This window comes from Actinomadura luzonensis, from assembly GCF_022664455.2.
Taxonomy (GTDB): Bacteria; Actinomycetota; Actinomycetes; order Streptosporangiales; family Streptosporangiaceae; genus Nonomuraea; species Nonomuraea luzonensis.
Genome location: NZ_JAKRKC020000001.1, coordinates 3,891,670 through 4,004,213 on the forward strand (window position 1 = coordinate 3,891,670; position 112,544 = coordinate 4,004,213).

A 112,544-nucleotide genomic window follows, 5' to 3' on the forward strand; every position below is an offset into this window, starting at 1 on the left:
GGCCGCCGCCGCGACGGCCCTCCCCTGCCTGCGCCGTCCCCCGGCTGCGGCCCTGTCGTCATGGTCGTCGCTGCTCGCGCGCATGGTGTCCCCCCTGGTCCTGCCCTTGACCGGCGGCTACCCGGCACCGCCCCCTCTCATGCGCGCACCCCTCCGCCGCCGCGCCGCCGACCATGCCCGAAGAGCAAAATGTCTCTTTTATCCGTATATGTCGGTTTTTCGCTCATGGGGGCGGGCATGGAGGGACGGATCCGACCGGGCGCTCTCGCGCAAAGGAGCGGGCCATGAACGATACCGGCAAGTTGGCACTGGCCATCGTCACCGGCTACTACCTCGGCCGCCGGCACAAGCTGCGCATGGCCACCGCCATGGCGGCCACCGTGCTCGTCCGCAGGCTGAAGCGGAACGGCGGCGGCACGCTGCTCGGCATGTCGCCGGAGCTGGACGCGCTGACCGGGCGGCTGCGCGGCGAGCTGCTGGACCTGACCAAGTCCGCCGCGACGGCGGCCGCCGTCAAGCAGATCGAGTCCCTCACCGAGCGGCTGCAGCAGGCCGGGCAGACGGGCCAGGGCTCGCAGGAGAACCAGACGGACCAGACGGACCAGACGGATGAGACCGATCGGGCCGACGAGGCGGAGGAGGAGCCCGCGGAGGAGGAGTCCGAGGAGGCCGAAGGGGGCGCCGCCGGCGAGGAGAGCGCCGAGGACGAGGAGGACCGCTCCGCGAAGTCTCGCATCCCCAAGCCCCGCCTGCCGAAGCCGCACATGCCGAAGGCCGCCGACCGGGTCGCCTGGGCGGCCGCGGCGGGCATCGGCCGGCGCAAGCCGTCCGATCGCGACGAGACGAGGGAGTGAGCGCGATGAGCGGAGCTCTGAAGGTGGCCGAGAAGGTCGTCCACCAGGGAGAGGAAGCCCTGCGCAAGACGCCCGTCATCGGGAAGGCGGTGTCGTCCGGCCCGCTCTCCGGAGCCTTGCAGAAGCTGGGCGTGACCCTCGCCGAGCGGGCGCTGTCGTCGGTGGCCGGCAAGGTCGAGGGCGTGGCCGGGCGGCTGAACGACTACGGCGCGGGCGAGGGCGCGGGCAACCTGCTCAGCGCCGTCACGGGCAGCGCCAAGAGCGGCGACCCGGGCGGAGGAGGCGGCTCGATCGGCGGCTCCGCGCTGGCCGGCGCCGCGAAGGGGGCCATCAAGGGTGTCTTCGGCGCGATCTTCCACAAGGGTGGCGGCTCGGGCGGCAAGACGCTCAAGGTGACCAACATCGTCGAGTCCATCGACATCGGGGCGCCCCGCCGCGTGGTCTACAACCAGTGGACCTGCTTCCGCGACTTCCCGACGTTCATGAAGAAGGTCGAGAACGTCGACCAGCAGGCGGACGAGAAGCTGGCCTGGAAGGCGCAGATCTTCTGGTCGCACCGCGCCTGGCGGGCGACGATCCTGGAGCAGGTGCCGGACGAGCGCATCATCTGGCGCTCGGAGGGCGACAAGGGGTACGTGGACGGCGCGGTGACCTTCCACGAGGTCACGCCCGACCTGACCCGGGTCGTGCTGGTCCTGGAGTACTACCCGAAGGGCCTGTTCGAGCGCACCGGCAACCTGTGGCGCGCCCAGGGGCGGCGGGTCCGGCTGGAGCTCAAGCACTTCGCCCGGCACGTCATGTCGCACGTGATGCGGCATCCGGACGAGATGGCCGACAACGGCTGGCGCGGCGAGATCCACGACGGCCAGGTGGCCGAGACCTCCGACGAGGAGTCCGAGGAGCCCCGGGAGGAGGCCCCCGAGGAGCCTGAGGCGGAGTACGAGGAGGAGCCGGAAGAAGAGGAACCGGAGGAAGAGGAAGAGCCGGAGGAGGAGCCCCGGGACGAGGACGAGGGCGCCGAGGAGGAGGAGCCCGAAGAGGAGGAGGAGCCCGAGGAGGACGGCGAGGGCGAGGAGGAGCCCGGGGAGCGGACGGCCGCGCGGGCCGGCCGCGGCGGGCGCACCGAGTCGCGCCGCGCCGAGCCCCGGCGCGCGGGCAAGCCCCGGGAGCCGATGCGGCCGGTCCGCCGCAGGTCCTGACGCCGTGCACGTGTACGGCATCGTCCCGGCCGACGTCGAGGTGGACGAGGAGGCGCGCGGCGTCGGCGAGCCCGGCTCGGTGCGGGTGATCCGGTACGGCGTCATCGCCGCCCTGGTCGGCAGCACGGACCCGCCGGCCCCGCCCGCCGGCCAGGCCGCCGACCAGGCCGGTGAGCGGGCCGGTGAGCGGGCCGGTGAGCGGGCCGGGGGCCGGAAGGCGCACGAGGCGCTGCTGAACGCCACCGCGGCCGAGGTGCCGGTGCTGCCGATCCGGTTCGGCACGGTCGTCCCGGACGCGCGGACCCTCGTGGACCGGCTGCTGGAGCCGCACCACGACGAGTTCGCGCACGCGCTCGGCGAGCTGGAGGGCCGCGCCGAGTACCTCGTGGAGCTGCGTTACGCCGAGCCGCGGCCGCCGCGCGAGCCGGACGTCCTGGCCCTGGTGGAGGCGGTCGAGCCGGTGTGCGTGCTGATGGCGCCTGGCCGGCCGTCCGGGGAGCGGGGGCTGGTCCGGCTGGCGGTCCTGGCCGAGACGTGCCGGGAGGGCGAGCTGGAGGGCGTCCTGGAGACGCTGGCCGGGGAGTGGGCGGGCCGGATCCTGGTCCGGCTGCGGGGGCCGCTGGCGGCCTACGACTTCACGCCAGGGCTCTGAGCGGGCGTCAGACGAGCCCGCGCCGGGCGGTCAGGCGTTTGGCCGCCTCGTTGGCGGCCACGTACAGGCCGGTGATCAGGGCGAGGACGGCGAGCACCGGCCAGGTCAGCGGCACCAGCCCGAGCGCCGCCGCGACCGGCGTGTACGGCAGCGCCACGGTCAGCGCCGCCACCGCGAGGCTCGACAGCAGCAGCGGGCGTGACGGCCGGCTCCGGTAGAAGGGGCGGGCGGTGCGCAGCACGAGCATGACGGCCAGCTCCGTGGCGGTGGACTCGACGAACCAGCCGGTGCGGAAGACGTCCGCGCCGGCGCCGAGGCCCAGCCGCAGCGTCAGGAAGGTCGCGATGTCGAAGGCCGAGCTGAGCACCCCGAACACGATCATGAAGGTGCGGATCCCGGCGAGGTCCCACGAGCGGGGGCGGCGGAGCTGCTCGGCGTCCACGTCGTCGGTCGCGATGGTGGTGGCCGGGATGTCGGACAGGAAGTTCAGCAGCAGGATCTGGCGCGGCAGCAGCGGCAGGAACGGCAGGAACGCCGAGGCGGCGGCCATGCTCAGCATGTTGCCGAAGTTGGCGCTGATGGTGACCCGGATGTACTTCAGCGTGTTGGCGAAGGTGCGCCGGCCGAGACGCAGGCCGTCGGCGAGCACCTTGAGGTCCTTGTCGAGCAGCACGATCGCGGCCGACTGCTTGGCGACGTCCACGGCGGTGTCGACCGAGATGCCGACGTCGGCGGCGTGCAGGGCGGGCGCGTCGTTGATGCCGTCCCCGAGGAAGCCGACCGTGGCGCCGGAGGCGCGCAGGGCCCGCACGACGCGCTCCTTGTGCAGGGGCTCGACCTCGGCGAAGACGTCCGTCTCCGCGACCCGGGCGGCCAGGGCGGCGTCGTCGAGGCGGTCGAGGTCGGCGGCGGTCAGCACCCTCCCGGTCAGCCCGACCTGGCGGGCGGTGGCGGCGGCGACCAGGCGGTTGTCCCCGGTGATGAGCCGGACGGAGATGCCGAGCCCGGCGAGGTCGCCGACGGCTTCGGCGGCGCCCGGCCGGACCGGGTCGTGGAAGGCGAGCAGGCCGGTCAGCGTCAGGTCGCGCTCGTCGGCGGCGGTGACGGAGGCGCGGCCGGGCAGCGGGGCGACGGCCAGGCCGAGCACGCGGTACCCGGCGGCGCTCAGCTCGGTGAAGACGCGGGTGACGTCGTCGCGGACGGCCTCCAGGGGCACGACGCCGGCCGGGGTCCTGGCGGTGGCGCAGACGGCGAGGACGGCGTCCAGGGCGCCCTTGGTGACGAGCGTGGGCGTGTCGTGCCCGGCGACCAGCACGGACAGGCGTTTGCGCTGGAAGTCGTAGGGCGCCTCGCCCAGCAGCAGGCCCGGGTCGGGAGGCGGCGCGCCGTCCAGGACGGCCCGGTCGAGCGGGTTGTCGAAGCCGCGCTGCAGGCCGGCGTTGAGCCGGGCCAGGCGCAGCACCTCGGGGTCGGGCCGGCCGTCGAGCCCGGCGGCGCGGTCCAGGCGGACCGCCCCGGCCGTGAGGGTGCCGGTCTTGTCGGTGGCGAGGACGGTCATCGCGCCGAAGTCCTCGATGGCGTCCAGCCGTTTGACGATGACCTGTTCCGCCGCCATGCGGCGGGCCCCGGCCGACAGGCTGACCGCGACGATCGCCGGCAGGAGCTGCGGGGTCAGGCCGACCGCCAGCGCCAGCGAGAACAGCAGCGCCTCGACCACCGGCCGGTCCAGCACCAGGTTGACCACGAAGATGGCGGTGACCAGCACCGCCATGAACCGCACCAGCATGAGGCCGAACCGGGTCATGCCGCGTTCGAAGCCGGTGACGACCTCCCGCCCGGCCAGCTCGGCGGTCACGGCGGCGAACTTGGTGGCCGTCCCGGTGCGGACGACCACGGCCTCGGCCGTGCCGCTGGCGGCGTGGGTGCCCGCGTACAGCTCGGCCCCCGCCGCCTTCTCCACCGGGAACGACTCCCCCGTCAGCGCGGACTCGTCCACGAGCAGGCTCTGCGAGCGGACGACCGTGCAGTCGGCCGGGACGATGTCGCCCGCGCGCAGCACCACCGCGTCGCCCGTCACCACCTCCTCGGCCGGGACCGACCGCTCCCGCCCGTCCCTGACCACCTCGACCTCGACCCGGACCCGGGCGAGCAGGGCGTCCACGGCGTCGCCCGCCGTGTGCTCCTGCCAGAAGCCGAGCGCGCCGCTCGCCGCGATGATCGCCAGGATGATGAGCCCGTCGGTGAGGTCGCCGAGCGCCATCGACAACACGGTGGCGGCGATGAGGATGAGCACGATCGGGCTGGTGAACTGGGCGAGCAGCAGCCGGGCGCCGCGGTGCCGGCGGACGCCGCCCGCCGCGCTGTTGGGGCCGTCCGCGGCCAGCCGCCGGCGCGCCTCCTCGCCGGTCAGCCCGGTGACGCCGGTCGGCCCGGTGATCCCGGTCGGCCCGGTGGCGGGGTCGGCGGGGGTCATCGGGCCGCGGCCAGGCGGTTGGTCAGCAGCGTCTCCAGGACGGCCTGCGCGACCGGCAGCCGGTTGGCGGCCTGCGGGAACACCAGCGAGGCGGGCCCGTCGACGACCTCGTCGGCGGCCTCGGCGCCGCGCAGCGCGGGCAGGTGGTGCAGGAAGACCGGGCGGGGGCCGGCGGCGGCGAGCAGATCGGCGGTGACCCGGTAGGGGGCGAACACGGCGGCCTGCGGCGAGAAGGCCGGCCAGGGGCCGGCGCAGACGGCGTCGGCCTCCTTGACCGCCTCGTACGGGTCGGGCGTCACGACGGTCCGCCCGCCCCCGGACAGCTCCTCCGCCACCGCCAGCACGGCCGGGTCCGGCCCGTGCCCGTCCGGGGCGGCGACCGCGACGGTCATGCCGGTGAGCGCGGCGGCCTCGATGAGGCTGTGGGTGACGTTCGTGGCCGGGCCGACGTAGGCGAGCTTGCGCCCCCGCAGGTCGCCGACGTGCTCGCGGAGCGTCATCAGGTCGGCGAGCGCCTGGAGCGGGTGGTGCCCGTCGGTCAGGGCGTTGATCACCGGTACGTGCGCCGCCTGGGCGAACCTGACGACCTCGGCGTCGTCGAAGGTCCGCAGCACCACGACGGCCGCGTACGAGCCGATCACCCGGGCCGTGTCGCCCAGCCGCTCGCCGCGGCCGAGCCGCAGCTCGGCGGGGCCGACGGTGAGCGGCACCCCGCCCAGCCGGGCGACGGCGGTCTCGATCGCGACGCGGGTGCGGAGCGAGGGGCGGGCGAAGTACATCAGGACGGTGCGGCCGCGCAGCAGGCCGGGCGCGGCGAGGGGATGCGCCTTGAAGCGGTCGGCGCGGTCGAGCAGGTAGCCGAGCTCGTGCCGGTCCAGGCCGGCGATGCGCAGCAGGTGCTTCACAGGGGCGCTCCTCTCGGCAGGCGACTCGGGCAGAGGGTCGCCACCCACCCAGCACAGCAGGGGGATACCCGCCAGTAACGGAGGCTAAGGGAACGAAATGGACGGACTTTCGTCCCTTCCGGGGCGAGCGGGTGAAGAGCCGGGGACGCGCGTACCAGGCCGGGCACAACCTGCGCGAGAAGCACCGCGCGGCCCCACTCTGGACGCCCGGAGCTGGGCGTCGCTGAATCCTCCAGGGGCGGTCATGCCCTGGTCAAAGGGCTACCCCCGCCCGAATTGGCACATTTCGTGACAGTAGAGTGACGAATTGTGAACGAGAAGCTCGTGGAAATAGCCTGGCCCGGCCTCGGGATCACCGTGGCCGCCGAACTCGACCAGCGGAACCCGGCCCTCGCCCAGTGCTTCTGGGACGCGCTGCCGTACCGCAGCCTGCAGGGCCACGCCCTGGTCGCCGGCCATCACCTGTACCACGTCGCACCGGTCCACTCGCTGCTGCACGCGCCCGCGGAGCACCGCGTGGACCGGCGCACCGTCCCCGACGGGACCCTGTTCTGCTCGCGACTGCAGCATCTCGGCATCAAGTACGGCGAGCTCACCGAGCCCATGACCGCCACACCGATCGGCCAGGTCCTCCCTGAGCACCTGGACGCCCTGATCGAGGCGGGCCGCGAGGTCTGGCGGTCCGTCTACACCACCAAGGAGCCGCTCGTCGCCGAGGTGCGCAGGGCCGGCGAGGCCGGCGTCACCGCCGACCGGCTGCCCCGGCTCCCCGTCGGCGACCCGCAGGTCAACGCGCTCATCTCGGACGTGCACGCCGAGACCGAGCGCATCTGGCTCACGCCGCCGCAGGAGCTGGTGGACCTGCACGAGGGCCGCATCGCCTCCCGCGCGGGAAGCTACGAGACGGTCCTGACCACGCTGCTGTTCGTCAACGGCGAGACCCGCCCGCTCGGCTACAGCTGCTACGGCGGCCTGGTCCGGGCCGCGATCGAGGGCATGCCGATGCCCTGGCTGCGGCAGATGACCCGGCTGCTGGCCCACACCCCGGCGGAGTTCCTCGGCTACTGCGGCCTGGACACGCTGTGGGGCTTCACCCGGCGGCTCATGGACAACCTCGACCGCCTCAACGACCACGTCGACTTCATGTCGGCGATGGCCCACATGGCCCTCTACTGCAACACGCTGGGCGGGTGGAACCTCCACCTGTTCCCGTGGCAGGCCGGCGACAGCCTGCGCCGCGTGGAGGCCCACGCATGAGTGACACGCGTGTGGCGGTGATCGGCGGCGGCGTCATCGGCCTGTCGATCGCCTACCATCTCGCGGAGGCCGGGGTCGAGACGACGCTGCTGGAACGCGGCGCGCTCGGCTCCGGCGCCTCGCGCGCCACCGCCGACGTGGTCCGGTCGTACTTCGCCGGCAACCCCGTCAGCTCGGCGCTGGCCGTGCGCAGCCTGGAGGCCTACCGGGGCTTCCGGGCGCGCCCGGGGGCCGACCTGCCGATGCGGCAGGTCGGCTACCTGGTCCTGTTCTCCGAGCCCGAGCAGGTCGCCGCGTTCGAGGCCGACCTGCCCGCGCAGCGGAAGGCCGGCGTGGACGTGCGGCTCATCGACCCGGAGGAGGCCAGGGAGCGCAACCCGCTCATCGGCGACCTGCCGCTGCTGGCCGCCGCCTGGTCGCCGCAGGCGTACGTCTCCGACACCACCGCCATCGTCACCGCCTACGCCGAGGCGGCCCGGCGGGCCGGCGCCACGCTGCGCACGGACTGCCCGGTCACCAGGATCGACTCGGCGACCGGGCGGGTGTTCACCGAGGACGGCGGCGAGCTGACGGCCGAGGCGGTCATCTGCGCCGCGGGCGCCTGGTCGCCCGCCCTCGTCCGCAGCGCGGGCGTGGACCTGCCGATGACCGAGCCGATCGAGCAGGAGCTGCTGGTCACCGACCCGCTGCCGCCCGGCACCCCGGACATCCCGTGCACCCTGCACGCCTCCAGCGGCCTGCTGTCGCGCACCCGCGGCGACCGGCTGCTGGTCGGCAAGGGGTACCCGGGGCCGGACCGGGAGGCGTGGCGGCGCGAGGTGGCCGAGCAGTTCGCGGTGACGTACCCGGGGCTGGCGGAGCTGGCCCTGCACCCGGCCGTCACGGGCCTGCGCGACGCCAGCCCGGACAAGTGCGCCTTCATCGGCCACCGGCCGGGGCCGCCGGCGTTCCTGTACGCCACCGGCTTCTCCGGCCACGGCCTGTGCAACGCCCCGGCGGCCGGCGAACTCGTCCGCGACCTCTACCTCGACCAGGACCCCGGCATCGACGTGACCGCGTTCGCGGTCGGCAGACAACGAACGGGATGACCCATGACCGAGCTCGTGCGCTTCATCATCGACCCCGCCGCGCAGGACCCGCACGCCGACAACGACCGGCTGCGCGCGGCCGGGCCGCTCGTGCCCGTGACCGCCGAGGGCGTGGACGCCTGGGCGGCGACCCGGTACGCGACCCTGATGACCGTCCTGACCCATCCCGACCTGACGAGGGAGATCCAGTACTGGGACCCTTTGGAGCGTTCCACGCTGCCGCCCGGCACCGCGATCGACCGCATCGTCACCGACATCTCCATGCTGAACGCCGACGGCGAGGACCACCGGCGGCTGCGCGCCCCGCTCGCCGCGGGCTTCACGCCGCGCCGGGTGCAGGGGCTGCGGCCGAAGATCGAGGCGCTGACCGCCACGCTCATCGACGAGCTGGCCGCGCTGCCGCCGGACGAGCCGGTGGACCTGCGGGCCTCCTTCGCCTACCCGCTGCCGCGCGACGTCATCTCCGAGATGATCGGCATCCCGGCGGCGCACCAGGACCGGCTGCACGAGCTGACCGACGCCGTCGCGCACGTCAGCCGCAGCCTGGAGGACACGCCGCGGGTGCGGGAGGAGCTGCACGCCCTGCTGCACGACATCATCGAGGAGCGGCGCCGCTCGCCCGGCGAGGACATCATCACCGACCTGATCACGCTGCGCGAGCAGGACGGCGGCAAGCTGTCGGAGGACGAGCTGTTCGCCACCATCGACCTGCTGTTCATCGCCGGGCACGTGACGACCGTCAACCTCATCACCAACGCCATCGGCGCCCTGCTGCACACGCCGGGCCAGCTCGGCCTGGTCAGCTCGGGGCGGTGCCCGTTCACGGCGGCGGTGGAGGAGACGCTGCGCTGGGACTCGCCGATCGCCTACTTCCCGTTCCGGTACGCCAAGCGGGACGTCGAGATCGACGGCGTGCACCTGCGGGCCGGGGAGGCCGTGCTGGCCTGCTTCGCCTCCTCCGGGCGCGACCCGGAGCAGTTCGGCGAGGACGCCGACCGCTTCGACGTCACCGACCCGCCGGCCTCGCACCTGGCCTTCGGGCACGGGCCGCACTTCTGCCTCGGCGCGCCGCTGGCCCGGCTGGAGGGCGAAATCGCGCTGCGGGCCCTGTTCACGGCGTTCCCGCGGATCAGGGCAGCGGCGCCGCGCGAGGAGCTGCGGCAGATCGACACGCTGCTCGGCAACAGCACCCGCACGATGCCGGCCGTCCTCGGGCCGCGCGCCCGATAGGCGGGCACGGGCGGGGGTCCGGCAGGGGGCCCGGCAGGCGGGCGCGAGCGGGCCGCCGGGGGCGGGCGCGGTAGCCTTTCCCCGTGCCTCAGCCCGATCTGCGTGCCCCGCTGCGCCTGGCGACCACCATCCGTCCCTACGACTGGGGCTCGGTGACCGCCCTGCCCGAACTGTTCGGCACCGAGCCCACCGGGCAGCCGCAGGCCGAGCTGTGGATGGGCGCCCACCCCGGCGCGCCCTCCACGGTCGGCGGGGTGCCGCTCGACGCCGTCATCGCCGCCGACCCGGCCGCCGCGCTCGGCCCCGCCACCGCGGGGCGCTTCGGCGGGCGGCTGCCGTACCTGCTCAAGGTGCTGGCCGTCGCGCGGCCGCTGTCGTTGCAGGTGCACCCGAGCGCGGAGCAGGCGCGGGCGGGGTTCGCGGCGGAGAACGCGCGCGGCGTCCCGCTCGACGCCCGCGAGCGCACGTACAAGGACGACTCGCACAAGCCCGAGATGGTGTGCGCGCTCACGCCGTTCCACGGGTTGTGCGGCTTCCGCTCCCCCGCCGCGACCGCGGCGCTGCTCGACCGGCTCGGCGTGCCCGGCCTGCGGCCCTGGATCGAGACGCTGCGGGGCGAGGAGCCCGGCGCGGCCCTGCGCGCGGTCTTCGCGCAGATGCTGGACGACGCCGCCGCGCCGCTCCGCGAGCAGGTCGAGCGGGCGCTGCTGGCCGCCGCCGCCGAGCCTGAGCTGGCGCCGTACGCGGAGGTCGCCCGCGCCTGCCCGGGTGACCGGGGGGTGACCGCCGCCCTGCTGCTGCACCACGTGGACCTCGCGCCCGGCGAGGCCCTCTACCTGGGGGCGGGCGTCCCGCACGCCTATCTCGGCGGCGTCGGCGTCGAGATCATGGCCAACTCCGACAACGTGCTGCGCTGCGGCCTGACCGGCAAGCACGTCGACGTGCCCGAGCTGATGCGGGTGGTCGCCTTCACACCGGGCGAGCCGCACCGGGTCCCGGCCGAGCCCGGCGGCCCCGGCGAGAGCCGCTACCTGCCGCCGGCGCCGGAGTTCGCCCTGGCCCGCCACGAGCTGGCCGGCGAGCGCGCGCACGAGCTGCCCGGCGGCGTGCCGCAGATCGTGGTGTGCGTCGAGGGCGAGGCCCGGCTGGGCGGGCTCACGCTGCGCCCGGGAGAGTCGGCTTTCCTGGCCGCGGAGGTTTCGAGTGCCCGTCTTGAGGGAAAGGGCACGGCTTACCGGGCGGCTCCGGGCGCTTGACAAACCAGACATCTTTACGATGTAGATCAGCTTGTGGCAAAAGTGCCACAAGTCCCGGTAAATCAAGCCCTTCGCCGCTACCCCCCGGCCCTGCCGCCCGGCGACCATCATGATGTCCCCGTTCGCGGAGGTGAACCGATCATGGTTGGCGGTCGCATGCTCATGGAGTCGCCGGCACTCGACGTCGAGCTGCTGGCGGTGAAGAAACGGCTCTCCGAGCTGGAGGAGCAGGTACGCACGCTGAACGCGGCGAACCTCGCCCTGGTACGCGCGATGGAAGGGCTCATGGAGGGGCGCCAGGAGCCGGAACGCCGGCCCGATCCGGCGGACGAGCAGCGGCTCGCCGCCACCGCCTGACGGGCGGCCGGGTCAGTGCCGGTCCCCGTCGGCCCGGCCCGGCCACGAGATGATCAGGTAGATCGGCACGACGAGCACGAAGTAGGCGGCGCCGGCCGCGAGCAGCGCCATCATCGGCCCGAGGAACGCCGTGCCGGACAACACGATCGCGGTGGCCACCAGCAGGGCCGCCCACACGGTGAGCGTCCCGATCAGGTACGCCCGCATCCCCTGGTGCCCCGGCAGGGCCAGGCCGACGAAGCTGCCCGCCGCCAGCAGGGGGATCATGCTCCCGAACTCGTCGCCGTGACCGCGCAGGATGAGCCCGGTCCCGGTCCACATGGCCACCCACACCAGGGCGGTGCCGATCTGATGCTTGCGCTCGGCCGACAGTGCCATCTCCCTCACCTCCGCGCACGGGACGGCGTACCTCAAGAGCAGCACCGGGCCGCCGTCCGGGACACGGGCGAAAGTCCCCGCTCCCGCGGCTGAAGGAGGCCGCCCCGCGGGACCTCCGGCCCTTCACACCAGCGATGAGGGGACTGTGATGGCAGGTATGAGAATCAGCGTTCTCGGCGCCGGATCCTGGGGCACCACGATGGCCGCGCTGCTGTCCAAGCGGCACGACACCCTCGTGTGGGCCCGCGAGCCCGGCCTGGCCGAGGAGATCAGCGACAAGCATCACAACGGCCTGTTCCTGCCGGGTCACACGCTGCCCGACACGCTGCGGGCCACCGGCGACCTGGTCGAGGCGACCGAGCGCGCGCAGGTCCTGGTGATCGGCATCCCGACGCACGCCTTCCGGGCGGTGCTGGACGGGATCCGCGACCACGTGCCGCCGTGGATCCCGGTCGTCAGCCTGGCCAAGGGCCTGGAGCAGGGCTCCCACCTGCGCATGACGCAGGTGGTCGAGCAGGTGCTGCCGGGCCACCCGCCGGCCGCGCTCACCGGCCCCAACCTGGCCAAGGAGATCCTGTCCGGCAAGGCCGCCGCCACCGTCATCGCCACCGAGAACGCCACCGTGGCCAAGACGCTGCAGGAGATCCTGCAACGCGGCCTGCTGCGCGTCTACACCAACGGCGACGTGGCCGGGTGCGAGCTGGGCGGCGCGCTGAAGAACGTCATCGCCATCGCGGCCGGCATGGCCGAGGGACTGGCCGTCGGCGACAACACCCGGGCCGCGGTCATCACCCGCGGCCTCGCCGAGCTCACCCAGCTCGGCGTGGCGATGGGCGGCCGGGCGGCCACGTTCGCCGGCCTGACCGGGCTCGGCGACCTGATGGCGACCTGCCTGAGCCAGCAGAGCCGCAACCGCCACGTCGGCGAGGAGCTGGGCAAGGGCCGGGCGCTGCCCGACATCCTGGACGAGATGGTCATGGTGGCCGAAGGGGTGCGCACCACCCAGGTCGCCGTGGAGCTCGGCGACCGGCTGGGGCTGGAGCTGCCCATCTGCCGGACCATCGGGCGGGTGCTGGACGGCGAGATGACCGCCAAGGAGGCCTACGCGGGCCTGCGCAACATCCCCGCCGGCGAGGAGGCCGGCCCCTGGTGACCTCCAGCGGCGCGCCCGAGGCGGCCGAGGAGTTCCTGACCCGGCCTGCGGCTGACGGCCGAGGCGGCGCCGGCGATGCTGGACGCGCACGCCGCGGTCCACCCGTGGCTGCGGGGCCTCCCGGCGCTCGGCGCGATCTACGCGCTGCAGTTCGGCGGCGCGTTTCGCCGAGGCCGAGGAGCAGGCGGCGGCCTGGCACGCGGCCATGCTGCCTGGCGCTGCTGAACTTCTCCCTCGACAGCGCGGCGGCGGCCGGGCACGACCTGGACGGGGCGCTGGACATCAGCGAGGCGGCGGCGCGACGGGCCAGGCTGATGGGCGCTGCCGCGGCTCACAGAGCGGGCCACAGAGCGGGCCGCCGCGCTCGACGGGCCGCTGCCGGGGCTGTGCCTGCGGCACGCCACCGCGCTGGCCGGCCGCGACGGCGCCGGCCTCGACGCCGTGGTGGCCGCGTTCGCCGGGCTCGGCGCCGTCCTGGCCGCGGCCGAGGCGGCCGCGCAGGCGGGCGCGGCGCACCGGGGCCGGCGCGACGGCGGCGCAGGCGCTGGCGGTCGGCCTGCACGCGGCGCGGTGGGCCGGGGCCTGCGAGGGGGCGCGCACGCCCGCCCTGGCCGCCGGTCCCGCCGGTCCCGCCGGGGTGCTGACCCCGCGCGAGCACCGGATCGCGCTGTGGGCGGCCGGCGGCGGGGCGGCTCAGCCGACCAGCACCTTCACCGCGGCGGTCAGCTCCGCCAGGGCCTTCTTGGCGTCGGCGAAGTACATGCCGGTCCTGGCGTCGGTGTACAGCTCGTTGTCGATGCCGGCGTAGCCGTGCCCCATGGAGCGCTTGATGACGATGACGCTGCGCGCCTTGTCGGCGTCGATGATCGGCATGCCGGACACGGCGGTGCCGGGACGGCGGGCGGCCGGGTTGACCACGTCGTTGGCGCCCACGACGAGCGCGACGTCGGTCTGCGGCATGGCGGCGTTGGCCTCGTCCATGTCGGCGAGCTGGTCGTACGGGACGCCCGCCTCGGCCAGCAGCACGTTCATGTGGCCCGGCATGCGCCCGGCCACCGGGTGCACGGCGTAGGACACCCGCACGCCGCGCTGCTCCAGCAGCTCGGCCAGCTCGCGGAGCTGGTGCTGCGCCTGCGCGGCGGCCAGGCCGTAGCCGGGCACGACCACGACGCGGGCGGCGTAGGCGAGCTGGATCGCGGCGTCGTCGGCCGACAGCGAACGGACCCGGCCGCCGCCGCCCGTCAGCGCCGGGGCGGAGTCGCCGGTGCCGAAGCCGCCCGCGACGATGTTGGCAATGGAGCGGTTCATCGCGTCGGCCATGAGCTTGGTGAGGATCGCGCCGGAGGCGCCGACGAGCGCGCCCGCCGTGATCAGCATGCCGTTGCCGAGCGCGAACCCGGCCATCGCCACGGCGGTGCCGGTGAAGGCGTTCAGCAGCGAGATCACCACCGGCATGTCCGCGCCGCCGATCGGCAGCACCATCGTCACGCCGAAGCCGAGCGCGCCGGCCGCGAGCGCCACCAGCGCCCAGCCCTCGGCGACCCCGGCCACCAGCAGCACCGACGCGGCCACCATGACCAGCGCGAGCACGGCGGTGAGCGGGCGCGCGCCGGGGAAGACCAGCGGCCGGCCCGGCACCACGCCGTGCAGCTTGCCGGAGGCGATCAGCGAGCCGGAGAACGTGACGCCGCCGATCAGCACGTCCAGCGCGATCGGCAGCGAGCCGCCGCGGCCGGTGAAGTCCTGCACGCCGATGAGCGCCGCCGCGCCGCCGCCGACCGCGTTGAACAGGCTGACCAGCTCGGGCATCGCGGTCATCGCGACCCGCCGGGCCATGAGCAGCCCGGCCCCGGCGCCGAGCGCCGCCCCGGCGGCCAGCGCGAGCCACGCCCACGGCCGGACGCTGCCGGCGTGCACGAGCACGACGAGCGTGGCCGCGACGGCCACCGTCATCGCGCCGGCGGACAGCAGGTTGCCGCGGCGGGCGGTGACCGGCGAGTTCATCAGGTGCAGGCCGATCACGAACGTGGCGGCCACGGCCAGGTACACCAGCCGGACCGTGGCGTCGAAGGCGGTCATGAGGCGTCCTTCCGCGGCCGGAACATCTCCAGCATCCGGTCGGTGACGACGTAGCCGCCCACGACGTTCGCGGCGGCGAAGGCGGCGGTGACGAACACCAGCGCGTACCCGAGGACGCCGTCCGCGGCCAGGGCGATGATCAGCGCGCCGGCCAGGACGATGCCGTGCACCGAGTTGGCCGCCGACATCAGCGGCGTGTGGAGCGTCGTCGGCACCTTGCCGATGACCTCGAAGCCGACCAGCAGGCTGAGCACGAACACGCTCAGGTCGGCGAGGAACTGCGTGCTCACGCCGCACCCCCGGGCAGTCCCGCGACGATCACGGCGCGCTGGATCTCGTCGGCGGGGTCGAGGGCGAGCTCGCCGTCGCGCAGCACGTGGCCGAGGAAGGCGCGCACGTTGTGGGCGTAGGCGGTGGAGGCGGCGGCCGGCATCGTGGCGGGCAGGTTGCCCGCGCCGATCACGGTGACGCCGTCGCCGGTGACGACGGTCTCGTCCGGCCTGGAGCCCTCGACGTTGCCGCCGAGCGGGCCGGCGGCCAGGTCGACGATCACCGAGCCGGGCCGCAGCTGCTTGACCGCGGCCTCGGTGACCAGCAGCGGCGGGCGGCGGCCGGGAACGCGGGCGGTGGTGATGACGACGTCCTGGCGGCCGATCTGCGCGGCCAGCTCGTCCTGCTCGGCCTGCTGCTGCTCGTCGGTCTGGGCCCTGGCGTAGCCGCCCTCGCCCTCGCCGCCCTCGCCGTGCAGGTCCAGGACGTTCGCGCCGAGGGAGGCGATCTCCTCGCGGGCCGCGGGCCGCACGTCGTAGCCGGTGACGACCGCGCCGAGGCGGCGGGCGGTGCCGATCGCGGCCAGCCCGGCCACGCCGGCGCCGAGCACCAGCACCTTGGCCGGCCGGGCGGTGCCGGCGGCGGTGACCAGCAGCGGGAAGAACCGCTCGTAGGCGTGCGCGGCCACGACGGCGGCGCGGTAGCCGGCCACGTTCTCCTGCGAGGTGACGGCGTCCATGGGCTGGGCGGCGCTGATCGTGCGCGGCACCCGGTCCAGGCTGGCGGCGGTCACGCCGCGGGCGGCCAGCTCCGCCAGGTACGCGGGGTCGGGACGCAGCAGGCCGACCACGAACGTGCCGGGACGCAGCCGCGCGGCCGGCGGGCGGTCCACGCAGGCGACGATGTCGGCCCGGGCGTACAGCTCGTCCGCGTCGACGATCTCGGCGCCCGCCTGCCCGTACATGCTGTCGGGGAAGAACGCGGCCTCCCCGGCGCGCGTCTCGACCAGCACCTCCAGCCCCGCGGCGCGCAGGTGCGCCACCGAGTCCGGGGTGATCGCGACGCGGCGCTCACCCGGGGCGCTCTCCTTGACGATCCCTATGCGGCGCATCTGCCACACACCTCGATTCCAGGTCCGCTCTCCCTCCGAGACTCCGCCACGCGCGCCGCGGCAGAGAGGGCCGAAGGTCCTCTCCGGCGGGACGTTCGGCCCTCCAGCGGGCGGCGGGACCGGACTACACCTGAGTCATGGTGTTCCAGACGCGTATTCACGGCCGGGGTGGCCAGGGCGTGGTGACGGCGGCCGAGATGTTGTCCGTCGCGGCCTTCCTCGAGGGCCGGCACGCCCAGGCGTTCCCGACGTTCGGCTCCGAGCGGACCGGCGCGCCCGTCGTGTCGTACTGCCGGATCTCCGACCAGGAGATCCGGGTCCGCGAGCCGATCGTCGAGCCGGACTGCGTCATCGTCCAGGACGTCACCCTGCTGCGGCAGATCGACGTGTTCGCCGGGCTGCGGCCCGGCGGCCACGTGCTGATCAACACCGCCAAGGGCCCGGAGGAGCTGGGGGTGCGCGGCGTCTGCGTGCCCGCCACGGAGATCGCGCTGCGCCACGTCGGCAAGCCGGTCCCCAACGCGGCGCTGCTCGGCGCGTTCTGCGCGCTCACCGGGGTGCTGTCGCTGGAGTCGGTGTGCGCGGCCGTCCGCGCCACCTTCCCGGGCCCGGTGGCCGAGGCGAACGTCGCCGCGGCCGGTGAGGCCCACGCCCACCTGAAGGCCCAGCTGGAGGAGGCCGCCCGTGCTTAGGCAGATCGAGGGGTCGCAGGCGGTGGCCGAGGCGGTCGCCGCGTGCCGGCCCGAGGTCGTGTGCGCGTACCCGATCTCGCCGCAGACGCACATCGTGGAGGCGCTCAGCCGGCTGGTGTCGGCGAAGAAGCTGACGCCGTGCGAGTACCTGAACGTGGAGTCGGAGTTCGCCGCCATGTCGGCGTGCATCGGCGCGTCGGCCGCCGGGGCGCGGGTCTACACCGCGACCGCCAGCCAGGGCCTGCTCTACATGACCGAGGCGCTGTTCAACGCCTCCGGGCTCGGGCTGCCGATCGTGATGACCGTCGCGAACCGGGCGATCGGCGCGCCCATCAACATCTGGAACGACCACAGCGACTCGATGTCGCAGCGCGACTCCGGCTGGATCCAGCTCTACGCCGAGACCAACCAGGAGGCCGCGGACCTGCACGTGCAGGCGTACGCGCTGGCCGAGGAGCTGTCGCTGCCGGTCATGGTGTGCATGGACGGCTTCGTGCTGACGCACGCCTTCGAGCGGGTGGACCTGCCCGCCCGCGAGCGGGTCGACGCGTTCCTGCCGCCGTACGAGCCGCGCCAGGTCCTCGACCCGGGCGACCCGGTCTCCATCGGCGCGATGGTCGGGCCGGAGGCGTTCACCGAGGTCCGCTACCTGCTGCACGCCCGCCACCTGCAGGCGCTCGACCGCATCCCGGCGATCGCCCGCTCCTTCGAGGACGCCTTCGGCCGCCGTTCGGGCGGACTGGTGCGCGGCTACCGGGTCCAGGACGCCGACACGGTGGTGCTGGCGCTCGGGTCGGTGCTCGGCACCGTCAAGGACGTCGTGGACGAGCTGCGCGGGCAGGGACGGCGGATCGGGGTGGCGGCGCTGACCACGTTCCGGCCCTTCCCGTTCGCCGCGGTGCGCGAGCTGCTCGGCCGGGCCCGCCGGATCGTGGTGCTGGAGCGGGCCTTCTCCGTCGGCGTCGGCGGGATCGTCTCGGCCGACGTGCGCACCGCGCTGCCGGAGGCCGCCATCGCCACCGTCGTGGCCGGGCTCGGCGGGCGGCCGGTCACCAAGGCCGCGCTGCACCGCGTGCTGGCCGCCGAGCCGGAGCCGCTGACGTTCCTCGACCTCGACCGCGAGCTGGTCGGCAGGGAGCTGGCTCGGTCGGCGGAGCGCCGCAGGTCGGGGCCCGCCGCCGAGAACATGCTGCGCGATCTGGCCGGAGGTAACTGACATGCCCGCGCAACGGACCAAGTTCTACCAGGTGGGCAGCTTCGCCGTGGGCAACCGGCTGCTGCCGATCGAGCAGCGGGCCGTGCAGGCCGGCATGGAGCGGCGCAACTCGCTGACCTCCGGCCACCGGGCCTGCCGCGGCTGCGGGGAGGCGCTGGGCGCGCGGTACGCCATCGACGCCGCGATCAGCGCCTCCGGCGGCCGGCTGGTGGCCGTCAACGCGACCGGGTGCCTGGAGGTGTTCTCCACGCCGTACCCGGAGACGTCCTGGCAGGTGCCGTGGATCCACTCGTTGTTCGGCAACGCGCCCGCGGTCGCCTCCGGCGTCGCCGCCGCGCTCAGGGCCAAGGGGATCACCGACGTGCGGGTGGTCGGGCAGGGCGGCGACGGCGGCACGGTGGACATCGGCTTCGCGTGCCTGTCGGGCATGTTCGAGCGCGACGACGACGTGCTCTACATCTGCTACGACAACCAGGCGTACATGAACACCGGGGTGCAGCGCTCGGGCGCCACTCCCCCGGCCGCCCGCACCAGCACGACGCCGGTGCCGGGCAACGCGTTCGGGCAGGGCAAGAACGTGCCGATGATCGCGATGGCGCACGAGATCCCGTACGTGGCCACCGCGACCGTCGCCGACCTGCGCGACCTGGAGTACAAGGTGCGGCGGGCGATGGAGCTGCGCGGCGCCCGCTACCTGCACATCCTCGTGCCCTGCCCGCTGGGCTGGGTGACCGAGGCGTGCGACACGATCCGGGTGGCGAGGCTCGCCACCGAGTCCGGCCTGTTCCCCGTCTTCGAGGCCGAGCGCGGCGAGGTGACGGACGTGACCAAGATCCGGCGAAGGGTGCCGGTCGACGACTACCTGAGGCTGCAGGGCCGCTACCGGCACCTGTTCGGCGACCCGCCGCAGACCGAGGTGATCGCGCGCATCCAGGCGTCGGCGGACCGCAACATCCGCCGCTTCGGCCTGGTCGACTGACAGGTGGGCTGACATGGACGACAAACCGTTCGCGATCACACTGGGCGTCGGGTCGAGCCTGGCGAACAAGACCGGGGCCTGGCGCACCGAGCGGCCCGTGTACCTGGACCGGCTGCCGCCGTGCAACAACGCCTGCCCCGCCGGGGAGAACATCCAGCAGTGGCTGTCGCTGGCCGAGGAGCCGTCGTACGAGGCGGCCTGGCGGCAGGTCATGCGTGACAACCCGTTCCCCGCGATCATGGGCCGGGTCTGCTACCGCCCGTGCGAGACCGCCTGCAACCGCGGCAAGCTGGACGAGGCCGTCGGCGTCAACTCGGTGGAGCGTTTCCTCGGCGACGAGGCGATCAGGAACGGCTGGACGATGCCGGTCGAGGCCCCGCCGTCCGGCAAGCGGGTGCTCGTGGTCGGCGCCGGGCCCGCCGGGCTGTCGGCCGCCTACCACCTGACGCTGCTCGGCCACCGGGTGACGGTCGCCGACTCCGGGTCGGCGGCCGGCGGCATGATGCGTTTCGGCATCCCCCGCTACCGGCTGCCCCGCGAGATCCTGGACGCCGAGATCGGCCGCATCACCGCCATGGGCGTCACGCTGGAGCTGAACCGCACGATCACCGACCTGCCGGCCGCGATGCGCGGCTACGACGCCGCCTTCCTCGCGGTCGGCGCGCACATCGGCAAGCGCGCCTACATCCCGGCCGGCGACTCGGCCCGCATCCTCGACGCGGTGTCGGTGCTGCGCGGCATGGAGGGCGACGCCGGCGCGCCGCTGCTGGGCCGCCGGGTCGTCGTGTACGGCGGCGGCAACACCGCCATGGACGCCGCCCGCACCGCCAAGCGCCTCGGCGCCGCCGACGCGGTCGTCGTCTACCGGCGCACCCGCGACCGCATGCCGGCCCACGACGTGGAGGTGACGGAGGCCGCCGAGGAGGGCGTGCGGATGAAGTGGCTGTCCACGATCGCGCACGCCGACGGCGGCCGCATCACGATCGAGAAGATGCGGCTGGACGAGACCGGCTTCCCGCAGCCGACCGGCGAGTACGAGGAGCTGGCCGCCGACTCGGTGGTGCTGGCCCTCGGCCAGGAGGCGGACCTCACGCTGCTGTCGGGGCTGCCCGGCATCGAGGTCGCGGACGGGGTGGTCAAGGTCGGCCCGAACATGATGACCGGCTGCCCGGGCGTCTTCGCCGGCGGCGACATGGTGCCCGCCGAGCGCACGGTCACGGTGGCGGTCGGACACGGCAAGAAGGCCGCCCGGCACATCGACGCCTGGCTGCGCGGCGGCGCGTACGAGCCGCCGCCCAGGCACGGGCTCGCCGACTTCGACCTGCTCAACACCTGGTACTACAGCGACGCGCCGGCCACGGTGCGGCCCAAGCTGGACGTGGCACGCAGGATCAGCACCTTCGACGAGGTCGAGGGCGGCCTGGAGGAGTCGACGGCGCTGTTCGAGGCGCGCCGCTGCCTGTCGTGCGGCAACTGCTTCGAGTGCGACAACTGCTACGGCGTCTGCCCGGACAACGCGATCGTCAAGCTCGGCCCGGGGCTGCGCTTCGCCGTCGACCTCGACTTCTGCAAGGGCTGCGGGCTGTGCGTGGCGGAGTGCCCGGCGGGCGCGATCGAGATGGTGCCCGAGGTCACCTGAGGAGCCGCGCGGACCGCCCCCGGGGAGTCGTCCCCGGGGGCGGTCGCCACGTCAGCGGGGTCGCCACGTCAGCGGGGTCGCTCCGTCAGCGGGCGGGACAGCCAGGAGTGCGCCGGGATCGCCGAGGACAGGGCGGGCGGGTCCTCCAGCGGCTCGGGCGGGGGCGCTGGGCGGGCGGTGGCGACGGTGAGGACGAAGTCGCCGTAGCGGCGCCACCAGCCGGGCATGACCGTCCCCTCCACCGCCCGCACGGTCAGTGCGTGCCACCCGTCGCAGGTCCGGTCGCCGAGGGTGACCTCGACCGAGCGGGTGTCGCGGCGCAGGCCGGTGCGCAGGACCTTCAGGGCGCTCTCCTTGGCCGACCACAGCAGGTTGGGCAGCAGGGCCGGGTCGGCGCCGATGGCGGCGCGCTCTGCGGGGGTGAAGTAGTCGGCGACGAAGCCGGGCGTGCGGGGCTCGACCAGCTCCAGGTCGCAGCCGACCGCGCCCGGGTCGAGGCCGAGCAGGCACACCGCCCAGCCGGCGCGGTCGGTCAGGGAGATGCCGACGGGCAGGGGGCGGCCGCGCAGGTACGCCTCCGGCGCGCCGGTCGGGTGGTGGCGGACCTCCAGCTCGGCCGGTTCCGCCGGGTAGAGCAGGCGCATCGCCTCCTTGGCCGTCCAGCGGGCGACCAGGAACTCGACGCGGCGCTTGGCGAAGCGCATCCCGGCGGCGCGGGCGGCCTCGGCGGGCGACAGCCAGTCGGCGGGGCCCGCGGGGAGGTGTTCCTCCCCGCGGGCCAGCCACCTCAGCGCGTCGTCGGCCATCAGGTCGCCATGCCGCGTTCGAGGGCGTCCACGATGTACGGCCGCAGCCGCTCGGCCGGGATGACGTGGTCCACCGAGCCCACCGCCTGCGCCCGCTGGATGCTGTGCACGGCGTCGAACTCGGCCGCCACCTCGCGCAGCTTCTCGGCGCGCACCTCCTCCACGATCTCGTGCAGGCGGGAGCGCGGCCCGGACTCGCGGACGGCCACCACGCGGGGGTCGCGTTCGGTGCGGGCCCGCACCTCGCGGACGAAGACCACGGCCGCCGCGGGCGCGCCGCCGATGACGGAGGCGTACGAGCCCTCCACGGCGGCGATCTCCAGGCGCGGGTTGAGCCGCTTGGAGAAGACCACGAACGCCCCGCCGTGGTAGCGGGAGACGACGGTGAACACGATCGGCCCGCGGAAGTTGGTGACCGCCCGGCCGATCTCCGCGCCGTACTCGAGCTGCCAGCGCCGCATCGACTCGGGCGAGCCGTCGAAGCCGGACAGGTTCGCCAGCACCACGACCGGCCGGTTGCCGCTGGCGGCGTTGATCGCGCGGGCCACCTTGCGGGAGGACTGCGGGAACAGCGTGCCGGCGCTCCAGGCGGGCGGCCCGTCGGCGGGCACGAAGCCGTGCCGGGCCTGCGGCGTGGACTCCAGCCCGATGAGGCACACCGGGACGCCGCCGACGTGCCCGTCCCAGACGACGGCCACCTCGGCGTCGCGCCAGCGCGACCACCGCTCCAGCGGCTCGGCGTCGGCGTCGCAGACGGCGCGCATGACCGAGCGGATGTCGAACGGCTTCTTGCGCTCGGCGTTGCGCTCGGCGGAGAACACCTCGCCGAGGGTGGCGAAGCCGGGGCCGCGGTGCGGCGACTCGCGCACGTCCCGGCCGGCCGGGTCCGCGGTGGGGCGGCGGCGCGGGTAGCGCTCGCCGGGCACCACGTAGGTGTGCTCGTAGTGGCGCAGCAGCAGGCGGCAGGCCTCGGCGAGGGAGGCGGCGCCGTACTGGGCCTGGCCGTTCGGGCCCATGATGCGCTCGTAGCCGCCGATGCCGGTGTTGTCGTCGGCGGAGACGCCGCCGGAGAAGTCCAGCGCCTGCTTGCCGGTCAGCACCATGGCGCTGCCGGCCACCATGACGAGGATGCCGCGGGTGTGCATGAGCATGGTCGCCTCGGCGTTCCAGTACGGCTGCGCGCCGACGTTGACGCCGGTGACGATCACGTTGACCTCGCCGCCGGCCTGCGTGAACTCGATGAGGCGGCGCAGCACGGCGGCGATCCAGTCCATGTTCTCGGTGCCGCTGTCCATGGCGATGCGCGCCCCGGACGACAGCGCGAACCACTCGACCGGCACCCGCATCCGCTCGGCCAGGTCGAGGGCCGCGATGATGCGGCGGCACTCGGGCTCGGCCAGCGCGCCGAGGCTGCGGGTGGGGTCGCCGAGGATGGTCACCCGGCTCATGCCCTCGGGGACCTTGGCGGTGCGGTTGACGGTGACGCCGACGACGAGGTTGGCGCTGTTGCCGCCCTCGGGGCGGGCGACCGGGCGGAGCCGGCCGTGCTCGTCCAGGTCGTGCTCGGTGAAGCTGCCGGGCGGGAAGCCGCCGGGCGTGCCCTCGCCGGGGGCCAGCATGCGGACGATCTCGTACGGGTAGGGCGCGCCGAACCGGCGGGCCCGCAGCACCTTGCGCCGGTACTCGGTGAGCGGCCGGATGGGTTCGTGCCCGTAGGGGCCCTCGCGGACCGTGATGTGGTCCTCGTCGAGCCCGTCGATGGTGAGCACCACCGGCTCCTGGTCCGGTTTGCGCACCCGCAGCAGCACCTTCTCCAGGCCGACGCCGATCGCCAGCGTGGCGAACGGCCGCACCAGGCCGGGCCAGACCTCCTCCGGCACGTCGAACGGCGGCCGGACGTAGAGCACGATCCGGTTGGACTGCGGCCGCCGTTCGGGCGGGAGGCCGGCCAGGGCCTCGCGCATGGCGGCGAGGGCCTGCAGGCCCATCCGTTCCAGGCGGGGCAGCGAGACGACGCGGCCGCTGTCGTCGCGGACCGGCGTGAGGTCGCGGACCTCGCCGATCGCGAACAGCCGCACGTCGGCCGGGTTGTCCTTGGCGACGCCGCGGAAGAGGTAGACGTCCTCGGCGGAGCGGAGGCGTTCCAGCTCGAAGTTGGACAGCCGCCACAGCTCGGCGCGTTCGGCGATCATGGGGTGCAGGTTGCGGTAGAGCGGCTCCTCCTCCCAGTGCCCGCCGGGGGCGGGGCGGTAGGCGAAGTGCTGGGTGCGGTGGTGCTCGGGGCCGCCGCCGCGCTCGCTGGTGACGGTGACGCACATGCGCTCGACGTCCCGGCCGAGGCGCACGCCGCGCAGCAGCGCGGCGACGTTCTCCTGCATGGTGGCGGCGTCGGGCCGCTCGCCGGGGTTCCAGGTCATCAGCTCGGCGATGACCCGCCGGCGCGGCTCGCTGCCGGCCAGGTGCTCGGCGATCGCGGCGCACGCCTCGCGGGCCGCCGCGAGCGGCGTGTAGGCCACCACCAGGTGGTACGGCACGCCCTCGTGGACGTAGTCGGCGATGCCCAGCAGGTGCCCGGCGACCTCGGCCGCGCCGAGCCGCTCCAGCAGCCGGGTGCGGTAGAAGCGCCGGACGTAGATCTCCAGGACGTCGCGGCGCAGCCGGTCGCCGCCGCTCTGCCAGCGGGCCAGCAGCGGGGCGCGCATCGGCTGCGGGCACCACACGAGCCGGTCGATGAGGTCGTCGCGGTCGGGCCGGTCCGGCTCGGCGGCCAGGTCGTCGAGGTGGGCCTCCATCTCGGCGTACACGGCGGCGAGGGCCCGCTCGTGCTGCGGCTCGTCGAAGTAGTGGAAGCGCACGTCCCTGGCCAGGTCGGCGACCACCGGGTGGCGGACCTGCGCGGCCGTGGCCAGCCGGTCCAGCAGGTCGCGCAGCTCGGGGCCGGGGGTGAGGACGTCGCGGTGCCGCAGCCGCCGCTCCAGCACGGCCGCGACGGCCGGCACCAGGTCGCGGGCGCGGCGGAAGGAGCGGAACATCCACGCCACGGCCTCCTCCAGCCGCGGCGTGCGGGTCAGGTCGGGCACGCCGTAGCGGGCCAGGACGCGGCGCAGCCGGCGCACGAAGCTGGGCGGCAGGCCGGCCCGGTCGGGGTCGAGCCACTGCAGGTAGGACAGGACGTACTCCTGCGCGGCGGCGCCCTCGGGCTCCTCGGGCTCGGGCAGCGGCCGGGACAGGCCGCTGACGTCGGCGAACAGGTCGAGGAAGGACTCCTCGCAGGCCAGCAGCTCGGGGTCGTCGGGCGGCAGCGCGCGTTCCAGCTCGCGCTGGGCGATCTCGCCCGGGTCGAGGTCGAAGCCGAGCAGGCAGCCGCGCAGCGCAGCGTAGACGGCGGCGCAGCGGGGCGTCCCGGCCTCGGCGGCGCGCAGGCCGGCGAAGCCGACCACGCCGTCGCGCTCGCCGCCGCCCGCGGTGACCTCGCGGATGCGCAGCAGCGGCTGCCCGGTGACGACCTGCGTGTTGACGGCGACCTCGACGCTCGCCACCTCGCCGCCGAACGGCGCGGCCAGCACCGACTCCATCTTCATGCTCTCCAGCACGACCAGGGGGTCGCCCTCGGCCACCCGGTCGCCGGGCGCGACGGCCACCTTCACCACGAAGGCGGGGAAGGCGGCGTGCACGACGCCGCCGTCGTCGCGGAAGACGCGGTGGCTGCCCCACTCGCCGTCCCGCTCCACCTCCACGAGGTAGGACGGGCCCTGCGCGGTGACCTGCACCCGGAAGCGGCGCCCGCCGAGGGACAGGCGGCGCTCGTACGGGCCGAGCCGTTCCACGCCGACGTGCACCGGCCCCTCGGCCGTGTCGACGCGGTACTCCTCGGGCCCGGTGCGGAACACCCGCAGGTCGTAGGGGACTCCCCGGTAGCGCAGCCGGGCGCGGTGGCCGACCTCCTCGGGCACCTCGGGCCGGCCCCGGCCGGCGGCCTCGTGGAAGGCGGCCAGCTCGGCGGCGTGGTCGGCGTCGTACGCCTCGGCCGCCGCCTGCACCACGGCCACCGGGTCGGGGTCGGCCAGGTGGCCGCCGCCGGCGGTGAGCCGATCCAGCCACCGGTTGTCGGCGGTGCCCTGGCGCACCTCGTCGCGGGCCAGCAGCGACAGCAGGAACGCGCGGTTGCTGGTGCCGCCGTCGATCACCACGCGGGTGGCGGCCAGGGCGCGCCGCAGCCGGGCCATGGCCTCGTCGCGGTCGCGGCCCCAGGCCACGATCTTGGCGATCATCGAGTCGAACTCGGGCAGCACCACGTCGCCCTCGGCGACGCCGGCGTCCACGCGGATGCCGGGCCCGGCGGGCGGCCGCCAGACGACGACGCGTCCCGGCGCGGGCGCGAAGCCCTGCTCGGGGTCCTCGGCGCACAGCCGGGCCTCGACGGCGTGGCCACGCGACGGCGGCGGCTCGCCCTCCAGGTGGCCGCCCATGGCCACGCGGAGCTGCAGCTTGACCAGGTCGACGCCCGCGGTCTCCTCGGTGACCGGGTGCTCGACCTGCAGGCGGGTGTTGACCTCCATGAACAGGTGGCGTCCGGTGCCCGGCTCGACCAGGAACTCGACGGTGCCGGCGTTGTGGTAGCCCGCGGCGCGGGCCAGCCGGACCGCGGCCTCGCGCACGGCCCGCTCGGTGCGCGGGGTCAGCGCGGTGGAGGCGGACTCCTCGATGACCTTCTGGTTGCGCCGCTGGATGCTGCAGTCGCGCACGCCGACCGCCCAGGTGCCGCCGTGGGTGTCGGCGATCACCTGGACCTCGACGTGCCGGGCGCGGGGCACCAGCCGCTCGATGAACACGGCCGGGTCGCCGAAGGCGGACTCCGCCTCCGAGCGGGAGGCGGCCAGCGCCGCCCCCAGCTCGCCCGGCTCGCGCACGACCCGGATGCCGCGCCCGCCGCCGCCCGCCGCGGCCTTGATGACGACGGGGTAGCCGAGCCGTTCGGCGTGCTGGAGCGCGTCCGCGGTGTCGATCACCGGGCCCTCGCTCCACGGCACGACCGGCACGTCGGCCTTCTCGGCCAGCATCTTGGCCGCGATCTTGTCGCCGAGCAGCCGGATGGTGGCGCTGCTCGGGCCGACGAACGTGACGCCGGCCTCCTCGCAGCGCCGGGCGAAGGAGGCGTGCTCGGCCAGGAAGCCCCACCCGACCCAGACGGCGTCCGCGCGGGCCCGCAGGACGGCGGCCATGACGCGGTCCTCGTCGAGGTAGACGGACTTGCGGTGGCCGTCCTCGGGGTCCACGTAGGTGGCGGGGCCGAGGGAGACGGCCTCGTCGGCCATGCGGGCGTACCAGGCGCCGGCGTCGAGGTCGGTGTGCAGCACGATGGTGGTGATCCGGGGGGCGGCGCCGTCGCGGTTGAGCTCCGCGACGGCGTCGAGCACCCGGGTGGCGGGCTCGCCGCGGTTGACGACGGCCAGCCGCTGGATGGGCGCGGGGTTCGCGGCGGACGTCATGTCAGCCGTCCGTCCCGGGGAGAGGAGCGCCGGTGAGGGGGGCCAGGGAGCCGCGGGTCGGCTCCGGCAGCTCGCCGGGGAGCGGGACGCCGCGGTAGCCGTCCACGCGGACCAGCACCTCGCCCTCGCCGCCGAGCACCGCGCAGTCGTAGCCGCCGCCCGCGGGCGTCACCACGGCCTGGAGGCCGCCCGCGGCGCCCCCGGCGGCCGGCAGCACGATCCGGTCCACGTGGGCGGGCAGGGCGAGGACGCCGTCGCGGGCGGCCTGGGCCAGGCCGGCGGTCTGGAAGCAGAGCTCGACCAGGCGCGGCGGGGTGACCGTCGGCCGGTCGGGCGGGTCCTGGGAGGGCGGCAGGTCGTCGGCCATGCGGGCCGCGCCGGCGCCGTCCCGGCCCCAGGCCGCCGCGACGACGCGGTAGGCGGGGCCGTGGAAGAACAGCGTGTAGACGTCGGCGGGCGGCATCGTCAGGCCGGGCTCCTCGGCGCGGGCGTGGCCCTCGGGCTTGCGCTCCTCGTGGGAGAGGCGGACGGTGCCGGTGAAGTGCACGGTGCGCTGCGGCCCGGCGGCGCCGGGCAGCGTGCGCTCGGCCTCCAGGGCGCAGCGAGCCAGCAGGTCGGCGCCGTCGCGGGTGACCGTCGCGCGGACGGTCAGGGTGCGCGGCTCGTCCTTGTAGAACTTCAGCGGCGCGAGGAAGTCGACGTCCTCGACGGCCACCACCGGCCAGCCGGGGGCGGCCAGGCGCGCGGCCTCGGCGAACGCCTCCACGCCCATGACGCCCGGCAGGACCGCGGTCCCGTCGATGCGGTGGTGGTCGAGGAACGGCTGCCGGCGCGGGTCGAGCGTGGTGCGCACGACCAGGCCGGTGTGCACGCCGTACCCCTCGGCCGTCTCGGTCATGACGCCGCCGGCGGGCACGGCGGCGGGGTCGAGGCCGCCGGTCGCGTCGCGTTCCGCGGCGAGGACGCCGAGCGCCCCGGCCACGACGACCTCGCCGCGGTAGCCGGAGGAGGTCAGCTCGCGCCGGATCCACGGCACGCCGGTGGCGGGGGTCAGCATCTCGATCCCGGCCAGCTCCATGATCTTGGGGATGGAGCCGCGGGTCGCCATGCCGATGCCGCCCCAGGCGGTCCAGTCGAGGGCGAGGGCGCGGGTGCCGGGACGGGCCCGGCGCATGGCGCTGCTCGCCTTGCACAGCAGGTCGTTGGCGGCGCTGTAGTCGGCCTGCCCGGCGTTGCCGAAGCGTCCGGCGACCGAGCTGAACACCACGGTGGCCCCGATCGGCAGGTCGCCGGCGGCGTGCAGCAGGTTGAACCAGCCGTCCGCCTTGACGTCGAGGACCAGGTCGAACTCCTTGGGCTGCTTGTCGGCCAGCGACCGGCTGATCTCCAGCCCGGCGGCGTGCAGCAGCACGTCCACGCGGCCGTTCTCGGCGCGGACCGCGTCCACGACCCGGGCGACCGCGTCGGGGTCGGTGAGGTCGACGCAGTGGTAGCGGGCGGTGCCGCCGGCGTTCCTGACGGCCTCGATGGCGGCCTGCGCGGCCTGCAGCCGCTCGTAGTGGGCCAGCTCCCGCTCGATGAGGACGGGGGTGGGCCGCTCGCCGCGCTGCTTGAGCCGGACCACCACGTCGGCCTTGAACCCCTCGCGGTCGGTGGCGTACCTGCGCAGCTCGGGGTCGTCGGGGTCGGGTTCCGGGGTCAGGTCGAGCAGGTGGAACACGCCCGAGGAGGCGCGGGCCAGGTCGGCGGTGATCGCCGAGACGATGCCGCCGGCCGCGCCGGTGACGAGGAACACGGTCTCGGGCCCGAGGGCGAGGCCGCCCTCCCCCTCCCCTTCGGCGGGGAACGGGGCCTCGGCCAGGCCGATCGTCCAGCGCAGGCCGTCGGCGTGGCCGACCTCGACGCAGCCGGGGTCGCGCAGGGTCTCCTCGATGAGCGTGTCGGCGGTGGCGGCGGTCTTGCGGCCGGCGGGGAAGTCGACGGCCTTGACCAGCGCGCTCGGGACCTCGCGGGCGTAGGCCTTGGCGAACCCGGTCACCGCGCCGCCCATCACCCCGCCGGGGGCCGCGCCGGCGTCGTCGTAGCCGTGGAGGCCGCCGAGGCGGGTGCCGGCGACGAGGAACGGCGTGTGCTCGTAGGCGCGGTGCAGCACCTGGTAGAGGCTCTTGACGCGGCGGCGCAGCGCCTCGCGCCAGGCGGGCAGGTCCAGGGCGCCGGCGGGGCCCTCCTCGTCGAGGGCGGCCAGCCAGTAGACGCCGTGGACGGGGCCGTCGGAGCGCCAGGCGTCCAGGCGGGCGGCCTGCTCGCCGGCGTCGCCGGCCGGGTCGAGGGTGAGGACGTCGCAGCCGAGTTTGGCCAGGCGGGCTGTCAGGGCCTTGGCGACGCCGCCGGTGTCGGCGCCGACGACGATCCTGGTGCCCTCGGACAGCGGGACGCCGGTGGGCTTGCACCGGTCGAGCGCGGGACGCAGGACGGGGACGGGGACGCGGCGGGGGTAGGCGCGGTCGTCGGGCGCGCTCTCCGCGGCCGGGGTGGCCTTCGCCTGGGTCTCCTGCGGCGCGGGCTGCTCGGCGGGAGCGGGCTCCTGGCGGGCGCCGACGCGGTCGCGGATCCAGCCGATGACGTGGTTCAGCGTCGGGAAGTCGCGCAGCCGCAGGTTCGGGTCCCGCTCCAGGCTGAACCGCTCACGGACGGCGGCGAAGATCTCGGCCTGCTTGACCGTGTCCACGCCCAGGTCGGCCTCCAGGTCCAGGTCCGGCTCCAGCAGCTCCGGCGGGTAGCCGGTCATCTCGGCGACGATGCCGACGGCGGTCGTGAGGATCTCGTCGCCGGGGGCCTGCGGCTCGGCGGGCGGCTGGGCGGCGGGCTCGGCAGGCGGCCCGGACAGTGGCGCGGACAGTGGCGCGGCGGGCTCCTGGCGGGCGCCGACGCGGTCGCGGATCCAGCCGATGACGTGGTTCAGCGTCGGGAAGTCGCGCAGCCGCAGGTTCGGGTCCCGCTCCAGGTCGAACCGCTCACGGACGGCGGCGAAGATCTCGGCCTGCTTGACCGTGTCCACGCCCAGGTCGGCCTCCAGGTCCAGGTCCGGCTCCAGCAGCTCCGGCGGGTAGCCGGTCATGCCGGAGACGATCTCGACCACGACGCCGGCCAGGTCGTCGGCGGGCGCGGCCGGGGCTTCGGGCGCGGCCACCGGCGTCGCGGGCCCGGCGACGAGCGCGGGCTCCGGCTCGGCAACCGGGACGGGGGCGGGGACGGTGACGGTGACGGGGACGGTAACGGGGGCGGGGGCCGGGGTCGGGGCCGTCCGGGGCGGCGGGGCGCCCACGTCGGCGAAGCGCAGCCGGCGCTGGACGACCTCCAGCCGCGCGTCCGGCCGGCCCGCCAGCGTCGCCAGCCAGGACTGCCAGAGCCCCTGGTCCACGATCCGGTAGGCGTGGCCCAGCTCGTTCGGCGCGCGGTGGCGGCCGTCGGGCACGGGCGTCCAGCGCAGCAGCGTCATCGCGATCTGCGAGCCGAACCCGGCCGCGAGGCGCAGCGCGTACCGGACGGGGTAGGCGCCGCCGGTCGAGAGGTTGAGCGTGCCCAGCTCGGGGTCGGGCTCCTTGTAGTTGGGGACGGGCGGCACGATGCCGGTCTCCACGGACTTGATCGCCACCACGTCCTCGATGCCGGCGCCCATGGCGTGCCCGGTGAAGCCCTTGGTGTTGGCGATGACGACGGAGCCGGCCGACGCGCCGAACGCCGACCGCAGCGCGTGGATCTCGGCCGCCGCGCTGCCGCCCCGGGCCGGCGTGTAGGTCTCGTGCGAGACGAACACGGTCTCGGACGCGAGCGCGTGCCGGTCGGCGCCGCGGGCCTCGGCCTGCCGCACCACCTGCTCCATGACCTGGCTGATGTGCTCGACGTCGAGCCGGGTGCCGTGGTAGGCGCTGTTGGCGGTGACCGCGCCGAGCATCTCGCAGATCGGCTGCAGCCCGCGCTCGCGGGCGGCCTCGGCGGACTCGACCACGATCGCGGCGGCCCCCATGCCGACGATCATGCCGTGCCTGCGGCGGTCGAACGGGGTGGCGGCGTCCTCCACCACGTCGTCGGTGGCGGCGGCGCCGGAGGCCAGGAAGCCCGCGCCCATCCACGGCAGCAGCGTGTCGGAGGTGGCGTCGTCGGCGCTGATGACGACGACGCGGCGGCAGCGGCCCGCCCTGATCCAGTCCTCGGCCAGGCACATGGCCTGGGTGGTGCTGGCACAGGCGGCGTTGACCTGGGTGTTGGGGCCGCGCGCGCCGATGATCTCGGCGAACTGGGAGTGGCCCATCGACAGGCAGCGGAACAGGAAGCGCCGGTCGAAGACGTACGGCTCGCTGTCGAGCAGGTGGCGCAGCTCGGCGATGCGGCGCTCCACCTCGGGGGCGGCGGGCTCGTCGGGCCGCATGCGGGAGCGGACGGCCTCCAGCGCGAGCAGCTGCTCGCGGCGGCCGCGGTCGGTGAAGTAGCGCTTCAGCTCGTCGGCGAAGGCGTCGTAGGCGGGGAAGGCGGAGGCGAAGATGACGCCGGTCTCGTCGCGCAGCGCCTCGGGCAGCCCCCACCGGTCGGGGAGGCTGGTGCCGAGCGTGGTCGTCTTGTAGTGCATGACGAGCGGGACGCCGGCGTCGCGCAGGGCGTCGAAGCCGGCGCCGACGGCCAGGCGGGTGGCCACGTCGAGCGCGGCGTCCCTGGCCTCGTCGACGCCGAACTCGGCGACGACGTCCAGCGGCGCGTGCCGGCCGGCCAGCTTCAGCACGTCGGCCTCGCTGCCGATCGTCTCGAACGTCGGGTCGCCCGAGGCCCGCTTGACCAGCCGGGTGATGTGGCGGTCGACCATCTCGCGGCGCAGGCGGTGCGGGATCGCGTCGATGAACTGCTGGCCGGCGAGGATGCGGGCGAGGTTGTCGTCGTCGAAGACCCGGTCCACGCCGGGCAGGCCGAGCGCGGCTCCGGTCACGACGACCGGCTCGGTGCTCCGGGCGCCGTCGCCCGCGGCCCGGCCGCCGTACAGCGCGAGGCCCTGTTCCAGGGTCTGCGCGAACAGGCGGCCGAGCTGGGCGTAGTTCTCGGTGGTCATGGGTCGCCTCGGGGGGCTCAGGGGGTTGGCGGACAGGGTTGCGGGGGTGGCCGTCCGGGGGGCCGCCTGGGTGGGCGCCGGCGCGGGCGCGGTGGCGGGGGCGGGGGCGGGCGGGAAGGCCAGGCCGGCGGCGTAGAGGCCGCACAGCGCCTGGTTGAACGCGGCCACGCCGCCCGTCTTGGGGTGGTTGGTGTAGAGGGAGAGCACGTCGTCGTGGACGGCGCCGAGCACGTCCTCGGCGAAGCCGTGCAGCGCCTTCTTGGGCCCGACCTCGACGAAGACCCGCGCGCCCGCCTCGTACAGGGTGCGAAGGCCGGTCACGAACTGCACCGGCGAGGCGACCTGGCGGCCGAGCACGTCGAGCATGGTGGCGGTGTCGGCGTCCGGCGGGTAGAAGCGGCCGGTGACGTTGGCCACGATCGGCTTGACCGGCGGGCGGATGTCGAGGCGGCGCAGCACGGCCTTCAGCGGCTCGCCGGCGGGCGCCACGATCGAGGTGTGGAAGGCGTGGCTGACGGGGATCCGGGTGGCGGTCAGGCCCGCCTCCTGGAAGCGCGCCACGACCGCCTCCACGGCCTCGGTCGCGCCGCCGACCACGGCCTGGGAGGTGCTGTTGATGTTGGCGACGACGACGTAGCCGCCGGCCTCGGCGACGATGCGCTCGATCTCCGGCAGCGGGCCGAAGACGGCGGCCATCGCGCCGTTGTCGGCGAGGTCGAGGCTCGCCATCTCGTGGCCGCGGGCGCTGACCGCCTCCAGCGCGGCCGCGAAGGTCAGGGAGCCGGCCGCCACGAGGGCGCCGTACTCGCCGAGGCTGTGGCCCATCACCATGTCGGGACGCACGCCGTAGGCGTCGAGCAGGCTGGTGAGCGCGGCGTCCACGGTGAGGACCGCCGGCTGGGTGATCTCGGTCTGGAGCAGCGCCTGCCGGGCCTGCTCGGTGTCCTCGGTGAAGACGTACGAGGTGAGCGGGCGCTCCAGCAGCGGCGCCATGACGCGGTCGGCCTCGTCGAACGCGGCGGCCACGATGGGCTCGCGCTCGCGCAGGTCGCGCAGCATGTTCACGTACTGGGAACCCTGGCCGGTGTAGAGGAAGGCGACCTTGGGGGCGGGGCCGCGGCCGAGGAAGACGCCCTTGGCCCGCAGCATGCGCCACATCGCCCGGTTGCCGGTGCGCAGGGCGGTGACCGCCTTGGCGGCCTTGTCGGCCAGGTCGGCGGGGTCGGCGTAGTCGATGGCGACGCGGATCGGGGCCGCGGCGAGCGCCGGGTCGGGGGGCTGCGGGGTGGCGGTGGGGCGCACCTGCTCCAGCCGGGCGATGACCTCGGCCTCGTCGGCCCCGCCGACCACGACCGCCCCGCGCAGCGGCGCCTTCGCCCCGGCGGGGGCGGCGACGGTGGCGGTGGCGGTGGCGGTGGCGGGGATGGTGGCGGGGGCGGGGGTGGAGGCGGTCTGCCGGGTGCTGTCCCAGGCGGTGGCGTGGACGCGGGAGGCGTCCGGCGGGCGGTGCCGGCCGGGCACGTACTCCTCCAGGACCGCGTGGAAGTTGGTGCCGCCGAACCCGAACGCGCTCACCCCGGCGCAGCGCACGCCGCCCGCGGGCCGTTCCCACTCGCGCAGCTCGGTGTTGACCCGGAACGGGATCGCGGGCCAGTCCACGTTGGGGTTGGGCTGCTCGACGTGCAGGCTGGGCGCGAGCACGCCGTCGTGCAGGCTCATGATCGTCTTGACCAGGCCGGCGGCTCCCGCGGCGGCCTTGAGGTGGCCGATGTTGGACTTGACCGAGCCGAGCGCGATCGAGCCCGGCCGGGCGCCGGCCTTCTGGAAGACCTCGGTGAGCGCCGACAACTCGGCGGCGTCGCCGACGCGGGTGGAGGTGCCGTGCGCCTCGATGAGCGTGGCCTGCGCGGGGTCGAGCCCGGCCCCGGCCCAGGCGCGCTCGACGGCCAGCCGCTGCCCGACGGGGTTGGGCGCGGTGATGCCCTTGCCCCTGCCGTCGCTGGAGCCGGCCAGCGCGCGGATCACGGCGTAGATCCGGTCGCCGTCCCGCTCGGCGTCGGAGAGCCGCCGCAGCACGAACAGCGCGGCGCCCTCCCCCATCACGAACCCGTCGGCGCCGGCGTCGAACGGCCGGGTGCCGGTGGCGGACAGCGCGCCGATCTTGCAGAACTTGACGAACGCGTTCACGCCCATGTTGCGGTCCACGCCGCCGGCCACGACGGCGTCGAAGTCGTGGGCCTGCAGGCCGCGCACGGCGCCGGACATGGCGGCGAGGGCGGAGGCGCAGGCGGCGTCGGTGATGTAGTTGGGGCCGCGGAAGTTGAACAGGTTGGCCACCCGCCCGGCGATGATGTTGGCCAGCTCGCCCGGCATCGTGTCCTCCGTCACCGGCGGGCACCCGGCGCGGAACGAGGTCGCGGTCTCCTCCAGCACGGCCGCGCGCACCGCCTCCGGCAGCGCCGCGAACGACGGGGCCTCGCGCAGCCGCCGTAAGTACTCGGGCAGCTCGATCCGCGAGCTGGTGCGGTAGTGCTTCTCGCCGCCGAGCGCGTTGCCGATGACGACCGCGACCCGTTCGGGGTCGACGTGCCAGCCCGGCCAGCCGGCGTCGAGCAGCGCGGCGCGCGAGGCGCTGACCGCCCACTTCTGGCCGTCGTCGAGCTGGGCCGCCACGGTGGGCGGCACGGCGAGCCGCCAGCCCAGCGGGTCCCAGGGGAACTCGCGCACCCAGCCGCCGATGCGCGAGTACGTCTTGTCGGGCGCCTTGGGGTCCGGGTCGTAGTAGAGCGCCGGGTCCCAGCGCTCCACCGGGACGTCGGAGATCGAGTACCGGCCGCCGCGCACGTTGGCCCAGAAGGCGGCGGCGTCCGGGGCGTCCGGCATGATGGCCGAGACGCCCACGACGGCGATGGGTTCGAGCGTGAAGTCGTTCATCACGGTCCTAGAGGTCGGCGCGGCCGTAGAGCACGTCCGCGATGAGGTCGAGGTCGGCGAGCAGCCCCCGCTGCGCGGCCCGCACCCGCTCCAGCAGGGCGGGGTCGAGGCCGGTGTAGGGCGGGGCCGTCGGGGGCAGCGCGCCGGCCACCCACCGCTGGCCCTCCTCGGCGACCTTGAGCGCGGCCTCGCGGGCGAAGGCGCGGGCGAGGGCGGCGAGCGCGGCGGGGGCGAAGCGGCGCTCGGCCTTCTCGGGCAGGGTGCCGGCGAGGGCGTCGGCGGCGCGGCGGGCCAGGCTGCCGGCGCTCTCGGCGTAGGCGATCAGCTCGCCGAGCCGGAACAGCACGTGCTGGTTGCGGGTCAGGCGCTCGGCCCGGCAGGTCTCCATGACCGCGCCGAGGCACTCGAGCGCGAGGCCCGCGGCCTCGGCGCCGGTCTCGGGCGGCAGCGCGGCGACGCTCTTGGCCAGGTCGGCGTAGTAGCCGCCGCGGGTCTTGAGGTGCTGCTGCCAGCGGTCCCTGGCGATGGTCATCTCCATGATCTCGGAGGTGCCTTCGTAGATGGTGGTGATGCGCACGTCCCGCTTGACCTTCTCCACCAGGTACGGCTTGGTGAAGCCGTAGCCGCCGTGCGCCTGGATGGCGGCGTCGGCGGCGGCGTTGCCGGCCTCGGTGGCCAGGTACTTGGCGATCGCGCCCTCGGTGTTGAGCGAGCCCTCGCCCGCGTCGATGCGGGTGGCGGTCTCCTCGATGTACGAGCGGGCGGCCTCCAGCCGCACCGCGTGCGGCACGATCAGCTTGTGGGTGTAGCCCTGCTTGGTGGACAGGGTGCCGCCGGCCTGGACGCGGTCGGCGGAGTAGCGGAGGGCCCGGTCCAGGGCCTCCCAGCCGCCGCCGAGGCCGAAGGCCGCGACCATGAGCCGGGTGTAGCCGAAGACGTTCTGCGCCTGGACCAGGCCCTTGCCCTCCTCCAGGCCGACCAGGTTCTCGGCGGGGACGAAGACGTCGTCGAGGAAGAGCGCGGCGGTGTTGGACAGGCGGATGCCGTGCTTGTCCTCCGGCGGGGCCGAGGTGAAGCCTTCGGCGCCGCGCTCCAGGACGAACCAGGAGGGGCCGCCGGGCGTCAGCGCCAGCACCGTGTACGCGTCGGCGATGGAGCCGTTGCTGATCCACTGCTTGCGGCCGGTGACGCGGTAGCCGCCCTCGACGGGGGTCGCGGTGGTGCGCAGCGCGCCGAGGTCGCTGCCGGCCTCCGGCTCGGTGGCGCCGTAGGCGAACAGGATGCCCTCCTTGGCGACCCGGCCGAGCCAGCGCTCCTTCTGCTCGGGCGTGCCGCCGAACATGATCGGGTCGCTGCCGAGGAAGGTCGCGAAGACGGCGGTGGCGACGCCGAGGTCGAGGCGGGCCAGGCGCTCGCAGATGCGGTAGGAGTCGAACGCGCCGCCGCCCATGCCGCCGTACTCCTCGGGGACGAAGGCGAGCTGCACGCCGAGGTCGTCGCCGCACATCGCCCTGACGGTGTCCTCGGGGCAGATGTCGTCGCGATCCAGTTCCAGCCGGCGTTCCTCGGGCAGGGCCGCGTGGACGAAGTCGTCCACCGCGTCGAGCATGAGGTCGAGTGTTCCGAGGTCGAGGCCATCTGCCATGGCTCGCCCTCCTTAGAAAGGTCGGGGTCGGGCAGGGGTTGCCGAGCTTCCTGCACCGTAAGCCGGGCCCGTGGGGGCTGAGCAGACGTCGGACGGCCCTAGCCGCCGGGACTTTCGTCCCGACTTGCGCTGGTCAAGAGCGTTCACCCGGGAGGTGGAGACACCTCCGGCCCCGCCGGGGGCCGGCGGGGCTGGACGGGCGCGCGGGGTCAGCGGGACGGCTTCAGCTCCAGCTTGGCGATCTTGCCGTTGGGCAGCTTCGGCAGCGTGCCGCGCACCTCGACGCTGCGCGGGTACTTGTAGGAGGCCATGCGGTCGCGGCAGAACGCGGTCAGCTCCTCCGGCGTGGCGCTCGCGTCGGGGTGCAGCGTCACGAACGCCACGACCTCCTCGCCGAGCCGGGCGTCCGGCACGCCGATCACGGCCGCCTCGGCGACCGCCGGGTGCGTGTAGAGGACCTCCTCGACCTCGCGCGGGTAGACGTTGTAGCCGCCGCGGATGATGAGCTCCTTCTTGCGGTCCACGATGAAGAAGAAGCCGTCGTCGTCCTCGTAGCCGAGGTCGCCGGTGTGCAGCCAGCCGCCCGTCATGACCTCGGCGGTGGCCTCGGGCCGGCGGTAGTAGCCCTTCATGACGTGGAAGCCGCGGGTGACCAGCTCGCCGATGTGCTCGCGGCCGGGCGGCAGGCGGTTGCCGTGCTCGTCCCAGATCTGCGTCTCGGTGCCCCAGATGGGCTTGCCGACGCTGTAGGCGCGCCGCTCCTCGGCGCTGACGTTGAACGTCGTGGTGGCGGCCGTCTCGGTCAGGCCGTACCCCTCCAGGATGAGGACGCCGAACCGCCGCTCGAAGGCGTCCATGACGTGGGCCGGGATGGGGGCGCCGCCGGAGATGGCCACGCGCAGCGAGGACAGGTCGAAGGCGTCGAGGCCGGGATGCTCCAGCAGCGCCACGAACATCGTGGGCACGCCCTCGAAGATCGTCGCCCGGTCGCGCTCGATGGCCGTGAGCGCCGCCTCGGCGTCGAAGCGCGGCACGAGCGAGAGCGTGCAGCCGAAGCGCACGCACACGTCGAGGATGGACGACAGGCCGAAGACGTGGAACAGCGGCAGGATCGTCAGCACGACGTCCTCGGGCCGGACGTCGAAGAGCCGGCCGGGGATGTCGGCGTTCATGTAGAGCTGAAAGTGCGTCAGCTCCGCGCCCTTGGGCAGGCCGGTGGTGCCGGAGGTGAACACGATCGCGGCGGTGTCGGAGCCCTCCCTGGCGGCGAGGGGCCGCCGCCCGGTGACGGGCACGGGCAGCTCGGTGAACGGGCGGGTGTCGCGGGCGGGCGCGCCGACCACGAACACGTCCTTGACGCCGGCGTCCTCCGCGCCGAGCGCGGCCTCCTTGGCGGCGGCCTCGTAGGTGATGAGCGCGCGGGCGTCGCTGCCGCGCAGGCTGTAGGCGACCTCGCGGGCCTTCAGCAGGGGGCTGAGCGGCACCACGACCGCGCCGACCTTGAGGATGCCGAAGTACGACACCACGAACTGGGGGATGTTGGGCAGTTGCAGGCCGACGGCCTGGCCGGGCCGCACGCCGAGCGTGGCGAGCCCTTCGGCCACGCTGTCGGACAGCTCGTCGAGCTCGGCGTAGGTGATGGCGCCGCCGGGGTGGCGGATGGCGGGCTTGGCCGGCGCGGCCTGCGCGGACTCGCGCAGGATGACGGCGAGGTTGAACATGGGGGCACTCCTCGGCTCAGCCGGTGGGTTGCGGGCGGCGCCGCGGGGCGGGGGTCCGCCGCGGCTTCGCGGGCGCGCGCCGGGCGGGCCTGGGGGGCTCCGCGGCCTCCGGCGGCTCGGCGGGCTGCGACGACTCGGCGGGCTGCGACGGCTGCGGCGGCTCCGGCGGCTCCGGCGGCTTGTAGGCCGCGATGAGGGCGCGCAGCTCCGCGGCGATGGCCTCGGCCAGCTCGGGGACCTCGGGAACGTGGTCGTAGTCGCCGGTCACGCCGAAGGTGAGCTGGTCGCAGTAGGTGAAGATGGACACGCCGGTGCGCAGCCGGGTCGCGATGGGCACGTACGGAAGGATCTCCAGCGTGCGGCGGCCGAGCAGGTAGAGCGGCTTGCGCGGGCCGGGGACGTTCGTGGTGACGGTGATGACGTTGCGCTGCGGCAGGTGCGCGGCCAGCCGCACCCCCCAGTTGACCGGCGGGAACGGCTCGTGCCTGGCGAGCGCGGTCATCGCCTCGCCGGCCTGCGCCTCCATGCCGGCCTTCAGCTCGGCCAGGTGGTCGTGGACGGCGCGCAGCCGTTCGACGGGGTCGGCGAGGTGCACGGGCAGGAACGCGAGCATGAGCGAGATGCGGTTCTCGTAGATGCCCTCCTCGCCGCGGGCCCGCACCGACACCGGCACGAGCGTGCGCACGGCGTGCGGGTCCGGCTCCTCGCCGCGGCCCAGCAGCAGCGTGCGGAAGCCGCCCGCGATCGCGGCCAGCACCAGGTCGTTGAGGCTGACGCCGGCCCGCTTCCTGGCCTCCAGCGCCTCGGGGAGCGCGGCGCGGGCGACGGCGTACCTGCGCTGCCTGCCGATCGGGCCGGTCAGCGTCGAGGCGACCGCGGGCCACAGCGCGCCGGCCAGGCCGGCCAGCCCGCGCGCGGTCTCGGCGACCCGCCGGGCGGTCTCCTTCGGCTCGCGCAGCGCCCGGCCGACCATGCGGACCTGCTCGACCGGGTTGAGCGCGAGGTCGCGCAGCGCGCCGCCGAGCAGGCTCAGCGTGGACGGCGCCGGGACCGGCCGCCAGTCGTCGGGCGGCATGGGGCCGCTGCCCTCGGGCGACTCGTCGAAGACGACGTAGTAGAGGTGGGTGCCGGAGACGCCGTCCACCATGCAGTGGTGCACCTTGGACACCAGCGCCCACCGGCCGCCGGCCAGCCCTTCGAGCACCCAGTACTCCCAGAGCGGCCGGTCGCGGTCCAGGCGCTGGGACATGATGTCGGCGATGCGCGCGCACAGCGCGGCGTCGTCGCCGGGCGCGACCAGCCGTTCCCTGCGGACGTGGTATTCGAGGTCGAAAGCGGGGTCGTCCACCCAGAGCGGCGAGCCGAGGTCGAACGGCAGCTCCTTGAGCTTCTGGCGGTAGCGCGGCACCAGCGGCAGCCGCGACCGGATGGCGGCCAGGAACTCCTCGTGGGTGGGCGGCGGCCCCTCGAGGACGGCGACGGAGGAGATCGCCAGGGACACCTCCGGCTCCTCGTCCTCGAGGTCCAGGAACGCCGCGTCGAGCGGGCTGAGATGGTCGGTCATGGCGATCTCCACGGTCCTGATGCGGATGTCGCCTTCAGCCTCGGACGAGCGGTTCCGCCCGGACAGGGCACTTCGTCACGGGCTGGTCGCCGTTGGACCTGGTGTGCCGCCGGAGAGCGCGTGCGTGGCGGCGGCGACCGCGGCGGCGGCCTTGGGCGCGGCCAGCCAGCGCAGCACCTCGGCGGCGGTCTCGCGCGGGGCCTCCATCTGCGGGACGTGCCCGACGCCGGGCAGCACGACCAGGTCCCACCAGGGGTGGCTCCTGACCAGCGCCCGGGACGCGGCGGCCGGCACCAGCCGGTCCCGCTCGCCGTGGACGACCAGCGCGGGCGCGCGCACCGCCCGGATCGCCCGGCGGTAGGCCGAGCCCGGCATGCCGCCCGCGGTGCGGACGACGGAGCGGGCGGCGTGCACGAAGTCGCGTTCGACGTGCGTCAGCCCGAGCTCGCCGCGGCGGCGGGTCAGCTCGATGTGCTCGTGCACGACCTCGGGCGGCACCTTGGCCGGGTCGGCGCAGATCAGCCGCAGGATCAGCGGGACGACCGTCTCGGCGGGCAGCGCCCGGCGGCGCGCCATCATCGCCGTCCCGAACCACGGCGCCGTGTACACCATGAACACCGCCGCCACCAGCGGGTCCGGCAGCGCCGGCACGAACGCGGCGGCCGGGTCCAGCAGCACCAGCCCCGACACCGCGCGCGGGCACAGGCCCGCCTCGATGAGGGAGATCATGCCGCCCATGGAGTTGCCCATGAGGATCACCGGCTCGCCCGGCACCCGCTCGATGAAGCGGTGCAGCAGCTCCCGGTTCGCCGGCACGGTGGTGGGGCGGCCGAGCGCCTGGGTGAGGCCGTGCCCGGCCAGGTCCGGCGCGATCAGCCGGCACGTCCCGGTCAGGAGGGGGGCGACGGCGATCCAGTTCAGCGCCGAGCCGCCGAGGCCGTGCACCGCGACGACGACGGGGCCGGCCTCAGGGCCGCCGAAGTCGAGATAGTGGAGGGGGCCGGCGAGATCGGCCCACCGGCTCGTCCCCGGCCTGCCCGGCGCGGGCGGGCGGCCGTTCTCCCTCGTCGCCGACATCTGCTCCCCCTTCGCGCCCGCTGCCTTCGTGGACGGCCTCCTCGGGCGGGAGGCCGGGTGCGGCCCCGGGGACGGCGAACGCCTGGACGGCGCGGAGCAGCCGCACCGCAGCCTGCAGGTCGCGGTGGGCCTCCAGCATCCGTCCGGCCGCCGTCGCGAACCTGACGAGGAACTCCTCGTCGTGGTCGTCGAAGTCGCCGCCCGCCACCCACAGCGACGCCTGGTGCCGGGTGTTCAGCGGGACGGGCACGCTGAGCACGCGGAACCGCACGGCGTCCAGGCGCACCGGGTCGCCGCCGGCGGCCAGGGCGGCGAGCGCGTCCCCCGACTCCAGCCACCTGAGCACGCCGAGCGGGTCGCCGGGAGGGGTCCGCACGTGCAGCGAATGAGCCACGCCCCGGACCGCGTCCACCTCCACCAGGCCCGCGTGGTCGGCGCCGCAGATCTCGGCCGCGACGCCGACCAGGCCGTCGATGAGCTGCTCCGCGTCGTGCGCGGCGAGGACGTCGGTCAGGGCACGCAGCCCGGGCGCGGTCAGGCGCGGCGGTGCTACCGGATCCGTGATGCCCATGGGTTCTCACCCCGGCTCCTGAGTGGACACCCCCCATGGTTCGGCAGGGGCGGCGGAGCCGGTAAGGGTCCTTCGCCCCAAGATCCGGGGGACTTCCGTACGAGCCCGCCCGCTGCGCCCCGGACTGACCGGTCAGGGACGCCGGCGGGCCTTGATGACGTAGTCGACGTGGGTGCCGGGCGTGCCGTCCGGGGCGGGGCGCTCGCGGGTGAACTCCTCGCAGGTCAGCACCTCCCACTCGGGCTCGCCCAGCTTCACGGCGTCGAGGACGTCGCCCGGCGTCGGGAAGGCCGTCTCGACCGGCGGCTCGTCCTGCATCCAGGACGGCCACCCCAGGTGCCCGGTGATCAGCAGTACCCCGCCGGGGACGACGGCCGCGGCGGCGGCGCGCAGGATCTCCTCGCGGGGCAGCTCCACCGGCGAGTGCAGGTAGCTGGCGGACACCAGGTCGTAGGAGCCCGCGGGGAAGGACTCGGCCAGGTCGTGCCGCTGCCACTCCACGAGGCCGGCGACGCCCGCCCGGACGGCCTCCTCGGCGGCGCGGTCGAGGGCCACCTGGGAGATGTCGGCGGCGGTCACCCGCCAGCCGCGCGCGGCCAGCCAGATCGCGTCGGCGCCTTCGCCGCAGCCCAGGTCGAGGGCGCGGCCAGGAGCCAGGCCGGTCACCTCGCGGACGAGGGCCAGGTTGGGGTTGCCGCTCCAGATGCGCGTCTGCTCGCCGTAGCGGCCGTTCCAGAACTCCTCGGCCGACATCCCCTCCGGCACCTCGAAAGCACCCTGCCCGTGCCCGTGCCCGTGCCCTTGACCGCCGTGCCCGTGGCCTTCCGCGTCGCCGTCGCCGTCACCGGCGCTGCCGGGGCCTTCGGAGCGGCCACCACCGCCGTGCCCCCCTCGGCCACCGTGACCACCGCTGTCGTGCTGGTGCACGTCGTGCTGCGGTGAGCGGCCGCTCCCCAGGGGCTCGTCCTGATGGCCGGCGGCGGCGCGGTGGGCGGCGACGGCGCGGCGGCTCTCCTGCTCGATCAGGTCCGCGTTGATGGCCGCCGCCGCCCGCACCGCGCCCGCCGCCGCGGCGATGACCTGGTCGGCCACGCTGGCGGCGTTGCCGGCCACCCACACCCCCGGCACCCGGGTCGCGCCCGTGGCGTCGGCGGGCACGTGGGTGCCGATGACGTGCCCGGCCATGACCAGTTCCTCGGTCTCCAGCCCGAGGCCGGGCAGCAGGTCGGCGCGCGCGTTCATCCGGGTGCCGACGGCGAGCGCCTCGCACGCGACGACCTCTCCCCCGGCCAGCCGCACCCCGGTCAGCCGGTCGCCGGTGATCTCCAGGCCGGACACCCGCTCCTCGACCACGCGCACGCCGCGCGCGGCCAGCTTCTCGCGCTGCTCCTCGTCCGGACGGGGTCCGTCGTGCAGGACGAACGTCACGCGGTCGCTCCACTGCCGCCACAGCAGCGCCTGGTGCACCCCGAGCGGCCCGGTCGACAGCACCGCGATGGGCCGGTCGCGCACCTCCCACCCGTGGCAGTACGGGCAGTGCAGCACGTCCCTGCCCCACCGTTCGGCCAGCCCCGGCACGTCGGGCAGCTCGTCCACCAGCCCGGTGGCCAGCAGCAGCCGCTCGGCCACGACCGCGGAGCCGTCGGCCAGCGTCACCCGGAACGGTCCGGGGTCCTCGCCGCCGAGGCGTTCCGCGGCCACCACGGTGCCGGTGACGATCTCGCCGCCGTACCCGGCGACCTCCTCGCGGCCGGTGGCCAGCAGCTCGTGGGGCGGCGTCCCCTCCCTGGTCAGGAAGGCGTGCACGCCCTGGGCGGGCGCGTTGCGCGGGCGGCCCGCGTCCACGACGAGCACCTTGCGGCGGGCCCGTCCCAGGGTCAGCGCCCCGCTCAGCCCGGCGGCCCCGCCGCCCACCACCACCACGTCGTACTTCGCGTTCACAGGTGTGTCTCCTTCCGCATCGCTTCGATGCGCCACTGTCCGGGATGGAGCGACGAGTTGACAAATGTCGTTGCCAAAGCGGCAAAGCGCATCTCCGGCCGGTGATCACGGAGACGCACGACCTGACCACGCAGGGGCCGCGCCGTCGAGGAGAGTGTCAGGGTGGCGGCGTCGCGAAAGCCCAGCCAGGAGCACATTTGTGATCATTGTGCGGACGCGGTTGATCTTGCCGTTGTAATCTTCCTCCGGCCATCAGGAACCCCAACGAGATCGAGGGACCAGCTCGTGATCCGACGCCCCAGGGCAGCACTGTTAACCGCAACGGCCGTCCTCCTCGCCACCGCCCTCGCGCAGCCCGCCGCCGCGGACGACACCGGCACCAGGCCGGCCGTCGTGCGGCCGGTCTCGGGCGTCAGCCCGCTGCCCGCCGGCTGCGGCGGCACCCCGCCCGACGGCTACGTCCTCAACCCCAACACCGAGGTCCTGCCCGCGCTCGCGGTGGACCCGAGGCGCCCCCAGCACCTGGTCACCGTGTTCCAGCAGGACCGCTGGAACCGGTACGGCAGCAACGGCGCGGTCACCGCCGTGTCGGAGGACCGCGGCCTGACCTGGAAGACCTCCGCCGGCCTGCCGGCCTTCTCGCGCTGCAACGGCGGCACGGCCGCCAACGGCGGCGACTACGACGTCACGACCGACCACTGGGTCACCATCACGCCGTCGGGCGCGGCGGTGGCGGCGTCGCTGTCGATGTCCCGGGCCGGCGACGTGACGGCCATCCTGGTGTCCAGGTCCGGCGACGGCGGCCGCACCTGGGACGCGCCGGTCACCCTCCAGCGCGACGACAACGTGCGCTTCTTCAACGACCGCCCGAGCGTCACCGCCGACCCCTACCGGCCGGGCGTCGTCTACGCAGTCTGGGACCGCATCGACGACCAGTCCACCGACACGGCCCCGAACTGGGTCCAGCCGGTCTACCTGGCGAAGTCGACCGACGACGGGCGTACGTGGAGCACGAGCAAGGTGTTCGACGTGCCGGCCAACAGCGGCGTCATCGGCACCCAGCTCGTGGCGCTGCCGGACGGCACGCTGCTGATCGGCATGCACCACGAGACGACCGACGAGGGCTTCACCCAGGTCATCCGCTCCACGGACGGCGGCCGGACCTGGTCCGCGCCGACCCTGAACGTGCCCGCCCCGATGGCGGTGGGCCCGCGCATCCCCGACCCGGACAACTCGGGCGACCCCATCAGGAACGCCGCCCTGCCGCTGCTGGCGGCCCAGCCGGGCACCCGCGTGGTCAACGCCACCTGGCCGAGCCAGGACGCCGACGGCACCTTCCACGTGGCCTACTCGCGTTCGGCGGACGGCGGGCGCACCTGGTCCGCCCCGATCCGGGTGGACAGGACGCCCACCGGCTCGGCCGCCGTACCGGCTGTCGCCGTGTCCCGTACGGGCACCGTGGCGGTCACGTACTACGACTTCCGCAACAACACCGCCGACCCCGGCCTGCCGACGGACGTGTGGGCCGTGACCTGCGCGAGCGACTGCACGCAGGCCGGGTCGTGGCGCGAGCAGCACCTCGAGGGCCCGTTCGACGCCCGCCAGGTCCCCCTGACCAGCGTGGGACGCCTGCTCGGCGACTACACCGGCCTGGTCTCGACCGGTGACGCCTTCACCGCCGTGTACGGCGTGACCACCGGCGACGCCGCGAACCCCGTGGACCTGCACAGCGCCATCTTCACCCGCTGAGCGACCGGCCACCCGGCGGCGGGGTCCCCGGCCCCGCCGGAACCCCGCCGCCCCGGCCGTCCTGGGAACCCCGCCGCCGGCCACCCTCACGCGCCGGCCGCCCTAGGACGCCCTGGTGTGCCACCAGCCGCGCGTGCACGACCACCTGCCCGCGGCCTTCACGCACGCCCGGAACTTGCGGCCGCCCGGGTCGTCCACCGCGAACGACGTGGCGCTGCGCCCGCCCCTGCCCACGACCGCGTGGCAGGCGTGATAGGTGCGGCCGCCGTCGTCGGTCCAGTCGATGGAGACCCGGTCGCCGGCGCGCAGGCCCGTGCCGTACGCCCACCACACGTCGCGGCCCCGGTAGACGCCGCCGGCCGCGTACAGGTGCACCGCGCCGCGGCGTCCCCGCGCCCCTGCCATCCGCTCCCAGGTGCTCCTCGGCACCTGGCGCGTCACCCGCAGCCGCGCGCCGCACGAGTAGTTGATCGGCCCCGCGGCCTCGGCCCGCGACACCTGCCGGGCGTCCTGCCGCGCGGCGGCGCCGGCGGGCGGGACAACGGTCAGGACACCGCCGGCCACCATCGCGGCGACGGCCAGAACTCGCAAGTCACGCATGTGCTCCCCCTCTGGTGCGGAATCTCGTTGCCCGAACGGTAGGAGCGGCCGCGTTGAGAAGGTGTTGAGCCCCCGTTGACCCGCCCCCCGGCCGCCCGCCGGTCCGCCACGATGCTGCCGCTGTCCGTGCACCTCGACTGCCGGCCGGGCGTCACAGCAGTGATGCCGGAAACTCTCCGTGGAAGGCGGTCTCCATGAGCAGAGCACTGGTCACGCTTCTCCTGATCGCGGTGGCGCCTTTCGTCCTGGTCGGCGAGAACACCGCGCACCGGGACCCGCTCGCGATTCTGCGTTCCTGGGACGCTTTCCCGGTGCATGCGAGGCCGCGCCCGCTCGTCCTCCTGACCGGCCTCCCCATGGTGGAGAAATCGAGGAAGGTCGTCACTCGCGTGCGACTCGCGACGGACCTGCCCCGTGGCGCCCGGATGACAGCCGAGGTCGCATTACCCGATGGGGCCGTCACGTCACCGCTGACGTCCGCGACGGAGGCGTACGGGGCATTGAGCTCGCACATGGACGGGCGTCCCGCGCCGGCACAGGTGGGAGCGGTGATCGGGGCCGAAGGCGTGGTGCGCGCGTTCCCCTCGGACCGCGGTCTCGTGTCGTTGCCGGCTTGGCGGTTCGCCCTGGCCGAGGGCGGGGCGTTGATATGGCCGGCCCTTCCTGCGCGGTTCTTCTGGCGCCTCGGGGAGGTCGGCCCTTCGTCCGCGATCGTCAAGGCGGCCGCGAGTACCGGCAGTCCGGACGTCACGCTCTGGATGGGCGCCGGACGTTCCTGCGGCTCGGCCCCGGATGTTCGTCCGGAAATCTCGATCAGCGAGAGCGGCACGGCGGTGGTGATCCGACGGATCGCACATTCCGCACGGGACCGCGGCGATTGCATCGAGGCGGCTTATCTCGACGCTCGGCCCTACGTCTACCGGCTGAACCGCCCATTGGGAGACAGAGGGCTGCTCGATGACTCCGGGAACGTGGTGGTGGCCGGTGAGCGAGCCGCGGGAAGGCCCCGGGGGCGGCGGCAGGCGGTGGGCGCTGGTGGCAGGCTGTGGGTATGGAAGTGAACGACGTGCTGCAGGCGGTGGGGCCGCGGCTGCGGGCGCTGCGGCAGGAGCGCGGGGTGACGCTGACGGACCTGTCCAAGAGCACCGGCATCTCGGTCAGCACGCTGTCGCGGCTGGAGTCGGGGCAGCGCAAGCCGACCCTGGAGCTGCTGCTGCCGCTCGCCCGCGCCCACCAGGTGCAGCTCGACGAGCTGGTGGACGCGCCGGTGACCGGCGACCCGCGGGTGCACATGCGGCCGGTGAAGCGGCACGGCGTGACGTTCATCCCGCTGAGCCGGCGTCCCGGCGGGCTGCAGGCGATCAAGCAGATCTATCCGCCGGGGTGGCCGGGGTTCGAGCCGGAGCAGCAGGTCCACGAGGGGTATGAGTGGCTGTACGTGTTGTCGGGGCGGCTGCGGCTGCTGCTCGGGCCGCACGAGGTGCTGCTGAAGCCGGGCGAGGCGGCCGAGTTCGACACGCGCACCCCGCACGCCTTCACCGTGCCGGACGCCGAGCCGGCCGAGGTGCTGGCGCTGTTCGGGCCGCAGGGTGAGCGTATCCACGTGCGGGCCAGGCCCGCCGCCAAGTGAGCCGTCCGCGGCGCACCGGCCCCCTGACCGGCCGCGAACCGGCCCCGTGGTGGCCGCCGAGCGCCTAAAGTCCCAGTGCGGAGCGACCTTGGACTCTGCCTGGAAGGATCCCGCCGGGAGCAAGGTGGTGCGATGGAGCGTGTGGCGTGGTGGGTGCGCAGGCACCGGTTCGACGGCAATCCGCTGCGGCGGCGTACGGACCGTTTGGAGAGCGCCGGGATGCTGGTGGCCCTGCTGCTGGTGCTGCTGAGCGTGTGGCCGGCGGTGGCGGCGGGGCGGCAGGCGTACGCGTCGGGGGCGCAGCCGGCCGGGCGGGCGCGGGCGACCGCGACGCTGCTGACCGACGTGCCCGTCGTGGACCTGTCGTTCGGGGTGGTCGTCGCGGGTGAGAGCGCCACGGCGCGGTGGACGACGCCCGCCGGCGAGCGGCGCACCGGGCCGGTGCGCGCGCCCGTCCTGGCCAAGGCCGGGACGCCGGTGCCGATCTGGCTCGGCCCCGACGGATGGCCAGCGCCGGCGCCGCCGCGACCCGCGGAGCTGAGGGCGTCGTCGGTCGTGACGGGGATCCTCGTCTGGATCGTGGCGGCGGTGCTCGTGAGTACGGCGTTCGCCGGGTTCGGGTGGCTGCTCGACCAGCGGCGTCACCGCGCCTGGGACGCGGCCTGGGCCGCCCACGCCGACGCCCGCCGCGCCCCCTGACGCGTCAGCGGCGTCAGCGGCGTCAGCGGGCGTCGTCCGGCGCGCGACCCTGACGCGTCAGCGGGTGTCGTCCGTGGCGAAGCCGTCCAGTTCGTGGCGCTCCTCAGAGGGGAGAAGCTCCTGGAAGACGGTGATGTGCAGGCCGCCGGGGGCGTCGAGGCGGGCGTTCAGCGACTGCCACGGGGTGACGGTGGGCGGCGCCACCTCCGTCGCGCCGGCCGCGACCAGGCGCTCGGTCGTGCCGCGCGAGTCGTCCACCTCGAACGCCACCCGCAGCTTGGGCGCGACCTGGCGGCCCACCTCCACGTCGTCGATCATCTTCTTCTGCGCCGGGTTGGCGATCTCCAACGTGGCCCGGCCGGCGTCCAGGATCGCGACCCGGGCGTCGTCCCCGGTGGAGAACGCGGCCTCCTCCGGCAGCCCCAGGACGTCCCGGTAGAAGGCCAGCGCGGCCTCGTAGTCCTCGGCCTCGACCACCAGGCGAAGCTGGCGGACCCTGCCCTGGCCGGCTGCGTGCGTGCTCAATGCGCGCTCCTCTCATCAGCGTGACGGGTTCCCCTGCGGCAACCCGCCGGGTCCGCCCGATCATTCCGCCCCGCCCGGGCGGGCCGCCTTCTGCTCATTCTGACAACGGCGGGGGAACCGCGGTCTCCCGCGCGAACGTCAAGTGAGCAACAGAGGTATTCCGGCGATTTTCCGTCAAGGAGGCGCCATGAACGGGGTTTTCTACACGGTGGCGGTCGCGCTCTTCGCGCTGGTCGTGTTGACGGCGGCCGCGGCGCGGGCAGGGCTGTTCCGGGCCCGCTCCGTCCGCGGGCGGGAGGCGGAGCAGCCGCTCGGCGTGTACGAGGCGGCGTACCTGGCGGGCGGCCCCCGCCGGGTCGTCAACACCGCCCTGGTCTCGCTCGTCGGGCAGGGCGGGGTGCGGGTGTCGGGCGAAGGGGTGGTCACGCCCGTCCAGGGGTTCCGGGCCGCCAAGGGGCGGCCGGTCGAGCGGGCCGTGCTCAAGTACGTCCGGGCGGCCCCTGGCGGGCTGACGACGGCCCAGGTACGGCACGGCGTGGCGGCCGACCACGCGATGACGCGGCTCGCCACGCCGCTGTGGCGGCAGGGCCTGCTGATGGCGCCGGGCGCGCGGAGCCGGGCCCGGCGGCGGGCGAACGCCGTGTACGTCCTCGCTCTGCTGGCGGTGCCGGTGGTGATCGTCGAGGCGCTGGCCCGGGGGCCGCTGGGGGCCGTGCTGGTCGCGGTGGCGGTGGTGCCGGCCGGGTTCGCGTGCTTCTTCTGGCTGCGCCGCGCCCTGGCCGACCCGGTCACCCAGGCGGGCCGGGCGGCGCTGGAGCGGGCCGGCGCGCGCAGCCCCGCCAACGGCGACGGGGCGGACGGCGCGCGGGCGGACCGGGAACCGGCGGACGGGGAGCCGGCGGACGGGGCGTGGTCGGCGTCGGACGACGTCCGCGTGGTGGCGCTGCACGGCACGGACCGGCTGCCCGACCGGCGGCTGGCCGACACCCTGCGGCTGGACACCCGGGTCAGGAACCGCAGGGTCGCCGCGTGCTGCGCGCCCGGGCACGGCGGGTCGCACGACGGGTCGTACGGGGGGTCGTACGGGGGGTCGTACGGGGGCTCCCCCGTGTTGTTCCCGATCGGCGGCGACGCGGCCACGGGCGACGCCGGCTCGGGGGGCGGCGGGTTCTTCGACTTCGGCGGCCTGTTCGGCGGCGGCGGCGCCGACTACGGCGGAGGCAGCTTCGGCGGCGGCGACACAGGGGGCGGGCACACCGGTGGCGGGCACTCCGGCTGCGGCGGCGGTGGCGGTGGGCACTCCGGCTGCGGAGGAGGAGGCTGCGGCGGGGGCGGCATCTGAGCGCCCGCGCGGGTAGCGGTGGTCAGCCGCGGCCGTAGCGGTCCTCGGCGCGCCAGAAGTACCAGAACCCGCCGGCCAGCGCGGCCACCGCCCAGCACAGGCACGACAGCCACACCAGCTCGGGCGGCGTGTGCCGGCTGATGAGCAGGTCGCGCATGAACTCGATGTAGGACGCCGCCGGGTTCAGGTACATCACCGTCGCCACCCACTCGGGGAAGCCCGCGCTCTTGACGACCTTGTCGTGGATGACGAAGAACACCCCCGACGCGTACAGCCAGGTGCGCATGACGAACGGCAGGAGCTGGTTGAGGTCCCGCATGGACGCCCCCACCCGGGCCATGACCAGCCCCGCCCCGACGTTGAACATGGTCTGCAGCACCAGCACCACCGGGATCACCAGCCAGAACCAGGTGATCGGCTCCCCGGTGATCAGCACGATCACCAGCAGCACGCCCATGGAGACGGCGAGCTGCTGCAGCTCCTGGATCGCGTACGCCAGCGGCAGCGACGCCCGCGGGAAGTGCAGCGCCCGGATGAGCGACAGGTTCCCCGAGACGGACTTGGCCCCGGCGGTGACGGTGCGCTGCGTGTAGGTGAACACGAACATGCCGGTCAGCAGGAACGCCGGGTAGTTGCGCACCCCGTGGCTGCCGCCCAGGATGAGCCCGAACATGACGTAGTAGATGGCCGCGTTGAGCAGCGGCGTGAGCACCTGCCACAGCTGCCCCAGCGCCGAACCGGAGTACTTCGAGACGTTGCGCGAGGTCGCGTAGGTCAGGATGAAGTGCCGCCGCTGCCAGAGCTGGCGCAGGTACACCGTGAGGCTCGGCCGCGCGACGGCGGGGCGCAGCCCGTGGCGCCTGGCGAGCTCGGCGAGCGAACCCGGCGCAGGCCCGGGGGCCGCGTCGTCCACGTCGTCCGCGCGGCTGTCTTCCACGTCGCTCATGACACCTCCGTGCGGGCCGGGGCCGGGCGGGTGTTGCTAGGGCGCGACGGTCACGGCCGTGACGGCGAAGCGCTCCACCGAGGCGACGTGCCCGCCGGTCGAGGCGACGACGGTCAGCACCGTCCCGGGCACGGGGGTGAAGGTGACCTTGGCCGACCAGGGGGTCTTCTCGCCGCCCGCGCCGACGCAGCAGTGCTCGCCGAGCGCCTTGCCGCCGCCCGGGCGGCGCACCTGGACGCGGATGCTCTCGTCCACGCCGGTGATCCGGCCGGCGACGGTCATCGGGGAGCCGACGGAGGCCCCGTAGCGCGGGGTGGTGAGGGAGAAGGTGCTGTCGTCGGTGCCGACGACCTCCCAGGGGGCGTCCGCGCCCGGGCCGTAGCGCACCAGGTGGACGACGGCCGCGACGAGCGGGCGCGAGCCCTCCTCCGTGGCCATGCCGACGTGCACCCGGGCGTGGACGCCGTCGCGCACGGTCTTGACGGCGCGGTCGATCTCGGTGAAGCCCAGGTGGTCGCGGGCGAAGCGGACCGCGGTGCGGGCCGGGTCGAGGTGCCAGGCGTCGCGGCCGTCGGCGCGGTTGGCCCTCGACCAGCCGGCCGCCTCCGCCTGGGTGCGGAACGGCCACAGCGGCTGGTAACGCCCGGCGACCAGGTCGCGGCCCCGCGGCGCGGGCTCAGGGGTGCCCGGCGGCGAGCCGGACGATTCAGGCGGCGATGCGGGCGACGGGGACGATGCGGGCGACGAGGGCGATGCGGGCGACGGGGACGACGAGGGCGACGGGGGCGGGCCGGCCGCGGACGGCGTGGCGGAGGGCGACTCCGGGCGCGGCTCGCCGCCGCAGCCCGCCGCGGCCACCCCCAGCGCGATCAGCAGGACCATGGCGCGCCCGGTACGTGCTGTCATGTCGGTGCCTCCTGGGAGGTGGGAGTTCACGCCTGCCGTCTGGGTCTACCCCTGGTCACGCTCGGTCAGGCCTGGTTCCCGGCCGGTACCACGGCGACCGGGCACGGCGCGTTCTCCAGCGCCGCCGCGGCCCCCTGCCGGCCGGTGACGACGAGCGTCGGGTGCCGGTCGCCCTGCTCGGCGCGCACCTCGACGCCGGGGTGCGCGGCCCGCCAGGCGGCGGTGTCGCCGGCGGCGACCAGGGTGAGCTGCCGCAGCGCGGCCTCGTGGGCGGCGAAGTCCAGCACGGCGGGTACGGGCGTGCCGCCGGCGACGAGGACCGGGCCGGGTTCGGCGGCGGCGGGCAGCGGGCCGGGGCCGCGCACCACGACGACCGGGCACTCGGCGTGGGCGGCGACGTACCCGGCCACCGACCCGACCACGGCCTTCGGCAGGCCGCTGAGCCCGCGGGTGCCGACCACGATCAGCTCGGCCCCGGCCGACAGCTCGGTCAGCCGCCGGGCGGGCGGCCCCTCGTACAGGTCGGTCTCGACGCGCACGCCGGAGCTGGTGGAGCGGGCGCACTCGGCGCCGTGCCACAGCACGTGCTCGGCCGCCTTGCGCAGATGGGCCTTGGCCTCCTCCTCGGCCTCCCCGTACGGCCACTGCCAGGCGTGCGTGAGCACCAGCGGCAGCTTGCGGAGCTCCGCCTCGTCCAGCGCCCAGTCCATGGCCTGCATGGCGAAGTCGGAGCCGTCGTAGCCGAGCACGATCGCGTTCATGTCAGTGAGCTCCTGTCAGCCGGCGGCGGAAGACCCAGTAGGTCCAGGCCTGATACCCCAGGACCACGGGGGTGAAAATGGCGGCCACCCAGGTCATGACCGTCAGCGTGTACGGCGAGGAGGCGGCGTTGGTCACGGTGAGGCTGTTGGCGGGGTCGAGGGCGGGCAGCACGTTGGGCCACATGCTGGAGAACAGGGTGGCGACGAACGCCGCGACGGCCACGGCGCTGCCGGCGAAGGCCCACCCGTCGCGCCCGCGCACGGCGGCGACCAGCGTCACGGCCAGCCCGAGCGCGGCCACGCCGACGGCCGCCCAGGACGGGGTGCCGGCCCGCGCCATGAGCAGGAACGCCAGGACCACGGCGACGGTCGCCGGGGCGAGCGCCGCGGCGATCCTGGTGGCGCGGGCGCGCAGCTCCCCGGTGGTGCGCAGGGCCAGGAAGACCGCGCCGTGCTGGGTGCACAGCATCAGCGTGGCCAGGCCGCCGAGCAGCGCGAACGGGTTGAGCAGGGTGAGCAGGCTCCCGGTGTACTCGTGGTCGGCGTCGAGCGGCACGCCGCGCACCATGTTGGCGAAGGCGACGCCCCACAGCAGCGCCGGGCCGAGCGAGCCCCAGAAGAACGCGCGGTCCCAGCCCCGGGTGCGCTCGCTCTTGCCGCGGTACTCGAGGGCCACGCCGCGCACGATCAGCGCCAGCAGGATGAGGAACAGCGGCAGGTAGAAGCCGCTGAAGAGGGTGGCGTACCACTCGGGGAAGGCGGCGAAGGTGGCGCCGCCGGCGACCAGCAGCCACACCTCGTTGCCGTCCCAGACGGGCCCGATCGTCGCGACGACGGTGCGCCGCTCGCCGTCGGTGCGGCCGAGGACGGGCAGCAGGATGCCGACGCCGAAGTCGAAGCCCTCCAGGACGAAGTAGCCGGTCCACAGCACGGCGATGAGCAAGAACCAGAGGGTCGTGAGTTCCATGGCCGGTCGATCCTTAGTACGAGAGGGCGGGCACGGGGGCTTCGGGTTCGATCTCCTCCTGCGCGCCGCGTTTGATGAACTTGATCAGCAGCCGCACCTCGATGACCGCGAGGACCGCGTACACGAGGGTGAAGCCGGCCAGCGTGATCGCGACGGAGGGGACGTCGGCGCCGGGCGAGACGGCCGCGGCGGTGCGCATGAGGCTGAACACCGTCCACGGCTGCCGGCCCATCTCGGTGAAGATCCAGCCGAGGGAGTTGGCGAGGAACGGCAGCCCGATGCCGAGCATGGCGAGCCGGTAGGCCCACCGGCCGGCGGGGAGCCGGCCGCGCCGGGTGAGCCAGAGCCCGGCCGCGGCCAGCAGCGCGGCCAGCGCGCCGAAGCCGATCATCAGGCGGAACGACCAGTACGCCAGCCCGACGACCGGCCGGTAGTCGCCGGGGCCGTACAGGGCCTGGTAACGGGCCTGGATGTCGTTGATGCCCTCGACCTTGCCGTCGGTGGTGTTGGTGGCGAGGAGGCTGAGGCCGTACGGGATCTGCAGGTTGACGTGGTTGCGGCCGTTCTCGACGTCGCCGACGGCGAACAGCGAGAACCCGGCGGAGCTCTCGTCCTCCCACAGCGCCTCGGCGGCGGCCATCTTCATCGGCTGCTGCTCGGTCATGATCTGCGCCTGCCAGTGCCCGGACAGGGAGACGCCGACGGCGGCGGCCAGGCTGACGGCCAGGGCGAGGCGGGCGGCGGGGCGGAAGACGTCCACCTCGCGCCGGCGCAGCAGGAACCAGGCGCTGACGCCGAGCACGAACGCGCCCGCGGTGAGGAACGCGCCGAACAGCACGTGCGGGAACGTGACGAGGGTGGTGGGGTTGGTCAGGACGGCCCCGATGTCGGTCAGCTCGGCCCGCCCGTTGTTGATCCGGTAGCCGACGGGGTGCTGCATCCAGGAGTTGGCCGCGAGGATGAAGTACGCCGACAGGTTCGTGCCGAGCGCGGCCAGCCAGATCGTCGCCAGGTGCACCTTCTTCGGCAGCTTGTCCCAGCCGAAGATCCACAGCCCGAGGAACGTGGACTCCAGGAAGAAGGCGAGCAGTCCCTCCATGGCGAGCGGCGCGCCGAACACGTCCCCGACGAAGCGGGAGTAGTCACTCCAGTTCATCCCGAACTGGAACTCCTGCACGATGCCGGTCACCACGCCCATCGCGAAGTTGATGAGGAACAGCCGCCCCCAGAACCGGGTCAGGCGCAGGTACTCCTGCTTGCCGGTGCGGTACCAGGCGGTCTGCAGCCCGGCCACGATCACCGACAGGCCGATGGTGAGCGGCACGAACAGGAAGTGGTACACGGTCGTGATCCCGAACTGCCATCGGGAGAGGTCGAGGACGTCCATGCGTTTCAGCGTCTTGCACGGTCAGGGGCTCGCCCTAGGGGCCGGTGGCCCTGCGGCGCGGGACCTTGGTCCTCTCCCTCCGGGACCTCCGGCGGCCGCTTCCGGCGGCCGCCCGCGCCGCACCCGCTCTGATCAGGCGTCCGATCGTTCGGGGGCGTCGCCGGCGGTCACGTCGCAGACGACGTCGACGACGCCCTCCACGGCCCGGGCGCGCTCGGCCGCCTCGGCGGCCTGCTCGTCGCCGGCCACCTGGCCGGTGATCCGCACCACGCCCCGCTCCACCTCGAACGCCAGCGTCCCGAGGCCGCCCAGCGCCCGCGCCAGGTCGGCCGCCAGCTCCTCGGGCGGCCGGGCGAAGACCCGCAGCACGTCCTCCTGCAGCAGCGTCCCCACGAGCCGGCCGGAGTCCGGATCGACCACCGGAAGCTGCCTGACCCGCAGCCCGTGCATGAGCCGGGCCGCCTCGCGGACGGGCGTGTCCGGGGTGACGGTCACCGCCGGGGACGTCATGAGGCCGGCCGCCGTCGTCCCCGCCGCCTTGTCCCGCTCCCGCCGCCACCTGCGCGCGGCCGCCACGGACGCGCCGGCCGCCGCCGGGCCGCTCTCCTTCAGCAGCAGGTCGTCCTCCGAGACCACGCCGACCGGGCGTCGCCCGTCGTCGATGACGGTCACCGCGCCCACCCCGTAGTAGCCCATCGCGGCCACGATGTCGGCGAAGGGCGTGTGCTCCCGCACGGCGATGGCGACAGGCCCCATCACCTGCCTGACCTGGATCGTCATGGCTCACCACCTCCCGTCTCCGACGCTCTCCCCTGCGGGAGGCGGGCGGGCAGCGGCGAAGGTCCCGAACCGGACGGCCGGAAGTCCCTCAGGGCACGCGCGAGGGGCGGGGCCGCCGACCCCGCCCCCCGTTCACCCGAGGGGTCACCTCAGGCGCTGGGCCGTCTCCACCAGGCGGTTGGCGTAACCCCACTCGTTGTCGTACCAGCCGAACACCTTCACCAGGTCGCCGTCGGCCTGCGTGAGCGAGGAGTCGAACACGCAGGAGGAGGCGTCGCCGACGATGTCGCGCGAGACCAGCGGGTCGGTGCTGTAGCGCAGGATGCCGTGCAGGTCGCCGGCCGCCGCGTCGGCGAAGGCCTGCTTGACCTCCTCGGCGGTGGCCGGGCGGGCGAGCTGGGCGGCCAGGTCGGTGATCGAGCCGTCCTCGACCGGCACCCGGATCGCGATGCCGTCCAGGCGGCCGGCCAGCTCGGGCAGCACCTGGCCGACCATGCGGGCCGCGCCGGTGGTGGTGGGCACGATGTTGACCGCCGCCGACCGGGCCCGGCGCAGGTCCTTGTGCGGCGCGTCGAGCAGCATCTGGTCGCCGGTGTAGGCGTGGATGGTGGTCATGAAGCCGCGCACGAGGCCGAAGCTGCGATGCAGCACCTTGACCATCGGGGCCACGCAGTTCGTGGTGCACGACGCCAGCGAGATGATCTCGTGCCGGTCGGGGTCGAACGTCTCGTCGTTCACGCCGGGCACGATGGTGGCGTCCAGGCCCTTGCCGGGGGCCGACAGCAGCACGCGGCGGGCCCCGCCCTTCAGGTGGGCGGCCAGCGCCTCGCGGGTGCGGAAGCGGCCGGTGGCGTCGATGACCAGCTCGACGCCGTGCGCCCGCCAGTCGATCTCCGCCGGGTCCTTCACGGCGGTGACGGCGATGACCTTGCCGTTCACCTCCAGGGAGGTGGGGGTGGAGGAGACGGGCAGGTCGAGGGGGCCGTAGGTGGAGTCGTGCTTGAGGAGGTGGGCCAGCGTGGCGGCGTCCGTGATGTCGTTGATCGCGACGATCTCCAGCGCCGGGTCCGGTCCGGTGCGCAGCGCGCGGCGCAGGACGGCCCTGCCGATCCTGCCGAACCCGTTGATTCCGATTCTCATGCCGTCATCGTCCGCCGGGCCGCGGCCGCCGGTGCAGAGGCTTGAGTCCCCGCCGCCCGGGACCTTCGGCTCGTCCCCCGGACGGAAGCACCCGCCGCGGCGGGCGGCAGCGGGCGGCCGGTCCGCGCGGGTGGAGGCTCCGTCTCGCGACGGGGGACGGTTGGCGCCCTGCCTGCCACCGCCGCCGGCTCCGGCCCGGGACCCGGCCGCCCTCGCGGGGACGGCCGCTGCCTGCCTCGGCGGGTGTCCGGTCTCATGCTCGCGCGCGGCCGGCCGCCCCGCCCAGAGCCGGAGGCCCCGGGCGGGGCGGGACCTTCGTCCCGGGAAAGCCGCCCCGGGACGAGCGCTTCTCAGAGCAGGTCGGTGACGGGCCGGCGGACCGCCTCGGCGTCGTCGAAGGTGATCCCGAGCCGCATGACCATCTGCGGGTACGCGCCGGCGCACAGCTCGTGGCGCAGGAACTCGCGCAGGTGGTACATCTCCAGCGCCTGGGTGTGGAAGGCCGCCGACACGCCGTGCGCGCTGGCCTGCAGCAGCACCCGCTGGAGCGCCTGCCCGGCGATCAGCCAGTCCTCCCTGGCGTCGCCCGGGGTGGTCAGCAACGTCACCACCCCGGGCGAGGTCGAGCCGCTCTGGTCGGCCGGGCCGCCCCACTCGTGCCGCCAGGCGTAGTCGCGCTGGGCGAAGGCGGGCTCGGTGCGCGGCTCGTCGCGCGGGTAGGCCCCGGCGGGCACGCCGTCCTTGCGGGTGCTGCCCGGCGGGCGGGCCCAGCGCACGACCTCCAGGTTGTAGCGCCGGTCCTGGCTCTGCACGACCTGCGCGGCCTGGGTCAGCGCGGCGAGCGCCGCGACGGCGTGCGGGCCCACCGGCAGCAGCCGGGCGCCCTCTTCGGCGGCGGTCCTGACCAGCGCGTCCACCAGCCGGGCCGGGACTTGCAGGGTGGTGAACCCGGCCCGGTGCGTGCGCCGCCGCTCGATCTCGCCGCCCAGCACCCAGGTGTGCTCGTCGGCGTCGGCCTCCGCGCCGGGCCGCACGAGGGCCAGCAGCGACGGGCGGTCCGGGTCGGGCAGGACGCGCACGACGGGCTCGAAGCCCTCGCAGCGGATCGCGGTGCGCATGTTGAACAGGGCCGCGCCGCAGCTGATCACCAGCTCGCGGCCGGCCGCGTCGCCGACGCGCAGCTTGCGCTCGGTGTCGGCGCGCAGGCTGATCTCGTCGCCGGACACGGCGAACGACCAGGGCTGCGTGTTGTGCACCGATGGTGCCCAGCGCGCCGCCTCCAGCGCGGCTTCCACGGCCTTCTTCGCCGTACGGGTGCTCATGTTCTCCACCTCCAGCGGACGATGAGGCCAGCCCATCACGGGGAACGGCGGCGAATGAGGGCCGAAGGTCCCCTCCGGTTAGAGGCGTCGGGCCCCGCGCCGGGCGTGGGACCTTCGGCGGCGCCCGCAGGGCCGTCCGGCACTGCCGTCCGGCCCTGGGGGTCCGGGAACGTCGCAGGTGGGAGGTGCGTCATGTCCATCTCAACCGCCGCCGACCTCGGCACCAGGCGCCTGCTGTCCGCCGCCGGCCAGGCGCCGTCCATCCTGAACACCCAGCCGTGGCGGTTCGACGTGGTCACCCGCGAGTTCGTCGAGCTGTACGCCGACCCCGACCGCCGGCTGCGGGTGAGCGACCCGCGCGGCCGTTCCCTGCACGTGAGCTGCGGGGCGGCGCTGTTCAACCTGCGGCTGGCGATGCGGGTGTCCGGGCAGCGGCCGATGGTGTGGCTGCTGCCGGAGCCGGACGACGAGCCGGGGCTGCTCGCGGCCGTGCGCGCGGGCGGCCCGCTGCCGGTGACGCAGGAGCAGCGCGAGCTGTACGACCTCATCCCGGTGCGGCGCACCAGCCGCCTGCCGTTCACGGCGCGGCCGGTGCCGCTCGCGGTGATGGCCGAGCTGCGCATCGCCGCCTCCCGCGAAGGGGCGACCCTGCTGCCGCTGAGCCGGGCGGCGGCGGCCGACCTGCTCGACTACGCCGCCATCGCCGAGGACGAGCTGACCCGCGACCACGCCTACCAGGCGGAGCTGGCGGCCTGGACGATGGCCGGCGCCCGCTTCGACGGCGTGCCCGCCTACGCGCACGGCCCCCGGCCGCTGCGCGACCCGTCCCCGGTCAGGGACTTCGGGCGGCGCTCGTACCAGGCGCGTTTCGAGGAGCGCCCGCAGCTCGCGGTGCTCAGCACGCCCGGCGACCGGCCGCTGGACTGGCTGCGGGCCGGGCAGGCGCTGCAGCGGGTGCTGCTGGTGGCGGCCCGGCACGGCCTGTCGGCGTCGTTCCTCAACCAGCCGCTGGACCTGCGCGACATGCGCCGCCGCCGCGACCCGCACCACCGGCGCGGCCACCCCCAGATGATCATCAGGTTCGGGTACGGCCCGTACGTGGCCCGCGCCCCGCGCCGCCCCGCGGCGGAACTGGAGACCCCCCATGAGTGAGGGCTACGACGTCCTGCTGCGCGACGGCGGCATCGCGCACGTCCGCCACCTGTCCCCCGGCGACCGGCAGGCACTGCACGACCTGGTCACCCGATCCTCGGAACGCTCGGCCTACCTGCGCTTCTTCACCGGCGGCCGGAACACCGCCCACCGCTACATGGACCGCATCACCGGCCCCGGCTACCGCGGCCACGCGCTGGTGGCGACCGTGCACGGCCGGCTGGTGGCCGTCGCCGAGTACATCCCGATCGACGAGGGCAGCGCCGACCTGGCCATCCTCATCGACGACGAGATGCACGGCCACGGGCTCGGCACGCTCATGCTGGAGCACGTCGCGCTGGACGCGGCCGCCCACGGCGTGCACGAGCTGGTCGCCGACGTGCTGACCGAGAACCGGCCGATGATCCGGGTGCTGCGCGACCTCGGCCTGGAGGTGACGCAGCACTTCGAGGGCGGCACGCTGCACGTCGGCATCCGCGCCGAGCCGTCGGCGGGCCTGGCGGCGCAGATCGCCGGCCGTGACCACGTGGCCGAGCGGGCGTCGCTGGCCCGGGTGCTCGCGCCCCGCTCGGTCGCGGTGATCGGCGCGAGCCGCGACCCGGACGCCGTCGGCCACAAGGTGCTGCGCAACCTCCTCGACGGCGGCTTCCCCGGCGCCGTCCACCCGGTCAACCCGCGCGCCACGGAGGTGGCGGGGCTGCCCTGCGTGCCCCGCGTCCCGGACGGCGTGGACCTCGCGGTCGTGGCGGTGCCCGCCGCGCGGGTGCTGGAGGTGGCGCGCGACTGCGCGGACGCGGGCGTGGCCGGGCTGGTGGTGCTCAGCAGCGGCTTCGCCGAGACCGGCGACCGGGAGAGCGAGGCGGAGCTGCTGAAGGTCTGCCGCACCGCCGGGATGCGCCTGATCGGCCCCAACTGCCTCGGCGTCGTCAACACCGGCGCCCGGCTGAACGCCAGCTTCCTGCCGCACTCCCCCGTCGCGGGGCGCGTCGCGCTGCTGTCGCAGTCGGGCGCGGTCGGCGCGGCGCTGCTGGAGCGGCTGGACGTCTCCTCGTTCGTCTCGGTCGGCAACAAGGCCGACGTCAGCGGCAACGACCTGCTGGAGTACTGGGAGGACGACGCCGGCACGGACGTGATCGCGCTGTACCTGGAGTCGTTCGGCAACCCGCGCAAGTTCGCCCGCATCGCCCGCCGGGTCGGCCGGCGCAAGCCGGTGCTGCTGGTCAAGAGCGGCCGCAGCCAGGCCGGCGGCCGGGCGGTGCGCTCGCACACCGCCGCCGCCGCCACCCCCGACGTGGCCGTGGACGCGCTGGTGCGGGCCTCCGGCGTGATCCGGCTGGACAGCGTGCACGACCTCATCGACACCGCCAAGCTGCTGGCCGGCCAGCCGCTCCCGGCCGGCGGCCGGGTGGCGATCGTCGGCAACTCCGGCGGGCCGGAGGCGATGGCGGCCGACGCCTGCGAGCTGGCCGGGCTGAGCGTGCCCGAGCTGCCGCCCGGGCTGCTGGGCGGGCGTGCCGCACAGAACGGGCGCGCCGCACGGAACCGTGCCGCACAGAACGGACAGGGCGGACAGCGCGGACAGGGCGGACAAGGCGGCCGGCCAGGGGCGGCGCTCGGCAACCCGATCGACCTGACCGCGGACGCCACCGCCGCCGAGCTCGGCGAGGCGGTGCGCACGTTGTCGGCCGCGCCCGAGGTGGACGCCGTGCTCATCGTCTACACCCCGCCGTTCGGCTCGGGCCTGGCCGAGACACAGGAGGCCGTCGCCGACGCCGCGAAGGGCTCGGCCAAGACGGTGCTGGCCTGCACGGTCGGCCTCGACGGCCTCATCGGCGGGCGGGTGCCCGCCTACGCCTTCCCCGAGCAGGCCGTCGCCGCGCTGGCCGCCGCCGTGCGCTACGCCCGCTGGCGCGAGCGCCCGGAACGGCCGCCGGCGACGCCGCCCGCGGTGGACGCCGGGAGCGCGCGCCGGCTGGTGGACCTGGAGCTGGAGGAGCACCCGGACGGCTGCTGGCTGTCCCCCGCCGCCACCGCCAGGCTGCTGCGCGCCTACGGGATCAGCCTGGCCGAGTCGATCGGCGTGGACGCGCCGGAGAGCGCCGCCGAGGCCGCCATGTACGTCGGCCTGCCCGCCGTGCTGAAGGCGGTCGGCCCGGTGCACAAGAGCGACGTCGGCGGCGTGCGGCTCGGCCTGCAGACGCAGGCGGCGGTGCGGCAGGCGTACAAGGAGATGGCCGGGCGGCTGGGCGGTGAGATGACCGGCGCGCTCGTGCAGCGGATGGTGCCCGGCGGCGTCGAGATCATCGTCGGCGGCGTCAATTACCCGGTGTTCGGGCCGCTGGTCATGGTCGGCATGGGCGGCGTCACCGCCGACCTGCTCGCCGACCGGGCCTTCCGGGCCGCGCCGGTCGCCGACCCGGAGGAGATGATCGCCGAGCTGCGCTGCGCGCCCCTGCTGCACGGCTACCGCGGCTCCCCGCCGGTGAACGCGGCGGCGCTGGCCGAGCAGATCTCCCGCGTCAGCGCGCTGCTGGACGACCTGCCCGAGGTGGCCGAGCTGGACCTCAACCCGGTGATCGTCACGCCGCTCGCGGCGGCCGTGGTGGACGCCAGGATCCGGCTGGCGCCCTGCGAGCCGCCGCCCTCCCCGCTGCTCCGGCACCTGCGCTGACCAAGGACCGGCCGCGTCGGGACTTCCGTCCCTACTTCCCCGCCGCCCCGCGCGTTGTGATGGAGGCGACCCCCAAGGAGGCAGGCATGCGAATGACCGTCGCGGACGTGATGACCACCAAGGTCGTGTCCGTCACCGCAGGAACCCCGTTCAAGGACATCGCCCAGACGCTCATCGAGCACGGCATCAGCGCCGTCCCGGTCATCGACGACGACCGTCACGTGGTCGGCATGGTGTCCGAGGCCGACCTGCTGCGCAAGGAGGAGTTCCGGGAGGAGTTCTACCGCGAGGGCTACCGTCCCCCGCTGCGCGCCCGGCTGCGGCACCCCAAGGGCCGGCAGAAGGCCGACGGCGACACCGCCGGCGAGCTGATGACCAGCCCGGCCATCACCATCACCGGCGCGTCCTCGGCCGTCTCGGCCGCGCGGCTCATGGACGCCCACGACATCAAGCGGCTGGCCGTGGTGGACCACAACGGCCGCCTCACCGGCATCGTCAGCCGCCGCGACCTCGTCAAGGTGTTCCTGCGCCCCGATGAGGAGATCGCCGCGGAGGTCCGCGACGAGGTGCTGGACCAGGCCCTCTGGGTGGACACCAAGGGCGTCAACGTCGAGGTCGGCCAGGGCGTCGTCACGCTCACCGGCTGGATGGACCGCCGCACCGAGGCGGCCATCGCGGTGCGCATGACCGGGCGGGTCAACGGCGTGGTCGGCGTGATCGACAAGCTGACCTGGAAGCAGGACGACACGACCTGGGAGGCCAAGTAGCGATGCTGGTGCGCGAGGTCATGAGCGCCCCCGCCATCACGGTGCGCCGCACCGACCCGGTGCGGCACGCCATCCGGGTGCTGCACGGCAACAACATCACGGCGGCCCCCGTCGTGGACGACAACGACCGCCTGGTGGGCGTCGTCAGCGAGCTGGACCTGCTGCGCGGCGAGTTCGAGCCCGACCCGCGCGCCACCGAGCGCCGCCTGCCCTCTCCCGCCGAGCCGCCGCCGCGCCGCGTCCAGGAGGTCATGACCGGCGAGGCGGTCACCGTCACCGAGACCACCGACGTCACCAGCGCGATCGAGCTCATGGTGGGCAGGCGGATCAAGAGCCTGCCCGTCCTCCGGGGGGAGGCGATCGTGGGCATGGTCAGCCGCCGCGACCTCATGGCGATGCTGGCCCGCTCCGACGACGAGCTGCGCAAGGCGGTCGAGGCCGCGTTGCACGAGCAGTATCCCTTCGGCCCGCGCTGGACGGTCGCCGTGCGCAACGGCGTCGCCGAGCTGAGCGGGCCCCGCCACGAGCACGCGGACAAGATCGCCGACGTGCTCGCCCGCACCGTCCCCGGCATCGTCCGGGTCAGGCATCTGAGGTGATCGCCATGAGAATGACCGTCCAGGACGTCATGACCACCGACGTGGCCGCCGTCAACGAGAAGGCGTCCTTCCACGTCGTGGCCGAGCTGCTGATCAAGCGCGGCGTGAGCGGCGTGCCGGTGCTCGACGACGACAACCGCGTCAAGGGCGTGGTGTCCGAGGCCGACCTGCTGGCCAAGGAGGAGTTCAAGGCGCGCTACTACGGCGACGACTACCGGCCGCCGCTGCGGGCCCGCATCCGCCACAGCATGGGCAGCGAGGGCAGCGGCTACTACAAGGCGCTCGGCGAGACCGCCGGCGAGCTGATGACCTCGCCCGCGTTCGTCACCACCCCGGAGGTTCCGATCGTGCAGGCGGCCCGGCTCATGGACCGGCACGGCGTCAAGCGGCTGCCGGTCGTGGACGCCGGCGGCAGGCTGGTGGGCATCGTCAGCCGCCGCGACCTGATCAAGGTCTTCGTCCGCGCCGACCAGGACATCAAGGACATCGTGCTCGCCGGCATCCCGTCCAGCGTGATGTGGACCGACCCGGCCGGGATCGACGTCCAGGTCCGCGACGGCGTGGTGACCTTGAGCGGGGTCGTCAGCCGGCACACCGAGGCGATCGCGGCCGTGCGCATGACCGAGAGCGTCGACGGGGTCGTGGCGGTGCGCGACGAGCTGAGCTGGAAGCACGACGACGTCGCGAACATCCCCATCTGGGGTGGAGCATGACATGTCGCCCGCGGTGGTGCTCGACTCGCTCGGCCCGCTGATCGGCGCGCTGCGCGCGAGCGGCCACACCGTCGTCGGGCCCGTGGCCCGCGACGGCGTGATCCGCCTCACCGAACTGGTCCCCGGACCCGACGACGGGCCGACGGCGGGCCGGGCGGACGAGCAGGCCCCCGGCTCCTACCGGCTGCGCGACGACGGCCGCGGGCTGGTGTTCGGCCACGCCGCCGGGCCCGACTCGATCAAACGCTGGACGCACCCGCCACGCTCGGAGCTGTTCCGGATGCGCGGCGGCGTCGTCGAGAGGACCCCCGTCGAGGCGCCCAAGGTGGCGCTGCTCGGCGTGCGGGCCTGCGACCTGGCCGCGCTGGCCGTGCAGGACCGGGTGTTCCTCGGCGGGCGGCATCCCGACGAGGCCTACCGGGCGCGCCGCGAGGCCCTGTTCCTCGTCGCGGTGAACTGCGCCGTCCCCGGCGGGACCTGCTTCTGCGCCTCCCTGGGCACCGGCCCGCGGGTCACCTCCGGCCACGACGTCGTCCTCACCGAGCTGACCGGCCCGCACCGCTTCCTGGCCGAGCCGGGCGGCGAGCGCGGCGCCGCCCTGCTGGCCGGCCTGCCCTCCCGCCCGGCCACGGCGGCCGACCTGGAGGCCGCCCGCGAGGTCAGCGAGCGGGCCGCGCGCCGCATGGGCCGCCGCGTCGACCCGGACGGCGTCAAGGAGCGGCTGGCCGCCCGGCGCGACTCCCCCGTCTGGGACGAGATCGGCTCGCGCTGCCTGACCTGCGCCAACTGCACCATGGTCTGCCCGACGTGCTTCTGCGTCACCGTCGAGGACGGCACCGGCCTGGCCGACGGCACGGCCGTCCGCACCGAACGCTGGGACTCCTGCTTCGCGCTGGAGTTCACCGAGCTGGGCGGCGCGCCGGTGCGCTCCTCCGGCGGGGCCCGCTACCGGCAGTGGCTCAGCCACAAGTTCTCCACCTGGGCCGACCAGTTCGGCACCCTGGGCTGCGTCGGCTGCGGCCGCTGCGTCACCTGGTGCCCGGCCGGCATCGACCTCACCGAGGAGCTGGAGCGGCTGCGATGACCCCCGATCCGATCCAGGACATGGTTCCCGAGCCGTACCGGGTGCGGGCCCGCCGCCCGGACCGGGGCGAGGCGGTCACGCTGACGCTGGAGCCGGCCGGGGGCGGCGCGGCGCCGCCGTTCCGGCCCGGCCAGTTCACCATGATCTACGCCCCCGGCGTCGGCGAGATCCCCGTCTCCATCAGCGGGCGCGCCCGCCACGGCGGCTACCTGCAGACCGTCAGGGACGTCGGCGCGGTCAGCCACGCGCTGTGCCGGGCCGGCCGCGGCGACGTGGTGGGCGTGCGCGGGCCGTTCGGCACGTCCTGGGACCTGGCGGCGGCCGAGGGCATGGACGTGATCGTGGCGGCGGGCGGCCTCGGCCTGGCGCCGCTGCGGCCGGTGATCCGCGGCCTGCTCGCCGCCCGCGCCCGCTACCGGCGGATCGCCGTCCTCGTGGGCGCCCGCGACCCCGGCGGCCTCATCTACCCGCGCGAGCCGGCCCGCTGGGCGCGTCACTGCGACGTCCGGCTCACCGTGGACCGTCCTGACCGGACCTGGAGCGGGCACACGGGCCTGGTCACGACGCTGCTGGACACCGTCGGCCTCGCCCCGGAGCGCACGTACGCCTACGTGTGCGGGCCCGAGGTCATGATGCGCGCCACGGCCGGGGAGCTGCTGCGCCGCGGCGTGCCCGCCGGCCGGATCGCGCTGTCGCTGGAGCGCAACATGAAGTGCGGGATCGGCCGCTGCGGCCACTGCCAGCTCGGCCCCCTGTTCACCTGCTTGGACGGGCCGGTGCTGAGCTACGCCGAGGTCGCGGCGCTGCTGGAGGTGAGCGAGCTGTGACCGGGTCGAGGACGAAGGCGCCCAGGGTCGCCGTGTGGAAGTTCGCCTCCTGCGACGGCTGCCAGCTCACCCTGCTCGACTGCGAGGACGAGCTGCTCGCGCTCGCCGCCGAGGTGGACCTGGCCTACTTCCTGGAGGCCGGCAGCGCCCGCGGCCCGGGCCCGTACGACCTGTCGCTGGTCGAGGGGTCGATCACCACGCCCGCGGACGCGCGGCGGATCCGGCACGTGCGCCGGGTGTCGAGGAAGCTCGTGACCATCGGCGCGTGCGCGACCGCGGGCGGCGTGCAGGCGCTGCGCGACCTGGCCGGCGTGCGCGCGTTCGCCTCGCTGGTGTATCCGCGTCCTGACCACATCCGGGCGCTGGAGCGGTCGGCGCCGGTCTCGGCGTACGTGCCGGTGGACTTCGAGCTGCGCGGCTGCCCCATCGACAAGGGGCAGCTCCTGGAGGTCGTCGGCGCGTTCCTGGCCGGGCGGCGGCCGGTCGTGCCCCGGCACAGCGTGTGCGTGGAGTGCAAGGCGCGCGGCAACCCGTGCGTGCTGGTCGCGCGCGGCGTCGCGTGCCTCGGCCCGGTCACGCGGGCCGGGTGCGGGGCGCTCTGCCCGGCGTTCGGCCGCGGCTGCTTCGGCTGCTTCGGCCCGTCGGAGAGCCCGAACGCCGCCGCGCTCAACGCCCGCCTGCGCGCGGGCGGCCTGGACGACGACGAGCTGGCGCGCCTCTACCGGACCTTCAACGCCGGCGTGACGGGAGGCTGCGGTGACGCATAGGACGATCAGAGTGGGCGGCCTGACCAGGGTCGAGGGCGAGGGCGGGCTGCTGGTCCGGGCCCGCGGCGGCCGGGTCGCGGAGGTGCGGCTGGAAATCTACGAGCCGCCCCGCTTCTTCGAGGCGCTGCTGCGCGGCCGGTCCTGGACCGAGGCGCCCGACCTCACCGCCCGCGTCTGCGGGATCTGCCCGGTGGCGTACCAGATGAGCGCCTGCCAGGCGCTGGAGTCGCTCTGCGGGGTCACCGTGGACGGGCCGCTGCGCGACCTGCGGCTGCTGCTGTACTACGGCGAGTGGATCGAGTCGCACGCCCTGCACATCCACCTGCTGCACGCGCCCGACTTCCTCGGCTACCCCAGCGGCATCGCCATGGCGGCCGGGCACCGGGCGGAGGTGGAGCGTGGCCTCGCGCTGAAGAAGGCGGGCAACGAGCTGGTCGCGGCCGTCGGCGGGCGGGCCGTGCACCCGGTGAACGTGCGGGTCGGCGGCTTCTACCGGGCGCCCGGCCGGGCCGAGCTGGCGCCGGTCGCCGAGCGGCTGCGGCACGCCCTGGACGCGGCGCTGGAGACGGTGGCGTGGGTGAGCGGGTTCGACTTCCCCGACGTCGAGCATGACTACCGCTTCCTCGCGCTGCGCCACCCCGCCGAGTACGCCGTCCTGTCCGGCGAGGTGGCGGTGAGCGACGGGCCCGGCCTGCCGGTGCGGCGGTGGCCCGTGGAGGAGTGGCCCGGGCACGTGGCGGAGGAGCAGGTGCCGTACTCGACGGCGCTGCGCGCCCGGCTGGACGGCCGCCCCGGCTACCTCACCGGGCCGCTGGCCCGCTACGCGCTGAACGCCGGCCGGTTGTCGCCGGCGGCGGCGCGGGCGGCGGCCGAGGCGGGGCTCGGGCCGGTGTGCCGCAACCCGTACCGGACGATCGTGGTGCGGGCCGTGGAGACCGTGCACGCCTGCGAGGAGGCGCTGCGGCTGCTCGCCGCCTACACCCCGCCCGACCCGCCCGCGCTGCCCGTCGAGCCCCGCGCCGGCGTGGGTCACGGCGCGTCGGAGGCGCCGCGCGGCACGCTCTACCACCGCTACCGGGTGGACGAGGCGGGGCTGATCACCGAGGCCGCGATCGTCCCGCCGACCGCGCAGAACCAGGCCCGCATCGAGGACGACCTGCGCGCGCTCGTCGAGCCCCGCCTGGACCTGCCGGCGGAGCGGCTGGCCGCGCTGTGCGAGGCCGCCGTGCGCAACCACGACCCGTGCATCTCCTGCTCGGCCCACTTCCTCGACCTGCGGGTGTCCCATGAGTGAGCCGCCTCTGCAGGGTCCGGGCGCAGCCGGGCCGGTCGTCGTGGGGCTCGGCAGCGACCTGCGCGGCGACGACGGGGCCGGGCCCGCCGCCGCCCGGCTGCTGCGCGGGCTCGGCGTGGCCGCGCTGGAGAACGACGGCGACCCGGCCGAGCTGATCGAGGCGTGGACCGGCGCGGGGACGGCCGTGGTGATCGACGCGGCGCGCTCGGGCGAGCCGCCGGGGACCGTGCGCCGCTACCGGCACGTCCCCGGCTCCGGCGGCGGGCCGGGGCCGCGTTCCGGCTCCCACGCGCTGTCGCTGGGCGACGCGGTGGAGCTGGGGCGGGCGCTGGGGCGGCTGCCCGGGGAGCTGGTGGTGTACACGGTGGAGGGTGAGCGTTTCGGCGTGGGCGACGGGCTGTCGGAGCCGGTGCGGCAGGCGGTCGGCGCGCTGGCCCGCACGATCGCCCGCGACCTCCGCCCCTGACCGGTCCCTCCGCTGCCGCCCGGTCAGGCGGGTTCGGGGAGCCAGGAGCCGTGGAAGCCGGTCGGGACGGCGCGGGGCAGCTCGACCGCCGCCACCGGGCCGCCCTCCACGCGGGCGGCGTCCAGCACCAGCAGCCGGGAGGCCGAGCCGTCGCGGCGGGTGGCGACGGCCAGCAGCCAGCCGTCGTCCTCCCCGCGCGGCCCGCCGGTGGCGGGCGCGAAGACCGCCTCGCCGAGCACGGTGTCGGCGTCCAGCTCGTAGGCGGCGGCGCGGGCCCCGGCGGCGGTGTCGTACTTGACGATCGCGCACCGCTCGCGGCTGCCCGGCTCGCCCCCGGTGACGGTGTAGAGGTAGCGGGAGCGCCGGCCGGTCAGGTCGTCGTCGATGGTGGGGAACTCCACCGACCGGTCGTCGAGCCGCTGCCCGGTGGCCGTCCCCGTGGCCGGGTCGAGGGTCCAGCGGTGCAGGTGGGAGCGTCCGGCGAGGGCGGCGGCCGACGGCGCGAAGCCGCGCGCGGCGTCGGCGCGGGACAGCAGCGTCCACAGGGCGGTCCACTCGGCGGCGCTGTAGCGGACCGCGTCCAGGACGACGCGGCCGCTCTCGTCCTCGTGGGCGTTGCCGACGTGGAAGATCCAGCAGGGCTCGATCTCGAACCAGGTGACCTCCGCGCCGGGCCGGTCGTGACGCATCAGGCCGAGCCGCGCGCCGTGGGAGTCGTCCCAGCCGTACGGCATGCCCTGGGCGGCGAGGGCGGGCTGGAACGTCATGGGCAGGTCCAGCCAGACGACGTGGTGCTCGGTGATCGCGAAGTCGTGCATCATCGTGCCCGCCCGCACCGGCACCTCGCGGCTGTGGACCAGCTCGCCCTTGGCGTCGAGGCGGTGGTAGGTGAGCAGCGGCGGGACGAAGCCGTAACCGAAGAAGTGCAGCTCGCCGGTGCCGGGGTCGCGTTTGGGGTGGGCGGTCATGGCGGTGGTGAGGCGCCCGCCGAAGTCGCACGGGCCGACGGTGGCCAGGCCGGGCGTCACCTCGTACGGCAGGCCCACCTCGACCAGGGCGTAGACGTGGCCGGCGTGGCCGATCACGTGGGTGTTGGCCGAGGTGGCGGCGCGGTCGAGGCGGCCGTCGGGGGTGACGAACGGGCGGCCGTGGAAGGCGCCGGTGCGCACCCACCGGTTGCGGTACCACTCGGCGCGCCCGCCGCGCAGCCGCACGCCGTGCAGCATGCCGTGGCCGGCCTGGAGGATCCCGCTGCGCTCGCCCGGCAGCGGGTTGGGGCCGTTGCGGAGGTAGCGGCCGTCCAGCTCGGGCGGCAGGGCGCCGGTGACGGGCAGGCCGGCGGCGTCGATCTCGTCGGGGACGGCTCTGAGGTGGCCGGGCAGCTCGTAGCGTGCGACGGTCTCCGGATCGATCACGGGACCCCTCCTGCGGGCGGGGCGGCGTCTGGACACGCCGCCGCAGCCACCAGAGTGAGCCCTCCGTGACCCGCTGTCACCCGCTTTCCGGCATGATCTTGGTGCGGTATCGTCGGCGTCCCCCCTTGGGAAGGACTCCTGGTGTTCCGTGTCCTGGCCGTGCTGGCGGCCGTCGCGCCGGCCGTGCTGGCGTCGGTGCTGCCCGGCGAGAGCTGCGGGTACTTCGGCTACGCGACGCCGGAGCCGTCCGCGCTCGCCGTGCTCGTCCACTCCGTCTCGGCGTGGGCCGCCCGCCTGCTGCCCGTGGTGCTGGCGTCGGCGTGGCTGTGGCTGCCGCGCCGTTTCCCGGTGCTGGGCGCGGCGGCGTCGGGCGTGGTGCTGCTGCTCGGCGGGGTGACCTTCGTGGTGCCGTACACGTCGGTGTGCGGGACCACCCGGGGGGTGTGGGTCACGGTCGTGACGGCGGCGGTCGCGACGGCCGCCTGCGTGCTGGCCCGCCGCGACGCCGCGCCGCGCCCGATCCCGCCCGCGGTGGCGGCGGCCTGGACGGCCGTGCTGGCGCTCGTGTGCGGCCGGTACGTGTCCTACCTGCTGACGCGGGACGACGCGGACGCCGCCGGCTGCTTCGCCGACCTGAAGGGCGCGTGGGCGCTGTGGTGGATGCGCCTGGACGACGCGGAGGCGTACGGCCTGTGGGTGGGCGTGGCGGCGCTCGGCTGCGTCCTCGTCACCGGGTGGGCGGCACGGGCGGCCGCCGTGGCGCTGCTGGTGCCCGCCCTGTACGTCCCGGCCGCGACGCTCCTGTCGGGCGTGTCGCCCGGCTGCTCCGGCCTGCCGGCGCTGGTGGTGTGGCCCTACGTGGCGGCGGCGGCCGTCGGGGTGCTCACCGGGACGCGCCGGGCCGTCAGCTGAGCCGCGCCCCGGCGACGTCGGGGACGTGCGTCTCGACGCGCGGCGGGCGGCGGTAGCCGGTGGAGGCCGGGCGCTCGGGGATCTCCAGCGGCGTGCGCTGCACCTCGTGGTACGGGATCGACGACAGCAGGTGGGAGATCATGTTGATGCGGGCCCGCCGCTTGTCCTCGGACTCCACGTCGTACCAGGGCGCCTCGGGGATGTGGGTGTGCACCATCATCTCGTCCTTGGCGCGCGAGTACTCCTCCCACCGGGTGATCGACTCCAGGTCCATCGCCGACAGCTTCCAGCGCCGCATCGGGTCCTCCAGCCGGGCCCGGAAGCGCCGTTCCTGCTCGGCGTCGCTCACCGAGAACCAGTACTTGCGCAGCAGGATGCCCTCCTCCACCAGCAGCCGCTCGAAGATCGGGCACTGGTGCAGGAACCGGGTGTACTCCTCCTGCGTGCAGAAGCCCATCACCCGCTCGACCCCGGCCCGGTTGTACCAGCTCCGGTCGAACAGCACGATCTCGCCGGCGGCCGGCAGGTGGGCGACGTAGCGCTGGAAGTACCACTGCGTGCGCTCCCGCTCGGTCGGGGCGGGCAGGGCCGCGATCCTCGCCACGCGCGGGTTGAGGTACTCGGCCACCCTCTTGATCGTGCTGCCCTTCCCGGCCGCGTCGCGGCCCTCGAAGATCACCACGACCCGCCGGCCCTCGGCCCTCACCCACTCCTGCAGCTTCACCAGCTCCGCCTGGAGGCGGAACAGCTCCTTCTCGTACGGCTTGCGCTTCAGCCTGCGGGCCTTCCCATCGGTGCTCATCCTGGCAGCCAACCGCCTACCCGCCCGCGGGGGCAAGCGTCAGCGGACCACCGCGACGGCGCACCTGGCGTGGTGCAACACGCCGCGGCTGACCGAGCCGAGCAGCGCCGAGCCCATCGCGCCGCGCCCGTGCGAGCCGACCACGACCAGGTCGGCCTGCGCGCCGGCCGCCGTCAGGGCGTCCACCGGGTGCCCGGCGGGCGTGTCCTCGATGACCTCGACCCGCGGGTACTCCTTGCGCAGCGACTCCACCGCGCCGGCCACGAGCCGGTGCTGGGCGGTGCGGACCTCGTCCATGTCGTACGGGATCTCCGGCGCGAACGCGTGCACCGGAAGCTGCCAGGCGTGCACCGCCCGCAGCTTCGCGCCGCGCAGCGCCGCCTGGCGGAAGGCGTAGCCGAGCGCGGGCAGGCAGTCGGCGGAGTCGTCCACGCCGGCCACGATCTCGCCGCAGACGGGCTGCCGCTGCGTGCGCACCACGACCACGGGGCACCTGACGTGCCCGGCCACGTGCATGCTGACCGAGCCGAGCAGCGCCCCGGCGAACCCGCCGAGCCCGCGGCTGCCGACGACGACCTCGGTCGCGTCCTCGGCCTGCTCGCGCAGCACGGCGGCGGGCGTGCCCTCCACGTCGCGGGTGCTCACCTCGACGTGCGGCTGCCGCTCGCGCACCAGGGCCACCGCCTCGTCCAGGATCCTGCGACCCTCGCGCAGCAGCGCGTCGGGCAGCGCCGGGGTGGGGAAGCGACCGATCTGGTACGGGGCGCGGTCCACCGCGTGCACGATCCGCAGCGGCACGCGCATCCGCAGCGCGTCGCCGGCCGCCCATTCCACGGCGGCGCGCGCGGCCACCGATCCGTCGACGCCCACAACAATCATGGCTTCCTCCTTTGCCGTACTCCTAGATGACCTCCTGCGCCGCGGCCGGGTGCAGGGCCGGAGGTCCCCCGGGGCCGGGTCCAACGGCCCATGGCTGGGCGGGGCGGGCGCGGGTAGCGTCCAGGCATGGCTGCCAACGACGCGACCCTCGACCTCGGCGGACTGCGCGCGGTCGTCTTCGACACCGACGGCGTGGTCACCGACACCGCCCGCGTGCACGCGGCGGCGTGGAAGCACGTCTTCGACGGCTTCCTGCGCGCCCGGGGCGGCGCGCCGTTCGACGTGCGCGCCGACTACCTGGCCCACGTGGACGGGCGGCCCCGGCTGGACGGCGTGCGCACGTTCCTCGCCTCGCGCGGCATCACCCTGCCGGAGGGCGGCCCCGGCGACGAGCCGGGCCGCGCGACGGTGTGGGGCATCGGCCTGGCCAAGGACGCGTTGTTCGTCAGGGAGATCGAGGAGCACGGCGTGGCCGCGTTCCCCTCGACCGTGGCGCTGCTGCACGAGCTGCGGCGGCGCGGCTGCCGCACGGCGGTGGTGTCGGCGAGCCGGCACTGCCGCGCCGTGGTGGCCGCGGCGGGCCTGCTGCACCTGTTCGACGCGCTCGTGGACGGCAACGACGCGGCCCGGCTGGGGCTGCCGGGCAAGCCGGACCCGGCGCTGTTCCTGGAGGCGGCCCGCCGCCTGGAGCTGCCGCCCGCCGAGGTGGCGATCGTGGAGGACGCGCTGCCGGGCGTGGAGGCCGGCCGCCGGGGCGGGTTCGGCACGGTGCTGGCCGTGGACCGGAGCGGCACCCAGGCCGCCGCGATGCGCGCGGCCGGGGCGGACGCCGTGGTCGGCGACCTGGCCGAGGCGGCCGTGGCGGGGCGCGTGCCGGTGGGCCGGCGATGACCGCCTGGACCCTCGCCTACGAGGGCTTCGACCCGGGCGGCGAGGGGCTGCGCGAGGCGCTGTGCACGCTGGGCAACGGCAGGTTCGCCACGCGGGGGGCGACGCCGGACGGGCGGCTGCGCACGCCCGGCACGTACGTGGCCGGCTGCTACGACCGCCTCGACTCGGTCGTGGCCGGGCGTACCGTCACCAACGAGGACATCGTCAACCTGCCGGACTGGCTGCCGCTGACGTTCGCCACGCCCGACTCCGGCTGGTTCGAGCCGGAGCGCGCGGAGCTGCCCCGCTACCGGCACGAGCTGGACATGCGGCGCGGCGTGCTGCTGCGCGAGCTGCGCTGGCGCGACCCGGCGGGCCGGCTCACGCTGGTGCGCCAGCGCAGGGTGGTGTCGATGGCCGACCCGTACCTGGCGGCGCTGGAGTCGACGTTCACGGCCGAGAACTGGTCCGGCCCGCTGCGGGTGCGCGCCACGCTGGACGGCCGGGTCGCCAACGACGGCGTGGCCCGCTACCGCGACCTGCGCGGCGACCACCTGACCTGCCACGACACCGGCACGCAGGACGACCTGGCGTGGCTGAGCGCCGTCACCCGGTCCTCGCGCATCACGGTCGCGCTGGCCGGCCGGATCGACGCGCCCGAGGGCGCGCAGCGGTGGCCGGCCGAGCGGGAGCCCGGCCGGATCTCCTCCGAGCACGTGCTGGAGCTGGCCGAGGGCGTGCCGGTGACGCTGACGAAGACGGTGGCGCTGACCACCTCGCGCGACCACGCCGTGCACGACGCCCGCTCGGCGGCGCTGCGGCACGTGCGCCGCGCGCCGGCCTTCGCCGGCCTGCTGGCCAGGCACGCGGCCGCGTGGGAGCGGCTGTGGCACCGCGCCCGGCTGGACGTGGACGGCCCCGAGCTGTCGCAGCTCGTGCACCTGCACATCTTCCACCTGCTGCAGACGTTGTCGCCGCACACCGCCGACCTGGACGCCGGGGTGCCCGCCCGCGGGCTGCACGGCGAGGCGTACCGGGGGCACGTGTTCTGGGACGAGCTGTTCGTGCTGCCCTGGCTCAGCCTGCGCTTCCCGGAGATCTCCCGCGGCCTGCTGCGCTACCGGTGGCGGCGGCTGCCCGAGGCGCGCGACGCCGCCGCGGCGGCCGGGCTCGCCGGCGCGATGTTCCCGTGGCAGAGCGGCAGCGACGGCCGCGAGGAGACGCAGACCGTGCACCTCAACCCGGCCTCCGGCCGCTGGCTGCCCGACCACTCCCGGCTGCAGCGGCACGTCGGCCTGGCCATCGCCTACAACGTGTGGCAGCACTACCTGGCCACCGGCTCGATGCCGTCGTGGTGCGCCGAGCTGCTGCTGGAGATCGCCCGCTGCTTCGCCTCGATGGCGGTGCGGCACGGCGACCGGTACGAGATCCGCGGCGTGATGGGCCCCGACGAGTACCACGAGAGCTACCCGGGCGCCGCCACGCCCGGCCTGGACAACAACGCCTACACCAACGTCATGACCGCCTGGCTGCTGATGCGCGCTCACGAGACCGTCCACCTGGTGCCCGAGCTGGCTCCGGACGCGGCCGAGCTGAAGCGCTGGGACGACATCAGCCGCCGCCTGCGGGTCGACTTCCACGACGGCGTCATCAGTCAGTTCACCGGCTACGGCGACCTGGAGGAGCTGGACTGGGAGCGCTACGGGGGCGTGCGCCGCCTGGACCGGGCGCTGGAGGCCGCCGGCGACGACGTCAACCGCTACAAGGCCTCCAAGCAGGCCGACACGCTCATGCTGTTCTACCTGCTGACCGCCGAGGAGCTGACCGGCCTGCTGGACCGGCTCGGCTGTCCCGCCAAGCCGGACCTGATCCCCCGCACGATCGCCTACTACCTGGAGCGCACCAGCCATGGCTCGACGCTGAGCGCGGTGGTGCACGCCTGGGTGCTGGCCCGCTCGGACCGGGCGCGTTCCTGGCGCTTCTTCACCGAGGCGCTCCACAGCGACGTCAGGGACGTGCAGGGCGGCACCACCGCCGAGGGCATCCACCTGGGCGCCATGGGCGGCACGCTGGACCTGCTGCAACGCTGTTACCTGGGGCTGGAGCTGCGCCGGGACGGGCTGCGGCTGGACCCGCTGCTGCCCGACCGGCTCGGCCTGCTGTCCCTGCCGATCCGCTTCCGCGAGCGGCAGGTCTTCATCGACGCCGACCACCGGGAGGCCCGCATCAACGGCAGCCCGCGGCGCTCCTACCGACGGGGGGAACCCATCATGACCGGAACCGGTGATCTCGGCCGGCGCCTCATCCACCACCGCGAACGGCTCGGCCTGACCCGCGACCAGGTCGCCGAGCGCGCCGAGATGTCGCCCGGCTACCTCAAGTACCTGGAGGAGAACGCCGACACGCCGGACACGGGGGCGCTGTACCGGCTGGCCGACGCCCTCGGCACCACCACCGACGAGTTGCTCGGCGGCGGGCGCGACCGGCCTCCCGGGCACGGCCCGGCCAGGGCGCACCCGTCGCTGGAGGTGCTGGACGAGGAGGAGTGCCGGCGGCTGATCCAGCCGGGCGGGATCGGGCGGGTGGCCTTCAGCGGCTCCCACGGGCCGACGGTGCTGCCGGTCAACTACAAGGTGCACGAGGGCGCGGTGGTCTTCCGCACCGCCTACGGCGGCCCGCTGGACCGGGACCTGCGCAGCGGGGTGGCCGGCGTCGACATCAAGATCGCCTTCGAGGTGGACCGCATCGACGAGGCCGCCCGGGAGGGGTGGAGCGTGCTGGTGCAGGGGGCCGCGCACCACGTCCCTGAGGAGGAGGCGGCGGCCGTGACGGGCGCGGGGGTGACGCCGTGGGCGGGCGGCGAGCGCCACCTGTACGTGCGGATCGTCCCGCAGCAGATCACCGGGCGCCGCATCCACGGCATGTAGCGCGGGCGCGGTCAGCGGCGGGCCGCCGACCTGATGCCGGCCTCCGGCCGCGGCCAGGGCCTCGACCGGGCCGCCGCCGCGCAGGCCGGGCACGCAGACGACCTCGCCGCCGCCGGCGTCCAGGGCGGCGAGGGAGGCCGCCACCACCGCGTCCACGGGCATGCCCGTGGCGTCCGGGGCGGGCGCGTCGTCGGGCACCGGCTCCTCGCCCCTCGTCAGGTGGAACTCGGTGACGGTCAGCCCCGGGCACAGCACCTGCACCCGCAGCGGGCCGCCGGCCAGTTCGGCGGCCAGCGTGCGGGTGAAGGTGACGACGTAGCCCTTGGTCCCGGCGTACACGGCCCGCTCCGGCAGGGGGCGCGGCGGCAGCGAGGCGGCGAAGGCGAGCTGGGAGGCCACGTTGACCACGACGCCCCGGCCCCGCTCCAGCATCGCCGGGACGGCGGCCCTGGTCAGGGCGGTGAGCGCGACGACGTTGAGCCCGAGGACCCTGCTCATGAGACCCGGGTCGAGCTGGGCGAAAGGGCCGTAGCCGTTGATGCCCGCGTTGTTGACCAGGAAGTCCGCCTCCGCGGCCCGCTCCGCCACCCTGGCCAGGTCCGCGGGGTCCGCCAGGTCGGCGGTCAGCGGCTCGGCGGACGTGCCGTGCTCGGCCCGCAGCCGCCGGGCCAGCTCGTTCAGCCGGTGCGCCCGCCTGGCCACCAGCACCGTGTCCCAGCCGCGGGCGCTCAGCCGGGCCGCGTACTCCGCCCCGATGCCCGACGACGCCCCTGTCACCAGGGCCGTGCCCCGTTCGTTCCGCATGCTCGGCACCGTGCCCCGCCGGGCCGCGCTCAGTCGCGGCCGTAGTGCCCGGCGACGGCGGCGAACGCCTCCTTCGGCTCCCAGGGCAGCTCGGGGTAGGTGGTGCCGCGGCCGTGCTCCAGGACCTTGACGATGCCGTAGCTGGCGAGGTCGAGGTCGTCGCGCGGGTCGCCGTCCGGGCGGTGCACGTGGTCGTAGAGCGCGAGGACGAACACGAACGCGCTGTCCACGCCCGCGGCGTCGAAGACCTCCAGCAGCTCGCGCACGTACGCGGCCTGGCCCGGCTCGTCCCGCTCGTACGCGGCCCGCAGCCGCACCGGCCCGTGCTCGCCGTACTCGACGGCGTCCAGGCCGGTCGCGCCGAGGTCGCCGGCGCCCCGGTAGCCGGCGCTGCCGAACTCGGTGATCGCGACCGGCTTGCCGGCCTGCGCCACCAGCGCGCGCACGCCCTCCTCGAAGCGGTCCGCGACCTCGGCCGAGCGGTAGAGGTCGACCGAGACGAGGTCGAACGGCGTCCAGTCCACGCGTTCGAGCTGGATGGAGGCGTAGGTGACCCGGCCGCCGAACCGCTCGCGGACGACCCGCGCCGCCCGGCCGAGGAAGTCGTTGACCCGGGCGCTCAGCCCGGCGATCCGCTCGGGCAGCCCTTCGGGCCGCAGCAGCCCGTCGAGCCGCTGCCGGAGGTCGGCGCCGGGCAGGAAACCGGGGGCCATGAGGCTCAGCTCGGCCCCGGTGACGAGGACGACCTCCGCGCCGCGCCGCCTGATGCGCTCGGCGCGCTCCGCGCAGTCGGCGAACAGCGCCAGCATCTCCTCGGCGGTCTGCTCCAGCGGGTAGGGCGAGAACCACACCTCCAGGCCGAGCTCGGCGGCGCAGGACGCGGCGAACTCCAGCCGGTCGGGGTCGCCGCCGATCACCCGTACGGCGGTGCAGTGCAGGTCGTCGCGGATGATCCGCAGCTCGCGGCGGACCACGTCGGGGTCGAACTCCTTGCGGGAGAACTGCCCCTTGTGCAGGAAGCCGGTCTCGTAGCTGATGCCTCTGGCACGCACTGTCTCACGCTCCTTCTTAGGGTACGGCGAGTACCGTAACGCGCGAGCGGGCAGCGCACAACCCCGATGCGCTAAGGTACGGTCGTGAGCGAATCGACGAGCAGGCCACGGCGCAGGGGCGCCGCGCTGGAGGAGGCCATCCTGCGCGCCGCCGCCGACGAGCTGGCCGAGTCCGGCTACGCCGGGCTGACGATGGACCGCGTCGCCGCCCGCGCCGGCACCAACAAGAACGCCCTCTACCGCCGCTGGCCCAACCGCCTCGCGCTGGGCATCGCCGCCTACCGCCTGCTGACCGAGGCCGTCCGGCCGCCCGACACGGGCGACCTGCGCGAGGACGTCCTGGAGATGCTGCGCCGGGCCAACCGCCACTGGAGCTCACCGCTCGGGGGCATCCTGCGCGAGCTGATCGGGGCGGCCGGCGGCGCGGCGGAGCTGCTGTCACAGCTGCCCGAGCAGGCCACCGACAGCACGGCCGCCACCTGGCTGACCATCCTGGGGCGCGCGGTCGCCCGCGGCGAGGCCGCCCCGGAGGCGCTGCACCCGCGCGTCGCCACCGTGGCCGTGGTGCTGCTGCGCAACGAGTTCGTGGTGCGCGGCGTCCCTACCGCGCCCGACGACGTGCTGGTCGAGATCGTCGACGAGGTGTTCCTGCCGCTGGTGCGGCAGCGCGGCGCGCCGGCCGCGTCATGAGATCTCCAGCACGATGGTCGTGCCGTGCGCGTCGGAGTGCAGCAGGAAGCTCTCCACGTTGTTCCTGGCCAGCCAGAGCCCCCGGCCCCTGGGATGGTCCGGCGGCGGCAGCCGCGGCTCGGCCGCGCCGCCCGGCCCGTGGTCGAGGACGCGGCAGCAGAGCCGCCGGCCCTGCTCCCACAGCCGCAGGTGGCCCCGGCCGCCGCCGTGCCGCACCGCGTTGGTGGTGATCTCGTTGACCGCCACGACGAAGCGGTACAGGGTCAGGTCGGCCAGGCCCCACAGCCGGCACACGCGCTCGACCTCGTGCCGCACCTTGACCAGCGTGTGCCGGTCGAACTCGCAGGCCAGCAGGGCCGCGGCGGCCGGCTGCCGGTCAGGGGTGCGCGGCCCGCTCATCGCGCCTCGCCGGGGCCCAGCGGGCGGGCGGCCAGGACGCACGTGTCGTCGTCGGGATTGGCGTCGCGGAGCTGGCCCAGCAGGTCCGCCAGCGGGCGGGGGGACGGCTCCGCGGTGATGCGGTCCAGGACGGCCAGCACGGAGGCGAGCCCTTCGTCGAGATGGCGGCCGCGATGCTCGACCAGGCCGTCGGTGTAGAGGAGCAGCACGTCACCCAGGCGCAGGTGGGTGACGCCGGTCGGGTAGTCGGCCGCGGGGAAGGCGCCGAGCAGCGGCCCGCCCGGCCCGTCGAGCTCGGCGGTGACCCCCGCCCGGGCCAGCAGCGGCGGGGGGTGCCCGGCCCGGGCCCACACCAGGCGGCCGGTGGCCGGCTCGTAGCGGGCGATCACGGCGGTGGCCGTCACCGGCACCTGGCTGCGCGGCGGGCGGGTGACCTCGCCCGCGAGCAGCAGCCGGTTGAGCGCGAGGAGCAGCCGGCCGGGGTCGTCGGTGGTGGTGGCGGCCAGCGCGGCCAGGGCGTGGCGGAGCTGGGCCATGGCGGCGGCCGACTCGATGCCGTGCCCGGCCACGTCGCCGACGGCGAGCAGCACGCCGCCGTCGCCCGTCGGGGCGGCGTGGTACCAGTCGCCGCCGACCCTGCTGGCCTGCTCGGCGGGCAGGTAGCGGATCGCGACCCGCAGGCCGGGCAGGTCGATGGGCTCGCGCGGCACGGGCAGCACGATCTGCTGGAGCCGCCCGGCCAGCTCGTGCTCGGCGGCGAGGCTGCGCTGGTGCTGGCGGAGCTGCTCCTCGACCTCGCTGAGCCGGCGGCGGCTGGTCTCGGGACCGGTGACGTCCTGGACGATGCCGTACACCTTGACCGGCACGCCCGCGCTGTCGCGCACCGCGTCCACGATCGTGCGCACGTGCTTGACCCGGCCCCCGACCTGGATGCGGAAGGTCACGTCCACCGCCTCGCCGCGGCCGAACGCCTCGGCGGCCTGCCGCCGCACCGGCAGGTCGTCGGGCAGGACCAGCGCCTCGGTCTCCTCCCGCGGCAGCGGGCCCTGCGACGGGTCGCGCTCGTAGATCTGGTAGAGCCCCTCCGACCAGGCGGACTGGCCGGTGATCAGGTCCCATTCGGCCCAGCCGAGGTTGCCGAGGCGTTCGGTGTGGGCGATGCGCTCGGCCAGGCGGGTCTCCTCGTCGTGCCGGACCCAGCTCTGCAGCAGCCCGCCGCCCACCGGCCACACCTTGACGGTGAGCGGGATCTCGGCGGGCGCGCGCTCGGCGGGGCTGACGTAGGGGACCGGGCCGACCTCGCGGGGCAGGCCGTCGCGCAGGGTCCGGCGCCAGGCGTCCCAGATCGGCCCGCCCACGACCTCGGGGTAGACCTCGCTCATCCGGCGGCCCAGCAGCTCAGGGCCGCTGCGTCCGGACAGGTCCACCACGGACGGGCTGACCGCGGCGAAGACGTAGTCGGCGACCTGCCCGGCGGTGTCGTACTGGGGCAGGAGCAGGATGTAGCGGTCGGGCAGGACGGCGAGGACCTGCCGCACGGCCTCGATCCACGCCTGCCGGGCCGGCGTCGGGCCGGGCAGCGGCGGCGTGGGCCGGCGGGCGCGTCCCGGCTGCAGCGGCAGGGCGGCCGCCACCGTGTCGGCCAGCGCCGACTCCCCGCCCGGGGGCAGCCGCTCCAGCGCCGTCAGCAGCTCCGCGGCCACCTCGTGGGCCGGCCGTCCCCGCTCGGCCGCCAGCCGCACCAGATAGGCGTGGGCCTCCCCCACCCGGCAGCCGGCCCGCCCGGCCAGCAGCCCGCTCGCCCGCGCCAGCACCACCTCCGGGTGGGCGCGGGCGCGGGCGATGCTGGCGTCCAGGTCCGCCAGCCGACTGCGGTAGCCCTCCAGCGGGTCCATCATTCGAGGCCGAACGCCGTCAGCAGTCCTGTCGTGCGCAGTTGGTCGAGCATCCGGCGGGTCGGGTTCTCGACCCGGAAGTCCGCCTGCGCGGCCAGCGCGACCCGCATGGCGTCGACCAGCACGCCGATGCCCGTGGAGTCGATGAACGTGACCTCGGCCAGATCGACCCGGACGTGGCGGGGGCGGCGCTCGGCGACCGCGTCCGTGACGAGCTTGTGGATCTCGGCCGAGTTCGTGAAGTCGATCTCGCCGCGCAGCGTCACGCGCAGCACACCGGCCTCGTCCATGTCGATCGACGCCTCATGCATGGGCGCTTACCCCCTCCAATACCGTTCGAGACATTGAAACCGGCATGAACGCCACGACGTATCGAATCGCGACTCTGCGTCTCACACGGGTTGCACTAGGCGTATTGTTCCGCAACCTCAGGGCTCTGTCAGGGGGACGGCTCATCGGAGGTCCGAGTGGCGTTCTGGACGGCGTGCTGGACGGCGTCCGTGACGGCCTCCCGGACGGTGACCGGCGCGGCGCGGGCCGTCCAGCGGCCGTCCTCGCTGCGGGCGATTCTGACGGGGTGGCCGAAGCAGGCGCTGACCAGCTCGGTGGTGAGCACGCCGCCCACCGGGCCCGAGGCCAGGCAGCGGCCCTCGCGCAGCAGCAGGGCGTGCGTGGTGGTGGCCGGCAACTCCTCCAGGTGGTGGGTGACCAGGACGGTGGCCAGCGACGGATGCCGGTGCCGCAGCGCGTCGATGCTGGCCAGGAGCTGCTCGCGGGCGGCGAGGTCGAGACCGGTGGCGGGCTCGTCGAGCAGCAGCAGGCGGGGGCGCGGCATGAGCGCGCGGGCGATCAGGGCGCGCCCCCGCTCGCCCTGCGACAGCGTGGCCCAGGACGCCCCGGCGCGCCCGCTCATGCCGAGCAGGGCGAGCAGCCGGTCGGCGCGCTCCGCCTCCTCCGGCGTGGGCGCCCAGCGGGGCACGAGCGCGGCGGTGTTGGTCAGGCCGGTCAGGACGACCTCGCGGGCCTCCAGCGGGCCGTCGGGCGCGTGGCGGGGGTTGACGTGCCCGAGGTAGGTGCGCAGCTCGCGCACGTCGACCCGGCCGAGGGTGCGCCCGAGCACCTGGACGAGGCCGCGCGTGGGGTGGTTGACCGCGCCGAGCAGGCCGAGCAGCGTGCTCTTGCCCGCGCCGTTGGCGCCGAGCAGCGCCCAGTGCTCGCCGGCGCCGACGGTGAGGGAGATCCCGCTCAGCAGGTGGCGGCCCGCGCGGACGAAGTCCACGCCCTCCGCCCGCAGCACGGGCCCGCCGTCCACGGGACTGGAGACCACGGGACTGGAGACCACGGGACTGGAGACCACGGGACTGGAGGCCGTGGGACTGGAGGCCGTGGGACTGGAGGCCGTGGGACCGGCGTCCGCAGGGCCGGAGGCCGCGGGACCCGCGCGCTCCGGGTCGCGTCGCGATGCCGTCAGCTCGCTCATCTGCGCCCTTTCCTCGAAGGTGCGGAACACCCTAGCGCAGACCTCAGACGTCTGATGAGTGAGCGGGGCGGCTCAGTCGGGCAGGCGCAGCACCAGCATGGCCACGTCGTCGTCGTTGTCGGCGGGCCGCACCCCCGCCAGCAACTGGTCGCAGAACGTCTCCAGCGGCCGGTGCGCGAGCGCGGCCGCGTACCGGCGCAGCTTGGCCAGCCCCTCGTCCAGGAGCCGGGCCGGCGACTCGATCAGCCCGTCGGTGTAGAGCAGCAGCGTGCAGCCGGGCGGCAGCTCGACGGCGGCGTCCGGCCGCCGCGTCCGCAGGCCGGTGCCCAGCAGCAGGCCGTGCCCGGCCTCCAGGAACCGGCTCTGCCCGTCGTGCTCCACCAGCAGCGGCGGCGGATGGCCGGCGTTGGTCCAGCGCAGCAGCCAGCGGCCGGCGCCGGTGGGCTCCAGCCGGGCGAAGACGGCCGTGGCCATGACGGGCTGCGCCATGCGCGTCACGGCCTGGTCGAGCCGGTCGACGATCACGTGCGGCGGGTCGTCCTGGGCGTAGGCGTAGGCGCGCAGCATGTTGCAGATCTGGGCCATGCCGGCCGCCGCGTCGAGGTCGTGGCCGACGACGTCGCCGATCACGAGGGCGGTCGCGCCGCCGGGCAGGGCGAAGGCGTCGTACCAGTCGCCGCCGACCTGGGAGGCGCGGGGCGCGGGCCGGTAGGTGGCGCTCATCCGCAGGCCGGGCGGCGAGGGCAGTTGCGGGAGCAGGTGGCGCTGCATGGTCTCGGCGACGCGCCGCTGCCGCTCGTACAGGCGGGCGTTGTCCAGCGCGAGGCCCGCCCGGCGGGCGATGTCCTCCACCAGCAGCAGGTCGGCCGGGGTGAACGCGTCTGCCCGCTCGGCGCGCCCGAGGGTCAGCGCCCCGATCACGTCGCGGACGCCGCGGATCGGCGCGATGCTCGCCGAGTGCATGCCGGTCACCTGGAACAGCTCCCGCTGGACCACGGCGATGCCGGAGTCGGGGCGCCCCCGGTAGGTCTCGGGGCCGGCCAGCGTCGCGGTCACGCCGCGCAGCGCTCGCGACAGCGGCATCGGCGAGGTCTCCGGGACGGGCGGCATGGGGCCCTCCAGCTCCTCGCGGCGGACCGGCAGGCCGCCCTCGTGGTGGACGACGACCTCCCGCGTCACCCCGCCCCCCTCGGCGAGCAGGTCGACCACCGCCCAGTCGGCCATGAGCGGCACCACGAGCCGGACGAGCTGACGCAGGATCTCCTCCACGTCGAGCGTCGAGGTGAGCGTGGTGGTGGTCTCGGCGAGCAGGGCCAGCCGGTCCAGCTCCGACATCGGCGCCTCGGCCCCGGCCGGCCGCCCGCCGCCGCCGCCCAGCGGGGCCGGGTCGACCTCGTGGAAGAGCACCAGCGCGCCCCGCTGGGCGGGGGCGAGCTCGCAGGGCGCGATCGTCCACGCGATCGGCAGCAGCGAGCCGTCGCCGCGCTCGAACCACCCGAGGTCGCCGTGCAGGGTGCGCCCGGCGAGGAACGCCTGCTTCATCAGGCACCGGATGCGCGGCAGCGGCTCGCCGTGGCTGCCACGATGCAGCAGGTCGTGGGCGTCGCGGCCGAGCAGCTCGGCGGCGCCGCGGCCGACCAGGCGCTCGGCCTGGGCGTTGACCTCGACGATGCGTCCCCGGTCGTCCACGACGTACGCGCCGGCGTCGATCAGCTCGGGCAGGGCCCACGCCCGCCCGCCCTGCCCCCGCGCGCCGTCGCCGCCGCCGCTCATGTCCGGTCCCTCCGATCCGCTTCCTGCTGCCTTACCCGGGCCACCCCTGGGCCTCACCCTCGGCCTCCTCACGGTGACGCAGCGTCGCCGCCCCTCCGCCGGAGCAGTACGTAACCGGCCAGGGCCGGGAAGAACAACAGCCGGGCGGGCTCCCGCAGGATCTCGCCGAGAGTGAGCCAGTGCAGCAGGCCGGCGTCCACCTCGATGCCCCAGCCGCCGGTGAGGCGGACGGCGAGAACCGTCACCGTGGAGATCACCAGGTAGTCCATGAGCAGCGTCACCGCCCTCCGCCAGGCCGGCGTCGCGGGGCGGGGCGCGGCGGGCCGCTCGCCCTGCCCGGTGGCGAGCAGCACCAGCAGCGCCGCCGCCAGGAGCGCCAGCTCCCGGCCGCCCCACACCTCGGCCACCGTCCCGAACCAGGCCGGGCTGAGCAGGCGCAGCGGCGGGTCGCACGGGCCGTCGCCGGACCACACCGGGGTGACGGGCCCGGCCACCGCGATCAGCGTCAGGACCGCCGCCGCCCACCGGCCCGCCCGGGGCGAGCCCCGCAGCGCGAACGCGGCGAGCACCGCGACGGCGGGGACGCCCCACGTCGTCGTCCAGGAGGTGAGGGTGTGCAGGTCGCCGCGCAGCGGGCCGAACGGCGAGGTGTCCGCGAAGCCGGCGAACGAGAGGACACAGCTGTAGGCCAGCGGCTCGCCGTCGGGGGTGCCGAGGCGGGTGCTCCAGTCGTCCCAGGTGGGGTACGCCGCGGCGGCCAGGGCGGCGACCGGGAGGAGGAGGGCTGATCGACGCAAGGGGGACTCCTTCCGCGCCGGAGCCTATCGGCGATCACGCCTCCACGGGGCCGCTGTGCCGCTACGAGGCGACGGACGGGACGCGGGCCCGCGGCGGGGCTCCCTCCCGGGGGTGGGCGGTGGTGCTCGTGCCGGGAGTGGGCGGCGTGGTGTGATGGCGGGATGGGTCGCCACCGCTGGGGTCGCGCCGCTGCGCCGGCGCTCCTCGCGTGGCGGGCGCTCCTCGCGTGGCGGGCGCTCCTCGCGTGGCGGGCGCTCCTCGCGTTGTCGGCGCTCCTCGCGCTGTCGGCCTGCGCCCCCGCGGGCGCCCCCGCGCCGCCGCCCACGGCGAGCGCCCCTACGCCGCGCGCCACCGCGAGCGCCCCGGCCGGCAGCGCCGCTCCCTCCGCGAGCGCCGGCACCCCGCCGCGGTCGTCCGTGCTGAGCGGGTTCGTGGCGCTGGGCGACTTCGGGACGGGCGGCGCGGCGCAGCGGGACGTGGCGCGGGCGATCGGGCGCTGGGCCGACGCCGGTCACCGGGTGGACGCGATCGTCGGCACCGGCGACAACGTCTACCCCGACGGCTCCCCGGCCCGCTTCGCCGAGACGCTCGACCGCCCGTACGCCCGCTGGACGGGCTCGATCTGGGCCACGCTCGGCAACCACGACGTGATGGGCGGCCACGGCGGCGACCAGCTACGCCACCTGGCGCTGCCCGCGCTGCCGTTCGCCAGGCGGCTGGCCGGCGTGGAGCTGCTGTTCCTGGACGCCAACCGGCCGGACGCGCGGCAGGCCCGCTGGCTGGAGGACCGGCTGGCCGCGCCGGGCCCGCCGTTCCGGGTGGCGGTGTTCCACCAGCCCGCCTGGTCGTGCTCCACGCACGGCTCCACGGCGGCCGTGGACCGGCTGTGGGTGCCGGTGCTGGAGCGCCGGCACGTCACGCTCGTGCTGAACGGGCACGACCACAACTACCAGCGCTTCGTCTCGGCGGGCGGCGTCACGTACGTGGTGACCGGCGGCGGCGGGGCCGGGCTGTACGGGCTGCGGCCGTGCCGGGACACGCCGCGCCGCGCGGCGGCGGCCGTGCGGCATCATTTCACCGCGGTCGAGGTGACGGCCGGCACGCTCACGATCACCGTCGTTGCCGCCACGGGCGACGTCCTGGACCGGGCGGTGTTGCGCCCTTCGTGACCGGGTTTCGGGCAGACCATGGATGTACGAGCCTTCTGGTGTCTTCTGGGCTAGTGTCACCGGTATGGCGGGACCGCGGAAGGTGCCACGCGGGTCCATCGCGCGGCTCGGCGTGGTGGCCCTGGTTCTGCTGTCCATGGTGCTGGCGGCCTGCACGAACGCGGGCTCCGCCGGCGCGGGCCGGGCACCGGCCGCCGTCTCGCACTCCGGCTGGACCCCCGACGGTCTCAACGCCGAGCTGTCGAGCCTGCCGCCGGCGCATCCCGTCGCCGCCCGCGAGCACCACGTCCTGCCGCTCTGGCCGCCGCTCCGCGGTGACCGGCGCACGGCCGCGGCCGCCCGCCTCGCCCTGCTGCCCGCCACGCGCCGCGAACCGGCCGCGTTCCGCGATCCGCAGCAGCTCGGGCACTGCGCCGCGGGCTCCAGGAGCCCGCCGCTGATCTGACCGGCTCGCGCACTGGTTCCCTTCCCCGGGGCCGCCCGCCGTGGCGGGCCGCGCCCCTTCCCCATCGCCTTTCCCCGAAGGAGCCGATCTTCGTCATGGCCGGCGTTGGATCACTCAACGACCTCATGCGGCACTACGACCGTCATCTCGCGCAGCTGGAGAGCCTGCGCGAGCTGCTGCACGACGAGCTCTCCGCCGAGCGCCCGCGGGGCTCCCGGCCGGCGCGGCGGCGGGTGGCCGCCCTCGAGGCCGCCCTGGAGCGCATGGACCGCGGCTGCTACGGCACCTGCCTGCGGTGCGGGGCGCTGATCCCGTACGAGCAGCTCGCCGCGCGGCCCGAGCGCACCCGCTGCGACGGCTGCGCCGAGCACCACCACAAGGCCGCGTAGACCGGGCGGCCCGCTACGGGCGGGCCGCCAGGGGCACGACCCGGCGGAACTTGCCGCCGGGTTCGCGCTGCGGCGCCTCCTCGGCCCGGACGAGGGCCACGTCGCCGGCGTGGTGCTCGGCCAGCAGCGTGGCCAGCGCGTCGCGGACGACCTGCCAGACCCGCTCGTCGGCGGGCCGCAGCCGGACGAGCAGCGCGGCTGGCCCGGTCTGGACGATCTGGTACTGCTCGACGCCCGGCAGCCGGTCCAGCAGGGTGCCGAACATCATGGGCGACAGGCGTACCGGCTCGCCGCCCTCGCCCGGGAAGGCGAGCAGGTCGGCGGCGCGGCCCTGCACCCGCACGGCCGGGAACGGGCTGCCGCACGGGCAGGGGTCGGGGCGCAGCAGCACGCTGTCGCCGAGGTCGTAGCGGAGGATGGGCTGGACCCTGTTGGCGAGGTTGCTCACCAGGACGGTGTGCGACGGCTGGCCCGGCGGCACCGGCCGGTGCTCGGCGTCGACCGGCTCGGCCACCGCCCAGTCGCTGTTGACGTGGTACCAGCCGTGGGCGCAGCCGAAGCTGAGGAAGCCGCACTCGGAGGCGGCGTAGGCGGCGCGGGCCTGGGCGCCGAAGGCGGTGGCGAGCCGCCGCAGCGCCTCCGGGGTCGCGGTCTCGCCGCCCGCGATGACCATGCCGGGGCGGAGCCGCAGGCGGCCCGCCTCCTGCTCGCCGGCCAGCAGCGTGAGCTGGCTGAGGAAGCCGGTGAGGCCGGCCGGGTCGTAGCGGTTGAGCTGGGCGACCAGGTCGGGCAGGGGCTGGTTGATGGAGAAGACCCGCATCATCCAGGCCAGCCTGGGATGGTCGCGGCGGAACCGCTCGACGCTCGCCACGGTGGAGAAGTGGCCGCCTGGGGCGGTGACGATCGCGGTGCGCGCGCCCCGGGCGAGCAGGCGCAGCGCGTCCCTGGCGGTGAGGCCGCCCCTGGCGCGCCCGCCGACGGCGTTGGTCACGGCGAGCGTCCGCTCGTCGATCACGAACAGGCCGCGCAGGCCGCTGGTGCCGGAGGTGGTGACCACCAGGTGGCGGCCGAGGAAGCGCTCCCCCACGCGGGCGGGGTCGGCGACGAAGTCCTGTACGCGTTCCAGCGTGACCTCGCGGTCGGCCGCCCAGTCGTCGAAGCGGGACATCAGCAGCTTCTTGTCGGTGACCGGGAGCAGCGCCGGGTCCTCCACCCGTTCCGGCAGCCCCTGGTAGAGCTCGCGGTAGAAGGGCGAGCGGGCGCGGGCGTGGGCCACCATGGCGGCCAGGCGGTCGCGTTGCCGCCCGGCGATGCCGTCCGCGCCCTCGCGGGCGGCGGCGCGCGCGTCGCGGGCCAGCTCGCGCGGGCTCTCCCGGGTGATCGGCCGGTCGTCGGTGGCGGTCATGCCTGCTCGCCGCCCTCGACCGACAGCAGCCCGTGCAGGGCGACGTCGAGGCCACGCCTGGAGGCCTCCCACAGCTCCCGCTGGGAGCGGCCGAGCCGGACGCTGGCCAGGCCCGCGTGCTGCAGGGCGCCCAGCAGGGCGCCGGTCATCGCGGCCGCGGTGACGGGGTCGAGCCGGGGGAACGCCTTGACCAGCTCGTCGGCGATGCGCTGCTGCAGGTCGAGCAGCAGGTAGAGGCCCTTGGCCTGGATCGCGGGCGTGGTCAGCGCCACCCGGGCCGTCGCGGACAGCTCCTCGGGCTCCTTGTCGGGCACCTTGGCGCGGCGGTGAGCGGCGTACTCCTCGACCATGCGGGCCAGCACCTCGCCCGGGCCCTCACCCGGACGGCGTGCGGCGACGGCGGCCAACAGCACGTCGAAGTCCTGCTCGACGTCGCTGAACAGCACCTCGTCCTTGCTGCGGAAGTAGTTGAAGAACGTCTTGGGGTCGACGTCGGCCGCGGCGGCGATCTGCGCCACAGTGGTCTGCTCGTAGCCCTGCTCCTCGATCAGCCGGAGCGCGGCCCTGACGATGCGCTGCCGGGTCTCGCGTTTCTTCCGTTCGCGGCGTGATTCCTGCACGCGAGCGAATATACGCGCGATGGAAACTTCCATCAACTGGAAGTTTCTACTCGCGCGGATCCTCTCAGTGCTGTCCGGCGGAGGAGGCCGTGACGTGCGCGGGGCGGCGCACAGGTGCGGTGGCGTTGGGCCCGGCGGGCGCGGAGGCGGAGTGCTGGGCCTGCTCGGCGGGGGTGTGATGGCCCCGGCAGTAGCCGTTCGTGACGATCAGCCGGCCGCGGGAGGCGGTGTACGCGCTGCTGTCGGTGGCGACGAGCACGCCCTGGCAGGTCGGGCAGAGGAGGGGCTGGTCGGCGGTCATGGTGGCCCTTTCCGTGGTGTCGAGCTTTCGATCCAGGGGCTTTTGCCCAGGACACGCCAGGTCACACCCGGAACTTTCGCATCCCTCGCACCCCCGGCGCGCCCGGCAGGCGTGCCACCTCGCAGTATGCCCGCCGCACCGGACCCGGACATCGGGCGGGTCCGGGGCACGGCGGAGGATCGTCCTCCCGCGGATGGGTTTCCTTACAACCCGCGAGGCACAAGTTCTCCCGCCATGCCGATCCCCGTGCTTAGCTTGCCCAAACCTTGCCCTCCGGCCCTGCCGGGAAGGCGGTGCGGGCTTCTGCGCGGACGCGGCCGGCCGAAAGCCCGCTGTGCCATGATGCTGGCATGCCCGCCGCCGACCTCGCCCGCGCGCCGCTGCGGGCGTGGCGGGCCACGGCGTTCGCGGCGGTGGCGTTCTTCCTGGGCAGCCTGGCGCACGCCGTCGCCGGCGGGGCGGCGCCCGTGGAGTCCACGGCGGCGGCCTTCGCCGTCTGCTTCCTGCCCGCCTGCCTCCTGGCCGGGCGCGAGCGCGCCCCGGCCGTGGTCGGCGGCGCGCTGGTGGCCACGCAGGTGGCGCTGCACTGCTGTTCTCCGCCGCCGACGCCGTGGCCGAGGCGGCGGGGCACGCCCAGCACCCGCACGTCGGGCTGGTGCCCGGCCTCGGCATGCTGCTCATGCACGGGTGGGCGATCGGGCTCAGCGCGCTCTGGTTGTCGCACGGCGAGACCCTGTTGTGGTCGCTGCTGCGCCGCCTCGCCGTACGGCTGCGGGCCGTCCTGGCTCCTCCGGCCGTCCCGGCGCGGCCCGGCGCGGCCCCCGCCCGGTTCGCGCCGCCGGTGGCGCCGCGTCCGGCGCCGACCGGGCACGGCGTGTCCAGGCGCGGGCCGCCGGCGGCCGCCTCCGCGCACGCCGCCTGAGCCCGGCACGGCCGCGGGCGGCCGTCGCGCGCACGCGACCACCGGCCCCGCTCCCCCTTCAGAGGTTCACCGTGACTGCCCACCGATCCTGGATCATCCGCGCTCTCGCCCTCGCCGCGCTCACGCTGGCGGCGCTCGTCACTGCCGGGACGGCGGCCTCCGCCCACGCCGGGCTCAAGTCCAGCGACCCCGAGGACGGCTCCACCGTGAAGGAGGCGCCGTCCCGCATCGAGCTGGTCTTCACCGAGGACGTCAACCCCGTCTACACCACGGTCGTCGTCACCGGCCCCGGCGGCGCGAAGGTGGCCGACGGCAAGCCGCGCGTCAAGGGCGACACCGTGACGCAGGCCCTCGAACCGGGCCTCGCGAACGGGCGCTACCGCATCGCCTTCCGCGTCATCTCGGCCGACGGCCACCCTGTGGCCAAGGAGCTCACCTTCACCGTGAAGGCCCCGTCCGCGAGCGCGCCGTCCCCGAGCGCCCCGGCCGCGAGCGCCCCGGCGTCCGAGAGCCCTGAAGCGGCGCCGCTCCCGGCCTCGGCTTCGGCATCGGCTTCGGCTTCGGCCTCGGCTTCGGCATCGCCGGCCGCCGCCGCGACGGCGGGCGGCGGGCCGGGGGTGCCCGTCGCGCTGATCGTGGTGGGTGCGCTGGTCGTCGTCGCCGGCGTGGTCGTCGTCCTCGCGGGGCGGCGGCGGACGTCCGGGGGGCCGGGCGCTCGCTAGAGGCCGGGCGCGGCGTTCGACGAACAGCACGTCGCGCCACACCCCGTGGTGCCGCCCGACCCGCTCGCGGACGCCGGCCACGCGGAAGCCGAGCGCCCGGTGCAGGGCGCGGCCGACCCCTCGCCCCTGGCGGCCGGGGTGCACGCAGACGCTGTGCTCGACCACGCCGGAGTAGACGCACCGCTCCGACACACGGGAGGCGGCCGCGTCCGCGCCGGTCATGGGCCGGACGGTCAGCCCGCGCCCGGCGTCCGGCGCGGGGGCCGGGTTGCGGTGTCTAGGGCTCGATGTGGTCCTTCATCGGCTGCCAGGGCGCGCTGTCGAACACCAGCAGGATCGCGACGATCAGGCCGCCGTCCAGGCGGAAGTGCTCGGCGGTGCGCTGGGTGCCGGCCGGCGTGGCGGTGTGGACGTCGTAGACGAGCGTCGCCTCGCCGTCGCCGTACAGCTCGCTGATCAGCTCGACGCCGGTGACGATCGACACGAAGCCCGGCAGCGTGGCCAGGTGCCCCTCCCGGTCGCCGGAGCTGATGAACGGGCTCTGGAAGCGGAACGGCTCCCCCACGAAGGCCGCCGCGGCGGCCGCGTCACCGCGGAAGCGGGCCTCGTGGTAGCCGCGCACGACGTCCCTGGTCCGCTCCCGGGCGGTGGCGGCGGTCACGGGCGGCCCTCCGCCCGGCCGAGGCGTTCGGCGAGCCGGTGCTGGTTGGCGGCCAGCCGCAGGCACAGGTCGCGGAAGAGGCGCAGCTCGGCAGGGGTGAAGCCGTCGAACATGGCGCGCATCGCCAGCCGGGAGGGCTCGCGGAACGCCTCGACCCAGGCGCGCCCGGCCGGCGTGATCTCGGTCAGGACCGAACGCCGGTCGGCCGGGTCGGGGACGCGACGCACCAGCCCGTCGCGCTCCAGCGTGTCGACCAGGCCGGTCACGTTGCGGGAGCTGACGCCCGCGGCGCGGGCCAGGCCGCCGATGCTGATGCCCTGCGCGGCGGTGCTGAGCCTGAGCAGCAGGTCGAGCGCGCCCGCGCTGACGCCCCGGCCCTCGGAGCCGTGGGAGCGCATGCGCTCGATCGCGTGGTAGGCGGTGCGGACGGCGGCGCCCGCCTCCAGGGCGGGCAGGTCGTCCTCGCCGCCGGCGAAGGCGGTCATGGCGGCTCTGGTGTGCGGGTCGAAGAGGAAACCGTCCGGATCATGCTGATAAGTCTGTACATCCTTCATAGTAAGAAAAGAGATTAGTACGTACTTACTTTTATGGCAATCTCACATTCTGGGAACAATTGTCCTAGTAAATGAGACGTATGAGAGAGTTGCCGCATGAGATCCCCCAATCGCTGGGCCATGCTGAGCCTGGGCATGGCCGCACAGGGCGCGGGCTGCGTCTTCATGTACGGGCTGCCGTTCCTCCTGCCCACCCTCCAGGCGGAGCTGGGGCTCACGCTCGCCCAGGCCGGGATCCTCGTCGGCGCCCCCAGCGCCGGCATGCTGGCCACCCTCATCGCCTGGGGCTGGGTCGCCGACCGCCACGGCGAGCGGCTGGCCATGACGGCGGGGCTGGCCCTCGCCACCGCGTTCCTGACGGCCGCCGCGTTCGCCGCCCACCCCGTCGCGCTGGGCGTGCTGTTCGCGCTGGCGGGGGCCTCGGGGGCGGCGGCGAACGCGGCCAGCGGCCGGGTGGTGCTCGGCTGGTTCCCGCGCGAGCGGCGCGGGGTCGCGATGGGCTGGCGGCAGTGCGCGCAGCCCATCGGCGTGGCGGTGGCGGGCGTGCTGGCCCCGCTGTTCACCGGCGTGCGCGGGACGTTGCTGGCCATGGCGGCGATCTGCGCGGTCGTGACGGTCGCGGTGGGCGCGCTGGTGGCCGACCCGCCCCGCACCGCCGCCGCGCGGCAGGCCCGCGCCGCGTCCCCGTACCGGGAGCCGGCGTTGTGGCGGGTGCACGGCGCGAGCATGTTGCTGGTGGTGCCGCAGTTCGCCACGGCGGCGTTCGCGCTGACGTACCTGGTGCACGCCCGTCATTGGGACGTGGCCGGGGCCAGCGCCCTGGTCGCCGCGGCGCAGTTCGCCGGGGCGGGCGGGCGGCTGGCGTGCGGGCGCTGGTCGGACGCGGCGGGCAGCCGGGTGCGGCCGATGCGCCGGCTGGCCCTGGTGAACGGGGCCGTGATGGTGCTGCTGGCCGCCGCCGTCGCCACGCCCTGGGGGACGCCGCTGATGATCGCCGCCCTGGTGGTCGCGATGAGCGGCAACGGCCTGGCCTTCACCGCCGTGTCCGAGCTGGCCGGGGGCGCCTGGGCGGGCCGCGCGCTGGGCGCCCAGAACACCGGGCAGAACCTGGTCGCCGCCGTCACCCCCGGCGTGGTCGGGGCGATCGTCGCGGGCCCGGGGTTCGGCCCGGCCTTTGCCCTCGCCGGCGTGCTCGCCCTGGCGGCGGCGCTGGTCACCCCGTCCGAACGGGCCCCCGCCCCCGCGTACGCCGCCTGAGGGACGCCGCCTGAGGGACGCCGCCTGAGGGACGGCGCTCAGCCCGCGCGGCCGGGGCCGCGCAGCACGGCGAGGGCGATGACGACGGCGCCGATCAGCAGCGCCGCGCCGAGCGTGAGCCCGAGCGCGTACCCGGCGGTCAGGGTCTCGGGGGTGGCGACGGGCCCGATGCGGTTCTGGGCGGCGGTGCCGAGGGCGGCCAGGCCGAGGGACGCGCCGATCTGCCGCGAGCTGTTGAGCAGCCCCGAGGCGGTGCCGCTCTCGTGCGTCGCGACCCCGGCGGTGGCGGTCGAGACGACCGGCCCGAGGCAGAGCCCGAACCCGACGCTGGCCACCACCGACGGCCCGAGGACGTCGGTGACGAACGCGCCGTCCGGGCCGATCAGCCCGAACCAGGCGAACCCGGCCGCGGTGAGCAGCCCGCCGGCGACGAGCAGGGTCCGCGGCGCGACCCGGTAGCCGAGCCGGACGGCGAGCACGGACCCGGCGACCACGCCGAGCGCGAACGGCAGGAACTCCAGCCCGGTCAGCGCCGGCCCGGTGCCGAGCACGCGCTGCAGGTAGAGGGAGACGAAGTAGAAGGCCGCCGCCATGGCCGCGCCGAGCAGGAGGTTGTAGGCGTTGGCGGCGGCGACCGAGCGGTTGGCGAGCAGTCCGGGCCGGATCAGCGGCTCGCGGGCGGTGGTCCGCTCGACCCCGGCGAACGCGGCCAGCAGCACGGCGGCGGCGGCCAGCGTCACCAGCGTGACCGGCGACGTCCACGGGTGCTCGCCGGTGCGCACGACGCCGAACACCAGCAGCGTCATGCCCGCCGTGACCAGCACCGCGCCGAGCGCGTCCGGCCGCCCGGCGCGCGCCGGGGGCGGCCCGGCCGGGACCCGGCGGGCCAGGGCGGGGCGCCGGCGGCCATCGGCACGTTCACGAACATCACCCAGCGCCAGCCGGCGTACTCGGTGAGCACGCCGCCGATCAGGACGCCGAGCGCGCCGCCGGCGGCGTTCATCGCGCTCCACACGCCGAAGGCCCGCACCCGCGCCCGGCCGGCCGGGAACGCGGCGGTCAGCAGCGCCAGCGCGGCCGGCGCCAGCGCGGCGGCGCCCACGCCCTGCGCGGCGCGGGCGGCGACGAGGTGGCCGGGCTCCTGGGCCAGGCCGCCGAGGAGCGAGGCGAGGCCGAACAGGGCGAGCCCGAGCAGCAGCACCCGCCTGCGGCCGTAGCGGTCGGCGGCCTTGCCGCCGAGCAGGAGCAGCCCGCCGAAGGTGAGCGCGTAGGCGTGGATCACCCAGGTCAGGCCGACCGCGCCGAAGCCGAGGCCGGCGGCGATGCGCGGGAGGCCGACGTTCACGACCGACAGGTCCAGCGACACCATGAACTGCACGACGGCCACGGCGGCGAGCGTCACTCCGGCCCTGGCCGGCGGTTCCGCCGTCGCGGTGATCGCGGGCTCCAGGGCTCTCACAGACTTTCGGAACATGTTCCGAAAGTACCATCGGCACCGCCCGCCGTCGAGAGGCGGCCGGATTCGCCGAGGCAGGGGGCCGGGCAGCATGATGGGACGGTGTCCCGACCCGAACCGTCCCGAGGCCGCACCGGCCGGCCGCCGCTGACCTCACGCCCGCAGATCCTGGCGGCGGCCCGCCGCATCATCGACCGGGACGGGTGGGAGAAGCTGACCGTCCGGCGGCTGGCCGCCGAGCTGGGCATCGGCACGACGACCCTCTACCACCACGTGCGCGACCGCGAGGACCTGCTCATCCAGCTCCTCAACGAGCACGCCGACCGCACGCTCGCCCTCGACCTGCCCCGCGAGCCGCGCGAGCGCATCGTCGCGGCGGCCACCGCCATCCACGACTCCCTCGCCGCCTGGCCGTGGGCCGCGGAGGTCCTCACCACCGACGGCTTCCTCGGCCGCCTCGGGAAGTCGTCGCTGCGCATGGTGGAGGCCGTCCTGGCGGGGGCGGTGGATCACGGGTGCACGCCCGAGCAGGCGGTGCACGTCTTCCGCAGCATCTGGTACTTCACCGTCGGCGAGATCCTGGTCCGCGCCCGCTCCACCGGGACGGACGGCGAGCGGCCCGCCTTCTTCGCCGGCGTGGACATGTCCGGGCTGCCGCGCCTGGCCGCGCTCGGCGAGCGGTGGCCGGAGCTGGCCGCGCGCGACACCTACCCGCGCGCGCTGCGCTCCTTCGTCGACGGCCTGCTCGCCGGGACCGCCCCCCGCCCCTCGAACTCCTAGGGCCAGGTCGCCCGCGGGGCGGTCCGGCGGGCCCTGCTCAGCCCCGCCGGAAGGCTCCGGCGTGCTCGGCGGCCCAGGCGGCGAAGGTGAGGGCGGGGCGGCCGAGGACGGCCGGCACCGCGTCCGTGGCCGGGCCCGGCCGCTCGGCGTAGTCGGCCAGCGAGCCCAGCAGCCGGTCGGGGATCTCCTCGGGCAGGCCCTGGCCGAGCATCGCCTGCCGGACCTGCTCGGGCGGCACCTCCTCGTAGCCGACGGTTCTCCCGATCGCCTCGCCGATGAGGCGGGCCTTGTCGCGCTGGGTGAGCGAGTGCGGCCCGGTGAGCACGTACGCCTGCCCGTCGTGGCCCTGGCCGGTCAGGGCGTGGACGGCGACGGCCGCGATGTCGCGTTCGTGGATCGGGGAGGTGGCGGCGTCGCCGTACGCGCCCCGCACGACGCCGGTCGCGCGGATCTGCGGCGCCCAGGACAGGGTGTTGGCGGCGAAGTCGGCGCAGCGCAGGAACGTCCAGCGCGGGACGGCGGCCGCCACCGCCTCCTCGGCCGCCCGGAACCCGGCCGCGAACTCGGGCCGCCCCGCGGGGTGCACGACGGTCACGGCCGACAGCAGCACCACCCGCTCGACCCCCCGCCCGGCGGCGAGCGCCAGCAGGTCGCGGAGGCCGCGCCCGGCGGCGCGCGGGCTGAGGAGCATCGCCCGCGCGCCGTCCAGCGCTTCCTCCAGCGTGGCGGGCGCGGACGGGTCGCCCCGGACCACGCGCGCGCCCTCCGGCAGGCGGGCCCGTCCCGGGTCGCGGGTCACCGCGGTCACCTTCTCGCCTGCCTCCAGCAGCAGGTCCACGGCGGCGCGGCCCACTGTTCCCGTCGCTCCGGTCACGAAGATCATGAGGTGTCCTCTCCTGGTAGTCATGTCGGCATCCCGAGAGGCGGGCGAGGGCCGGAGTGTGACACCCCGGGGCACCGTCGGGTGAATTTTCGGGAAGCTGCCGCCGGACACGCATAGCGGCCTCGCTTTTCGTGAAGAGAAGCGCCATGGACACCAGCCCCCGCGCCGACGCCCAGCAGCCGGACCTGCTCGACACCACGCCCGGACTGTGGGTGGACGACCGTGAGGACGACGACCCGGTGCTGCTGCGCGCCGACGGCGCCCCGGTGGACACCTGGCGCCAGCACTACCCGTACGACGAGCGGCTCTCGCGCCACGAGTACGAGCGCGACAAGCGGCTGCTGCAGATCGAGCTGCTCAAGCTGCAGTACTGGATCAAGGACACCGGGCAGCGGCTGGTGATCCTCTTCGAGGGCCGCGACGCGGCCGGCAAGGGCGGCACGATCAAGCGGTTCATGGAGCACCTCAACCCGCGCGGCGCGACCGTCGTGGCGCTGGAGAAGCCGAGCGAGCGCGAGCGCGGCCAGTGGTACTTCCAGCGGTACATCGCCCATCTGCCGGCCAAGGGGGAGATGGTGCTGTTCGACCGCTCCTGGTACAACCGGGCCGGGGTGGAGCGGGTCATGGGGTTCTGCAGCGACGAGGAGTACCTGGAGTTCATCGAGCAGACGCCGCGCCTGGAGAGCCTGCTGGTGGAGTCGGGCCTGCACCTGGTGAAGCTGTGGTTCTCGGTGTCGCGGGCCGAGCAGCGCACCCGGTTCATCATCCGGCAGGTGGACCCGGTGCGGCAGTGGAAGCTGTCCCCGATGGACCTCGCCTCGCTCCGCAAGTGGGACGACTACACGCGGGCGAAGGAGGAGATGTTCCTGCACACCGACACCGAGTGCGCGCCGTGGACGGTCATCAAGAGCAACGACAAGAAGCGCGCCCGGCTGGAGGCGATGCGGTACGTGCTCAGCCGCTTCGACTACGAGGACAAGGACCACGAGATCGTCGGCACGCCCGACCCGCGCATCGTGATCTCCGCGGCCGACATCTTCGACGAGGACCACACGCTGGACGAGCCGTCATGACCCGGCCGCTCCCCCGGCCCGCAGGCGGCGGCCGGCCGCGGACAGCGCCGGGATCGTGACCAGGAGCGCGCCGGTCACCGCGGCGACGCCGAGGAAGGCCCGCTGCACCCCGGCCGCGTCGGCGAGCAGCCCGAAGCAGGCCGGGCCGGCGAGGAAGCCGAGGTAGGCGACGGTGGTGACGGCGGACGTCGCCCGGCCGCGGGCGGCGCCGCGCACGTCGCGCAGCCCGTACGACAGCAGCGTGGGGAACAGCGCGGCGGTGCCGCAGGCCGCGACGACCACGCCCGCCACCGCGAGCGCCGGGACCGGCGCGAGCGCCGTGAGCACGCCGCCGGCGGTCGCGACCAGGGCGCCCCCGGCCAGCGCGGCGAGCGGCCTGCGCAGCATGAACGCGCCGGCGGCGAGCCGGGACAGGGCGGCCGTCGCGGCGAAGGCGGCCGGGGCGGCGGCGGCCGCGGCGGGACCGGCCGCGAACGTGTCGGTCAGCAGGACCGCCGCCCAGGACTGGTAGGCGTTCTCGGCCGCGAACGCCAGCGCCCCGACCGCCCCCACCACGACCAGCCCGCCCCACAGCACCGCCGCACCGCGCGCGGGGGCAGGCGCGGAGTGGTCGTCGCCGACCGTGGAGGCGGGGGCGGGGTGGTCGTCGCCGGCCGTGGTGCCAGGGGCGGGGTGGACGTCGCCGGGCGTGGTGCCAGGGGCGGGGTGGTCGTCGCCGGCCGTGGTGGCGGCCCCCGTGCGCGCCACCGCCGCCGCGCCGAGGGCGACCACGACGGCGCCCGCCGCCGCGAAGTTGACCACCAGGCTCCCCGCCAGCCCGGCGAGCGCCCCGGCCCCGAGGCTGGACAGCGCCACCGCGCCGGAGAAGGCGGCGTGCGACCGGGCCACGACCGGCCGCCCGGTCCGCCTCTCGACGGTCGCCGCCAGCGTGTTGATCGCCACGTCGCACGCCCCCGACCCCGCCCCCACCAGCAGGATGCCGGCGCACAACCCGGCGTACCCGGCCGGGACGACCGACAGCACGACGCCCAGCACGCCCAGCGTCGCGAGCAGCGTGCCCGCCGTGCGCAGCCCGAGCGCGTCCACGAGCCGCCCGGTCAGCAGCATGGCGGGCAGCGCGCCCGCCCCCACGAGCAGCAGCGCGACCCCGAACCCGGCGTCATCGACGCCTGCCCGCTCCCGCAGCAGCGGCAGCGTGGCCCCCCACACCCCCCAGAACACACCGAACCCGGCGAAGCACAGAAAGGGCGCCGCGCGGGACAGCTCGCCGCGCCGGACGATCGAAGCCACCATGTGTGTAACGCTACACAACTACCATGGGTCCGTGTCCACCCACCGCAGACGCGTGACGCTGAAGGACGTGGCGGCCCGCGCCGGCGTCTCCCTCATGACGGCCTCCTACGCCTTCACCCGCCCGGGCAGGGTCGCCGACGCCACCCGCGAGCGCGTCCGCCGCGCCGCCGCCGAGCTGGGCTACCGTCCCGACGCGGTGGGCCGGGCGCTGCGGTCCGGCCGGACCCGGCAGCTCGGCATGGTGTTCAGCGAGCACCTGACGTACGCCTTCGACGACCCGCAGGCGGCCCGGTTCCTGGCGGGCGTGGCGGAGGTCTGCGTCGAGGAGGACCACGGCCTGACCTTCCTGCCGACGCGGGGCGACGCCGCCGACGCCGACCGGGTGCTGTCGGCGGCGGTCGACGCGTTCGTGCTGTGGACCACGGCGGAGGACGACCCGGTGCTGGCCGCGGTCGCCGAGGACCCGCGGCCCGCCGTCATCCAGGGCGGCCCGGCCCGCGACGGCATCGCCTGCGTCACCCAGGACGACTACGAGGCCGCCCGCGCCGTCGCCGCCCACGGGCTCCGCGACGGCCGGGCGCCCGCGGTGATCGCGTTCCCGCTCGACCGGGGCCGCGAGCCGCTGGTGGGCACCGGCGCCGACCTGCCCGCGCGCGTGCCGTTCCCCGTCACCGAGGCCCGGTTGCGCGGCTACCGCGCCGCCGTCGAGGCGGCCGGCCTGAGCTGGGCGGACGTCCCTGTCGCCGTGGTCGCCCGCAACAGCAGGCACGACGGCGCGGCCGCGGCGCGCGAGCTCGCCGGCCGCCTGTCCCCGCGCCCGCTCGTCATCGCCATGAGCGACGAGCTCGCCCTGGGCGCCCGCCAGGCACTCGGCGAGACCCGTCCCGACGCCGGCTACCTCGGCTGGGACGCCTCGCCGGAGGGCCGGCTGGCCGGTTTCACGTCGGTCACGAACCCGCTGCGCGACCAGGGCCGCCGCTGCGCCCGGCTCGCCCTGCACCCCGGGACGGCCGGCGACCGCGACATCCCGTGGAGCATCACCCCGTGACCGCCGTACCCCTCAGGGAGTAGCGCGACCCCCGCTCCGCGGCGGACGCCGCGCGAACCCGCCACGGAGACGATGGACCGCATCCGACGACGGACCGCATCCACGGAAGGCGGACGACGATGACCACGAGCGACGAGCACACCCTCGGCGCCCTGCTGCGGCGCTGGCGGGAACGCGCCCTGCTCACCCAGGAGCAACTGGCCGAGAAGACCGGCCTGAGCACCCGCACGATCCGGCGGATGGAGCAGGGCGGCCCGCACCGCCCGCGCAGCTCGTCGCTGCGGCTGCTGGGCGAGGCGCTCGGCCTGGGCCCGGCGGAACTGGCCCTGCTGGCCGCCGCCGCCCGGGGACGCCTCCCCCGGGCCGCCGCGCCGCCGACCCCGCGGAGCACGGCCGCCCCCGCGCCGCCGTCCCCGCAGAGCACGGCCGCCCCCGCGCCCCCGCCGCGCCTCGTCGTCCGGCCGGGCCCCTGGCCGCCGTTCAGCGGCTCAGGATGGTCTCCTCCCGCATGTGCGACAGCTTCTCCGGATTGCGCACGGCGTAGAGGCCGGTGATGAGACCGTCCTCGACGCGCAGCGCGATGACCGAGTCGAGGGCGCCGTCGCGCCGGACCACGAGCGCCGGATGGCCGTTAACCTGCACCGGCTCCAGGGTCCCCGCGGCCTCGGCGATCCGGCGCAGCACGTACGCGACGCCGTCGGCCCCCACGACGGGTTCGAGCGCGGCCCGTACGACGCCGCCGCCGTCGCCGAGCAGCACCACGTCGGGCGCGAGGATGTCGAGCAGGTGCTGCAGGTCGCCGGTCTCGACCGCCTGCCGGAACGCCTCGATCGCGCCGCGCGTCTCGTCCTGGCTGACGGCCCCGCGCGGACGGCGGGCGGCCACGTGCGCCCGCGCCCGGTGCGCGATCTGCCGCACCGCGGCCTGGTTCTTGCCGACGGCCTCGGCGATCTCGTCGTAGTCGAGGTCGAACACCTCGCGCAGCACGAACACCGCCCGCTCGGTCGGCTGCAGCGTCTCCAGCACCAGCAGCATCGCCATCGAGACGCTGTCGGCCAGCTCGACGTCCTCGGCCACGTCGGGCGCGGTCAGCAGCGGCTCGGGCAGCCACGGCCCGACGTAGGACTCCTTGCGCCGGCTGAGCGTGCGCAGCCGGCCGAGGGCCTGCCGGGTGGCGACGCGCACCAGGTAGGCGCGGTGGTCGCGCACCTCGGCGAGGTCGACGCCGGACCAGCGCAGCCAGGTCTCCTGGAGGACGTCCTCGGCGTCGGCGGCCGAGCCCAGCATCTCGTAGGCGACGGTGAACAGCAGGTTGCGGTGCGCGACGAACGCCTCGGTCGCCGCGTCCAGCCGCTCGCCCGCCCCCGTGCCCGTCCCGCTGCCCTCCGTCATCACCGGCTCCTGCCCGCTCGCCTTCGTCTGCTCCATACGCACAAGACACCGGCCGCGCCGGCTCTGTGACAGCCGCGATCAGTGGCGCACGTCACACAGCCGGCGCGAGCGGCCATCGGATGTCCGATAAGTTCTCTTTCGGACCTGTCGTCGCTCGTTCCCGGGAGTGTAATCGGTGCGCAGAACGCTGCTGATCGCGGCCTTCGCCGTGACCCTGTCCGGCTGCGCCGCCGTACCCGGCCGCATCCCCTGGCCCGCCGCCCCGCCCTCCCCCACCGCGACCCCCACCTCAACCCCCGTCGCGTCCACCCCCACCCCGACTCCCGCACCCTCCTCCCCCGCACGAGCGGCGCTGACCGCCCCCGAAGCCCGGAAAGCCCTGCTGACCTGGCTGGACGACTACAACGCCACGCTCAAGCGGCGCAAGTGGTGGCGGCAGAACAGCCGCCTCGACGCGCTGTTCATCGAGGCGGCGCTGCACGAGGGCGTGCTCGAACGCAACCACGAGACCTTCGGCTGGAAGCCGGGCCACAAGCCCATCCACCCGACCGGCACCCCGGCCGTCTACCTGCCGCGGCCCGAGCGCCAGCCCCCGATCGGCGACTGGTTCATCGCCAAGGCCACCTACAAGGACGTCAAGGGCCACGCCCGCCCGCATCTGCTGGCCTTCTTCCGCGCCCCCGGCGGGCCTTTCAAGCTGGCCGTCGCCACCCCGCTCCACTGGGGACAACGCGCGCCCGAGCCGCTGCTCGACGCCGCCGGCCACGTCACCGACATGAACGCCACCATGGCCGCGGCGGTCGCCGAGGAGTACCGCAACTTCTGGAACAACGAGAAGAAGGAGGGCGCCTCCGGCTACCGCCTGGCCAGGGACAGCTACAGCCGCAAGGCGTTCCCGGCCGTCAACAAGGGCATGTACGTGCGCTTCGCCGGCCACGGCTCGGTGTTCGGCTTCCGCACCGCCGACGGCGGCTCGTTCTTCCTGTTCGCCCTGGTGAACTCCACCAAGAGCGTCAACCAGGTGCTCAGCGAGGCCCTCCTGGTCCCCAAGGGCAGCAGGACCATCCGCGAACTCGGCGCCAACTGGTTCTCCTGACCCACCGACGCCGACCCCGGTCGTCAGGCGATCCGTTCCCGTTCGATCTCCGTCGTCAGGTGTGCGCCGGGGTCGACGATCAGTTGCCCCGGCTCGGTGGGCAGCCCCAGGCCCCGGGTCACCTCGATCGGGATGAAGACCTCGCCGGCGAGGGGGCCGCGGGACCTGACGGCCTTGGCGGGGATCCGCTTGCGCGGCGGTCCCCCGCAGCCGCAGCAGCGCCCGGTCGCCGATGACGGCCGGGCGGAAGCGCCGCCCGCGCCGCCGCCGCGGCGAGGGCCATCGCCAGGAACCCGGGGACCGCCGGCCCCGTCCCCGCGAACAGACCCCAGGACCTCACCCGCGACGAGCCACGCGCCCGGGCCGGCAGCCGCACCGCGACGACCACCGGGCCGCAGGCGAGCAACGCGAGGCTCGCAGCCGGTGACGGCACGCGCAACTCCGACCACGACCTCTGCCGGAAACCCCCTCATGGCGAAGGAGCGCTCCGAAGCGATCCAATGAATCCATGGGCACACAACGCATGATCGGCAGAATCGTCCTGTGGACCCTGTTAGGGGCTGCCATCGTCAGCTTCTGGACCGGGTTCGGCATGCTGTTCGCCGATGACGACAGGCTCCGCGGCGCGGCCCTGATCGCCGGCTCCTGGCTGCTGGTCGCAGGCGGCGTCGTCCTCGGGGACAAGCTGGGCGTACCCCTGATAGCGATCAAGCTGGAAAGAACCGGCACCTCAGAGCGCTTACGCCAGGCGGCAGAAGATCCTGGCAGACGCCTGCAGCGCCGGATCGAGCGCGTCAACTCGGCGTTCGCGGAAGCTGCCGCTCTCATGGACGAGCTCCGGCGCGACCTGGCAGCTCAGCAGATCGCTCGTCAAGCACTTCTCGAGGAAGCCGAGCGGCAGCAGCAGATCCTCGACATCGACGAGGAAGAGGCGGAGAAGATCCGCCAGATCCTCATGAGGGAGACCAGGACCGCCATTCAGGCCGAGCGGCGTCAGCAGTGGTTCTTCTTCGCCCTCGGCGCGCTGGCGTCGATCCCGATCGGGGTGGCCGTCAACCTGCTCGTGCCCTGAGCGGCAGGCCCCTCCGGGTACCTGTCAAGGCGGGGTGTATCAGCGGACCTGGAGGCCGGTGACGGCGCGGCCGATGATGAGGCGCTGGATCTCCGACGTCCCCTCGAAGATGGTGTAGATCTTGGCGTCGCGGTGGAAGCGTTCGACCGGGTGCTCGCGGGTGTACCCGGCGCCGCCCAGGATCTGGATCGCCTGCTCGGTCACCCACACCGCCGTCTCCCCCGCCACGAGCTTCGACATCGAGCCCTCCGCCTGCTCGAACTGGCGGCCGTTGCGGGCCATCCACGCGGCGCGCCAGGTCAGCAGGCGGGCGACGTCGACGCGGGTGGCCATGTCGGCGAGGAGGAAGGCGATGGCCTGGTTCTCGGCGATGCGGCGGCCGAACTGCTCGCGTTCGCGGGCGTAGTCGCGGGCGTACTCGAAGGCGGCGCGGGCGATGCCGACCGCCATGGCGGCGACGGACGGGCGGGTGGTCTCGAAGGTGCGCATCGCGGCCTGCCCGCCGGCGCGCTCGCCGCTGCGGACGCGGGCCAGCCGGGCCTCCAGCTTGTCCTCGCCGCCGAGCAGGCAGGAGCCGGGCACGCGGACGCCGTCCAGGACGACCTCGGCGGTGTGCGAGGCGCGGATGCCGTGCTTGCGGAACTTCTGGCCCATGGACAGGCCCGGCGTGCCGGGCGGGATGACGAAGGACGCCTGTCCCCGGGCGCCGAGCGCCGGGTCGACCGAGGCGACGACGACGTGTACGTTCGCGATGCCGCCGTTGGTGGCCCAGGTCTTGACGCCGTCCAGGACCCAGTCGGAGCCGTCGCGGACGGCGCGGGTGCGGATGGCGCCGACGTCGGAGCCGGCGTCCGGCTCGGAGGCGCAGAAGGCGCCGAGCTTGACGTCGTTCTCGGTGCCGAACATCTGCGGCAGCCACTCCCCCATCTGCTCGGGGGTGCCGTTGGCGGACAGCGCGGCGGCGGCCAGGCCGGTGCCGACGATGGACAGGCCGATGCCCGCGTCGCCCCAGAAGATCTCCTCGAACGCGACGGGCAGCCCGAGCCCGCTCGCCTCGAACCACTGGGTGGCGAAGAAGTCCAGGGAGTACAGGCCGACTTTGGCGGCCTCCTGGATGACCGGCCAGGGGGTCTCCTCGCGCTCGTCCCACTCGGCGCCGGCCGGGCGGATCACGTCGCGGGCGAAGTCGTGCACCCAGTCGCGCACCTGCTTGACGTCGTCGCTGAGCTCCGGGCAGAACCCGCTCATGGGCCGCACCCTCCCCTTCCGATCCCGCCGCGAGGGTTACCAGTGGTAACACCCTACCGGTCAGTACGCCCCGGCAGGAAGGCGATCGGGAAGGGTGATCATGGGCGGGCGTTCGGCGATGCGGACGTCCCGGCTCGCCGCGCTGTGTCCGGCCGGCCCGCGCCGGAACTGGGTCAGCAGGCCGGACGGGTCGTGGCAGGACCGGATCTTGCCCTGACGCTCCAGCCGGGACCAGGCGGCCAGCATGATCTGCCCCGCCATCGCGCCGAGGGCGTCCACGGACTGCGGCGCGTGCTCGCGCGAGCCCAGGTCCACCTGGGCGAAGGCGTCCAGCCCGGCCAGGTCGAGCAGGTCGATGAGCAGGCCGAGCTCGACGCCGTAGCCGGTCAGGAACGGCACCCGCTCCAGCGCGGAGCGACGGCCGGCGTACTCCCCGGCCAGCGGCTGCACGAAGCCGGCCAGCTCGGGCCAGTGCAGGTTGAGCAGCGGGCGGGCGACCAGCTCGGTGACCCGGCCGCCGCCGCTCGGCGCGCCGTCCAGGGGACGGTCGTAGCAGCCCTTGACGTAGACGAGGCTCGGGTCGGCGAGCAGCGGGCCGAGCACGCCGCCGACCAGCGAGGCCCGGAAGTGCCGGATGTCGGCGTCGGCGAAGACCACGACGTCGCCCCGGGTGACGGCGAGCGACTTCCACAGCGCCTCGCCCTTGCCGTCGAGCGGGCGCAGGTGCGGCAGGATGTCGTCCTGGGCGTGCACGCGGGCGCCGGCGCGGGCGGCCACGCGGGCGGTGTCGTCGCGCGAGCGCGAGTCGATGACGACGAGCTCGTCCACCAGGCCGTCCAGGTCGCGGCGGAGGGTCTGGACGATCTCGCCGACGGTCTCGCGCTCGTCGCGCGCCGGGAGCACCACGCTGACGGTCGTGCTCCCCTTGGCGGCCAGCAGCTCTGGGAGCGGCCAGTCGGCGGCCGACGACATCCGGCGCCGCAGCCATCCGCGCACCTCGGGCAGCATCCTCCTGACCACCTCCCCCACACCCCCCGATACCCGTTATGTCGGGTTATGTACCTTTTGTGTGGCGTTCCAGGAAGGTGTACACGTCCGCCTCGTCCACGCCGGGGAACGACCCCGGCGGCAGCGCGGCGAGGATGTGGGAGTTGGCGCGGGCCGACGGCCAGGCGTACCCCTCCCAGCGCTCGGCCAGCTCGGCGGGCGGGCGGCGGCAGCAGTCGCCGTTCGGGCAGTTCGACTTGGTGCGGTGGGTGGTCTCGCGCCCCCTGAACCACCGCGACTCCTTGTACGGCACCCCCAGCGTGATCGCGAAGTCCCGCTCGCGCGAGGGGTCCACGTGCGCGACGCAGAAGTACGTGCCGGTGGGCGAGTCGGAGTACTGGTAGTAGACCGAGAACCGGTCCGGCGACTGGAACACCTGCCGCCCCGACCACTGCAGGCACATCCGCTGCCCCTCGATGGCGCCCTGCTCGTCGGCGGGGAAGACGATGCCGTCGTTCTCGTAGGCCTTGTAGATGATGCCGCCGGCGTCGTTGCGCACGAAGTGGCAGACCAGGCCGAGGTGGTGGGTGGCGAGGTTGGTGAAGCGGTGCGCGGCCATCTCGTACGACACCGCGAAGACGTCCCGCAGGTCCTCGACCGACAACGCCCGGTCGGACTTGGCCTCCTGCAGGTAGAGCGCGGCGGCCCGCTCGGGGACCAGCACGGCGGCGGCGAAGTAGTTGGCCTCGGTGCGCTGGCGCAGGAAGTCGGCGAAGTCGCGGGGCTTGTCGTGGCCGAGCGCGAGGTGGCCGAGCGTCTGGAGCAGGATCGTGCGCGGGGTGTGCATGCCGAGCTGCTCGTGCTTGACGTAGATGCGCCGGTTGCGCATGTCGGTGATGGAACGCACCGAACGCGGCAGGTCCTGGGCGGTGTGGACGGTGTAGCCGAAGTGCGTGACCAGGCTCTGGATCGTGCTCTGCGACAGCGCGCCGGTGCGGTAGCCGACCGCGTCCAGGGCCTCGGCGGCGGCCTGCTCGATCTCGGGGAAGTAGTTGCCGACCTCGCGCTGGCGGCGGCGCAGCTCGGCGTTGGCGGCGCGCGCCTCCTCGGGGGTGGCGGTGCCGCGGGCCTGGCGGGCGCGCAGCTCGCCGTACAGGCCGAGCAGGTGCTCCAGGACGTCGTTGGGCACGCGGGCGGAGACCTTCAGCCGGGGCAGGCCGAGCCCGGCGTATAGGGGGTCGCGCTGGGCCTCCTCCAGCGCGATCTCCAGCTGGGCGCGGCGGTTGGGCGGCTGGCGGCGCAGCAGCTCCTCGACCGGGACGCCGAGCGCGGTCGCCAGGGACTTGAGCAACGACAGCTTCGGCTCACGTTTGCCGTTCTCCAGCAGAGAGAGCTGACTGGGCGCCCGGTTGACCCGTGAGCCGAGGTCGGACAGCGTCAGGCCGCGCTGTTTGCGCAGGTGGCGCAGGCGTTGGCCAAACGCGATCAGATCGAGCTCCTGCGTCAAAGACAGCGGTTCTTCGCCCAGCAACGACGCCATGCAGGCATCTTAGACAGAAAATCGGCCCATCTTCTAGCCCGCGCGTGCCGCTCGCCGGCCGCAGGGGAGGGCCCGCCGGATTGGTCTAGGCCAACGGTAAAACTCGCGATTTCTTCTCCTCTGAATACCCGTGAGTAATGGCTGTATCGGAAACTTTGGCGATTCTTCTGCGCGTTCGCGGCTGTTGATCCGGTACGTGAGGGCACAGACTCGGCATAGGCACCCAGGGGACGACAAAGGAGTGAAACAATGATCGATCGCCTCAAGGGAGCTGCTGAGCAGCTGCAGGACGAGTGGGACAACGACCCCCGCTGGGAGGGCATCGAGCGCACCTACAGCGCCGAGGACGTGATCCGGTTGCGCGGCAGCGTCCAGGAGGAGCACACGCTGGCCCGGCTGGGCGCCGAGCGGCTGTGGCACCTCCTGCACACCGAGGACTACGTCAACAGCCTCGGCGCCCTGACCGGCAACCAGGCCGTGCAGCAGGTGAAGGCGGGCCTGAAGGCGATCTACCTGTCCGGCTGGCAGGTGGCCGCGGACGCCAACCTGGGCGGGCAGACCTACCCGGACCAGAGCCTGTACCCGGCCAACTCGGTGCCGGCCGTCGTGCGCCGCATCAACAACGCGCTGCTGCGCGCCGACCAGATCACCTGGTCGGAGGGCATCGAGGGCCCGCACTGGCTGGCGCCCATCGTGGCCGACGCCGAGGCCGGCTTCGGCGGCGTGCTGAACGCGTTCGAGCTGATGAAGGGCATGATCGCGGCCGGCGCCGCGGGCGTGCACTGGGAGGACCAGCTCGCCTCCGAGAAGAAGTGCGGCCACCTGGGCGGCAAGGTGCTCATCCCGACCGGCCAGCACATCAAGACGCTCAACGCCGCCCGCCTGGCCGCCGACGTGTGCGGCGTGCCCAGCCTGGTCATCGCGCGGACCGACGCTCAGGCCGCGACGCTCCTGACCAGCGACGTCGACCCGCGCGACCAGCGGTTCACCACCGGCGACCGCACCGCCGAGGGCTTCTACCGGGTGCGCAACGGCATCCAGGCGTGCATCGCGCGCGGCCTGGCCTACGCCCCGTACTCCGACCTGCTGTGGATGGAGACCGGCACGCCGGACCTGGACGTGGCGCGCGAGTTCGCCGAGGCGATCAAGGCCGAGTACCCGGACCAGATGCTCGCCTACAACTGCTCGCCGTCGTTCAACTGGAAGAAGCACCTGGACGACTCGACGATCGCCAAGTTCCAGCGCGAGCTGGGCCACATGGGGTACAAGTTCCAGTTCATCACCCTGGCCGGCTTCCACTCGCTGAACTACTCGATGTTCGACCTCGCCCAGGGCTACGCCAGCGACGGCATGAGCGCCTACGTCGAGCTGCAGGAGCGCGAGTTCGCCGCCGAGCAGCGCGGCTACACCGCCACCCGGCACCAGCGTGAGGTCGGCACCGGCTACTTCGACCTGGTCAGCACCGCCGTCGCCCCTGACTCCTCGACGACCGCGCTGCGCGGCTCGACCGAAGAGGAGCAGTTCGCCCACTAGGACACCAGGGCTTCTCCCCCGATCTCGCCGGCCACCTCCAGGGCATGGGACGGTTCCCCGGCGACCAGGGCCGCGCCGGTCCCCCCAGCACCGGCGCGGCCCATCTTCACGTGCGTCACGCCGGGTCCTCCTCCGCCGCGCCCGGCCCGGCCCGCGCGGGCAGCAGCGACCAGGCGCCCGCCAGCCATTCGGCCAGCCGGTCGCGTTCGAGCAGGACCAGCGGCTGCCTGGCCTCCAGCGCCTCCAGCCGGGCCTGCCTGGTGAGGCGGCCGGAGGTGACGAGGACGCCGGTGTGACCGGCGAAGGCGTTGGCCAGCGCGCCCTGGAAGTTGCGCACCGCGGGCGCGCCCACCGACCCCTTGTAACGCTTGCACTGGACGGCGTAACGGCCACCCCCGGGGGCCACCGCCGTGATGTCCACGCCGCCGTCGGCGGCCCGCCCGCACACCCGCACCCGGCGGAAGCCGTCGGTGACCAGCCGCTCGGCGACCAGGTGCTCGAACTCGGGCCCCGACAGGCGGTCCACCTTCTCCAGCTCGGCGTTGGCGGCCACGAACAGCCGCCTCCGCGCCTGGACGACCCGCTGCCGGGCGATCAGCCCGGCGACGAACAGCACCGCGAGCACGCCGGCGCCCACCGCCGTACCGACCGGATGCTCGGCGACCAGCCACGCCGCACCCGCCGCGCCCGCCACGACGCCGGCCGTCCGGACGTCCCGGATCCTCCGCCTGCCACGGCCCCTCGCCATCGCCGCCTCCCCGCGCCCGCCCGTCAGGGACGAGTATGAACGGCGGGACCGACAGATCCGGGCTCAGCCGCGGATGACCTCGGCCAGTTCCGGGATGCGGGCACGGTAGCCGTCGAGCAGGGCGCGGGCCGTGGAGACGGAGTCGACCAGGGGGTGCAGCGCGAACGCCTCGACGGCGAGCGCGGCCGACCCGCTGAGCGCCGCCTCGACGGTGGTCTGCTCCACCGCCTTGACCTGCTGCAGCAGGCCCAGGAAGCGGCCCGGCAGCGGCCGGGTGGCCAGCGGGCGGACGCCCGCGGCCCCCACCGCGCACGGGACCTCCACCACCGCCTCCGCGGGCAGGCCGGGGACGGCCGCGCCGTTGCCGACGTTGAGGATCATGGTGGACGGCTCGCCGCGCGCCAGGGCCGCCATCAGGGCCAGGGCGATGCCCTCGTAGCCGCCCGCCTCCAGGTCGGCGGCGTCGCGCTCGCCCGCGTCGGCGGTGTCGCGGGCCTCGGCCATGTACGACTCGTCGCGCTCCCTGCGCGCCCGCCGCCACGCGGCCAGCGCCTCGCCGGGGCTCGCCCGGACGGCGGCGTAGAAGGCGTTCTGCTGGCCGAGCAGGGTCTCGCCCCGGGTGCGGCCCCGCAGGGCGGCGACCGACTCGCGGGTGAAGTAGTAGTAGTACAGGTACTCGTTGGGCAGCGCGCCGAGGGTGCGCACCCACTCGGGGCCGAACAGGCGGGCCTCCTCGACCCGATGCAGCGCCGCGTCGTCGGCCAGCAGCTCGGGCAGCACGTCGCGGCCCTCGTGCAGGAGGCCGCGCAGCCAGCCCAGGTGGTTGAGCCCCACGTAGTCGGGCCAGACGCGGGCCGGGTCGAGGCCGAGGGCGGCCGCGGCGCGGCGGATGAGCCCGATCGGCGAGTCGCAGATGCCGATCACCCGGTCGCCGAGCACCCGGCGCATCGCCTCGGTGATCATGCCGGCGGGGTTGGTGAAGTTGATGACCCAGGCGCGCGGGGCCAGCGCGGCGACCCGCTCGGCCACCCGCACCGCGACGGGCACCGTGCGCAGGCCGTACGCGACGCCGCCCGGGCCGGTGGTCTCCTGGCCGAGCAGGCCCAGCTCCAGCGCCACCCGCTCGTCGGCGGTGCGCCCGGCCAGCCCGCCCACCCGGATCGCGGAGAAGACGAAGTCGGCCTCCCGCAGGGCCTCGTCGAGCGAGGTCGTGACGCGCACCGCGGGCGGGTCGTCGTGGCCGGCGGCGAGCTGACGCAGCACGTGCCCGATGACCGCCAGCCGCTCGGCGGACACGTCGTACAGCACGATCTCCTTCACCCGCGGCTCGGCCCGGTCGCGCAGCAGCGCGCCGTAAACCAGCGGGACGCGGAAGCCGCCGCCCCCGAGCACGGCCAGTCTCATGAACACCCCTTCACGTGAGCAGCACCTCGGTGCCCGCGGCGGCCAGGCAGGCCAGCGTGGCCGGGTCGGCGCCCGCGTTCGTGACGACGACGTCGACGTCCTCGGGCCCGCAGACCCGCAGCGCGCCGGTGCCGGGGAACTTGTGCCGGTCCACCAGCAGCACCACCTGCCCGGCCGCGGCGATCATGGCGCGTTTCAGCGGCACCTCGGCGAGCGTGGTGTCCACGAGCTGGCCGTCGGGCCGCACCCCGCTCGCGCCGAGGAACACCCGGTCGGCCACCACCTGCTTCAGCGCGGCCTCGGTGAGCACCCCGACCAGCGAGTGGTACGAGCGCCGCACCATGCCGCCGAGCAGCAGCAGCTCGGCCTCGGGGTCGCAGCGCAGCGCGTCGAGCACGGCGAGGCTGGAGGTGACGACGGTGACCCGCCGGCCGCGCAGCCGCCGGGCCAGGCGCATGACCGTGGTGCCGATGTCGAGCAGGACGACGTCGCCGTCGCGGACCAGCTCGGCGGCGCGCGCGGCCACGGCCTCCTTGTCCTGCTCGTCGACCTCGGCCACCTCGGCGAAGGGACGGTCGGCGTCGGCGTCGACGCTGGCCAGCGCGCCCCCGCGGACCCGGCGCAGCGTGCCGTCGCGGTCGAGGACCTCGAGGTCGCGGCGGATGGTGGACGGGCTCACGCCGAGCTGGCTGGCGAGATCGCGCACGCTGGTGGCGCCCGAGAGCCGCACGCGGCGCATGATCTCGGCATGCCTGAGGCGCTGGAGCACGGCGTCACTGTATCAGTCAGTTTCGCCCACGAGTAAGCACCAGAATGAGCATCAAACAAGCATCCAGCGCCACCTGACTCGCGCGGAACACTTGAAGTGTGCGAGCAAACGTGCAAGATTGCGCACATCGCGGTGTGTCGAGGAGGACCCATTCCCGTGTCTGCCCAGGCGTACGACCCTCTCGCCGGCGAGCGGACGCCCGGCGGCCCGCAGTTCGACGTGTTCCTGGCCGGCACCGTCTTCCTGGACATCATCTTCACCGGCCTGCCCGCGATGCCCGCCGCCGGCACCGAGATCTGGGCCGAGGGCATGGGCTCGTGCCCCGGCGGCATCGCCAACCTGGCCATCGCCAC

The 112,544-nt window shown here is 74.9% G+C and carries 102 protein-coding genes and 1 pseudogene (2 of these 103 only partly in view); 47 read left to right on the forward strand and 56 right to left on the reverse strand.

Features of this window, described 5'->3' with window-relative positions; translation table 11 throughout:
* A protein-coding gene (locus MF672_RS19020) for an SRPBCC family protein (RefSeq protein ID WP_242381587.1) crosses the window boundary here: on the reverse strand, positions 1–84 show its 5' end (the start). Its footprint begins 1,110 nt before the window's first position; 84 of the gene's 1,194 nt are visible here — the first part of the coding sequence; the start codon lies at positions 82–84; its stop codon lies beyond the left edge, outside the window.
* Positions 85–284: 200 nt separating this feature from the next.
* Here MF672_RS19020 and MF672_RS19025 point away from each other — a divergent pair, with 200 nt between their 5' ends.
* The 3 genes from MF672_RS19025 to MF672_RS19035 are packed head-to-tail and all read left to right on the forward strand — an operon-like array spanning position 285 to position 2,705.
* Positions 285–854: a hypothetical protein gene (locus tag MF672_RS19025; protein ID WP_242381586.1), complete on the forward strand. Its 570-nt coding sequence runs from the start codon at positions 285–287 to the stop codon at positions 852–854.
* 5 nt (positions 855–859) lie between these two features.
* Entirely contained in the window at positions 860–2,053 is a 1,194-nt protein-coding gene (locus tag MF672_RS19030) for an SRPBCC family protein (protein ID WP_242381585.1), read from the forward strand.
* A 4-nt stretch (positions 2,054–2,057) separates the two neighbouring features.
* Complete coding sequence (locus MF672_RS19035; RefSeq protein ID WP_242381584.1) at positions 2,058–2,705, forward strand: GvpL/GvpF family gas vesicle protein; 648 nt, start codon at positions 2,058–2,060, stop codon at positions 2,703–2,705.
* A gap of 7 nt (positions 2,706–2,712) precedes the next feature.
* Here MF672_RS19035 and mgtA read toward each other — a convergent pair whose 3' ends face one another.
* Both mgtA and MF672_RS19045 read right to left on the reverse strand, forming a co-directional pair.
* Positions 2,713–5,178, reverse strand: coding sequence for a magnesium-translocating P-type ATPase (gene mgtA, locus MF672_RS19040; protein ID WP_242381583.1), 2,466 nt, complete (start codon positions 5,176–5,178; stop codon positions 2,713–2,715).
* Complete coding sequence (locus MF672_RS19045; protein WP_242381582.1) at positions 5,175–6,083, reverse strand: ornithine carbamoyltransferase; 909 nt, start codon at positions 6,081–6,083, stop codon at positions 5,175–5,177. Before MF672_RS19045 ends, mgtA begins: the two co-directional genes overlap by 4 nt.
* Positions 6,084–6,392: 309 nt before the next feature.
* Between MF672_RS19045 and MF672_RS19050 the strand changes: the two genes are divergently transcribed.
* From MF672_RS19050 to MF672_RS19070, 5 genes are all read left to right on the forward strand, one after another.
* Positions 6,393–7,340 carry a cucumopine synthase-related protein gene (locus tag MF672_RS19050; RefSeq protein ID WP_242381581.1) on the forward strand — a complete coding sequence of 316 codons (948 nt, stop codon included), beginning with the start codon at positions 6,393–6,395 and terminating at the stop codon, positions 7,338–7,340.
* On the forward strand, positions 7,337–8,428 hold the full coding sequence (locus tag MF672_RS19055; protein ID WP_242381580.1) for an NAD(P)/FAD-dependent oxidoreductase: 1,092 nt from the start codon (positions 7,337–7,339) through the stop codon (positions 8,426–8,428). Before MF672_RS19050 ends, MF672_RS19055 begins: the two co-directional genes overlap by 4 nt.
* Positions 8,429–8,431: 3 nt before the next feature.
* Positions 8,432–9,658 carry a cytochrome P450 family protein gene (locus tag MF672_RS19060; protein WP_242381579.1) on the forward strand — a complete coding sequence of 409 codons (1,227 nt, stop codon included), beginning with the start codon at positions 8,432–8,434 and terminating at the stop codon, positions 9,656–9,658.
* A gap of 83 nt (positions 9,659–9,741) precedes the next feature.
* Entirely contained in the window at positions 9,742–10,914 is a 1,173-nt protein-coding gene (gene manA / locus MF672_RS19065; RefSeq protein WP_242381578.1) for a mannose-6-phosphate isomerase, class I, read from the forward strand.
* 141 nt (positions 10,915–11,055) lie between these two features.
* Positions 11,056–11,271 carry a hypothetical protein gene (locus MF672_RS19070; RefSeq protein WP_242381577.1) on the forward strand — a complete coding sequence of 72 codons (216 nt, stop codon included), beginning with the start codon at positions 11,056–11,058 and terminating at the stop codon, positions 11,269–11,271.
* A gap of 12 nt (positions 11,272–11,283) precedes the next feature.
* Here MF672_RS19070 and MF672_RS19075 read toward each other — a convergent pair whose 3' ends face one another.
* On the reverse strand, positions 11,284–11,649 hold the full coding sequence (locus MF672_RS19075) for a hypothetical protein (protein WP_242381576.1): 366 nt from the start codon (positions 11,647–11,649) through the stop codon (positions 11,284–11,286).
* 157 nt (positions 11,650–11,806) lie between these two features.
* On the opposite strand from MF672_RS19075, the gene MF672_RS19080 reads away from it, so the two are divergent.
* Positions 11,807–12,802, forward strand: a complete 996-nt coding sequence (locus MF672_RS19080) for an NAD(P)H-dependent glycerol-3-phosphate dehydrogenase (protein WP_242381575.1) — start codon at positions 11,807–11,809, stop codon at positions 12,800–12,802.
* A gap of 282 nt (positions 12,803–13,084) precedes the next feature.
* Here the strand turns inward: MF672_RS19080 and MF672_RS19085 are convergent, their stop codons facing one another.
* From MF672_RS19085 to MF672_RS19100, 4 genes are all read right to left on the reverse strand, one after another.
* Positions 13,085–13,402 (reverse strand): hypothetical protein, encoded by a 318-nt coding sequence (locus tag MF672_RS19085; RefSeq protein ID WP_247815314.1) that lies wholly within the window; start codon positions 13,400–13,402, stop codon positions 13,085–13,087.
* 93 nt (positions 13,403–13,495) lie between these two features.
* A complete protein-coding gene (locus tag MF672_RS19090; RefSeq protein ID WP_242382318.1) occupies positions 13,496–14,881 on the reverse strand; it encodes an NAD(P)(+) transhydrogenase (Re/Si-specific) subunit beta in 1,386 nt (461 codons plus the stop codon).
* Positions 14,878–15,171, reverse strand: coding sequence for a proton-translocating transhydrogenase family protein (locus tag MF672_RS19095; protein ID WP_242382317.1), 294 nt, complete (start codon positions 15,169–15,171; stop codon positions 14,878–14,880). The genes MF672_RS19090 and MF672_RS19095 overlap by 4 nt, the downstream gene beginning before the upstream one ends.
* Positions 15,168–16,262 carry an NAD(P) transhydrogenase subunit alpha gene (locus MF672_RS19100; RefSeq protein WP_242382316.1) on the reverse strand — a complete coding sequence of 365 codons (1,095 nt, stop codon included), beginning with the start codon at positions 16,260–16,262 and terminating at the stop codon, positions 15,168–15,170. Before MF672_RS19100 ends, MF672_RS19095 begins: the two co-directional genes overlap by 4 nt.
* A gap of 137 nt (positions 16,263–16,399) precedes the next feature.
* Between MF672_RS19100 and MF672_RS19105 the strand changes: the two genes are divergently transcribed.
* From MF672_RS19105 to MF672_RS19120, 4 genes are read left to right on the forward strand one after another with little or no spacing between them, the layout of a single operon-like run.
* Positions 16,400–16,954: a 2-oxoacid:acceptor oxidoreductase family protein gene (locus MF672_RS19105; protein ID WP_242382315.1), complete on the forward strand. Its 555-nt coding sequence runs from the start codon at positions 16,400–16,402 to the stop codon at positions 16,952–16,954.
* Entirely contained in the window at positions 16,947–18,170 is a 1,224-nt protein-coding gene (locus MF672_RS19110) for a transketolase C-terminal domain-containing protein (protein ID WP_242382314.1), read from the forward strand. The genes MF672_RS19105 and MF672_RS19110 overlap by 8 nt, the downstream gene beginning before the upstream one ends.
* A 1-nt stretch (position 18,171) precedes the next feature.
* A complete protein-coding gene (locus MF672_RS19115; protein ID WP_242382313.1) occupies positions 18,172–19,149 on the forward strand; it encodes a thiamine pyrophosphate-dependent enzyme in 978 nt (325 codons plus the stop codon).
* 13 nt (positions 19,150–19,162) lie between these two features.
* Positions 19,163–20,788, forward strand: coding sequence for an NAD(P)-binding protein (locus MF672_RS19120; RefSeq protein WP_242382312.1), 1,626 nt, complete (start codon positions 19,163–19,165; stop codon positions 20,786–20,788).
* 68 nt (positions 20,789–20,856) lie between these two features.
* Here MF672_RS19120 and MF672_RS19125 read toward each other — a convergent pair whose 3' ends face one another.
* From MF672_RS19125 to MF672_RS19165, 9 genes are all read right to left on the reverse strand, one after another.
* Positions 20,857–21,594 (reverse strand): 4'-phosphopantetheinyl transferase family protein, encoded by a 738-nt coding sequence (locus tag MF672_RS19125; RefSeq protein WP_242382311.1) that lies wholly within the window; start codon positions 21,592–21,594, stop codon positions 20,857–20,859.
* Positions 21,594–27,083: an ATP-binding protein gene (locus tag MF672_RS19130; protein ID WP_247815315.1), complete on the reverse strand. Its 5,490-nt coding sequence runs from the start codon at positions 27,081–27,083 to the stop codon at positions 21,594–21,596. The genes MF672_RS19125 and MF672_RS19130 overlap by 1 nt, the downstream gene beginning before the upstream one ends.
* A gap of 1 nt (position 27,084) precedes the next feature.
* Positions 27,085–35,115 (reverse strand): type I polyketide synthase, encoded by an 8,031-nt coding sequence (locus MF672_RS19135; RefSeq protein ID WP_247815316.1) that lies wholly within the window; start codon positions 35,113–35,115, stop codon positions 27,085–27,087.
* Positions 35,116–35,122: 7 nt separating this feature from the next.
* Positions 35,123–36,760, reverse strand: a complete 1,638-nt coding sequence (locus MF672_RS19140; protein WP_242376569.1) for an acyl-CoA dehydrogenase family protein — start codon at positions 36,758–36,760, stop codon at positions 35,123–35,125.
* A 209-nt stretch (positions 36,761–36,969) separates the two neighbouring features.
* Positions 36,970–38,481 carry a long-chain-fatty-acid--CoA ligase gene (locus MF672_RS19145; RefSeq protein WP_242376570.1) on the reverse strand — a complete coding sequence of 504 codons (1,512 nt, stop codon included), beginning with the start codon at positions 38,479–38,481 and terminating at the stop codon, positions 36,970–36,972.
* Positions 38,482–38,497: 16 nt separating this feature from the next.
* Entirely contained in the window at positions 38,498–40,045 is a 1,548-nt protein-coding gene (locus MF672_RS19150) for a WS/DGAT/MGAT family O-acyltransferase (RefSeq protein ID WP_242376571.1), read from the reverse strand.
* A gap of 75 nt (positions 40,046–40,120) precedes the next feature.
* Positions 40,121–41,122 (reverse strand): alpha/beta fold hydrolase, encoded by a 1,002-nt coding sequence (locus MF672_RS19155; protein ID WP_242376572.1) that lies wholly within the window; start codon positions 41,120–41,122, stop codon positions 40,121–40,123.
* A complete protein-coding gene (locus tag MF672_RS19160; RefSeq protein ID WP_242376573.1) occupies positions 41,013–41,693 on the reverse strand; it encodes a hypothetical protein in 681 nt (226 codons plus the stop codon). The genes MF672_RS19155 and MF672_RS19160 overlap by 110 nt, the downstream gene beginning before the upstream one ends.
* Positions 41,694–41,825: 132 nt before the next feature.
* Positions 41,826–43,634: an FAD-dependent oxidoreductase gene (locus MF672_RS19165; RefSeq protein ID WP_242376574.1), complete on the reverse strand. Its 1,809-nt coding sequence runs from the start codon at positions 43,632–43,634 to the stop codon at positions 41,826–41,828.
* Positions 43,635–43,919: 285 nt separating this feature from the next.
* Here MF672_RS19165 and MF672_RS19170 point away from each other — a divergent pair, with 285 nt between their 5' ends.
* Positions 43,920–45,383 carry a sialidase family protein gene (locus MF672_RS19170; protein WP_242376576.1) on the forward strand — a complete coding sequence of 488 codons (1,464 nt, stop codon included), beginning with the start codon at positions 43,920–43,922 and terminating at the stop codon, positions 45,381–45,383.
* A gap of 102 nt (positions 45,384–45,485) precedes the next feature.
* On the opposite strand, the gene MF672_RS19175 is transcribed toward MF672_RS19170, so the two are convergent.
* Positions 45,486–45,983, reverse strand: a complete 498-nt coding sequence (locus MF672_RS19175) for a hypothetical protein (RefSeq protein WP_242376577.1) — start codon at positions 45,981–45,983, stop codon at positions 45,486–45,488.
* A 194-nt stretch (positions 45,984–46,177) separates the two neighbouring features.
* Between MF672_RS19175 and MF672_RS19180 the strand changes: the two genes are divergently transcribed.
* The 3 genes from MF672_RS19180 (at position 46,178) to MF672_RS19190 (ending at position 48,312) form a co-directional block, all read left to right on the forward strand.
* On the forward strand, positions 46,178–47,044 hold the full coding sequence (locus MF672_RS19180) for a hypothetical protein (protein ID WP_242376578.1): 867 nt from the start codon (positions 46,178–46,180) through the stop codon (positions 47,042–47,044).
* Positions 47,029–47,613 carry a helix-turn-helix domain-containing protein gene (locus MF672_RS19185; protein WP_242376579.1) on the forward strand — a complete coding sequence of 195 codons (585 nt, stop codon included), beginning with the start codon at positions 47,029–47,031 and terminating at the stop codon, positions 47,611–47,613. Before MF672_RS19180 ends, MF672_RS19185 begins: the two co-directional genes overlap by 16 nt.
* Positions 47,614–47,745: 132 nt before the next feature.
* Positions 47,746–48,312 (forward strand): Rv1733c family protein, encoded by a 567-nt coding sequence (locus MF672_RS19190; protein ID WP_242376580.1) that lies wholly within the window; start codon positions 47,746–47,748, stop codon positions 48,310–48,312.
* Positions 48,313–48,369: 57 nt separating this feature from the next.
* Here the strand turns inward: MF672_RS19190 and MF672_RS19195 are convergent, their stop codons facing one another.
* Entirely contained in the window at positions 48,370–48,837 is a 468-nt protein-coding gene (locus tag MF672_RS19195) for a VOC family protein (RefSeq protein WP_242376581.1), read from the reverse strand.
* Between the two features lie 187 nt (positions 48,838–49,024).
* On the opposite strand from MF672_RS19195, the gene MF672_RS51420 reads away from it, so the two are divergent.
* Positions 49,025–50,179 carry a TIGR04222 domain-containing membrane protein gene (locus MF672_RS51420; protein WP_302893233.1) on the forward strand — a complete coding sequence of 385 codons (1,155 nt, stop codon included), beginning with the start codon at positions 49,025–49,027 and terminating at the stop codon, positions 50,177–50,179.
* A 22-nt stretch (positions 50,180–50,201) separates the two neighbouring features.
* Here MF672_RS51420 and MF672_RS19205 read toward each other — a convergent pair whose 3' ends face one another.
* The 8 genes from MF672_RS19205 to MF672_RS19240 all read right to left on the reverse strand — a co-directional run bounded on the left by MF672_RS19205 (position 50,202) and on the right by MF672_RS19240 (position 58,388).
* A complete protein-coding gene (locus MF672_RS19205) occupies positions 50,202–51,125 on the reverse strand; it encodes an ABC transporter permease (protein ID WP_242376582.1) in 924 nt (307 codons plus the stop codon).
* Between the two features lie 36 nt (positions 51,126–51,161).
* Positions 51,162–52,031, reverse strand: coding sequence for a hypothetical protein (locus MF672_RS19210; RefSeq protein ID WP_242376583.1), 870 nt, complete (start codon positions 52,029–52,031; stop codon positions 51,162–51,164).
* 65 nt (positions 52,032–52,096) lie between these two features.
* Entirely contained in the window at positions 52,097–52,792 is a 696-nt protein-coding gene (locus tag MF672_RS19215; protein ID WP_242376584.1) for a universal stress protein, read from the reverse strand.
* A 1-nt stretch (position 52,793) separates the two neighbouring features.
* Entirely contained in the window at positions 52,794–53,759 is a 966-nt protein-coding gene (gene cydB, locus MF672_RS19220; protein WP_242376585.1) for a cytochrome d ubiquinol oxidase subunit II, read from the reverse strand.
* Between the two features lie 13 nt (positions 53,760–53,772).
* Positions 53,773–55,146, reverse strand: coding sequence for a cytochrome ubiquinol oxidase subunit I (locus tag MF672_RS19225; RefSeq protein WP_242376586.1), 1,374 nt, complete (start codon positions 55,144–55,146; stop codon positions 53,773–53,775).
* 132 nt (positions 55,147–55,278) lie between these two features.
* Positions 55,279–55,926, reverse strand: a complete 648-nt coding sequence (locus MF672_RS19230) for a CBS domain-containing protein (RefSeq protein WP_242376587.1) — start codon at positions 55,924–55,926, stop codon at positions 55,279–55,281.
* A 144-nt stretch (positions 55,927–56,070) separates the two neighbouring features.
* Positions 56,071–57,066 (reverse strand): type I glyceraldehyde-3-phosphate dehydrogenase, encoded by a 996-nt coding sequence (gene gap, locus MF672_RS19235; RefSeq protein ID WP_242376588.1) that lies wholly within the window; start codon positions 57,064–57,066, stop codon positions 56,071–56,073.
* A gap of 350 nt (positions 57,067–57,416) precedes the next feature.
* A complete protein-coding gene (locus MF672_RS19240) occupies positions 57,417–58,388 on the reverse strand; it encodes an Acg family FMN-binding oxidoreductase (RefSeq protein ID WP_242376589.1) in 972 nt (323 codons plus the stop codon).
* A 192-nt stretch (positions 58,389–58,580) separates the two neighbouring features.
* Between MF672_RS19240 and MF672_RS19245 the strand changes: the two genes are divergently transcribed.
* From MF672_RS19245 to MF672_RS19290, 10 genes are all read left to right on the forward strand, one after another.
* Positions 58,581–59,540 carry an Acg family FMN-binding oxidoreductase gene (locus MF672_RS19245; protein ID WP_242376590.1) on the forward strand — a complete coding sequence of 320 codons (960 nt, stop codon included), beginning with the start codon at positions 58,581–58,583 and terminating at the stop codon, positions 59,538–59,540.
* The gene (locus MF672_RS19250) at positions 59,533–62,211 is read left to right on the forward strand and encodes a bifunctional acetate--CoA ligase family protein/GNAT family N-acetyltransferase (protein WP_242376591.1); all 2,679 of its coding nucleotides are present in this window, start codon (positions 59,533–59,535) and stop codon (positions 62,209–62,211) included. The genes MF672_RS19245 and MF672_RS19250 overlap by 8 nt, the downstream gene beginning before the upstream one ends.
* An 86-nt stretch (positions 62,212–62,297) precedes the next feature.
* Positions 62,298–62,978 carry a CBS domain-containing protein gene (locus MF672_RS19255; RefSeq protein ID WP_242376592.1) on the forward strand — a complete coding sequence of 227 codons (681 nt, stop codon included), beginning with the start codon at positions 62,298–62,300 and terminating at the stop codon, positions 62,976–62,978.
* A gap of 2 nt (positions 62,979–62,980) precedes the next feature.
* Positions 62,981–63,577, forward strand: a complete 597-nt coding sequence (locus tag MF672_RS19260) for a CBS domain-containing protein (protein ID WP_242376593.1) — start codon at positions 62,981–62,983, stop codon at positions 63,575–63,577.
* A gap of 5 nt (positions 63,578–63,582) precedes the next feature.
* Positions 63,583–64,290 carry a CBS domain-containing protein gene (locus MF672_RS19265; RefSeq protein WP_242376594.1) on the forward strand — a complete coding sequence of 236 codons (708 nt, stop codon included), beginning with the start codon at positions 63,583–63,585 and terminating at the stop codon, positions 64,288–64,290.
* Position 64,291: 1 nt separating this feature from the next.
* Positions 64,292–65,374 (forward strand): 4Fe-4S dicluster domain-containing protein, encoded by a 1,083-nt coding sequence (locus tag MF672_RS19270; protein ID WP_242376595.1) that lies wholly within the window; start codon positions 64,292–64,294, stop codon positions 65,372–65,374.
* A complete protein-coding gene (locus MF672_RS19275) occupies positions 65,371–66,201 on the forward strand; it encodes an FAD/NAD(P)-binding protein (protein ID WP_242376596.1) in 831 nt (276 codons plus the stop codon). Before MF672_RS19270 ends, MF672_RS19275 begins: the two co-directional genes overlap by 4 nt.
* Complete coding sequence (locus MF672_RS19280) at positions 66,198–66,968, forward strand: NADH-quinone oxidoreductase subunit B family protein (protein WP_242376597.1); 771 nt, start codon at positions 66,198–66,200, stop codon at positions 66,966–66,968. Before MF672_RS19275 ends, MF672_RS19280 begins: the two co-directional genes overlap by 4 nt.
* Positions 66,958–68,262: a Ni/Fe hydrogenase subunit alpha gene (locus tag MF672_RS19285; protein ID WP_242376598.1), complete on the forward strand. Its 1,305-nt coding sequence runs from the start codon at positions 66,958–66,960 to the stop codon at positions 68,260–68,262. The genes MF672_RS19280 and MF672_RS19285 overlap by 11 nt, the downstream gene beginning before the upstream one ends.
* On the forward strand, positions 68,255–68,728 hold the full coding sequence (locus MF672_RS19290; protein WP_242376599.1) for a hydrogenase maturation protease: 474 nt from the start codon (positions 68,255–68,257) through the stop codon (positions 68,726–68,728). Before MF672_RS19285 ends, MF672_RS19290 begins: the two co-directional genes overlap by 8 nt.
* Positions 68,729–68,751: 23 nt before the next feature.
* Here the strand turns inward: MF672_RS19290 and MF672_RS19295 are convergent, their stop codons facing one another.
* Positions 68,752–70,143, reverse strand: a complete 1,392-nt coding sequence (locus MF672_RS19295; RefSeq protein WP_242376600.1) for a carotenoid oxygenase family protein — start codon at positions 70,141–70,143, stop codon at positions 68,752–68,754.
* A gap of 141 nt (positions 70,144–70,284) precedes the next feature.
* Here MF672_RS19295 and MF672_RS19300 point away from each other — a divergent pair, with 141 nt between their 5' ends.
* Entirely contained in the window at positions 70,285–71,055 is a 771-nt protein-coding gene (locus tag MF672_RS19300) for a hypothetical protein (protein WP_242376601.1), read from the forward strand.
* Here the strand turns inward: MF672_RS19300 and ppk2 (MF672_RS19305) are convergent.
* Positions 71,048–71,857: a polyphosphate kinase 2 gene (ppk2, locus tag MF672_RS19305; protein WP_242376602.1), complete on the reverse strand. Its 810-nt coding sequence runs from the start codon at positions 71,855–71,857 to the stop codon at positions 71,048–71,050. The two genes, MF672_RS19300 and ppk2 (MF672_RS19305), sit on opposite strands and share 8 nt — an antisense overlap.
* Positions 71,858–71,896: 39 nt before the next feature.
* Positions 71,897–72,736, reverse strand: coding sequence for a universal stress protein (locus tag MF672_RS19310; RefSeq protein WP_242376603.1), 840 nt, complete (start codon positions 72,734–72,736; stop codon positions 71,897–71,899).
* 126 nt (positions 72,737–72,862) lie between these two features.
* On the opposite strand from MF672_RS19310, the gene MF672_RS19315 reads away from it, so the two are divergent.
* From MF672_RS19315 to MF672_RS19330, 3 genes are all read left to right on the forward strand, one after another.
* Positions 72,863–73,627 carry an HAD family hydrolase gene (locus MF672_RS19315; protein ID WP_242376604.1) on the forward strand — a complete coding sequence of 255 codons (765 nt, stop codon included), beginning with the start codon at positions 72,863–72,865 and terminating at the stop codon, positions 73,625–73,627.
* The gene (locus MF672_RS19320; protein WP_308210503.1) at positions 73,624–76,533 is read left to right on the forward strand and encodes a pyridoxamine 5'-phosphate oxidase family protein; all 2,910 of its coding nucleotides are present in this window, start codon (positions 73,624–73,626) and stop codon (positions 76,531–76,533) included. The genes MF672_RS19315 and MF672_RS19320 overlap by 4 nt, the downstream gene beginning before the upstream one ends.
* 160 nt (positions 76,534–76,693) lie before the next feature.
* A complete protein-coding gene (locus MF672_RS19330; RefSeq protein WP_247815317.1) occupies positions 76,694–76,852 on the forward strand; it encodes a hypothetical protein in 159 nt (52 codons plus the stop codon).
* On the opposite strand, the pseudogene MF672_RS52185 reads toward MF672_RS19330, so the two are convergent.
* Together MF672_RS52185 and MF672_RS19335 are read right to left on the reverse strand one after the other, a co-directional pair.
* Positions 76,813–77,337: pseudogene (locus tag MF672_RS52185) on the reverse strand (SDR family NAD(P)-dependent oxidoreductase); the annotation flags it as partial. The gene MF672_RS19330 and the pseudogene MF672_RS52185 overlap by 40 nt on opposite strands.
* Positions 77,338–77,366: 29 nt before the next feature.
* A complete protein-coding gene (locus MF672_RS19335; RefSeq protein ID WP_242376606.1) occupies positions 77,367–78,389 on the reverse strand; it encodes a glycoside hydrolase family 113 protein in 1,023 nt (340 codons plus the stop codon).
* Positions 78,390–78,473: 84 nt separating this feature from the next.
* Here MF672_RS19335 and MF672_RS19340 point away from each other — a divergent pair, with 84 nt between their 5' ends.
* Positions 78,474–79,079 carry a TetR/AcrR family transcriptional regulator gene (locus MF672_RS19340; protein WP_242376607.1) on the forward strand — a complete coding sequence of 202 codons (606 nt, stop codon included), beginning with the start codon at positions 78,474–78,476 and terminating at the stop codon, positions 79,077–79,079.
* Here MF672_RS19340 and MF672_RS19345 read toward each other — a convergent pair.
* From MF672_RS19345 to MF672_RS19370, 6 genes are all read right to left on the reverse strand, one after another.
* On the reverse strand, positions 79,074–79,478 hold the full coding sequence (locus tag MF672_RS19345) for an ATP-binding protein (protein WP_242376608.1): 405 nt from the start codon (positions 79,476–79,478) through the stop codon (positions 79,074–79,076). The genes MF672_RS19340 and MF672_RS19345 overlap by 6 nt on opposite strands.
* Positions 79,475–81,373 carry a SpoIIE family protein phosphatase gene (locus MF672_RS19350; protein ID WP_242376609.1) on the reverse strand — a complete coding sequence of 633 codons (1,899 nt, stop codon included), beginning with the start codon at positions 81,371–81,373 and terminating at the stop codon, positions 79,475–79,477. Before MF672_RS19350 ends, MF672_RS19345 begins: the two co-directional genes overlap by 4 nt.
* Positions 81,373–81,684, reverse strand: a complete 312-nt coding sequence (locus MF672_RS19355; RefSeq protein WP_242376610.1) for an STAS domain-containing protein — start codon at positions 81,682–81,684, stop codon at positions 81,373–81,375. Before MF672_RS19355 ends, MF672_RS19350 begins: the two co-directional genes overlap by 1 nt.
* Before the next feature lie 128 nt (positions 81,685–81,812).
* The gene (locus MF672_RS19360) at positions 81,813–82,700 is read right to left on the reverse strand and encodes an ABC transporter ATP-binding protein (protein WP_242376611.1); all 888 of its coding nucleotides are present in this window, start codon (positions 82,698–82,700) and stop codon (positions 81,813–81,815) included.
* Between the two features lie 225 nt (positions 82,701–82,925).
* The gene (locus MF672_RS19365; protein ID WP_242376612.1) at positions 82,926–84,626 is read right to left on the reverse strand and encodes a SpoIIE family protein phosphatase; all 1,701 of its coding nucleotides are present in this window, start codon (positions 84,624–84,626) and stop codon (positions 82,926–82,928) included.
* Between the two features lie 68 nt (positions 84,627–84,694).
* On the reverse strand, positions 84,695–85,423 hold the full coding sequence (locus tag MF672_RS19370) for a hypothetical protein (RefSeq protein ID WP_242376613.1): 729 nt from the start codon (positions 85,421–85,423) through the stop codon (positions 84,695–84,697).
* A gap of 162 nt (positions 85,424–85,585) precedes the next feature.
* Between MF672_RS19370 and MF672_RS19375 the strand changes: the two genes are divergently transcribed.
* From MF672_RS19375 to MF672_RS19385, 3 genes are all read left to right on the forward strand, one after another.
* Positions 85,586–86,593 carry a metallophosphoesterase family protein gene (locus MF672_RS19375; protein ID WP_247815318.1) on the forward strand — a complete coding sequence of 336 codons (1,008 nt, stop codon included), beginning with the start codon at positions 85,586–85,588 and terminating at the stop codon, positions 86,591–86,593.
* Positions 86,594–86,657: 64 nt separating this feature from the next.
* On the forward strand, positions 86,658–87,038 hold the full coding sequence (locus tag MF672_RS19380) for a hypothetical protein (protein ID WP_242382455.1): 381 nt from the start codon (positions 86,658–86,660) through the stop codon (positions 87,036–87,038).
* A 95-nt stretch (positions 87,039–87,133) separates the two neighbouring features.
* Positions 87,134–87,427, forward strand: coding sequence for a TraR/DksA family transcriptional regulator (locus MF672_RS19385; protein WP_242382454.1), 294 nt, complete (start codon positions 87,134–87,136; stop codon positions 87,425–87,427).
* Positions 87,428–87,440: 13 nt separating this feature from the next.
* Here the strand turns inward: MF672_RS19385 and MF672_RS19390 are convergent, their stop codons facing one another.
* From MF672_RS19390 to MF672_RS19405, 4 genes are all read right to left on the reverse strand, one after another.
* On the reverse strand, positions 87,441–88,832 hold the full coding sequence (locus MF672_RS19390) for a phenylacetate--CoA ligase family protein (protein WP_242382453.1): 1,392 nt from the start codon (positions 88,830–88,832) through the stop codon (positions 87,441–87,443).
* The gene (locus tag MF672_RS19395; protein ID WP_242382452.1) at positions 88,829–89,452 is read right to left on the reverse strand and encodes a TetR/AcrR family transcriptional regulator; all 624 of its coding nucleotides are present in this window, start codon (positions 89,450–89,452) and stop codon (positions 88,829–88,831) included. The genes MF672_RS19390 and MF672_RS19395 overlap by 4 nt, the downstream gene beginning before the upstream one ends.
* A 64-nt stretch (positions 89,453–89,516) precedes the next feature.
* Positions 89,517–89,753 (reverse strand): hypothetical protein, encoded by a 237-nt coding sequence (locus MF672_RS19400; RefSeq protein ID WP_242382451.1) that lies wholly within the window; start codon positions 89,751–89,753, stop codon positions 89,517–89,519.
* Positions 89,754–90,003: 250 nt separating this feature from the next.
* Positions 90,004–90,438 carry a hypothetical protein gene (locus tag MF672_RS19405; RefSeq protein WP_247815319.1) on the reverse strand — a complete coding sequence of 145 codons (435 nt, stop codon included), beginning with the start codon at positions 90,436–90,438 and terminating at the stop codon, positions 90,004–90,006.
* On the opposite strand from MF672_RS19405, the gene MF672_RS19410 reads away from it, so the two are divergent.
* Both MF672_RS19410 and MF672_RS19415 read left to right on the forward strand, forming a co-directional pair.
* The gene (locus tag MF672_RS19410) at positions 90,424–90,675 is read left to right on the forward strand and encodes a hypothetical protein (RefSeq protein ID WP_247815320.1); all 252 of its coding nucleotides are present in this window, start codon (positions 90,424–90,426) and stop codon (positions 90,673–90,675) included. The two genes, MF672_RS19405 and MF672_RS19410, sit on opposite strands and share 15 nt — an antisense overlap.
* 71 nt (positions 90,676–90,746) lie before the next feature.
* Complete coding sequence (locus MF672_RS19415; protein ID WP_242382449.1) at positions 90,747–91,397, forward strand: copper resistance CopC family protein; 651 nt, start codon at positions 90,747–90,749, stop codon at positions 91,395–91,397.
* Positions 91,398–91,674: 277 nt separating this feature from the next.
* On the opposite strand, the gene MF672_RS19425 is transcribed toward MF672_RS19415, so the two are convergent.
* The gene (locus MF672_RS19425) at positions 91,675–92,058 is read right to left on the reverse strand and encodes a hypothetical protein (RefSeq protein ID WP_242382448.1); all 384 of its coding nucleotides are present in this window, start codon (positions 92,056–92,058) and stop codon (positions 91,675–91,677) included.
* Positions 92,055–92,543 (reverse strand): MarR family winged helix-turn-helix transcriptional regulator, encoded by a 489-nt coding sequence (locus MF672_RS19430; protein ID WP_242382447.1) that lies wholly within the window; start codon positions 92,541–92,543, stop codon positions 92,055–92,057. The genes MF672_RS19425 and MF672_RS19430 overlap by 4 nt, the downstream gene beginning before the upstream one ends.
* Positions 92,544–92,708: 165 nt before the next feature.
* Here MF672_RS19430 and MF672_RS19435 point away from each other — a divergent pair, with 165 nt between their 5' ends.
* Positions 92,709–93,869: an MFS transporter gene (locus MF672_RS19435; RefSeq protein WP_247815321.1), complete on the forward strand. Its 1,161-nt coding sequence runs from the start codon at positions 92,709–92,711 to the stop codon at positions 93,867–93,869.
* A 38-nt stretch (positions 93,870–93,907) separates the two neighbouring features.
* Here the strand turns inward: MF672_RS19435 and MF672_RS19440 are convergent, their stop codons facing one another.
* Together MF672_RS19440 and MF672_RS19445 are read right to left on the reverse strand one after the other, a co-directional pair.
* Positions 93,908–94,693: an MFS transporter gene (locus tag MF672_RS19440; RefSeq protein ID WP_247815322.1), complete on the reverse strand. Its 786-nt coding sequence runs from the start codon at positions 94,691–94,693 to the stop codon at positions 93,908–93,910.
* Positions 94,672–95,343 (reverse strand): MFS transporter, encoded by a 672-nt coding sequence (locus MF672_RS19445; RefSeq protein ID WP_247815323.1) that lies wholly within the window; start codon positions 95,341–95,343, stop codon positions 94,672–94,674. Before MF672_RS19445 ends, MF672_RS19440 begins: the two co-directional genes overlap by 22 nt.
* An 84-nt stretch (positions 95,344–95,427) precedes the next feature.
* Between MF672_RS19445 and MF672_RS19450 the strand changes: the two genes are divergently transcribed.
* Positions 95,428–96,105 carry a TetR/AcrR family transcriptional regulator gene (locus MF672_RS19450; protein WP_242382444.1) on the forward strand — a complete coding sequence of 226 codons (678 nt, stop codon included), beginning with the start codon at positions 95,428–95,430 and terminating at the stop codon, positions 96,103–96,105.
* Positions 96,106–96,142: 37 nt separating this feature from the next.
* On the opposite strand, the gene MF672_RS19455 is transcribed toward MF672_RS19450, so the two are convergent.
* The gene (locus tag MF672_RS19455) at positions 96,143–96,988 is read right to left on the reverse strand and encodes an NAD(P)H-binding protein (protein WP_242382443.1); all 846 of its coding nucleotides are present in this window, start codon (positions 96,986–96,988) and stop codon (positions 96,143–96,145) included.
* A gap of 146 nt (positions 96,989–97,134) precedes the next feature.
* Here MF672_RS19455 and ppk2 (MF672_RS19460) point away from each other — a divergent pair, with 146 nt between their 5' ends.
* Positions 97,135–98,061: a polyphosphate kinase 2 gene (gene ppk2 / locus MF672_RS19460; protein WP_242382442.1), complete on the forward strand. Its 927-nt coding sequence runs from the start codon at positions 97,135–97,137 to the stop codon at positions 98,059–98,061.
* Here the strand turns inward: ppk2 (MF672_RS19460) and MF672_RS19465 are convergent.
* Positions 98,056–99,354, reverse strand: a complete 1,299-nt coding sequence (locus MF672_RS19465; protein ID WP_242382441.1) for an MFS transporter — start codon at positions 99,352–99,354, stop codon at positions 98,056–98,058. The genes ppk2 (MF672_RS19460) and MF672_RS19465 overlap by 6 nt on opposite strands.
* A gap of 31 nt (positions 99,355–99,385) precedes the next feature.
* Between MF672_RS19465 and MF672_RS19470 the strand changes: the two genes are divergently transcribed.
* On the forward strand, positions 99,386–100,402 hold the full coding sequence (locus MF672_RS19470; RefSeq protein ID WP_242382440.1) for a LacI family DNA-binding transcriptional regulator: 1,017 nt from the start codon (positions 99,386–99,388) through the stop codon (positions 100,400–100,402).
* A gap of 119 nt (positions 100,403–100,521) precedes the next feature.
* Positions 100,522–100,956, forward strand: coding sequence for a helix-turn-helix domain-containing protein (locus tag MF672_RS19475; RefSeq protein WP_247815324.1), 435 nt, complete (start codon positions 100,522–100,524; stop codon positions 100,954–100,956).
* Here the strand turns inward: MF672_RS19475 and MF672_RS19480 are convergent.
* Positions 100,883–101,794, reverse strand: coding sequence for an RNA polymerase sigma-70 factor (locus tag MF672_RS19480; RefSeq protein WP_242382045.1), 912 nt, complete (start codon positions 101,792–101,794; stop codon positions 100,883–100,885). The genes MF672_RS19475 and MF672_RS19480 overlap by 74 nt on opposite strands.
* A 175-nt stretch (positions 101,795–101,969) precedes the next feature.
* Here MF672_RS19480 and MF672_RS19485 point away from each other — a divergent pair, with 175 nt between their 5' ends.
* Positions 101,970–102,890, forward strand: coding sequence for a DUF8094 domain-containing protein (locus MF672_RS19485; protein WP_242382042.1), 921 nt, complete (start codon positions 101,970–101,972; stop codon positions 102,888–102,890).
* 508 nt (positions 102,891–103,398) lie between these two features.
* Positions 103,399–103,962 (forward strand): hypothetical protein, encoded by a 564-nt coding sequence (locus tag MF672_RS19490; RefSeq protein WP_242382041.1) that lies wholly within the window; start codon positions 103,399–103,401, stop codon positions 103,960–103,962.
* A gap of 39 nt (positions 103,963–104,001) precedes the next feature.
* Here MF672_RS19490 and MF672_RS19495 read toward each other — a convergent pair whose 3' ends face one another.
* The 3 genes from MF672_RS19495 to MF672_RS19505 are packed head-to-tail and all read right to left on the reverse strand — an operon-like array spanning position 104,002 to position 107,737.
* Complete coding sequence (locus MF672_RS19495) at positions 104,002–105,210, reverse strand: acyl-CoA dehydrogenase family protein (RefSeq protein WP_242382040.1); 1,209 nt, start codon at positions 105,208–105,210, stop codon at positions 104,002–104,004.
* 60 nt (positions 105,211–105,270) lie between these two features.
* A complete protein-coding gene (locus MF672_RS19500) occupies positions 105,271–106,218 on the reverse strand; it encodes a glucosyl-3-phosphoglycerate synthase (RefSeq protein WP_242382044.1) in 948 nt (315 codons plus the stop codon).
* A 46-nt stretch (positions 106,219–106,264) separates the two neighbouring features.
* Positions 106,265–107,737, reverse strand: coding sequence for a helix-turn-helix domain-containing protein (locus tag MF672_RS19505; RefSeq protein WP_407654732.1), 1,473 nt, complete (start codon positions 107,735–107,737; stop codon positions 106,265–106,267).
* 249 nt (positions 107,738–107,986) lie between these two features.
* Here MF672_RS19505 and aceA point away from each other — a divergent pair, with 249 nt between their 5' ends.
* The gene (gene aceA, locus MF672_RS19510; RefSeq protein WP_242382039.1) at positions 107,987–109,270 is read left to right on the forward strand and encodes an isocitrate lyase; all 1,284 of its coding nucleotides are present in this window, start codon (positions 107,987–107,989) and stop codon (positions 109,268–109,270) included.
* Here aceA and MF672_RS51425 read toward each other — a convergent pair.
* From MF672_RS51425 to MF672_RS19525, 4 genes are all read right to left on the reverse strand, one after another.
* Positions 109,267–109,389, reverse strand: coding sequence for a hypothetical protein (locus MF672_RS51425; RefSeq protein WP_302893234.1), 123 nt, complete (start codon positions 109,387–109,389; stop codon positions 109,267–109,269). The genes aceA and MF672_RS51425 overlap by 4 nt on opposite strands.
* Positions 109,386–110,018, reverse strand: coding sequence for a restriction endonuclease (locus MF672_RS19515; RefSeq protein ID WP_242382038.1), 633 nt, complete (start codon positions 110,016–110,018; stop codon positions 109,386–109,388). The genes MF672_RS51425 and MF672_RS19515 overlap by 4 nt, the downstream gene beginning before the upstream one ends.
* Positions 110,019–110,081: 63 nt before the next feature.
* Positions 110,082–111,422 carry a 6-phospho-beta-glucosidase gene (locus MF672_RS19520; RefSeq protein WP_242382037.1) on the reverse strand — a complete coding sequence of 447 codons (1,341 nt, stop codon included), beginning with the start codon at positions 111,420–111,422 and terminating at the stop codon, positions 110,082–110,084.
* A gap of 10 nt (positions 111,423–111,432) precedes the next feature.
* Complete coding sequence (locus MF672_RS19525) at positions 111,433–112,191, reverse strand: DeoR/GlpR family DNA-binding transcription regulator (RefSeq protein ID WP_242382036.1); 759 nt, start codon at positions 112,189–112,191, stop codon at positions 111,433–111,435.
* 156 nt (positions 112,192–112,347) lie between these two features.
* On the opposite strand from MF672_RS19525, the gene MF672_RS19530 reads away from it, so the two are divergent.
* Positions 112,348–112,544 carry the beginning of a carbohydrate kinase family protein gene (locus MF672_RS19530; RefSeq protein ID WP_242382035.1) on the forward strand. Its footprint extends 1,000 nt past the window's final position, so only the first 197 of its 1,197 coding nucleotides appear in the window; the start codon lies at positions 112,348–112,350; its stop codon lies beyond the right edge, outside the window.

What these genes read in the sequence shown, in the direction of transcription:
- MF672_RS19025 (WP_242381586.1), top strand. Translation starts at nt 285, where the DNA reads ATGAACGATACCGGCAAGTTGGCACTGGCCATCGTCACCGGCTACTAC.
- MF672_RS19030 (WP_242381585.1), top strand. Translation starts at nt 860, where the DNA reads ATGAGCGGAGCTCTGAAGGTGGCCGAGAAGGTCGTCCACCAGGGAGAG.
- mgtA (WP_242381583.1), bottom strand. Translation starts at nt 5,178, where the DNA reads ATGACCCCCGCCGACCCCGCCACCGGGCCGACCGGGATCACCGGGCCG.
- MF672_RS19055 (WP_242381580.1), top strand. Translation starts at nt 7,337, where the DNA reads ATGAGTGACACGCGTGTGGCGGTGATCGGCGGCGGCGTCATCGGCCTG.
- MF672_RS19060 (WP_242381579.1), top strand. Translation starts at nt 8,432, where the DNA reads ATGACCGAGCTCGTGCGCTTCATCATCGACCCCGCCGCGCAGGACCCG.
- MF672_RS19070 (WP_242381577.1), top strand. Translation starts at nt 11,056, where the DNA reads ATGGTTGGCGGTCGCATGCTCATGGAGTCGCCGGCACTCGACGTCGAG.
- MF672_RS19075 (WP_242381576.1), bottom strand. Translation starts at nt 11,649, where the DNA reads ATGGCACTGTCGGCCGAGCGCAAGCATCAGATCGGCACCGCCCTGGTG.
- MF672_RS19080 (WP_242381575.1), top strand. Translation starts at nt 11,807, where the DNA reads ATGAGAATCAGCGTTCTCGGCGCCGGATCCTGGGGCACCACGATGGCC.
- MF672_RS19090 (WP_242382318.1), bottom strand. Translation starts at nt 14,881, where the DNA reads ATGACCGCCTTCGACGCCACGGTCCGGCTGGTGTACCTGGCCGTGGCC.
- MF672_RS19100 (WP_242382316.1), bottom strand. Translation starts at nt 16,262, where the DNA reads ATGCGCCGCATAGGGATCGTCAAGGAGAGCGCCCCGGGTGAGCGCCGC.
- MF672_RS19105 (WP_242382315.1), top strand. Translation starts at nt 16,400, where the DNA reads ATGGTGTTCCAGACGCGTATTCACGGCCGGGGTGGCCAGGGCGTGGTG.
- MF672_RS19115 (WP_242382313.1), top strand. Translation starts at nt 18,172, where the DNA reads ATGCCCGCGCAACGGACCAAGTTCTACCAGGTGGGCAGCTTCGCCGTG.
- MF672_RS19120 (WP_242382312.1), top strand. Translation starts at nt 19,163, where the DNA reads ATGGACGACAAACCGTTCGCGATCACACTGGGCGTCGGGTCGAGCCTG.
- MF672_RS19125 (WP_242382311.1), bottom strand. Translation starts at nt 21,594, where the DNA reads ATGGCCGACGACGCGCTGAGGTGGCTGGCCCGCGGGGAGGAACACCTC.
- MF672_RS19130 (WP_247815315.1), bottom strand. Translation starts at nt 27,083, where the DNA reads ATGACGTCCGCCGCGAACCCCGCGCCCATCCAGCGGCTGGCCGTCGTC.
- MF672_RS19135 (WP_247815316.1), bottom strand. Translation starts at nt 35,115, where the DNA reads ATGAACGACTTCACGCTCGAACCCATCGCCGTCGTGGGCGTCTCGGCC.
- MF672_RS19140 (WP_242376569.1), bottom strand. Translation starts at nt 36,760, where the DNA reads ATGGCAGATGGCCTCGACCTCGGAACACTCGACCTCATGCTCGACGCG.
- MF672_RS19145 (WP_242376570.1), bottom strand. Translation starts at nt 38,481, where the DNA reads ATGTTCAACCTCGCCGTCATCCTGCGCGAGTCCGCGCAGGCCGCGCCG.
- MF672_RS19150 (WP_242376571.1), bottom strand. Translation starts at nt 40,045, where the DNA reads ATGACCGACCATCTCAGCCCGCTCGACGCGGCGTTCCTGGACCTCGAG.
- MF672_RS19155 (WP_242376572.1), bottom strand. Translation starts at nt 41,122, where the DNA reads ATGTCGGCGACGAGGGAGAACGGCCGCCCGCCCGCGCCGGGCAGGCCG.
- MF672_RS19160 (WP_242376573.1), bottom strand. Translation starts at nt 41,693, where the DNA reads ATGGGCATCACGGATCCGGTAGCACCGCCGCGCCTGACCGCGCCCGGG.
- MF672_RS19175 (WP_242376577.1), bottom strand. Translation starts at nt 45,983, where the DNA reads ATGCGTGACTTGCGAGTTCTGGCCGTCGCCGCGATGGTGGCCGGCGGT.
- MF672_RS19180 (WP_242376578.1), top strand. Translation starts at nt 46,178, where the DNA reads ATGAGCAGAGCACTGGTCACGCTTCTCCTGATCGCGGTGGCGCCTTTC.
- MF672_RS19190 (WP_242376580.1), top strand. Translation starts at nt 47,746, where the DNA reads ATGGAGCGTGTGGCGTGGTGGGTGCGCAGGCACCGGTTCGACGGCAAT.
- MF672_RS51420 (WP_302893233.1), top strand. Translation starts at nt 49,025, where the DNA reads ATGAACGGGGTTTTCTACACGGTGGCGGTCGCGCTCTTCGCGCTGGTC.
- MF672_RS19205 (WP_242376582.1), bottom strand. Translation starts at nt 51,125, where the DNA reads ATGAGCGACGTGGAAGACAGCCGCGCGGACGACGTGGACGACGCGGCC.
- MF672_RS19210 (WP_242376583.1), bottom strand. Translation starts at nt 52,031, where the DNA reads ATGACAGCACGTACCGGGCGCGCCATGGTCCTGCTGATCGCGCTGGGG.
- MF672_RS19215 (WP_242376584.1), bottom strand. Translation starts at nt 52,792, where the DNA reads ATGAACGCGATCGTGCTCGGCTACGACGGCTCCGACTTCGCCATGCAG.
- cydB (WP_242376585.1), bottom strand. Translation starts at nt 53,759, where the DNA reads ATGGAACTCACGACCCTCTGGTTCTTGCTCATCGCCGTGCTGTGGACC.
- MF672_RS19225 (WP_242376586.1), bottom strand. Translation starts at nt 55,146, where the DNA reads ATGGACGTCCTCGACCTCTCCCGATGGCAGTTCGGGATCACGACCGTG.
- MF672_RS19230 (WP_242376587.1), bottom strand. Translation starts at nt 55,926, where the DNA reads ATGACGATCCAGGTCAGGCAGGTGATGGGGCCTGTCGCCATCGCCGTG.
- gap (WP_242376588.1), bottom strand. Translation starts at nt 57,066, where the DNA reads ATGAGAATCGGAATCAACGGGTTCGGCAGGATCGGCAGGGCCGTCCTG.
- MF672_RS19240 (WP_242376589.1), bottom strand. Translation starts at nt 58,388, where the DNA reads ATGAGCACCCGTACGGCGAAGAAGGCCGTGGAAGCCGCGCTGGAGGCG.
- MF672_RS19245 (WP_242376590.1), top strand. Translation starts at nt 58,581, where the DNA reads ATGTCCATCTCAACCGCCGCCGACCTCGGCACCAGGCGCCTGCTGTCC.
- MF672_RS19250 (WP_242376591.1), top strand. Translation starts at nt 59,533, where the DNA reads ATGAGTGAGGGCTACGACGTCCTGCTGCGCGACGGCGGCATCGCGCAC.
- MF672_RS19255 (WP_242376592.1), top strand. Translation starts at nt 62,298, where the DNA reads ATGCGAATGACCGTCGCGGACGTGATGACCACCAAGGTCGTGTCCGTC.
- MF672_RS19260 (WP_242376593.1), top strand. Translation starts at nt 62,981, where the DNA reads ATGCTGGTGCGCGAGGTCATGAGCGCCCCCGCCATCACGGTGCGCCGC.
- MF672_RS19265 (WP_242376594.1), top strand. Translation starts at nt 63,583, where the DNA reads ATGAGAATGACCGTCCAGGACGTCATGACCACCGACGTGGCCGCCGTC.
- MF672_RS19270 (WP_242376595.1), top strand. Translation starts at nt 64,292, where the DNA reads ATGTCGCCCGCGGTGGTGCTCGACTCGCTCGGCCCGCTGATCGGCGCG.
- MF672_RS19275 (WP_242376596.1), top strand. Translation starts at nt 65,371, where the DNA reads ATGACCCCCGATCCGATCCAGGACATGGTTCCCGAGCCGTACCGGGTG.
- MF672_RS19290 (WP_242376599.1), top strand. Translation starts at nt 68,255, where the DNA reads ATGAGTGAGCCGCCTCTGCAGGGTCCGGGCGCAGCCGGGCCGGTCGTC.
- ppk2 (WP_242376602.1), bottom strand. Translation starts at nt 71,857, where the DNA reads ATGAGCACCGATGGGAAGGCCCGCAGGCTGAAGCGCAAGCCGTACGAG.
- MF672_RS19310 (WP_242376603.1), bottom strand. Translation starts at nt 72,736, where the DNA reads ATGATTGTTGTGGGCGTCGACGGATCGGTGGCCGCGCGCGCCGCCGTG.
- MF672_RS19315 (WP_242376604.1), top strand. Translation starts at nt 72,863, where the DNA reads ATGGCTGCCAACGACGCGACCCTCGACCTCGGCGGACTGCGCGCGGTC.
- MF672_RS19320 (WP_308210503.1), top strand. Translation starts at nt 73,624, where the DNA reads ATGACCGCCTGGACCCTCGCCTACGAGGGCTTCGACCCGGGCGGCGAG.
- MF672_RS19330 (WP_247815317.1), top strand. Translation starts at nt 76,694, where the DNA reads ATGCCCGTGGCGTCCGGGGCGGGCGCGTCGTCGGGCACCGGCTCCTCG.
- MF672_RS19345 (WP_242376608.1), bottom strand. Translation starts at nt 79,478, where the DNA reads ATGAGCGGGCCGCGCACCCCTGACCGGCAGCCGGCCGCCGCGGCCCTG.
- MF672_RS19350 (WP_242376609.1), bottom strand. Translation starts at nt 81,373, where the DNA reads ATGGACCCGCTGGAGGGCTACCGCAGTCGGCTGGCGGACCTGGACGCC.
- MF672_RS19355 (WP_242376610.1), bottom strand. Translation starts at nt 81,684, where the DNA reads ATGCATGAGGCGTCGATCGACATGGACGAGGCCGGTGTGCTGCGCGTG.
- MF672_RS19365 (WP_242376612.1), bottom strand. Translation starts at nt 84,626, where the DNA reads ATGAGCGGCGGCGGCGACGGCGCGCGGGGGCAGGGCGGGCGGGCGTGG.
- MF672_RS19375 (WP_247815318.1), top strand. Translation starts at nt 85,586, where the DNA reads ATGGGTCGCCACCGCTGGGGTCGCGCCGCTGCGCCGGCGCTCCTCGCG.
- MF672_RS19380 (WP_242382455.1), top strand. Translation starts at nt 86,658, where the DNA reads ATGGCGGGACCGCGGAAGGTGCCACGCGGGTCCATCGCGCGGCTCGGC.
- MF672_RS19385 (WP_242382454.1), top strand. Translation starts at nt 87,134, where the DNA reads ATGGCCGGCGTTGGATCACTCAACGACCTCATGCGGCACTACGACCGT.
- MF672_RS19390 (WP_242382453.1), bottom strand. Translation starts at nt 88,832, where the DNA reads ATGACCGCCACCGACGACCGGCCGATCACCCGGGAGAGCCCGCGCGAG.
- MF672_RS19400 (WP_242382451.1), bottom strand. Translation starts at nt 89,753, where the DNA reads ATGACCGCCGACCAGCCCCTCCTCTGCCCGACCTGCCAGGGCGTGCTC.
- MF672_RS19410 (WP_247815320.1), top strand. Translation starts at nt 90,424, where the DNA reads ATGCTGCTCATGCACGGGTGGGCGATCGGGCTCAGCGCGCTCTGGTTG.
- MF672_RS19430 (WP_242382447.1), bottom strand. Translation starts at nt 92,543, where the DNA reads ATGACCGCCTTCGCCGGCGGCGAGGACGACCTGCCCGCCCTGGAGGCG.
- MF672_RS19435 (WP_247815321.1), top strand. Translation starts at nt 92,709, where the DNA reads ATGAGATCCCCCAATCGCTGGGCCATGCTGAGCCTGGGCATGGCCGCA.
- MF672_RS19445 (WP_247815323.1), bottom strand. Translation starts at nt 95,343, where the DNA reads ATGTTCCGAAAGTCTGTGAGAGCCCTGGAGCCCGCGATCACCGCGACG.
- MF672_RS19455 (WP_242382443.1), bottom strand. Translation starts at nt 96,988, where the DNA reads ATGATCTTCGTGACCGGAGCGACGGGAACAGTGGGCCGCGCCGCCGTG.
- ppk2 (WP_242382442.1), top strand. Translation starts at nt 97,135, where the DNA reads ATGGACACCAGCCCCCGCGCCGACGCCCAGCAGCCGGACCTGCTCGAC.
- MF672_RS19465 (WP_242382441.1), bottom strand. Translation starts at nt 99,354, where the DNA reads ATGGTGGCTTCGATCGTCCGGCGCGGCGAGCTGTCCCGCGCGGCGCCC.
- MF672_RS19475 (WP_247815324.1), top strand. Translation starts at nt 100,522, where the DNA reads ATGACCACGAGCGACGAGCACACCCTCGGCGCCCTGCTGCGGCGCTGG.
- MF672_RS19480 (WP_242382045.1), bottom strand. Translation starts at nt 101,794, where the DNA reads ATGACGGAGGGCAGCGGGACGGGCACGGGGGCGGGCGAGCGGCTGGAC.
- MF672_RS19490 (WP_242382041.1), top strand. Translation starts at nt 103,399, where the DNA reads ATGGGCACACAACGCATGATCGGCAGAATCGTCCTGTGGACCCTGTTA.
- MF672_RS19495 (WP_242382040.1), bottom strand. Translation starts at nt 105,210, where the DNA reads ATGAGCGGGTTCTGCCCGGAGCTCAGCGACGACGTCAAGCAGGTGCGC.
- MF672_RS19500 (WP_242382044.1), bottom strand. Translation starts at nt 106,218, where the DNA reads ATGCTGCCCGAGGTGCGCGGATGGCTGCGGCGCCGGATGTCGTCGGCC.
- MF672_RS19505 (WP_407654732.1), bottom strand. Translation starts at nt 107,737, where the DNA reads ATGGCGTCGTTGCTGGGCGAAGAACCGCTGTCTTTGACGCAGGAGCTC.
- aceA (WP_242382039.1), top strand. Translation starts at nt 107,987, where the DNA reads ATGATCGATCGCCTCAAGGGAGCTGCTGAGCAGCTGCAGGACGAGTGG.
- MF672_RS19515 (WP_242382038.1), bottom strand. Translation starts at nt 110,018, where the DNA reads ATGGCGAGGGGCCGTGGCAGGCGGAGGATCCGGGACGTCCGGACGGCC.
- MF672_RS19520 (WP_242382037.1), bottom strand. Translation starts at nt 111,422, where the DNA reads ATGAGACTGGCCGTGCTCGGGGGCGGCGGCTTCCGCGTCCCGCTGGTT.